Here is a 113,517-nt window from a genome sequence, read left to right as displayed (position 1 = left end):
AGTTACGAAACTCGTCAACGGTTGGCAGCGAAAGTCTTCCGTCATACAGCAGCCTATGATGCTTTGATCGCAGAATACTTCACTGCTCAAGTGGGTGAAGAAAAACCTGAAAAACTCACATTGACTTATGATCTTAAGCAACCAATGCGTTACGGTGAAAACCCTCAACAAGACGCAGACTTCTATCAAAAAGCTTTGCCAACGGATTACTCCATCGCTTCAGCTAAACAGTTGAACGGTAAAGAATTGTCCTTCAACAATATCCGTGACGCTGATGCGGCTATCCGGATCATCCGTGATTTCAAAGACCGTCCAACTGTTGTGGCCTTGAAACACATGAACCCATGTGGAATCGGTCAAGCTGACGATATCGAAACGGCTTGGGACTATGCTTATGAATCTGACCCAGTATCGATTTTCGGTGGTATCGTCGTTCTTAACCGTGAAGTGGATGCTGCGACAGCTCAAAAAATGCACGGTGTCTTCCTTGAAATCATCATTGCACCAAGCTACACAGATGAAGCGCTTGAAATCTTGACTACCAAGAAGAAAAACTTGCGGATTCTTGAATTGCCATTTGACGCTCAAGATGCTAGTGAAGTGGAAGCAGAATACACTGGTGTTGTTGGTGGTCTCCTCGTTCAAAACCAAGACGTTGTTAAAGAAAGCCCAGCTGACTGGCAAGTGGTGACGAAACGCCAACCAACTGAGACAGAAGCGACAGCTCTTGAGTTTGCTTGGAAAGCTATCAAGTACGTCAAATCAAACGGAATCATCGTAACTAATGACCATATGACACTTGGTGTTGGCCCTGGTCAAACAAACCGTGTGGCTTCAGTTCGTATTGCTATTGACCAAGCTAAAGACCGTCTTGACGGCGCTGTTCTTGCTTCCGATGCCTTCTTTCCATTTGCGGATAACGTGGAAGAAATCGCCAAAGCAGGGATTAAAGCGATCATCCAGCCGGGTGGATCAGTCCGTGACCAAGAGTCAATCGAAGCGGCTGATAAATATGGCTTGACCATGATCTTTACAGGCGTGAGACATTTTAGACATTGATGGGTATTTTAAAATTAGCTCATTATCAATTGTGATAAAGGATTTATCGCTAACAAAAAGAGAAGACGTAAGTTGTCTTCTCTTTTTGTATGTCTAAAACAATAAGCATTTTAGTGTTAGAAATTATTAAAATGATTTGTTAGAGCTGTTCATGACGAATCTCGAAAAACTCAGTTTCTCACTTAGCTATTTTTTATACGTTTTATGGTGTTTAAGGTTGTTGTGACTAGTTCGTTAATAGGCATGGCTTTATAATCTCCTTTTAACCATTCATCAAAAATATTGTAGAGACCGCCGGTAATGAATCTAATATCATAGTTGATTTGTCTTTGATCACTATTTGTGATGTGCCAAGGTGCCATGACAGTGGTATAAGTAGCAGGAAGCTTATCGTAAGACCTTTGCAAGATAAGCACGAGTAAGTTTGCGTCTTGCAAAATTTTTAATGGCTCAGTGTACTGGCTCCAATACTGAAAGAAAAGGTTCACTAAATCTTCAAAATTAGTCAGTTTTGCTGTTTGAAGTTCGATAATATAGTATTGGATTAAGCGGTCTAAATAGTTCGTAAGAACTTCCTCTTTTGAATGGTAATAACGATAAAATGTTCGTCTGGCAATCTGAGCATGCTCGCTGAGTTCAGCAATGCTGATATTTTGGAGAGACTTCTTAGTTGCTAATAAATCGAACAAGGCTTCCTCCAGCCATTGTCGCGTTTGATATTCCATGGTATTTTTCCTTTCCTGTCACACTTTTGGTCAAACTGTGCCAATATTTCTTAACCTCTTGTTTTTGTAACACTTTATCTTTATACTAAAAGTGTTGCGCGTGATATATGATGATCATTTATTCTTAACATTGTACAATTGTTAGTTGTTATTAAGGAGGTAAAGATATGAGCATTCTTTTTAATGTTTGGATGCTGCCTATTTTATTTATTTTACATGATTTTGAAGAAATAATTTTTATGCCCTTGTGGAAAACACGGTATCATCAAAAGTTAGAAACTTTTAAGAAACCGTTCTTTGGTTCCGTTACGCAAGGTTCCGCTTTTGCAGTAGGTGTGTTCGAAGAATTTATCATCCTGGTGTTTATTTCTGGATTCTGCCAAATAACTCACAACAGTTTACTCTATTTATCTTTTGTAATAGCTTATACAGCTCATTTCATAATCCATTATATCATGTGTCTGCAATTTGGGGGCTATGTTCCTGGAGTCGTCACGGTAACCCTAGAATTGCCAATGGTTCTAATGATTGTTTCCCACTATTGGCCTTCTGACAGTTCTTTGTTATCAGTCGTTGTCTATCTTTTATTGGCCATGGTAATAGCTTTTACGAATCTTAAAATCATGCATCTCATCATGCCAAAAATTCAAACACATCTAGAAAAATACGCGAAATGAAAAACGATTAAATGAGAGCTACTTTTTAACCTTTCTGATATAACTGGTTAATGAGCAACCAAGAATCCATCGAAGTGGCTGATAAATATGGCTTGACCATGATCTTCACAGGCGTGAGACATTTTAGACATTAATCAAAAAAGGCACTCATTCAACGATGAGTGTCTTTTCTGCTAATAAAGAAGACCTTAATCTGGATAGATATAGGTGACGGTTCCCCAGATGGGGTTAGTTGGATCGAACCAACCGCGGAAGTTGTCGATATAGCGATGGCCGTTGTAGTTAGCCTCTTGGATCTGAATTTTTTGGTCATGTTCGACATCCGTAACCAAGGCGACGTGCCCATATCCCCCATCATCCCAACAGGCGATGGCACCGACCTCTGGAGTGTCTCCTGTCCGGAATCCAGCAGCGCGTGCACTAGCTGCCCACATGCCGCCATTTCCCCACCAGTTGTGGGCCCAAGGGGCTAATTCTTTCGCTCCCCAGGTACACTCACCGATGGGGTAGGTATTTCCCGGGTGTGTTGCGAGTGGAGTGAGCTTTGGCTTTGCTTTTTCTACTTGAAAGGTAGTGGGGAATAGCCCTTTTAGTTGTCCTTGGCTTTTCTGATAGACGTGGAGATGAAATAGCCCATTTCCCTTGTGTTTTTGAGCCTGAAAGCGCAGTTGGAAATGTCCAGGTGCTATCTTCTTTGCGGGATACCAGACCAGATCATCCTGCCCATTTTCTTCAGACCAGATGGGGAAGACAATCTCGTCAACGTCTTCAAACAACTTTAGGTCTACCTCAAATTCTTGTGAGGAGATGGGTGTGATCGTAATCTTGGGTTGGGAGGAAGCCAGGTCTTTTTGCTGGACTCTGGTCGTGAGAGGGTAAAGTCCGGTTAGCTGCTCATTTGCCTCCACCCCATAGACATGGACATGATAAAGTCCGGCTTGATCAGAATGGTTGGTCAATGGCACTTGTAGGTCAAATCCCTTGTCACTGCGTTCCACAGGATACCAAATCAGGTCATCTTGACCATTTTGGTCAGACCAGACGGGAACTTGGATCTTTTGATACTTATCCGGGACGTTTCCAAGATGAATCACTAGCTGCCCTTTTTCGGCATAGATAGCATTGGTCGCTTGATCTGCATGGGCAATAGAGGCTTGCATCCCCCATGTCGCACAAGTCAGTACAACAAATTTTTTGATCGTTTGCATAATACTCCTTTTCGTCAATTAGTAGGTCTCACCTATACTATTCGGAAAAAAATGAGAAATAGGAGAAAATAGCAAAAAATGTTTGGATTCTACTGAAAATAGGAGACTTTTGCTGAAATCATTAGAATAAAACGAACGATTATGATATAATTTAATAAAATAATTCGCAAAAGAGGTTCGAGATGAAACTTTTGGTTGTTGGATCTGGCGGTCGTGAGCATGCGATTGCTAAGAAATTGTTGGAGTCTACAGACGTTGAGCAGGTTTTTGTGGCTCCTGGTAATGACGGGATGCGATTAGATGGTCTGGATTTGATCAATATCGGAATTTCCGAACATTCTAATCTGATTGACTTCGCAAAAGTCAACGATATTGCTTGGACCTTTATCGGTCCAGATGATGCCCTTGCGGCTGGTATCGTGGATGATTTCAATGCAGCTGGTCTCAAAGCCTTTGGTCCGACCAAGGCTGCAGCTGAGCTGGAGTGGTCTAAGGATTTTGCTAAGGAAATCATGGTCAAATATGACGTTCCGACAGCAGCCTATGGAACCTTTTCAGATTTCGAGGAAGCCAAGGCCTACATCGAGGGAAAAGGCGCTCCAATCGTCGTCAAAGCAGACGGTTTGGCCCTTGGAAAAGGTGTCGTCGTTGCGGAGACAGTGGAGCAAGCAGTTGAAGCTGCTCACGAGATGCTTATGGACAATAAATTCGGTGATTCAGGTGCGCGTGTGGTCATCGAGGAATTCCTTGACGGGGAAGAGTTCTCTCTCTTTGCCTTTGTCAATGGGGACAAGTTCTACATCATGCCAACGGCTCAGGACCACAAACGTGCTTATGATGGGGACAAGGGCCCTAACACTGGTGGGATGGGTGCCTATGCGCCGGTTCCTCACTTGCCACAGAGCGTGGTTGACACAGCGGTTGACACTATTGTCAAGCCAGTTCTTGAAGGCATGATTAAAGAAGGTCGTCCCTACCTTGGTGTCCTTTACGCTGGTCTTATCTTGACAGCTGATGGACCGAAAGTCATCGAGTTCAACTCACGTTTTGGTGATCCTGAAACACAAATCATCTTGCCTCGTTTGACATCTGACTTTGCACAAAATATCACTGACATTTTGGATGCTAAAGAGCCAACTATCACTTGGACGGACAAGGGTGTGACATTGGGCGTGGTTGTAGCATCAAACGGCTACCCACTCGCTTATGAGAAAGGTGTCAAGCTTCCAGCCAAGACAGAGGGTGACATCATCACTTACTATGCTGGTGCTAAATTCGCTGAAAATGGCCAAGATCTCCTCTCAAACGGAGGACGTGTTTACATGCTAGTCACAACAGCAGACACCGTCAAAGAAGGTCAAAATATCATCTACAACGAACTCAATAAACAAAACACAGAAGGCCTATTCTACCGAAACGACATTGGTAGTAAGGCAATAAAAGATTAACAGATACTAACTTTGTCATGGCGAGCGAAAGCGAGCCAAACTAAGATAATGGTCGTTTGATTTGCGAGCGTTAGCGAGCTAGTATAGGATAATCGTCGCAGTAGTGGAACTCCTAGTAGCAGAGCTACTAGGAGCGGAAAACTGGAGACTCAGGCTCCAGTTTTAGTAATGGAACGCTACAGGCGGTCGCTTACGTCCGCACTACAATAGACGATTATCGAAAAAGGAGAAAAAATGAAACCAGTAATTTCCATTATCATGGGCTCAAAATCCGACTGGGCAACCATGCAAAAAGCTGCTGAAGTCCTCGATAACTTCGGTGTTGCTTACGAAAAGAAAGTTGTTTCCGCACATCGGACGCCTGACCTCATGTTCAAACATGCCGAAGAAGCACGTAGCCGTGGCATCAAGGTCATCATCGCGGGTGCAGGTGGCGCAGCTCACTTGCCAGGGATGGTTGCTGCTAAAACGACCCTTCCAGTCATCGGGGTACCCGTCAAGTCTCGTGCTCTTAGCGGTGTGGATTCACTTTATTCCATCGTTCAGATGCCAGGTGGAGTGCCTGTCGCAACTATGGCGATCGGTGAAGCGGGTGCGACCAACGCTGCCCTCTTTGCCCTCCGTCTTCTTTCAGTAGAGGACCAGGCTATTGCGACAGCGTTAGCAGATTTCGCAGAAGAACAAGGAAAAATCGCAGAGGAGTCTACAAATGAGCTCAACTAAAACCATTGGGATTATCGGTGGTGGCCAGCTCGGTCAGATGATGGCAATCTCAGCTATCTACATAGGGCACAAGGTTATCGCACTGGATCCAGCAGCTGATTGCCCAGCCTCTCGTGTGGCGGAAATCATCGTAGCTCCTTACGACGACGTGGATGCCCTTCGTCAGTTGGCAGATCGCTGTGATGTTCTCACTTATGAATTTGAAAATGTGGATGCTGATGGTTTGGATGCCGTTATCAAAGATGGACAACTCCCACAAGGGACAGACCTGCTTCGCATTTCCCAAAATCGCATTTTTGAGAAGGACTTTCTTTCCAACAAGGCCCAAGTCACTGTGGCTCCTTACAAGGTTGTGACCTCAAGCCAAGATTTGACAGATATCGATCTGTCGAAAAATTATGTCCTCAAGACAGCGACCGGTGGTTACGATGGCCATGGTCAGAAGGTCATTCGTTCAGAAGCAGACTTGGAAGAAGCCTATGCTTTAGCCGATTCAGCAGACTGCGTTTTAGAAGAGTTTGTCAACTTTGACCTTGAGATTTCAGTCATCGTGTCTGGGAATGGCAAGAACGTGACAGTCTTCCCTGTTCAGGAAAATATCCACCGCAACAACATTCTTTCAAAAACCATTGTGCCTGCTCGCATTTCAGAAAGTCTAGCTGAAAAAGCCAAAGCGATGGCAGTGCGAATCGCAGAACAACTGAACCTTTCTGGTACACTTTGTGTAGAAATGTTTGCGACAGCTGATGACATCATTGTCAACGAAATTGCGCCACGTCCACACAATTCAGGGCATTATTCGATTGAAGCCTGCGACTTCTCCCAGTTTGACACGCACATCTTGGGCGTTCTCAGAGCACCACTCCCAGCAATCCACCTTCATGCTCCGGCTGTCATGCTCAATGTACTCGGCCAACACGTCGAGGCTGCTGAAAAATATGTGATAGAAAATCCAAGCGCTCACCTCCACTTATATGGTAAACTAGAAGCAAAGCACAACCGCAAGATGGGACATGTGACCTTGTTTAGTGATGTACCAGATAGTGTGGATGAATTTTAGGAGAGAATCGTATGGAATACTACGAGTTTAAAGAAGACATAATAGATAAAGATTTCAACTTTTATTTCGATACTAGTGCGTTGCTCTCTTTGTATCGAAAACGACAAGATTTGGTTGATTATTTTGATGTTAATATTCAAAGTGTTAACAATGATATCCGAATTCCTTCGACGGTACAAAAAGAATATAATAGAAATGTATCAAGTGCCAAATCTCATTTAAAAAATGAATTAATTAAAAATATAAAGAATTTTCAGAAAAATATTTTTGATAGCGTAAATCAGAGTTTGATTCAAATTTCTGAGCTTCTTTCAAATAGTGATTCACCTGATTTAGGTACATTTGAGACATTGCAGAATGATTCGATTAAAAAGTTATCAGATCTTAATATTTTTTTTAGACAATTAGAAATATCTGAAGATGAGAAAAAAATAGATAAAGTTTCAGAACTAATGGAAGATTTTCTAATGTTACCGGGTAACTTGCTTCCGATAATATCTAGAGTGGAGCAAATAAAATTGATGAATGAGGGGTACACTAGAGCTAAGCATCATTTTCCTCCTGGTTATATGGATATGAAGGACAAATACCATGGTTTAAAAAAAGAAGCTTTAAAAAAGAGTCAAGGGCAGAAGAAACCGGAAGAGCTTATAAGATATCTAGGCGATTACTTTATTTGGGCAGAGATAATAAAAGATGTTTTAAGTAAAGAAAAAAATGCACTTTTTATCACTTCTGATTTAAAAGAGGATTGGTGGGAAATGCCAAAAAAAATGTATGATTTGATATCTTATGAACCTAGAAAGGAATTGATTGAAGAATTTGTTGAATTAACTGGTAAGCGGATAGAATTTATTCCTTTTGATCTATTTATAAGTTTTTTAGAGAGTTATAATAATCAAGAATCTTTACGTAATTATTTATTCCAAAATATAGCGGAAATAGAGTCAATCGTTTCAGATGAGGTTTTGGAATTTGTTCGGAAAAATGAGAGATTGATCATTTCAGATAATGATATCATTTGGGATTCAGATATAACAAAAGGATACGTTCCGTATGATTATAATGTAGAGGTCCTAGACACGGAAATAATTTCAGTAGAAATTGATTCCTCTGATGAAGGGGAGGACGGTGGGCTTTCTGTAGAACTTATTGTTAGCGTTAATTTAGGGGGAGTTTTCGATGTTTCTGCTGGATTGGAGGATGAAGTTTATCGAAGCGTAAATGGTGATTTTACTGTAGAAGATATTCATATTCAAGTTGCAATTGATTTTTCTCCTAGTCAGGTAAATAATGTAAAAGACATTTTGATAAATGATTGCTCTGATGATTTTAATTTGATAATTCAAGAAGCAAAAGTTGTAGGTATAGAGTTAATCGATAGTGGTTCGATTGGCTTAGATTATGACGATCCTGATGAAAGTGCCCTATTAGATTATTATCGGTGGGAATGGGATTGAGATGAAGGTAGGTTTGTAAAATGGTAAATTTATAAAAAGAGAAGACTGAGGCAGTTGTCGAAGTCTTGTATGCTAGTAGCAATTACGAGAAAGCAAAAGCTAGGTTTGGTAAGCTAGCTACTCAATATCCTGAAAACTATTTAGCAATTTATGATTTGCCACTGGATACTGATTTGAATACACTTTTTCACTCCCCATCAGTGTTTATTGGGAAAGAAGAGTTTGAATAAATGGTGAAATTAAAAAAATTACAAAAAGAATTTTTAAAACTTGGCTATACTCTTAGTGGCGAATATCCAAAAGAAGGTGGAGAAGGTACTGTATACAAAGCGGAGAAAGAACAAAATCTTTATGCTATTAAAATTATTAAAGATTTAAGAACGGATAGAATTAAAAGATATAAACAGGAAATTGAAAGTGTTCAAGAATTAGATCATCCTAATGTTATAAAACCTAGTTATGGAAAGTTATTGATTGATGGTGAAGAAGTTCAGTATAGCATCATGGCATTCTATGAAAAGGATTTAAAAAAGATTATTCCCCAATTATCAGATTACGAGCAGATTTTTAACATTATTATTGAACTTGGAGAAGCTTTAAAGTACATTCATAGCAAAGGTGTTATACACAGGGATTTAAAGCCAGAAAACGTATTGATTGCAGACGACGGACATTTAGTTTTAACGGATTTTGGTATTGCACATTTCAAGGATTCTAATCTAACTAAGAAAAATGATTTGTTAAATAACAGAATATATCTGGCTCCTGAACAATATATTAAAGGTAATGCTCAAAATGTGACACCAGCAGCAGACATTTATTCATTTGGTTTAATTATTAATGAGTGCTTTACTAAAAGAGTCGCTCACGGTGACAATCCTCGGTTAATAAGTGATGAGTATCCATTTTTATTTGAACTTGATAATATAGTCAAAAAGATGTTAAGGCAGGATGTTGACAAAAGAATAAGTATTAATTGTGCTTTAAGTTTATTGAAAGAAGCTAGAGAAACTCTGTCTGAAAACTTAGATTATCTTAGTTTGGATTTAGAGGATGGATTGCCAGAAGATTTATCTCCTGAGGAACTAAAGAATATTTTAAGTCAAGCTACTAAAGATATTTATTTTGCGACTAAATTTAATTTAGATGATAATATCGCTAAACAATATGAGTTGAATTATCATAAAAATATTGGATTTAGTGTCTCGCCTTACTTAAAAAATTTAGCTGCACGTTATAAAATTTTAGATATTTGTCGTGAAAAATTCATCTATGAAACCAAATATGAAAGTGGCCCATCTCTTTCATTTCTTGAAGAAAGAGAGCATCAAGGTCTTTATGATAGATTAGAGAGGGTTCTCGACACATATATGGTTTCAGGAAATAAGCTCTATGGACAAATAAAAAAATATTTTTCAGCATGTCTAGATTATCATGCTGAAAAAATTCTAAAACAAATTGAAGATGAACAATGGATGTTTGAAAAACTGTTTTATCACATAGAAAATGCACCTATACTTTGGTTAAGGACGTTTCTATTAGAACTAGGTATTGAACAGAGTGAATTAGAAGATAATATTGTGATAAATTGGGATAGAACATTGACATATTCAGATAATGAGACAGAGTTGTCTTTATTTAAAAAAGACACTGAATTTGAAAGAATTCAATATGAGAAGATTAAATCGATTTGTCAAGAGGTTATAAACCAATGGGCTATGTCATATGATTATCTTGATGATAAAACTATTAGATTTATATTTGCAGATGAACATCAATTTGAAAATTTCAAAGACTTTGCATCGAATATAACAAAATCAAATCATAATCTGTGGTTAGATTTCAATGATGATATTATTCAAAAATCTAAAGTCATTGATGATGAAATTATTCTGGACTTAAAAATCTTTTGGGAGATTGATTCAATTTTAGCAAAGATACTTGGTTTTAGAAAATAAATTAAAATGTTCAGTAGTTGTTTAAACGCTCAAAATAAACTAAAAATAATATAGAAAGGAACAAGGGCTCAAGTATTCACCAAAACTGAATATGGGCTACGGACTTGATCAATTCTTATGATTCAACTCATTGTCAATGCTTTTGTTGAGAAGGACAAGACAGGAGCAGTCGTCGAAATCTTATATGCTAGTAGCGATCACGAAAAAGTGAAAGCTAAGTATGAAGAGCTGACTGCTCAATATCCTGAAAACTATTTAGCTATCTATGATGTCCCGATGGATACGGATTTGAATACACTAAATCACTATCCATCAGTGTGGATTGGGAAAGAAGAATTTGAGTAGGAGAACTTAGTATATGGGGATATTTAATTTTGGGAAGCCTAAAGATGAAGTTCTGGAAAATAAAATTCAAAAATTAAACCAAGAAATAGAATTAAAGAAAAAGAGTCTAGATGAATTAAAACTACAAATACAAACTGCTAAGGAAATATTTACTTTAAACGAAGAATTAGCAAATAAACGGAGTGAGCTTGATCGTTTAAACTATGAAATTTCTTTAGCAAACGATGACTTAGGTTTACAAGAATTTGGCTTTTTTAATCGACAATATAAATTCACTGATTCACTTCAATATAAAGAAGCTTTAGAAAATCTTAGGCTTCAGGAAAAAGAACTTGTTAAAAATGATAATGCTGCAAAGATTATTTGGACTTACACTTTTAACAATAGTGAAAAAAAAGGTCGTGCGATTCAGAATAAATTAAAAAAGGTGGCAATTCGAGGTTTTAATGGGGAGGCAGATGCCTTGCTAGTAAAAGCAACGCCTGCCAATGTTGAAAACAAGAAGACCGCGCTTATACGATCATTTGATCAGTTGAATAAAATTTATGCTAGTAATGGTGTGGAGATCAGTCCAGAATATTTACAACTGAAATTGCTTGAATTTCAATTGGCTGTTGAGTATGAGCTTCAAAAGCAAGAAGAAAAAGAGTTGCTTCGTGAACAAAGGGAAAAGGAACGAGAAGATAAAAAACTTCAAGCCGAGATTAAAGTGAAAAGAAAGCAATTGGAAAAGGATAGAGATCACTTTAAAAATATGGTTGCTAAGGTAACAGAGTTACTAAAAGAAGCAAAAAATGATGAAGTAGATGAACTCAGACGCCAATTGACTGAATATCAGGATAAACTATCTGAATTAGATGAAATTGAAGAAGACATCGATTACCGAGAAGGCCATGCAACAGCAGGATATGTGTATGTGATATCTAACATAGGATCTTTTGGTGAAGATGTATATAAAATTGGAGTAACTCGCCGTTTAGAGCCGTTAGAACGAATCAGGGAGTTGAGCAGTGCATCTGTACCATTTCAATTTGATGTCCATGTTTTGATATTTAGTGAGGAAGCATTTGCACTGGAAACAGAATTACACAATCAACTTGCTAATTATAAAGTAAACAAGGTGAATGGACGAAAAGAGTATTTTAAGGTTCCCTTTGATAAAATTAAAAGTATTTTAGCATCCCATAAAGAATTAACGGTGGAGCTGAATGAAAATGCTGAAGCATTTGAATACAGGCAAACCAAAGCTATTGAAGATAAACAGTTATAACAAAATGATTTTTAGTTGTTAAACCGATGTTTCACGCCGTGGGGAAAGCGTGAGCGACGGAAATCTTGAGACTTCAGGCTCAAGATTTAGTCATGAGATTCCGAAGGAAGCTGCTGACATCCGCCCCACTTAAGTGAAACATCAAAAGAAAGGAAAATTAAACATGATTGATAGATATAGCCGCCCTGAGATGGCGAACATTTGGACTGAAGAAAATAAATACCGTGCTTGGCTTGAGGTGGAAATCTTGGCCGATGAAGCCTGGGCTGAATTGGGAGAAATTCCTAAGGAAGATGTGGCTTTGATTCGTGAAAAAGCGGACTTTGACATTGACCGTATTTTGGAAATCGAGCAGCAAACTCGCCACGATGTGGTGGCCTTCACGCGTGCGGTTTCTGAAACGCTTGGTGAAGAGCGTAAGTGGGTTCACTATGGGTTGACTTCTACTGACGTGGTAGATACGGCCTATGGTTACCTCTACAAACAAGCCAACGATATCATCCGCAAGGATCTTGAAAACTTCCTCAACATCATCGCTGACAAAGCGAAAGAACACAAGTTCACTATCATGATGGGTCGTACCCACGGTGTGCACGCTGAGCCGACAACTTTTGGTCTTAAATTGGCTACTTGGTACAGCGAAATGAAACGAAACATTGAGCGTTTCGAGCATGCGGCTGCTGGTGTGGAAGCTGGTAAGATTTCTGGTGCGGTTGGTAACTTTGCCAACATCCCACCATTTGTTGAAAAATACGTCTGCGACAAATTGGGTATCCGTGCTCAAGAAATCTCTACACAGGTCCTTCCTCGTGACCTTCACGCTGAGTACTTTGCAGTTCTTGCTAGCATCGCAACTTCTATCGAGCGGATGGCGACTGAAATCCGTGGTCTTCAAAAATCTGAACAACGTGAAGTGGAAGAGTTCTTTGCCAAAGGTCAAAAAGGATCTTCAGCAATGCCACACAAACGCAACCCAATCGGTTCTGAAAACATGACAGGTCTTGCGCGTGTGATCCGTGGTCACATGGTCACAGCTTATGAAAACGTAGCCCTTTGGCACGAACGTGATATCTCTCATTCATCAGCTGAGCGTATCATTGCACCAGACACAACCATCTTGATTGACTACATGCTCAACCGTTTCGGAAATATCGTTAAGAACTTGACGGTCTTCCCAGAAAACATGATCCGCAACATGAACTCTACATTTGGTTTGATCTTCAGCCAACGTGCGATGTTGACTTTGATTGAAAAAGGCATGACACGTGAGCAAGCTTACGACCTTGTTCAACCGAAGACTGCTCAATCATGGGATAACCAAGTAGACTTCAAACCACTTCTTGAAGCAGATCCAGAAGTGACTTCTCGTCTCACTCAAGAAGAAATCGACGAAATCTTCAACCCAAGCTACTACACCAAACGGGTGGATGAAATTTTTGAACGCATCGGTTTGGGTGACTAATCGCAACGAAAAAGGGAATTTGAAAAATAGACGAAAGAGGCTGGGACAAAAGTCCTAGCCTCTCAATTATTTTTGGATTGTCGAGCAAGACGCAGTGGTTGAGTGGGCTCTACTACGCTGATTTCATCAGCTTTTACAGCCCTACTCAACTGTGCGGGGGTGGGGAAGACGAACTCTTTTTAACTAGTCGGAGTTCTTTCCCACTCCCTTTTTAAACTTTTTATAGCTAAACTATCACTAATTATATATATTTTTAAAGAGGTCTTTAGAAATCGTTTTCAATATGCTATACTGGAGCTATAAAAAAGACCGAGATGTCTCAGTCTTTTTGGTTCTTAGTGATCGCGGTCACAGGAGATAAATTTAATCTTGTAGTAGTCACCGCGTTTATAGGTTTCCGTGTATTCAAGGATTTGGCCAGTCGCTTCTAGCTTGGTCGTCTTCACTTGTTTGACCGTTGGGAAATTTTCGTCGATCTTCAATACTTTAGCAACCTTGCTTGGTGTAGGAAAGACGATTTCGTTGACTTCTTCGAAGTGCTCGTCATTCATATGAATGTGGTAGTCTTCTTTGAAGCGATCATAGATAGAGCTGTAGTATTCCAAATTTGGATAGTTTGGATTGATGTATTGTTCAGGAACATAGGTTTGGTGGAAGATATAGGTATCATCCCCTGTCTGGCGAGTCCGTTCGATCTTATAGTAGAATTGCGTTGGGTTGAGGCCTAGTTTGTCTAGGATGCTTAAGGTATTTCCACGTTTAATAGAGAGAACTTTGACTTTGGCCTTTTGGATTGGGAAGGTCTCAACATCTGAAAATTCAACCAGTTTGTGTTTTCGAGCACGAGAAACAAAGGTTCCTTTTCCTTGCTGACGGACAATGTAGCCATCAGCAGCGAGGTCGTTCAAAGCACGGACAACGGTGATAGAGCTGACATCATAAATTTTAATGAGTTCAGCTTCAGTATAAAATTTATCTCCATTTTCAAATTTTCCGGAGATAATTTGCTGCTTCAATTCATCTTTGATGTGTTGGTACTTTGGAATTGCCATAGTGCTACCTCTCTTTAGATTTCTCTTATTTAACCCTATTTTAACATATTTTTTATAAAAGTGTTGACATTTTTTAAATAATTTATTATATTAATAAATGAAAAGGGTTACATATAAGAAAGGGGGGCGTTTATGGGAGTTTTTGAGATTCGCGATGCTTTCTATTTAAAAGATCAACCCTTCAAGATTTTATCCGGAGCGATCCATTATTTCCGAATTGACCCAGCAGACTGGTATCATTCCTTGTATAATCTAAAGGCTTTGGGTTTTAACACGGTTGAGACCTATGTCCCTTGGAATGCGCATGAACCTCGCAAAGGGGAGTTTGACTTTAGTGGTCGATTGGATCTAGAGCGTTTCATTCAAACAGCCCAGTCCCTAGGACTTTACATGATTGTAAGGCCGTCGCCCTTTATCTGTGCAGAGTGGGAATTTGGTGGATTACCAGCCTGGCTCTTAGAAGAAGACCTGCGAATCCGCTCATCTGACCCATCCTTTATCGAAGCGGTGGATCGTTATTATGATCGCTTGCTTGGCTTGTTGACACCCTACCAAGTGGATCAGGGTGGTCCAATCCTCATGATGCAGGTGGAAAATGAGTACGGCTCTTATGGAGAGGATAAGGATTATCTTCGTGCCATTCGGGATTTGATGAAGGAAAAAGGCGTGACCTGTCCCCTCTTTACATCAGATGGTCCATGGCGAGCAACGCTAAGAACAGGAACCTTGATCGAAGAAGACCTCTTCGTGACGGGAAACTTCGGTTCCAAAGCAGCCTATAACTTTGGTCAGATGCAGGAATTCTTTGACGAATACGGTAAGAAATGGCCCTTGATGTGTATGGAATTCTGGGATGGCTGGTTTACCCGCTGGAAGGAACCTGTGATTCAAAGGGACCCAGAGGAATTGGCAGAAGCTGTACATGAGGTATTGGAGCTTGGCTCCATCAATCTCTATATGTTTCATGGCGGGACCAATTTCGGCTTCATGAATGGTTGCTCAGCTCGGGGAACGCTAGACTTGCCACAAGTGACGTCCTATGACTATGGGGCTTTGCTCAATGAGCAGGGTAATCCGACGGAGAAGTATTATGCTATTGAAAAAATGATGGCGACTTATTATCCGGAATACCCACAGAAGGAACCGCTCATCAAAGAGTGTTTGCCAGAACAAACCTTGCAATTGGCAGCCAAGACTAGTCTTTTTGGGAATTTGGACAATTTGGCTCAGGTCGAAACCAGTCTTTATCCAAAACGGATGGAAGAGCTGGGCCAATATACTGGCTATCTTTTGTATGAGACAGATGTTGAAATGGATGCGCCGGAGGAAAGACTTCGGATCATCGATGGTCGAGATCGGGCGCAGGTGTACGTGAATGATCGTCATCTAGCAACGCAATACCAAACAGAGATCGGTGAAGATCTTTTTATCAAAGGAAAAAAGAAAGCGGTTACGAATTTAAAAATCTTGCTTGAGAATATGGGACGTGTCAACTACGGGCACAAGCTCTTAGCTGATAGCCAGCACAAGGGCATTCGCACAGGTGTCTGTGTGGATTTGCATTTCCACCTTCATTGGAAGCAGTACCCGCTGGATTTACAAGATCTCAGCCAGCTCGATTTTTCAAAGGAATGGCAGGCAGGTGCTCCAGCATTTTACCGATATGATTTTCAGCTGGACCACACCCTTGACACCTATCTAGATATGACAGGATTTGGGAAAGGGGTCGTCTTTGTCAACGGCCACAACCTTGGTCGCTTCTGGGAGGTCGGACCAACCACTTCACTTTACGTGCCTCATGGCTTCCTTAAAGAAGGAGTCAATAGCCTGATCGTCTTTGAGACAGAAGGGCGTTACCAAGAGACACTTCAACTTGTTCAACAACCTACATTCAAAGAAGTAAAGGGGGAAAACTTATGACTATTGTAGGATGCCGTATCGATGGACGTTTGATCCACGGGCAGGTAGCCAATCTTTGGACTACCAAACTAAATGTTTCACGTATCATGGTGATCGATGATGAAGTCGCTCAAAATGATATCGAAAAAAGTGGCTTGAAACTAGCGACACCACCTGGTGTTAAGCTTAGTATCTTGCCAGTCGCAAAGGCTGCGGAAAATATCTTGGCTGGAAAATATGATAGCCAACGACTCTTTATCGTAGCTCGCAAACCAGATCGTTTCCTTCGTTTGATCGAAGCAGGCGTTCAGCTTGAAACACTAAATGTCGGCAATATGTCTCAATCCGATGAGACGCGTGCGATTACCCGCTCGATCAATGTGGTGGACGCGGACGTGGAAGACTTTAACAAGATCCACGAAAAAGGTGTGAAGATTACGTCTCAGATGGTGCCAAACGACACTGCAGAAGACTTTATGAAGTTATTAAAGTAAAAGAAAATTTTTAGGAGGAAATTGTCATGATACAATGGTGGCAAATTTTACTACTTACTTTGTACTCAGCTTATCAAATCTGTGATGAGTTGACGATTGTTTCATCAGCAGGATCACCAGTCTTTGCTGGTTTCATTACAGGACTTGTCATGGGGGATTTAAAGACAGGTCTATTTATCGGAGCTTCTCTTCAATTGACAGTGCTCGGTGTAGGTACTTTCGGTGGAGCTTCTCGTATTGACGCAACATCTGGTGCCGTTCTTGCGACTGCCTTCTCAGTAGCAAAAGGGATTGATCCAGAGATTGCTATTGCTACAATCGCTGTGCCGGTAGCAACTTTGTTGACCTACTTTGATATTCTTGGTCGTATGACTACAACTTACTTCGCTCACCGTGTAGATGCTGCGATCGAACGTTACGACTATAAAGGAATTGAACGCAACTACCTTCTTGGTGCTGTTCCTTGGGCTCTTTCTCGTGCCCTTCCAGTCTTCTTGGCTCTTGCATTTGGTGGTTCTTTCGTAGAAACTGTTGTTACAGGTCTTGCTAATGTACAATGGTTGGCAAACGGTCTGAAACTTGCAGGTCAAATGCTTCCAGGTCTTGGATTTGCGATCTTGCTTCGTTACCTTCCTGTTCGTCGTAACCTTCACTATCTTGCACTTGGTTTTGGCTTAACAGCAATGTTGACAGTGCTTTATAGCAATGTTCAAAGCCTTGGTGCTGCAGTGTCTAGCATTGTTGGTTCTGATGTGTTCGCTAAACTTCCAAAAGAACAAGCTATTACTTTTGTTAACAACTTCAAGAGTGTATCTATGATTGGTATTGCCATTATCGGTATCTTCCTTGCAGTGCAACACTTCAAAAACAGCCAACGTACAGTCGTAGCTGCTCCAGCAAGCAATGTAGAAAGCGGGGAAATTGAAGATGACGAATTCTAATTACAAACTAACAAAAGAAGATTTTAAACAAATCAACAAACGTAGCCTCTTCACCTTCCAATTGGGTTGGAACTACGAACGGATGCAGGCTTCTGGTTACCTTTATATGCTTTTACCTCAGTTGCGTAAAATGTATGGTGATGGCACTCCAGAATTGAAAGAAATGATGAAATTGCATACGCAATTCTTCAATACTTCACCATTCTTCCACACCATTATCACTGGTTTTGACCTTGCTTTGGAAGAAAAAGATGGTGTCAAATCAAAAGATGCGGTGAACGGGATCAAGACAGGTCTCATGGGACCATTCGCTCCTCTTGGGGACTCCATCTTTGGATCATTGGTACCAGCTATTATGGGTTCAATCGCAGCAACTTTGGCTGTTGCAGGAAACCCAGCCGGTATCTTCTTGTGGATCGCTGTAGCAGTTGCTTATGACATTTTCCGTTGGAAACAGTTGGAATTTGCCTATAAAGAAGGGGTTAACCTCATCAACAACATGCAAAGTACCTTGACAGCTTTGATCGACGCAGCTGCCGTTCTGGGTATCTTCATGGTTGGTGCCTTGATTGCCAGCATGATTGGTGTTGAAGTTTCTTGGACTCCACACATTGGGGACAAAGCGATTGAAATTCAAGATATGCTCAACCTTATCTTCCCACGTTTGGTACCAGCTATCATCACAGGTGTAATCTTCTGGTTGCTTGGACGTAAGGGTATGAACTCTACAAAAGCTATCTTGCTCATCATCCTTGCAGCAATCGCATTCTCAGCATTTGGCCACTTCTTCTTTGGAATGGCATAATGGAGTAAGGTATGGCAAAAGAGTTAGTATTGGTCAGCCATGGTCGCTTCTGTGAAGAGCTTAAAGCTAGCACAGAGATGATTATGGGACCACAAGAATCCATCCATACGGTTGCACTCTTACCAGAAGAAGGACCAGAAGACTTTACTGCTAAATTTGAAGCAACAGTCCAAGGTCTAGAAGACTATATTGTATTTGCAGATCTCTTGGGAGGAACTCCTTGCAACACCGTGAGCCGCTTGATCCTTGAAGGGCGTGCGATTGACTTATACGCAGGGATGAATCTTCCGATGGTCATCGAATTCATCAATAGCAGCCTGACTGGTAATGAAGGGGACTACCCTGAACGTGCAAAAGAAAGTATTGTCAAGGTCAATGACCTCTTGTCAAACCTTGATGATGATGAAGATGAGTAGGTTGGTATGGGAGTCTGGGAGCATCATCTCAGGCTCCTTTCCCATTTATCAACGTTAGATTGTAGAAAGGAACAACAGGTTCTATGTTAGACTATACAAAAAAAGACTTGCAGGAGCTAGGAGCAGAGATCACAACACGTGAGATCTACCAACAACCAAGTGTTTGGAAAAAAACGGCTCGCTTGTACCAAGAAAGAAAAGCGGAAATAAAAGCTTTCTTAGAAAAAATTGGGCAAGAGCATGCCTATATCAAGGTCATCTTGACAGGAGCAGGAACCTCAGCCTATGTGGGGGATACCTTGGTTCCATATTTGCAGGAAGTGCACGATGAACGCCACTGGAATTTTCAATCCATTGCGACGACGGATATCGTAGCTCATCCTCAAACCTATTTGAAAAAAGAGGTTCCGACGGTTTTAGTATCTTTTGCCCGGAGTGGCAATTCGCCAGAAAGTGTCGCAACCGTGCAGTTGGCCCAAGATCTGGTTGATGAGCTCTATCAGATCACCATTACCTGTGCCGAAGAAGGAAAACTGGCCCAGCAAGCCCATGGGGATGAGCGCAATCTCTTGCTTCTCCAACCCAAAGAAACCAATGATGCCGGCTTTGCCATGACCTCTAGCTTTACCTCCATGCTCTTGACAGCTCTCTTGGTCTTTGATCCAAGCGAGGAAGAGATCAAGGAAAAACGAGTAGCAGAGCTGGTTGATCTGTCTGAGCAAATCTTGGAGCAGGATCGTGAGGTCAAGGAAGTGGTCGATCTGGACTTTGAGCGCGTGATCTATCTGGGGGCAGGCCCTTTCTTTGGCCTAGCCCATGAAGCCCAGCTCAAGATTTTGGAATTAACAGCAGGCAAAATCGCAACCATGTATGAGAGTCCTGTCGGTTTCCGTCACGGTCCGAAATCCCTCATCAATGACCAAACTCTCGTCTTAGTCTTTGGATCCATTGATCCATACACCCGCCAGTATGATCTGGACTTGGTTCGAGAAGTTGCAGGGGATCAAATTGCCCGTCAAGTTGTCCTTTGGACCGATCAAGCTGCAGGGATTGAGCATGTACGGGAAGTGTTGGTGGAAGCATCAGCAGACTCCCTAGATATCTACCGTGCCTTCCCATACATTATCTATGGTCAATTGATTTCTCTTTTGACTTCACTCAAGGTGCAAAATCGCCCAGATACACCTTCACCAACTGGTACCGTCAATCGGGTTGTTCAAGGGGTGATCATTCATCCATTTCATAAAGAATAGCCACTAATTTTCTATAAAAAGTGGAGTGTTTCTTCTTGTGAAACTGATACAATGGAGAAAAACAGTGAGAGGAGAAGGTTTGTGAAACAGTATCAAGAAAGCGTGTTTGGGGAATGGCAGAATCAAGAGGTTCGGGCTTATCGCCTCGAAAATGATAAGGGCTACCAATTATCTGTCATGACCTATGGGGCGACGATTTTAGAATATGTGACACCTGATAAAGAAGATCAGTTTACGAATATTATTCTAGGCTTTGATCGCTTTGAGGACTATGTGGGCAATAGCCCTAAATATGGGGCTAGTATTGGCCCGGTAGCAGGCCGGATTGCAGGGGCAAGTTTTGAACTCAATGGTCAAACCTATCACTTGGAAGCCAATAACGGTGCTAACTGCAACCACAGTGGACCGACGGGCTGGGACAGTGCCTTGTTTAGCGTTGAGTCGGTAACGGATCAGGAAATCACTCTGTATACAGAGCGTGCAGATGGTACCGGCGGTTTCCCTGGAAATCTCAAGATCTGGGTGACCTATGGCTTGACGGAAGCAGGGGAGTTGGAAATCAGCTATCGAGTAGAAACGGACCAAGATACTCTAGTTAATCCGACCAATCACAGCTATTTCAACCTATCAGGCAACTTCACTCAGCCGATTAATGACCATGTCTTTCAGATCAACCATCAAGGGCTTTACCCTATCCATCCCGACGGTGTCCCTCTTCACACTGTGGATAAAGAGAGTCCGATCGTTCAGCATCTCTACCAAGCTATGCTCTTAGAGGATCTCTTTAAGGATTCGGATCCGCAAATCCGCCTGGTAGAAGGCTTGGACCATCCTTTCGCTCTGCCAGAAGGGCATGAGAATGCAGGCTTTTTCTACCATCAGCCATCTGGACGTTTCTTGACCTTCAAGTCAGAAGCTCCCGCCTTGGTGGTGTATTCAGCTAACTTTGTGGATGATACTGTTTATCTGGAAGGGCAACCAATGGTTCAACACAATGGCCTGGCCTTGGAATTCCAAATCGTACCAGACGCCATTCATAGCGACCAAGCTGAGAAGGTCATCTTGAGAGCAGGTCAAGCCTTCACCAGCAAGACCAGCTACCATGCCATCGCTAAGAAATAGATAAGAAAGAGAGGGTGACAAACAAGGATGTGAAAACCTTGCTTGAAACCTCTCTTTTTTAGAAAAAAATTTTTTAAAAAGACTATAAGGAAACTTTAAGCTTCCCGTCGTATACTAATACCATCATCAAAGACCTCCTAACTTTGAATGATAAAACTCCTAAAACTTTTTCATAATAATCTCCCTATAAGAGCCACCAAAACCGGTGGCTTTTTTCTACGTACCTTAGCGAACGTTAGTGAGCTTAGGTACGTTGACGCAGTTCGAACGCAAGTGAGAACTACGATCTTTAAAAAATTAATGAGGTGAACTCAGAGAGTTCAACCGAACTTAGAGATATTGATGCAGTTTGAGCGGAGCGAAAATTACGTTCCTTCCTAACCGAACCAAAGGTACCGAAGTATTTTAATAGAGCGTAAGCTCTTTATTTTTTTGCACAGAAAAAAGCTCCTTGAGAAAATCTCAAGGAGCAGTGGAATGACTACTTGCTCGTTGCATCAGACACTTTTTTGAATTTTGCTGAAATAATCGTATTTAGATTATTCCGTCCATCGCGTTGCTCAATCGTCAACGTTAAAATATCTCCATCAATAGAGTATTTATACGTAGTTTCTTTAGCGACAGGTCCAATGGACATGGTTGCAAGTTGCACAATATTGATAGCTTCTGGGAAGATAATCGTTTGGTTTGCTGTATCTAATTTACCGTTCTTCAATGCAGAATGAATTTTAGCATTACCTCTATCAAATTCATAAGTTGTATTGGGCAAGTCTTTAGCGCCATCCTGTAGATTGACTGATAATTTGGTAAATTGATTTTTAATATATTCGTCTTTCGTTTGAGTCACTTTAGATGCATCTTTTTGTTTTAAGTAATCGTAGAATCTTCCAAAACCATCTGCTAGAGATACAGTATAGTCGAATTCAACAGATGTACCTGTAATGTTCAACGTTGGTTTTAAATCTTTCCATGCCTCAGGATAGATCAGCTTGATAGCCGAATCATCATTGTCAAAATCTTTAAAGGCTAAGCTACGTTCAAGAGCTGGTCGGAAGTCGATGGCTTGCCATTTTCCTTCAATTGGAACGGGGTCTTTTTGAGTAGTGCTTCCTTTACGTTTGAAGTGTAGTTCATAGTGAACGGGAAGATTATCTTTCTTCGCTTTTCCGTCAATCGTGACATAAAGCATATCATCTTTTAGTTCGTAGTGATATGTGTTTGGCGAAACGCGATTTTCACCGAATGAGAAGAAGAATGAGTTTGCTACTGAAAGTCCTTCATCAAAGGTCATTGTTTTGGCACCTTGATCAATAGAACCCGTTGCTTCGTAGCTAAACACGCCAGTATCTTTATTCATGCTGACTTTGTATTTCTTAAAGTCGCCTGCAAATCCTTCATGAGAGTCATACATGATTTTTTTGAATTCTTCTTCAGTCTTGCCTCTAGCTTCTGTTGTGACAGTGTAGAAAGCTTTAATAAAGTTATCAATGTTATAGTCGTATTTAATCGTTGCCGTATTGTTTTCAATCTTCATGTCCATTTTGAAGTCTTTAACAGATTCAAGCAAGTGTGCAAAGTGGATTCCATGGAGGGTATAGGCACCGATGGATTCCGTTAAAGCATCGAGAGTATCGACTAATTCCCATTCGCCATCAATCGTTTCGACTTTTGCTGTTTCTGTTTTAGCAGCATTTTTAGAGCCACTTTGTTTTTGAGAACAAGAAGCTAGTAGGAAGACTGAGAGCAGAGCAACGAATGCTAAAAATAATTTTTTATAACGTCTAATCATCGCTAGACCTCCTTAAAATAGATGATTGTATTACGCTTATATTATACGTGCAACACAATTGTTTTGCAAGGGCTTTCAAACGAATCACAATTTTGTTTTGTAACTTGACCGATTATTCAACATAAGAAACGGAAAAATTTTATGTAGCAGAGTACCCAATAGATGAGATTCTCAAGGTTTCCTAAATTATTTTTTGCACACAAAAGAGGCTGGGACAAAAGTCCTAGCCTCTCAATTATTTTTGGATTGTCGAGCAAGACGCAGTGGTTGAGTGGGCTCTACCACGCTGATTTCATCAGCTTTTACAGCCCTACTCAACTGTGCGGAGGTGGGACGACGAAATCGAATTCTAACGAATTACCGATTTCTGTCCCACTCTCAGTGAGTTATTTAATTAGTTTTAGGATCTGAAACTTTCTTGAATTTCATTGGATAAACAAGATGAGCACCAGTTTCATCGTACGTTTTCTCAGCATAAATTGTAAGGATGTCACCATTCAATTCGTAGTGATAAGTAATTGGTACGTCTGTAGAATTAATATAAAGAGGTAGAACTCCAAAGATGTTTGGCACTTCAGGGAATACGATCGTTTTTGCATTCTCGTTTAAAACCCCATCATTTAACGTTGCAGTTAACACTTTTGTATCGTTATCAAACGTTCCAGTTTGATGTTTAAAACTTCCAAATTTCTTTTCTCTTACGCCTAGAAGGATGGCAGTAGCTTCTTCTTTTGTAGGATATTTATCTTTATTCTGTTCAGCATAAAAATCAATATACTTATTCATATCTGCACTATAAGAATAAGTTATATCTGTTCCTGTAATTTTTAGAGTCGGAACGATATCTTGGAAGGCTTCAGTAACCTTTAATCGACTATTAGCATCATCATAATAAATTAAGAAAGTACGTTCTACTGTATCTCTAAAATCTACAGCTTTCCAGTCTCCTTCTAGTGAGACTGGGGTAGGTGCAACTGTTGTAGTCTCAGCGGTTGTTTGCTGTTTCTGTTGCTGTTGTTTCTGTTGCCCACATCCTGATACAAATAGAAGAGCAAGAAGGGAAAACATCCATAGGGAACTTTTTTTCATATTGTTCATGATTGATCACTCCTTCTAATGATTGTCTCCTACGTAATTGAAACGAAGACGTATTACTCTAAAATGACTTTGTTCATCTTTACCTTCAGCATAAAGTGTTATTTGGTTACCTTCAACGGTGTAAGTATAAGTAATTGGTACAAGCGAGTTATACGTGGTTCCCATAACAATTCTACTTAAAAATGTAGGTGTTTCAGGGAACGTAATAGTATGTTTCTGCGTATCGATTTCTCCAGTTAGAGAGTAATCATAGGCATAATTAGGTTCGTCAAGAGTAATCTTTGTATGTTTCAAATTTGGAATGTAGTTCTTAAATTCAGCAGTTTTATTTTTTAAATACGATTCATAATTCGCTTTGTTCTCTCCTGTTGCAAATGCTTGATCCTCATACAGTTCTCTGTAATCAAAATGGTACTTCAATTCAACGGTTTTATCTTTAATAGTCATCGTCATCTTAACCTTATCGAAGTCATCAAGCATTAGTACGGCGGCTAGTTTTTTGATATTAGAAGCTAGGAATACTTTCTGAATGGTCATTTGTTGGTCAGTCCATTTCCAAGTTCCTTGTTGATCCTTTGTAAGATCTTGTGGTGCTTTTATTGTTTGAGGAGATTTATCTGTTTGAGAAGACTGCGATGGAGAAGACTGACATCCCGCAATAAGGAGCACTGCAAAGAATGCCAAGAAACCGAAAAGGATCTTCTTTGTTTTAGTAAACATAAATTTACCTCCTAAACGTTGTTGCTTTAATTTTATCATTAAAGGAAATAATTATAAAGTGAAATGGTGAGCGATAGATGAAGAAGGGACTGTATAATAAAAAGAAAGGTTGGCGATGAGGGCAACCGTTCAACTTATTCTAACGAACGCTAGTGAGAACCAGGATCTTTAAAAAACACATTCTATTTATGGTACCGAAGGTATCATTTTTTGCTATAATAGACTGTATGAGTAGAATTTTAGACAATGAAATCATGGGCGATGAAGAGGCCGTTGAACGGACGTTGCGCCCGCAATACTTACATGAATATATTGGTCAAGATAAGGTCAAGGACCAGCTGAAAATCTTTATTGAGGCAGCTAAGCTTCGGGATGAAGCGCTGGATCATGTCCTTCTTTTTGGCCCTCCGGGGCTTGGAAAAACCACCATGGCCTTTGTCATCGCCAATGAACTGGGCGTCAATCTCAAGCAGACTTCTGGTCCTGTCATTGAAAAGGCCGGTGACTTGGTAGCTATCCTCAATGATCTAGAGCCGGGGGATGTCCTCTTTATCGATGAGATCCACCGTCTTCCTATGTCAGTCGAAGAAGTGCTTTACAGCGCCATGGAAGATTTTTACATCGACATTATGATTGGCGCTGGTGAGAGCAGCCGGAGTGTCCATCTGGACCTTCCTCCTTTCACTTTGATTGGGGCAACGACGCGAGCTGGTATGCTGTCCAATCCCTTGCGCGCTCGCTTTGGGATTACCGGACACATGGAATACTATGAGCAGGATGATCTGACAGAGATTGTCGAGCGGACCGCCGAGATTTTTGAGATGGAGATTACCCACGAAGCTGCCGAAGAGCTTTCTCTTCGTAGTCGTGGGACCCCTCGGATTGCCAACCGTTTGCTGAAACGGGTACGCGATTTTGCCCAGATTATGGGCGACGGCTTGATTGACGATACCATTACCGACAAGGCCCTCTCTATGCTAGATGTGGACCATGAAGGGCTGGACTATGTCGATCAAAAGATCCTGCGCACCATGATTGAGATGTACGGCGGTGGCCCGGTCGGGCTTGGGACTCTATCGGTCAATATTGCCGAAGAGCGCGAGACCGTAGAAGATATGTATGAGCCTTACTTGATTCAAAAAGGCTTTATCATGCGGACCCGGACAGGGCGCGTGGCGACTCGCAGGGCTTATGAACATCTGGGTTATCCCTACAATGGAGACTAGAAGAAGATGCTGACGGAAGAAACAATCGTAGAACAGATCCAAGCAGATCCGGAGATGATGACTGTCTTGGCTATTATTCGAGATCTAGACTTAGCAGATGCCTGGTTAGCAGCGGGTGCGGTGCGCAATTTCATCTGGAACGAGCTCTCTGGAAGACCAGGGTTTGACGCGACAACCGATCTGGATCTGGTCTTTTATGACCCTGCGATCAGCTATGAGGAGACTCTCCAGATCGAGCAGGAATTAAAGAAGACCTATCCCCAGTACGCTTGGGAAGTCAAAAATCAAGTCTATATGCACCAGCATAGTCCGGGGACGGCTCCTTATCGCAGTGCCTGTGATGCGGTTTCCAAATACCCCGAGCAGTGTACGGCACTTGCAGTTCGCTTGAGGAAAGATGGTCAGCTAGAGCTCTTTCTCCCTTATGGGACAAAGGATATCGAAGACTTCATCGTTCAGCCGACTCCACATTTTTTAGCCAGCCCAGAGCGTTTAGCGGTTTATACAGAGCGGATGAAAAAGAAGGATTGGCAGAGTAAATGGCCTCCATTAGAGGTTCGTTTTCCAAAATAGAGAAACAGATCAGATTTGAAAAAGGAATCTGATTTTTCTTTAAAATGATGGAGCCCCTTTGTCATCTTTCTGTCACATTTTTGTTATAATAGTAATAGTATGCTGGTTTTCCATAGTGGAAAGCCAAGAGCTCAGCTAGGTTGGGCAGTCCGAACAAGGAGTTAGGTGGAATCATGAAAAAAATCGTCTTTGTCTGCTTAGGAAATATTTGTCGGAGCCCCATGGCGGAGTTTGTCATGAAGGACTTGACGGATCAGTATGAGATTGAAAGTCGGGCCACCTCGAGCTGGGAACATGGCAATCCCATCCATCGGGGAACCCAGAAAATCTTTCAACAACACCAGGTCCCGTATGATCTAGCTAAGACGTCCTTACAGATCAAGGAAGAGGATTTTTACAACTTTGATTTGATTCTAGGGATGGACGAAAACAATGTAGCAGATCTGAAGCAAATGGCTCCTGCAGGGACAGAGCACAAGATTCATCTTTTTGCTGCTGAAAGTGTGCCAGATCCGTGGTATACCGGTGATTTTGAGGAGACCTATTCCAGAGTCCTGAGCGGCTGTAAGGCTTGGTTAGATCAGTTAGCAACTTCTTAAGAGTTTGATATGTGAGAGAATACAGAATATGAAAGAATTTTATGAGACCTATAAGGTCTATCTGACGCGAAAAAATTTAGAAATAGCAGCATTAGTCGTGATTATTCTATCTGCTTTGCTGGTTTTCTTTTCAGCCATTCCGGGTCAGGGTGTCTTGACCTTGGATAAGGGGGCGATCCGTTACGACGGAAGTTTGGTCCGTGGCAAGATGAATGGCAAGGGAACCGTCACCTTTAAAAATGGGGATACCTACACAGGTAACCTCGTCAACGGCTCTTTTAGCGGCTATGGTAAGTTTAAGTCCAAGGATGGCTGGACCTATGAAGGGCAGTTTGTTAATGGCCAGCCGGAGGGCAAAGGTACCTTAACCACAGAAGCCAACGTCGTATACAAAGGAACATTCAAGCAGGGGATTTATCAAAATGCGCATTAAATGGTTTTCACTAGTCCGTGTTACAGGACTCTTATTGGTATTGCTTTACCATTTCTTCCAAAAGGCCTTTCCTGGAGGCTTCATTGGGGTAGATATTTTCTTCACCTTCTCAGGATTTTTGATTACAGCGCTCTTGATCGATGAATTTGCGCGCAAGCAAGGAATCGACTACCTGGCATTCTTGAAACGGCGCTTTTACCGGATCGTACCACCCCTTGTCTTTATGGTCTTGGTCGTGATGCCCTTTACCTTTATGGTCCAACGGGACTACGTGGCTGGTATTGGGACTCAGATTGCGGCGGTCTTCGGTTTTGTGACCAATTTCTTTGAGATGGCAACGGGTGGTAGTTACGAAAGCAACTTCATTCCGCATCTCTTCCTTCATACCTGGAGTTTGGCCCTAGAAGTGCATTACTATGTGCTCTGGGCACTTTTGGCATGGTTCTTGGCTAAGCGAGCTAAGACGGTTGGGAAATACCGAGGTATGCTCTTCCTGGCGTCCAGCGGACTCTTTCTCTTCACCTTCTTGTCCATGTTCATCCGCGCCTTTCTGACAGCTAATTTCTCCACCATCTATTTTTCTAGCTTCACTCACATCTTCCCCTTCTTTGCGGGATCGTGTCTAGCAACGGTGACAGGGATTGCCAATGTCAGCCCGAACTTTACAAAGCTGGTGCAGTCTTGGAGCATGAAAAAGACCTTATCGGTCTTGGGTGGAAGCTTTGCCTTCTTGTTTGTGCTCAGTCTTTTCTTGCCATTTGATAGCTTGTGGACCTATCTATTTGGCTTTTTAGCAGCGACAATCGCAGCTTGTGCCATGATTCTGTCGACCCGCATTCTCCATGAGAAGACGCCGGATAAAAAGGAACCAGCCATCCTCAATTTCTTGGCAGATACCAGTTATGGTGTTTACCTTTTCCACTGGCCTTTCTTTATCATCTTCTCTCAACATTTGGGAAATATGATGGCAGCCCTTGTGACGATGATCGTTTCCTTGATTCTAACGGCTCTGTCCTTCTATATTTTGGAGCCAACCATTGCAGGCAAGGAGCCTCGTGTCTTTGGTATGAAGATGGATCTCAGCTTTTTGACCAAGCCAATCTTTTACCTCATGATTCCATTAGCTCTCTTGATGATCGGGATCTCTGCCTTTGCACCAACAGTCGGAGCTTTTGATGAGAGTTTGGTAGTGAGTGGGCTCAATCAAGCAGACAGCAAAATGCAGGTCACACGGATGCAGGTGGACAATGCGACTGCAACAGACTATAACGTCTCAAATGGTGTGACCATGATCGGTGATTCGGTTAACTTGCGAGCGCAGGACTACCTGACTAAAGCCATCCCTGGCATCCAGATTGATGCAGTGGTGAGCCGTCAGTTGGAAAATGGAATGAAGGTCTTTGAGACTGACATCTCCAATAAAGTTCTCCTAAAAAATGTGGTCATTGCCCTAGGAACCAATACTGTAAGTAACTACAAAGAATTGCTGGATCAGTATGTTGAGAAACTTCCAAAAGGCCGTCGCCTGATCCTTGTGACACCATATGATGGTCGCTATGCCAACGATCAGTCCAGTGAATCGGTTCAAACGCGTCTTTATGAGTTGGAACTAGCTAAGAAATACGACTTTATCACGATTGCGGACTGGTACCAAGTAGCAATTGAAAATCCAAACATTTGGGTGGGAACAGACTCTGTTCACTTCAATATGGAAACCAATGGTGGGGAACTCTATGCTCAAACAGTCAAAGAAGCCCTTGATAAGGCCGAAAAAGGTCCGGTCAAGAAGTAACAATGCTTCTCTGAAACTGAAACAAAACAAATCCTAACAAAATAAAACAAAAAGCAACTTTTTACTTGTAAAAAGCTGCTTATTTTAGTAAGATTAAGAAAACGCTTACAAAAATCAATTGAAAACATCTCTTTGTGAAGAAAAAATTTTTTTAATTATTTTTTCACAATTTTGCTAGACAATTGCTTTCACAGCAATAAGAATGATAAAAATTTCACAAACTTCAAAAAATCTTTGTGAAAGTTGCTTGGAAGTGTTTACAAAAATCTCAAAATAGAGTACAATTATATTGTGAAATAATTAACAAATCGAAATTTCTTACACTATTCTTGAAAATTTCAGAAAACATGGAAAAGTTCTAGAAAAGGATAAGGGTTTCAAACATTGGAGGAAAGCATCAAATGGCTGATAAAAAAACTCTCTCACCTGAAGAAAAGAAACTCGCTGCTGAAAAACACGTAGACGAGTTGGTGCAAAAAGCGCTGGTGGCGCTTGAAGAAATGCGCAAATTGGATCAGGAGCAAGTAGACTACATTGTGGCGAAAGCATCTGTGGCGGCTCTTGACGCTCACGGTGAGCTCGCTCTTCATGCCTATGAAGAAACTGGTCGTGGAGTCTTTGAAGACAAGGCGACGAAGAACTTGTTCGCTTGTGAACACGTAGTAAATAACATGCGTCACACGAAAACAGTTGGTGTCATTTCAGAAGATGACGTCACTGGTTTGACCCTGATTGCTGAGCCAGTCGGAGTTGTCTGCGGAATCACACCTACAACCAACCCAACTTCAACAGCAATCTTTAAAGCTTTGATTTCCTTGAAGACACGGAACCCTATCGTCTTTGCCTTCCACCCATCTGCTCAAGAATCATCTGCTCATGCGGCACGAATCGTACGCGATGCGGCAATTGCAGCTGGAGCACCTGAGAACTGTGTGCAATGGATTACCCAACCTTCTATGGAAGCAACCAGTGCCCTTATGAACCATGAAGGAGTTGCTACGATCCTTGCGACCGGTGGTAACGCCATGGTGAAAGCTGCTTATTCTTGTGGAAAACCAGCTCTTGGGGTTGGTGCCGGAAACGTGCCTGCTTACGTTGAAAAATCAGCCAACATCCGCCAAGCAGCACACGATATCGTCATGTCTAAATCATTTGACAACGGTATGGTCTGTGCGTCTGAACAAGCGGTTATCATCGATAAAGAAATCTACGATGAGTTTGTTGAAGAATTCAAATCTTACCACACTTACTTTGTTAACAAAAAAGAAAAAGCCCTTCTTGAAGAGTTCTGCTTCGGCGTAAAAGCCAACAGCAAGAACTGCGCGGGTGCGAAATTGAATGCGGACATCGTTGGGAAACCAGCAGCATGGATCGCTGAACAAGCTGGCTTCACTGTACCAGAAGGAACCAATATCCTTGCGGCAGAATGTAAAGAAGTTGGTGAAAAAGAACCGTTGACTCGTGAAAAATTGTCACCAGTCATCGCTGTTTTGAAATCTGAAAGCCGTGAAGACGGAATTAACAAAGCTCGCCAAATGGTTGAATTCAACGGTCTTGGTCACTCAGCAGCCATCCATACTGCTGATGAAGAATTGACCAAAGAATTTGGTAAAGCAGTTAAAGCTATTCGTGTGATCTGCAACTCTCCTTCGACTTTCGGTGGTATCGGGGATGTTTACAATGCCTTCTTGCCATCATTAACACTTGGATGTGGTTCTTACGGACGCAACTCTGTTGGGGACAACGTTAGTGCCATCAACCTCTTGAATATCAAAAAAGTCGGACGCCGGAGAAATAACATGCAATGGATGAAACTTCCTTCAAAAACATACTTTGAACGTGATTCAATTGAATACCTACAAAAATGTCGTGACGTTGAACGTGTCATGATCGTTACAGACCACGCTATGGTAGAGCTTGGTTTCCTTGATCGTATCATCGAACAGCTTGACCTTCGTCGCAATAAGGTAGTTTACCAAATCTTTGCAGACGTTGAACCAGATCCAGATATCACAACTGTTGAACGTGGTACAGAGATCATGCGTGCCTTCAAACCAGATACGATCATTGCTCTCGGTGGTGGATCACCAATGGATGCGGCCAAAGTTATGTGGCTCTTCTACGAACAACCAGAAGTGGACTTCCGTGACTTGGTACAAAAATTCATGGATATCCGTAAACGTGCCTTCAAGTTCCCATTGCTTGGTAAGAAGACTAAATTTATTGCGATCCCAACAACATCTGGTACAGGATCTGAAGTAACTCCATTTGCCGTTATCTCTGATAAAGCAAACAACCGTAAATACCCAATCGCAGACTACTCATTGACTCCAACAGTTGCCATCGTAGACCCTGCCTTGGTATTGACAGTTCCAGGATCTGTTGCAGCAGACACTGGTATGGACGTCTTGACGCACGCGACAGAAGCTTACGTATCACAAATGGCTAGCGACTTCACAGATGGTCTTGCTCTTCAAGCTATTAAACTTGTCTTTGAAAACTTGGAAAGCTCAGTCAAGAATGCGGACTTCCATTCACGCGAAAAGATGCACAATGCGTCAACCATCGCAGGTATGGCCTTCGCCAATGCCTTCCTCGGTATTTCTCACTCAATGGCCCACAAGATCGGTGCGCAATTCCACACCATCCACGGACGGACCAATGCCATCTTGCTTCCATACGTTATCCGCTACAACGGTACACGCCCAGCTAAGACAGCTACATGGCCTAAGTACAACTACTACCGTGCAGATGAAAAATACCAAGATATCGCTCGTATGCTAGGACTTCCATGCTCTACTCCAGAAGAAGCCGTTGAAGCTTACGCAAAAGCTGTATACGAACTCGGTGAACGCTGTGGTATCGAAATGAACTTCAAAGCACAAGGTATCGATGAAAAAGAATGGAAGAAACATTCTCGTGAATTGGCCTTCCTTGCTTACGAAGATCAATGTTCACCAGCTAACCCACGTCTTCCAATGGTAGACCATATGCAAGAAATCATCGAAGATGCTTACTATGGTTACAAGGAACGTCCAGGACGTCGTAAATAAGACGCCAAGGAACAACTGATGTTTATCAGCTACCCCCACTCGAAAGAGCGGGGGATTTTTGCTATTTGGGTCCAAAACTCGTTTTTTCATAAAAAATTAGACTTTTTTCAGAAATTGTGTTATTTTTATAGCATTCCGAGCTATTTTATGTTACCCTATAGTGTGTGAATCTGCCTGTAGCTGAAGGGTTATGATCCTTTTTCAGTTATAGGAAACGAAAAAATAAATCCAAGAAAGGAGGCCATCTCAAATGGAGTTAGAAGGTGACGTGCAAGGAAGACAAGATCAGGCACAGAAAATTATTGAAATGCCCCAACGAGATCGGGAAACTTCCACTTCAGAAAATCAGCCATCATCTGCTTCAGTGGTCTCCATGTATGGGCAGGAAAAGCCAAGCATTTCTAGCCTCCATCAGCAACTAGCGAGCGCGTCTGGAACCCAGACCATTCAATTGCGGGAGGAATTGGTGCTGGCGGTAGCGCAGAATGCTTCAGCGCAAGCAACTGCCTTTGAGGCAGCGGTCAAGGATAAGCTGGAAGAGGCCAAGGAGACGGTTTCTCATAAGGTCGCTGAGGTGTCACAAATGGCCCACAGCATGGCCCAATTTTTAACAGACGCAGAAGTGGAGCAACTATTAGGAGAGTTCTCCATGGATGCTTGTTGGGACCAAGCGGTAGAGGCGGAGAACCTCGCCCAAGCAAAGGCCTATTCCACTCGCTTGTCAGATTTGGCAGGTCAGCTGGAGGCTGCATCAGCTCAATTGGTGGACTTGGACAAGGGACAAGCGACGGCCTTTGATTTTTCATAAGTAGGAGAAAAAGATGTTAGAGATCCTGGGAGAGGACAGAGAACGAATTGAGGAGCTCCATCGAGAGATTAAAAAGGAGCAAGAGCGGATTGCGATCAGAAGTTTGATTGCAACGCAGAAAGCCTTGATGATGTTGGAAGGGATGAGTTTGCAGGTAACCTTGGGCGGTCAATCCGAAAAGATGCGCTCTTTTGCTACAACGACCCTCGTTAGTGATTTGAAAGATGGATTTACAGGAGGAGCAGCAGACGCGGTAGAAACAGCACTGAAAGCAGTGAAGAAGCCGATTTTATTGAGTCCGATTAAAGGAGGTATGTGATGTACCATTCAGGAAATAGTGAATTAGAACAACTAGAAGATCGACATTACCGCTTCAATCAAAAGCTTAGCGAGTTGGAGTGGGATTATGCGGATATGCGTATGGATGTCCGCCAACATACAGAAAATTTAGTAGACTGGCTGAGTGCCTTGCATTTTCAAGCCCCAAGTGCGGAGGCTCAAAGTGGCTTGGAGCGTTTATTTGCCTTGCAAGAAGAGTTTGAGGCAGAACTTAAGCGCTATGAAGAGCGTTTAGAAGAAGAACGTGAGCGCGAGCAGCAAGAATACTACAAGCAGCGTCAACAATTAGAACAAGGTGATTGAAACATTCCTCTGGTAGAGATAAGAGGAATGTTTTTGTTTGCTCAAAAACTTTTAAAAATGTGCCTATAAATTCTTGCAAGCGCTTACTTAGTATGTTATAATATTCACAAATAAACGAAAACAAAATGGTTTTATCAAACCAACAAAAAAGGAGTCGCTTATGAAAGCTGCAACTTATGTATCTGCAGGCAATCTGCAACTGCTGGACTAAGCTCATCACCCACCACTTCAAACTCTCAGAAGTTGAAAAAGCCTATGATGTCTTTAAACATGCGGGTGAAAACCATGCTCTCAAGGTGATTATCGAAAATGATATCAGTGAATGAAGTGGCAACTAATATTTGTTCATAGTTTTTTTAGACGGACCAGAGATATTCTGGTCCTATTTTCAACCCCCAAAAGCCAATGATTCCTTGCAAAATAAATTTGTTGTCTTATAATAGAAGTACAGAAAACGATTACATAAAGAGAAAGGTGTGATCTTATGAAACGGTTTTGTTATCATCGTGAATTCTGGATGGACTTCCATTTCTGGATCTTGGTCTTGCTTTTAGCGGCTGTGGCGTTGACGATGCGGGCTCCGCTTTCGGTAGTTAGCCTAGCTTATCTTGCTTTTGTTGGGATTTTGATCTTGCTGCAGGTCTTTCAACCGCCTGTATCGACGCGTCAGTATCCAGAAGGTAGCTACCATTTCAATTGGACCTTTTATCGGGATACCCGACTGTATATCGATCTCTTTTTATTAGCAGGTCTCTTGGCAGGCCCAATGGCTTCATCGGATATGGTCTATTGGATCTTGCTTGGAGCCGTCGTCGGCTCTATCGGCTTTGTATTTGTCGTAAAGGAAAAAGCGACTCAAAAGATGGCCTAAGGAATCACCATGTCCTAGATCTCTGAAACTAGTTTCAGAGATCTTTTTATTTTGCCCTAAAATGTGAAACTATAATCCAATTGCACGATTAATATTGTAAGCGCTTTAAAAATAGATTATAATCAATTTACAAGTACTCGAGTTGCCTTATTATCAAAGGAGAAGGAGTTATGTCAAAGATTACAAAAGATGAACTGATTGAACAAATCAAAGATGGCATCATTGTTTCTTGTCAAGCCCTCCCTCATGAACCGCTCTATACAGAAGCAGGAGGAGTTATTCCTCTCTTAGTCAAAGCGGCGGAGCAGGGTGGAGCTGTCGGAATCCGAGCCAATAGTGTCCGGGATATCAAGGAAATCAAGGAAGTGACCAAGTTACCGATCATTGGGATTATCAAACGCGATTACCCACCTGAAGAACCCTTTATCACAGCTACTATGAAAGAAGTCGATGAGTTGGCAGCTTTGGATATCGCGGTCATTGCGCTTGATTGTACCAAACGTCCACGTCATGATGGACTTTCGATTAGTGACTTTATCCATCAAGTCAAAGAGAAATATCCAGACCAACTCTTGATGGCTGATATTTCGACTCTGGAAGAAGGATTGACAGCTGTCGAAGCGGGAGTGGACTTTGTCGGAACGACCCTTTCGGGCTATACGGACTACAGTCCAAAGGTTGATGGCCCAGATTTTGAACTGATCCATAGTCTCTGCCAAGCAGGAGTAGATGTCATCGCAGAAGGCAAGATCCACTACCCTGATCAGGCCAAGAAAATCCATGATCTCGGTGTTCGTGGTATCGTCGTAGGTGGCGCCATTACCCGACCAAAAGAGATTACAGAGCGCTTCGTCGCAGCCTTAAAATGAGAAAACAAAACAGTAGATTGAAGGAGGAGGAGACCGAATAGAGAGTAGTCGAATCTGAAACATGAACAAGAATAGGCGTCCTCATTGAGGATAACCCCCTGTAAGAGTAATCTTACCGTAAATTGTGAGGAGAAATCACATGAAAATGAAAAAAGTATTGTGCTCGTTGGTAGCTGGTGCAGCTCTTCTAGCACTCGCAGCTTGTGGCTCTGGCGGAGGATCAAAATCAGAATCTTCTGGAGGAAATTCTGGTAAAACAGAAATTACCTGGTGGGCATTCCCAGTCTTTACTCAAGAAAAAGCAGATGATGGTGTCGGAACCTACGAAAAATCAATTATTGCAGCTTTTGAAAAAGCAAATCCAGATATCCACGTGAATTTGGAAACGATTGACTTCAAGTCAGGTCCTGAAAAGATCACAACGGCTATTGAAGCAGGAACTGCTCCAGATGTACTCTTTGATGCACCTGGACGGATCATTCAGTATGGTAAAAATGGAAAATTGGCTGATTTGAACGATCTCTTTACCGAAGATTTTGTCAAAGATGTCAATAATGAAAATATCATCCAAGCCAGCAAGGCAGGCGACACAGCTTACATGTATCCAATTAGTTCAGCACCATTCTACATGGCGATGAATAAGAAGATGCTCAAAGATGCAGGCGTGTTGGATCTTGTCAAAGAAGGCTGGACAACAGACGACTTTGAAAAAGTCTTGAAAGCCTTGAAAGACAAAGGCTACACACCAGGATCACTCTTCAGTAATGGTCAAGGTGGAGACCAAGGAACTCGTGCCTTCATTGCCAACCTTTATGGTGGTTCTGTTACTGATGAAAAAGTAACCAAGTATACAACTGATGATCCAAAATTTGTCAAAGGTTTGGAAAAAGCTTCTAAATGGATCGATGACGGCTTGATGATGAATGGTTCTCAATTCGATGGTGGAGCAGATATCCAAAACTTTGCGAATGGTCAAACTTCTTACACTATCTTGTGGGCGCCTTCACAAAACGGTATCCAAGCTAAATTGTTGGATGCAAGTAAGGTCGAAGTAGTAGAAGTGCCATTCCCATCTGACTCAGGCAAGCCAAAATTGGAATACCTTGTCAATGGATTTGCAGTCTTCAATAATAAAGATGAAAAGAAAATTGCTGCTGCTAAGAAATTTATACAGTTCATCGCAGACGACAAAGAATGGGGTCCAAAAGATGTTGTGCGTACAGGAGCCTTTCCAGTTCGTAGTTCATTTGGTAAGTTGTACGATGACAAACGGATGGAAACCATCAGCACTTGGACAAAATACTACTCACCATACTACAACACGATCAACGGTTTTGCAGAAATGCGGACCCTATGGTTCCCAATGTTGCAATCTGTTTCAAACGGGGATGAAAAAGCAGAACCAGCTTTGAAGACCTTTACTGAAAAAGCAAACGAAACCATTACGAAAAAATAATCAGTCTATGAATCGGACCTAAGTCTTTCATAGAAACGAGAATTTGCAGGCCCCTTCGAATCCGTATTTCTCTTTTTGGAAAGGAACGAAGGGGTCTTCATTCTTTCTGGATCTTCTTTTCTTAAGTCGGAAGATATGTTTAGAAAAGAAAATAGAAAAAGAACACTAGGAGGTGCCTTACTGTGAAGGTAAACAAAATCCGAATGAGGGAGACGCTCGTTTCCTACGCATTCCTAGCACCCATTTTAATCTTCTTTACGGTCTTTGTCCTAGCACCCATGATCATGGGCTTTGTGACAAGTTTCTTCAACTATTCTATGACATCCTTTAAGTTTGTCGGTTTAGAAAATTATTCCCGCATGTTTGCGGATAAGGTCTTTGTGAAGTCCTTGATCAATACTGTCATCATCGTTATCGGATCCGTTCCGATCGTCGTATTGTTCTCCTTGTTTGTGGCTTCTCAGACCTACCATCAAAATGCTATTGCGCGTTCCTTCTATCGTTTCGTCTTCTTCCTTCCAGTTGTTACAGGGAGTGTAGCGGTAACGGTTGTATGGAAATGGATCTATGATCCACTATCAGGGATTTTGAACTTTGTATTGAAATCTGGACATGTCATCAACCAAAACATTTCTTGGTTGGGGGACAAACACTGGGCTTTGATGGCCATCATCATTATTTTGTTGACCACTTCAGTTGGTCAACCGATCATCCTCTACATCGCTGCTATGGGAAATATTGATAATTCCCTCGTAGAAGCCGCGCGTGTGGATGGTGCGACAGAATTTCAAGTTTTCTGGAAGATCAAATGGCCAAGCTTGTTGCCAACAACTTTGTACATTGCCATCATTACGACCATTAACTCTTTCCAATGTTTCGCCTTGATCCAATTGTTGACATCCGGTGGTCCTAACTACTCAACGAGTACCCTTATGTACTACCTCTATGAAAAAGCCTTTAAACTCTCTGAATACGGTTATGCCAACACCATGGGTGTCTTCCTTGCGGTGATGATTGCCATTATCAGTTTTGCGCAATTCAAGATCCTCGGAAACGACGTAGAATACTAAAGAAAGGAGCCTCAGATGAAACCAACACAAAAGAAACCCATCACTGCCTTTACAGTGATTTCAACGATCATTTTGCTCCTTTTGACAGTCTTGTTCATTTTCCCATTTTATTGGATTTTGACAGGGGCCTTTAAGTCTCAGCCAGATACCATTATGATTCCACCTCAATGGTGGCCAAAGACACCAACCATGGAAAACTTCCAACAGTTGATGGTACAAAACCCAGCCCTACAATGGTTGTGGAATAGTGTCTTCATCTCCCTTGCAACTATGCTTTTGGTGTGTATGACCTCTTCCTTGGCAGGTTATGTCTTGGCTAAGAAACGCTTCTATGGGCAACGAATTCTCTTTGCCATCTTCATTGCAGCTATGGCCCTTCCGAAACAAGTTGTCTTAGTTCCATTGGTACGGATTATTAACTTTATGGGGATCCATGATACCCTTGCAGCGGTTATTCTACCATTGGTCGGATGGCCATTCGGGGTCTTCTTGATGAAGCAATTTAGTGAAAACATCCCAACAGAACTCTTAGAATCTGCTAAGATCGATGGTTGTGGAGAGTTGCGAACTTTCTGGAGCGTTGCCTTCCCAATTGTCAAGCCGGGATTTGCAGCCCTTGCCATCTTTACCTTTATCAACACCTGGAACGACTACTTTATGCAATTGGTAATGCTGACCTCTCGGCAAAACTTGACTATTTCACTAGGGGTTGCAACCATGCAGGCTGAAATGGCCACCAACTATGGCTTGATCATGGCTGGGGCAGCCCTAGCTGCAGTGCCAATCGTTACGGTCTTCCTGGTTTTCCAAAAATCCTTCACACAAGGGATTACCATGGGAGCGGTCAAAGGATAAGTCGTCCGTTTGGACAAACGATCGTTATGTACAGATCGGTTTTCAAGGCTGAGAAGTATCGAAAGGATGAGAATATGATATTTGATGATTTAAAAAACATCACCTTTTACAAAGGAATCCACCCCAATCTGGATCAGGCCATTGACTTTCTCTATGAGCATCGGAAGGATTCTTTTGAATTGGGGAGATACGATATTGATGGGGATAAGGTCTTTCTCGTCGTTCAAGAAAATACCCTCAACAAAGCAGAAAATGATCGCTTTGAACACCACAAAAGATATGCCGATTTGCATCTATTAGTAGAAGGGCATGAGTTTTCGAGTTATGGATCTCGTGTGACAGGTGAGGCTATCGCATTTGATGAAGCATCGGACATCGGTTTTGTCCATTGCCAGGAGTCTTATCCGCTTCATCTAGGCTATCATAATTTTGCGATTTTCTTTCCAGGGGAGCCTCACCAGCCCAATGGCTATGCAGGGCAAGAAGATATCGTGAAAAAATATCTATTTAAAATTGCGATCGATTGATCACGTTAGAAAGGAGTGCCTATGTCATCTAAGGGAGCAGGATTGATCAAAACCGTTTTTAACACGGACAATGTAGTGATGCGTATCAGTGAGAAGGTCCTCGACTTGGTAACTGTTAATCTTTTATTTGTGCTAAGTTGTTTACCAGTTCTCACGATTGGAATTGCGAAAATTAGTTTGTATCAGACCTTATTTGCCATTAAGCACCAGCGTCGTGTTCCGGTGATTCGTAGTTATGCGAAGGCTTTTCGGGACAATTGGAAAATAGGCTTGCAACTAGGAAGTTTAGAACTGATTGTTGCAGGTATTTGTCTCTTTGATTTATTCTTATTTTGGGGGCAAACTTCCCTAGCTTTCCAAGCTTTGAAAACCATTTGTTTAGGCCTCTTTCTCTTTCTTGTGTTGATCTTATTGGCTGCTTATCCGATTGCAGCCCGCTACCAATTGGATTGGAAAGAGTGTTTGCAAAAAGCCATGATTGTGACAGGCTTACATTTTCCTTGGTTCTTCGTCATGGGAAGTGCTCTCTTACTTCTATGTATGGCTCTTGCAAGCTCGGTTTTAGCTTTCCTATTGGGACTCATGATCTTTTTCTTGTTCGGCTTTTCAAGCTTGGCTTTTGCACAAGTTGGATTAATGGAAAAGATTTTTGCCCAGTACCAAGAATAAAATGAATTTATTAGTGACAAAAGGAGAAAAAATGTCAGATTTAAAAAAATATGAAGGAGTCATCCCCGCTTTTTACGCCTGCTATGATGACCAAGGAGAAATTAGCCCGGAGCGGGTACGTGCGCTGGTAGAATATTTTATCGCGAAAGGTGTGCAGGGCTTGTATGTCAACGGATCCTCTGGCGAATGTATCTACCAGAGCGTGGCCGATCGCAAGCTGATCTTGGAAGAAGTGATGGCAGTGGCTAAAGGGAAATTGACCATCATTGCTCACGTAGCCTGCAACAACACCAAGGATAGCGTGGAATTGGCACGACATGCGGAAGAACTAGGAGTGGATGCCATTGCGGCCATTCCACCGATCTATTTCCGCTTGCCAGAATACAGTGTGGCCCACTACTGGAATGAAATCAGTGCAGCCGCACCCAATACAGACTTTGTCATCTACAATATCCCGCAATTGGCAGGGGTCGCTTTGACACCGAGCCTTTACAAGGAAATGTTGAAAAACCCACGGGTGATTGGAGTCAAGAATTCTTCGATGCCTGTTCAGGACATTCAAACCTTTGCTTCTTTAGGAGGCGACGACCACATCGTCTTTAATGGTCCGGATGAACAATTCTTAGGTGGCCGTCTCATGGGAGCGCAAGCTGGGATCGGTGGCACCTATGGTGCGATGCCAGAACTTTTCTTGAAGCTCAATCAGCTGATTGCTGAGAAAGACTTAGAGACTGCGCGTGCCCTGCAGTTTGCCATCAATGACATTATCGGAGTCTTGACGTCTGCTCATGGCAATATGTATGCAGTCATCAAAGCGGTTTTGCGCATCAATGAAGGTTTGGACTTGGGATCTGTTCGCTCCCCTTTGACGCCAGTAGTAGAAGCGGATCAAGAAGTGATTCAACGTGCTGCTCAACTCATTCAGGATACAAAAGCCAGATTCCTTTAATCAAAGGAGGTCTAGATGAATCCATATGTTGTAATTGATATCGGAGGGACCAGTATCAAGTATGGTCTAGCCGATGCAAAAGGGCAACTCCTAGAGACCCATGAAATGCCAACGGAGGCCCAAAAAGGAGGACCTCACATTCTTAACACAACAAAGGAAATCGTAGCCCGTTATTTGAAGAAGCATCCCTTGGCAGGGGTTGCGATTTCTTCAGCCGGAATGGTAGATCCTGATAAGGGAGAAATCTTTTATGCAGGCCCACAAATTCCCAACTATGCAGGCACCCAATTCAAAAAGGAAATCGAAGAGACCTTTCAGATCCCTTGCGAGATTGAAAATGATGTCAACTGTGCCGGTCTCGCAGAGGTCACTACAGGCCATGCAAAAGGATCGAACAATGCTGTTTGCCTGACAATTGGGACAGGGATCGGTGGTTGCCTCTTGCTTGATGGTCAGGTCTTTCATGGCTTTAGTAATTCAGCCTGTGAGGTTGGCTATCTTCATTTGCCAGACGGTGCCTTTCAGGATCTAGCTTCAACGACGGCTTTGGTCGAGTATGTGGCAGAACATCATAGTGATCCTGTGGAACAGTGGAATGGTCGCCGGATCTTCAAGCAGGCAACGGAGGGAGATAAAATCTGTATGGCTGGAATTGATCGGATGGTGACCTACCTTGGTAAAGGACTGGCCAATATCGTTTATGTGGTCAACCCAGAGGTCATCGTTCTCGGAGGGGGCATTATGGCCCAAGAAGCCATCCTCAAGCCAAAAATCTATCAAGCTCTGTGTGCCGAACTGGTTCCTAGCCTGGCAGATAAGATCCGTTTGGAATTTGCCCACCATCAAAACGCCGCAGGTATGTTGGGGGCTTACTATCACTTTAGACAAAAACATGAAACATAAAACAAGTCGCGCTGGCGACTTGTTTTTGATTCATTAAAAAAAGCATGAAGGATGAAGAAAACCTGATCTTTCATGCTTTTTAAATAGGGAGACCATATTAAGATTTTCGAGAACGTTGACTAGAAAGTTTTTTGTTTTCCCAGTAACTATTAAAGACAATTTCCTTTTGTTCTCGGCTTTTATTAAGGAAATGAGCATAGATCAAATCGACCACAATGAGGAGTGGTAAAATGGCGGAGATTCGATCGATATAGGTACTACTAGGAAGAGGTGCGGCCGGTAACACTTCTGTGAATCCTTGGTGGATGGCAGCCGGGTTAGCAGTCACAAGAACCGTTTTTGCCCCTTTTTCTTTGGCGTCCAGGAGACTGTCTGTAATGGAGTTGGTGCCTCCTGACAATGAGAAACCGATGACTAAACAAGAGGAATCGAGAATACTGGTCGTCCAAGCAAAGCCATCTTGATCAGTCAGGGCTTCACAAACGACGCCCAGTCGCATAAAGCGCAATTTCATTTCTCGAGCGACTAAACCGGAACTACCGATCCCGAAGAAATAGACTCGATCTACTTGATCGATTAGTTCAGCTACCCGATCTAATTGGGAATCTTTTACCAGACTTTCAGTGACGTTACTGATATGGTGGTAGCGTTGCAAGACGCTGAGAGTGAGTTCATCATGCTCTTGCACTTGTTTTTGATTCTTTGTTTCCTCATTAAAATGATAGATAAACTCCCGATAGCCGGAAAAGCCACATTTTTGAGAGAAACGCGTTAAAGCTGCCTTTGAGACATGGAGTAACTCCGTTACACGAGAAGAGGACAGGGAGTGCTGTCGTGCTTCGGATGATAAAAAATATTGGGCAATGTCGCGTTCCATATCTGTTAACTCAGCTTCATGGCTGGCGATAATGGCGCGTAAATCTTGATCTTGTTTCACAGCAATCCTCCTTTCTCACGAGATGAAATAACAGGATACTCCTATAATATATTACACATTATAACATGGGTAACCGCTTTATTCAAGTAAAAGAAATCAAGAAATACTGAAACTAGGAACAGGATATGCGAAAAGAAGAGAACGCTACCAATCTTGGCAGTAGGGGCTTGCTGGCTGTCCAAAATTTTCTGAAAATTCCCGGTTGGGCCTGAACAAACGATATGAATTGTGGTATAATTTAAGATAATTGTACTGTTGTTGGAAGAACAATAGTTGAATAAGGAGGTGTGACGATGTCGAATGCAACACTCGAGATGATGCAAGAGATCGAGCAAGCTGCTCAGGGCGTGATCGTAGGCTATGAAGCTCAAGTTGAACAAATCCGAACGGATTCGCGCGATCGCCTTGCAACAGTGGCACAGCATTACGATGAGGAAACCAAGCAATTGGTCACAGAGGCAGAAAAAAACGCCCAGGAAAGACTCGTCCGTTTAACGAAAGATCTGGAAGAAACGGTTGCGCGCAATGATGCCAAGGTACAACAGGCGATGACCGACAAGCGAGCCGGGTTAGTTGAAGCCATTGTAGAAAAGGTGGTAGCAAGCTATGGCCGTTAGTCAGATGCAAAAACTGTCCCTCATCTTACCCAAAGATGACTTGGACAGTCTCCTACTAGCGCTACAGTCTGAGGCAAAAATCCAGATTTATGACCTCAGTGAGCATGAAGAGTGGCAGGCTGCCTTTGAGGCAAATACCTTGTCTCAACCCTTGACAGAGGACAATCGTCAAGCCTTGGTAGAGCTGCAAAAACGTCAAGAACAAGTTGAAAAAATGATTCAGACTCTAGAGCCCTACATGCCTGAGAAGAAGGCTCTGCAAGCTCTGAAGGAAGAACCATTAAGCTTGTCTTTTGATGACTTGCAGGCCCACGGGATGATTCGAGACGAGGATCTTCTATTGACCAAGTTGAAACGCCAATTGCACGTGTTAGACAAGGCTCGTCAGAAGATTGCGGATGCAAAGGGAGAGATAGAGCGCTTAGAAAAATGGCGACCGTTAGAGGTGACGCCAGCCGCCCTCGCTACTTTTCACTATGTGCATGGCTTGATCGGGACGATCCCAAATAGCGATACAGACGCTGTTCGTTCTTCCTTAAAAGCTCATCCTGAGCTGGAGTTAGAAGAAGTCTTTACGTCTGAAACCGAACACGGTTATGTCATCTTGTATCGTTCGGGAGACCGTGTAGCTGTTCAGGAGCTTCTGGAAGAACATGGGTTCAAAGAATTAGACTATGAAGAAGAGCAGGTCCCGGCCGCCTACTTGGATCGCCTAGAAGGGGAAATCAAAGAACAAGAAGCTGTAGTTGCAGCAACCCTAGCCGAGTTACAAAACTCCCAGAAGGAGCTGGACCAGCTCAAGTACCAGATGGATTACTTGCTGAGTTCGGGAGCTCGTGAGGAAGCTAAGTCGCTTCTTGCCAGCACGCAAAGCTTGGTAGCCCTAGAGGGTTGGATTGAAACCTCCCAAGTAGCCTCATTGCGAGACTTCTTGCAAGAAGGTTTTGGTTCTCGGGTCTTACTAGAGACGCGCGATGTGACGGAAAAAGATTGGGATGACGTTCCGATCCAGTTGCGAAATAATGCCTTGGTAGAGCCCTTTGAATTAGTCACAGAGATGTACGCCCTGCCTAAGTATTACGAGAAAGATCCGACACCAATCGTTTCTCTCTTCTACTTTGTTTTCTTTGGCATGATGGTCGCAGATATCGGTTATGGACTGTTGCTAACCTTGGCGACAGGTTTTGCCCTTAAAGCCTTCAAGCTCAAGCCTGGTACAGCCAAGAACCTTCGTTTCTTCAGTCTCCTCGGAATTTCAGTTGCCCTTTGGGGTGTGGTCTATGGCTCTTTCTTTGGATTTGAGATGCCTTTTGCCTTGATCAGTACGACCAGTAACGCCATGACCATCCTGATCCTCTCAGTGGTCTTTGGTTTTATCACCGTCTTGGTGGGCCTCTTCCTAGGGGGGATGAAAAATGTTCGCCTCAAAGACTACACGGAGGCCTATAATGCTGGCTTTGCTTGGGTCTTGATCCTACTTGGTTTAATGCTTCTAGCAGTAGGCAATATCTTGCCAGGGATGAGCATTTTAGTTCCGATTGGCAAGTGGTTAGCTATTTTGAATGCCATTGGGATCTTGATTGTTTCCATTGTCAGTGCCAAGAAGCTGTCCGGTTTAGCTTCTGGTCTCTTTAACCTCTACAATGTTAGTGGCTATATCGGAGACTTGGTCAGCTTTACCCGTTTGATGGCCTTGGGCTTGTCTGGAGCGAGTATCGGTTCGGCCTTTAACCTTATTGTCAATCTATTCCCACCACTTGGACGGTTTACGGTAGGGCTTGTGCTCTTTATCGTCCTCCATGCCATTAATATGTTCCTGTCCTTCTTGTCAGGATATGTGCATGGAGCCCGTTTGATCTTTGTGGAGTTCTTCGGTAAGTTCTACGAAGGAGGAGGCAAGCCATTTCGTCCTCTCAAACCTTCTGAACGCTATATTAAAACAAAAAAATAAGTATTATCTTTAATAAATAGGAGTATATTCATGGAATCTTTAGCATCATATTTTTCAGCCCATGGGGGCGCCTTCTTTGCAGCATTTGGTGTGGCGATCGCCGTTGCACTTAGTGGAATGGGATCTGCCCTTGGGGTTGGTAAAACGGGTCAAGCAGCAGCAGCGCTCTTGAAAGAACAACCTGAAAAATTTGCCCAAGCCTTGATTTTGCAATTGTTGCCAGGTACACAAGGTTTGTACGGTTTCGTTATCGGGATCCTGATCTGGTTGCAAATTAAGCCAGATATGCCACTTGAAACAGGGGTTGCTTATTTCTTTACAGCTCTTCCAGTTGCGATCGTTGGTTATTTCTCAGCAAAACACCAAGGAAATGTTGCGACAGCAGGTATGCAAATTTTGGCCAAACGCCCTGAAGACATGATGAAAGGGGTTATCCTTGCGGCCATGGTTGAAACCTACGCCATCTTGGCCTTCGTTGTGTCCTTCCTATTGACCCTACGCGTCGGCTAAGAGCTAGCTTTGATGGATTCGCCTTACGAGGCGAAAAACACAAGACGCATGCAATAGGAGAAAAAACGATATGGATGAACAAACCCAATTAAAGGATTCGATCTTGGCCCAAGCCCACGAAAAAGGGCGTAAACTCTTAGAAGAGGCCAAGGAAACCATCCTAAAAGAAGAGACTGCACAAGAAGAGCGTTTGATCCAAGATAAACTCAATCAACGCTCCGAGCAGCTCAAGCGGATTCAACGTCAATTGCAACGTGAAACCCAACAAATCGAAAATAAAAAACGCCAATCAACCCTTGTCACCAAGCAACGAGTCTTAAAGGATCTCTTTGCAGATGCTTATGAAGCGATGGTGGCTTGGCCCCTTGAAAAGGAAATGCAGTTTGTAGATGCGGTCTTAGAGCGCTATCAGGGACAAGTTGTGACCCTGACCTTTGGGGCAGTGAGCGCTGCTAAATTTGATTCAGCAGCTCTCGAGAGATTGAAGCAGACGCATCAGAATGTGACAGTTGCAGATGCAACAATCCCAGCTCAAGCAGGCTTTGTCTTGTCGGTTGGGAAGATTGATGACAACTATCTCTACCGTGATTTGGTGGATTCCATTTGGGAGCAAGAAAGCTACCAGATGGCAGCCAGCATTTTCACAGATGAAGAGAACTAGGAGGTTGCAATGAGCGAACGGACCTATTCTCAAGTCAATACAGGAATCAGCGTACGTGAGGCTAGTTTTGTCAGTCCCAGTCAGTTCGAGCAGTTGCTCGCAAGTCCCTCAAGCGAGAGCCGAGAAGGCTTGCTACAAGGAACACCTTATGCTTTAGACAGCCAGGAGATCAAGGATTTATCAGCCCTTGAAGCCCGCCTGATGGCAGCCTTGTTGGCAGAATACCAATGGGCTTTTGAGGTAAGCCCTCAGCCAGACTTGGTTAGCCTGTTTACCTTGAAATACACCTATCATAATCTCAAGGTTTGTCTGAAACACAAGGCGACAGAGCGCAAGTTGGGGCACTTATTGATCCCTATCGGTCCTTATTCTCTCGATGTGCTCGAGCATTTGGTGGCGACCTTTTCTGCGGAGCATTGTCCGGCCTTTATGGCGGAAGAAGTGGCTGCAACCTGGCAAGAATTCCAAGACTATCAGGACTTGCGGGTCCTCGAAATCGGGATGGACTTAGCTTATTTTAAACACCTGAGATACTTAGGGGACAGCCTAGATCATCCGATTCTGAAGCAGTTGGTGGACGTGACCATTGACTTTTACAATGCGATTACAGTTAAGCGGGCCTTGGATCAGCAAAAACCGCATAGCTTTATGCACCAATTGCTCTCAGATGAAGGGAGCCTCAGTGCCCATCAGGTGATCGACCTGCTAGAATCCGGTCAGTGGTTGACCTGGTTTTATCAAGTCAATCCGCTAGAGTACGATCTCGCTTTAGAGACTTATGAAGAAAAGATGCGCACCGGTCAACTAAAGACCGTAGAGTTGGAGTATTTAGAGAGTTTGGTGAAATTCAGTCTTCTAGACGCTGGCCGTTTTGAAGTTGATGGACCACTCCCTCTTGTTCGTTATCTTTACGGAAAAGAGTTAGAGGTGACCAACCTTCGTTTGGTCCTCTCTGGTTTGGACAATGGTTTTCCGCTAGCAGACATCAAAGAAAGGATGAGACCGATTTATGGACAAACAGACCTATAAGATCGCCGTTGTGGGCAATCGGGACGCCATCCTTCCTTTTCGCCTGATTGGCTTTCAAACCTATCCGGTCACAGAGCCACAAGAAGCGATCAATACCCTGCGAAAACTCAGTCGGGAAAACTTCGGGATTATCTACCTGACAGAGGATATTGCTCAGGCTATTCCAGATACAGTGGCTTTTTACGACCAGCAGCTGACTCCGGCTCTGATCCTTATCCCGACCCATAGAGGAACTACGGGACTGGGCCAACAGCGGATTCGTGATAATGTCGAAAAAGCAGTAGGACAGGATATTTTATGAGAACAAATGAATTTGGCCAAGCGATTGGCGATGCACTGCCGGATTTTACACCGGGGCGTCTGCCAGCTATTGAGCGGATCGAAGGTCGCTATACTGTGATCGAGCGCCTCTCAAAAGAAAAACATGGAGCAGATCTTTATCAGGTCTACGGGCCGGACTCTCCAGCAGCTATGTGGACCTTTCTGTTCAAAGGCCCTGCCCGCAATGAGGAGGAGTGGGACCACTTATTAGATGATCTCATGACAGCCCAAGGTCGCTTTTACTATGCGATTGTAGACAAAGATTCAGGCAAGGCTTTGGGGACTTTCTCTCTTATGCGGATCGATCAAGCCAACCGGGTGATCGAAGTTGGAGCAGTGACCTATTCACCAGCGCTCCAAAAGACACGCATGGCTACGGAAGCTCAGTATCTGTTAGCGCGCTACGTGTTTGAAGATTTAGGCTACCGCCGCTATGAGTGGAAATGTGATGCCTTAAACCAAGCATCTCGCAAAGCAGCTGAGCGCTTAGGGTTCACCTATGAAGGCTGTTTCCGTCAGGCTGTTGTTTATAAAGGTCGGACCCGTGATACAGACTGGTTGTCCATCATTGACCAAGAATGGCCAGAAATCAAACATCGACTAGAAGCTTGGTTGGATCCAAGCAATTTCGACGCCAATGGCCAACAAAAGCAATCTCTAAGAGAGATAGCACAAAAGTAAAACAAAGAAACAAAGGATTCCCAGGAGGAATACATGACTCAAGGAAAAATTATCAAAGTTTCCGGTCCCTTGGTGGTTGCATCAGGGATGCAGGAGGCCAATATCCAAGACATTTGCCGGGTCGGCGATCTTGGTTTGATTGGCGAAATTATTGAGATGCGGCGGGACGAAGCCTCTATCCAAGTATATGAAGAAACGTCTGGAGTTGGTCCAGGAGAACCAGTTGTAACAACCGGAGCTCCTCTTTCTGTTGAATTGGGACCAGGCTTGATCTCTCAGATGTTTGACGGGATCCAACGCCCCTTGGAACGCTTCCAAGAAGTTACTGCCAGTGACTTTTTGGTTCGTGGGGTGCAAGTTCCAAATCTAGATCGGGACACCAAATGGGCCTTCGAACCAAGCGTGACTGAAGGGACAGAGGTGGTTGCAGGAGACATCGTCGGTACCGTTCAAGAGACCAATATGGTGGAGCACCGCATCATGGTGCCCTTTGGTGTCAGTGGACGTGTTACCAAGATCGCAGCAGGTTCTTACACGGTAGAAGAGCCGGTTTATGAAATCGAGCAGGCAGATGGCAGTCTCTTTACTGGTACTTTGATGCAAAAATGGCCGGTTCGTCGAGGCCGTCCCTTTGCACAAAAACAGATTCCAGTAGAGCCTTTGGTCACCGGTCAACGGGTCATCGATACCTTCTTCCCAGTGACTAAGGGTGGAGCTGCAGCTGTTCCTGGTCCTTTCGGAGCTGGAAAAACAGTTGTGCAACACCAGGTGGCCAAGTTTGCCAATGTAGACATCGTAATTTACGTTGGTTGTGGGGAACGTGGAAATGAAATGACGGACGTTCTGAATGAATTTCCAGAATTGATCGATCCAACGACTGGTCAATCCATCATGCAACGGACCGTTCTGATCGCCAACACTTCGAACATGCCAGTAGCGGCGCGTGAAGCTTCCATCTACACAGGGATTACCATCGCCGAATACTTCCGTGATATGGGCTATTCCGTTGCCATCATGGCGGACTCTACTTCTCGTTGGGCAGAAGCTCTCCGTGAAATGTCTGGTCGTCTAGAAGAAATGCCAGGGGATGAAGGTTACCCAGCCTATCTTGGTAGCCGGATCGCCGAATACTACGAGCGTGCAGGTCGGGTCAAGACACTTGGAACCACTGCGCGTGAAGGTTCGATTACCGCCATCGGTGCCGTTTCCCCTCCAGGTGGAGACATTTCAGAGCCGGTGACCCAAAATACCTTGCGGATTGTCAAGGTCTTCTGGGGACTAGATGCTCAATTGGCCCAACGCCGTCACTTCCCAGCCATCAACTGGTTGAGTTCTTATTCGCTTTACCAAGATGAAGTTGGTCGCTATATCGATCTACATGAACAAATCAGTTGGTCTGAAAAGGTGACCCGCGCTATGAATTTGCTTCAAAAGGAAAGTGAATTGCAAGAAATCGTCCGCTTGGTTGGTCTAGATTCCTTGTCTGAAAAAGACCGCTTGACCATGAATGCGGCCAAGATGATCCGTGAAGACTACCTGCAACAAAATGCCTTTGATGAGGTCGATACCTATACCTCTTTCAGCAAGCAGGTGGCCTTGTTGACCAACATTTTGACCTTTGACCAAGAAAGTCAAAAAGCACTAGAATTGGGAGCTTACTTCACAGAAATCATGGAAGGAACAGTAGCTCTTCGAGACCGCATTGCCCGGAGCAAGTTCATCCATGAGGATCAGTTGGCAACCATTCAAGCCCTGAAAGAAGAAATCGTAGAAACCCTACACCAAATCGTCGCAAAAGGAGGAGTAGACAATGAGCGTGATTAAAGAATACCGTACTGTCAGCGAAGTTGTCGGCCCCTTGATGATTGTCGATCAGGTCGAAGGGGTTCACTACAATGAACTCGTAGAAATCAAGCTTCATGATGGAACGACCCGTCAGGGACAAGTCCTCGAAGTCCAAGAAGACAAGGCCATGGTCCAGCTCTTTGAAGGATCTAGCGGGATCAATTTGGAAAAAGCCAAGGTCCGCTTTACTGGACGTCCCCTAGAACTTCCTGTGTCTGAAGACATGGTCGGACGCATCTTTAACGGGATGGGCAAACCCATCGATGGCGGTCCAGAGATTATCCCAGAGAAGTACTTGGACATTGATGGACAAGCCATCAATCCTGTTTCGCGGGACTATCCGGATGAATTTATCCAGACAGGGATCTCAGCCATTGACCATTTGAATACCTTGGTTCGGGGCCAAAAACTCCCAGTATTCTCAGGTTCTGGTCTTCCTCACAAGGAGTTGGCAGCTCAGATTGCTCGTCAAGCGACGGTTCTTAATTCTGAAGAAAACTTCGCCGTGGTCTTTGCGGCTATGGGAATCACCTTTGAAGAAGCCGAGTTCTTTATGAACGACCTTCGGGAGACAGGTGCGATTGACCGCTCTGTCCTCTTCATCAACCTAGCTAATGACCCAGCTATCGAACGGATTGCGACCCCTCGGATCGCCTTGACCGCCGCCGAATATTTGGCCTATGAAAAAGACATGCACGTCTTGGTTATCATGACGGATATGACCAACTACTGTGAAGCCCTTCGGGAAGTATCTGCCGCCCGCCGGGAAGTTCCAGGTCGTCGGGGCTATCCAGGTTACCTCTATACTAACCTCTCAACCCTCTACGAACGTGCTGGACGCTTGGTTGGAAAGAAAGGATCTGTGACCCAAATTCCGATCCTCTCTATGCCAGAAGATGACATTACCCACCCCATCCCTGACTTGACAGGCTACATCACCGAAGGTCAGATTATCTTGTCCCGTGATCTCTACAATAGTGGTTACCGCCCACCGATCAATGTTCTTCCATCCCTTTCTCGTTTGAAGGACAAGGGTTCTGGTGAAGGCAAGACTCGGGAAGACCATGCGGCGACCATGAACCAGCTCTTTGCGGCCTATGCCCAAGGAAAACAAGCCAAAGAACTGGCTGTAGTGCTTGGGGAGTCTGCCTTGTCAGATACCGACAAGCTCTATGTTAAATTTACGGACCGCTTTGAGCAGGAATACATCAACCAAGGTTTTACCACCAATCGGACGATTGAGGAAAGTTTGGATCTCGGTTGGGAACTCTTATCCATCCTTCCACGAACAGAGCTTAAACGGATCAAGGATGAGATGATTGACAAGTATCTGCCAAACAAAGAGGATTAGCCTATGGCACGATTAAATGTAAAACCAACTCGGATGGAGCTCAATATTCTCAAAGAGCGCCTCAAGACAGCAACCCGGGGGCACAAGTTGCTCAAGGATAAGCGGGATGAACTCATGCGCCGCTTTATTGAAGCTGTGCGTGAGAATAATCGCCTGCGCCAAAAGGTGGAGGCAGCGCTAGTGGGCAATATGCAAGATTTCGTGATGGCCAAGTCCTTAGAGAGCGACCTCATGGTAGAAGAAATCTTTGCTGTTCCTACTCGAGAAGTGATGCTCCATATCGAGGAAGAAAATGTCATGAGTGTGCGCGTGCCCAAGCTCCATGCCCGTATTGATAATCCATACGGAGATGATGAAGGGGACGTGGTTTATAGCTACTTAGCCTCTAACAGTCAAATGGATAGCACGATCCAAGAAATGGGGGATCTACTCCCTGATTTGCTCAAGTTAGCGGAAATCGAAAAAAGCTGCCAACTCATGGCAGATGAAATCGAGAAAACCCGCCGTCGAGTGAACGGACTGGAGTATGCGACTATCCCAGACCTCAAAGAGACCATCTACTATATCGAAATGAAACTCGAAGAAGCCGAACGCGCCAACCTCGTCAGAATCATGAAGGTAAAATAAGATACAAAGCCGTTAAGCAACTCAAAGGAAAATAGGAAATCCAACGACGAAGCGTCCGCTTCTAGTTGGATTTATCTTTTTCCAAAGAGTTGTAGGCGTGTTCAGTTATAAGAAACAAAGTCCGTAAAATGCAAAGTGAAAATAGGGAGCAGGACAGAAGCACTGTTGTATAGAATGCTTCGTTGTCCAATCAGCTACTGTGTCTTTGAAGTTAGTACTATTACAGTTTGCGTTTTTCACCCAGCATTTAGGGCGTGTTCAATGCATAAGATACAAAGAGTTGTAGGCGTGTTCAATTACTTGAAAAAGACAAGAACCTCATCAAGGAATCGTTCCTTGATGAGGTTTTTTGCGCCCTCGCACTCTTTTCTAGCACCTTATTTTCATGTTACTAGTTTGTAACAATGTGACAAGAAAGACGAAATGTTACAAGAAAAATACAGTTTTGTTAAATAGCCAAAAAGGCCTTTTATTATTTTTAAATTGTGATAAGATAGTATGGTAGTTAATTTGTCCAAGAAAATCTTGAGCAAAAAAACAAAGAAAAAAGAGGATAAAAGATGAAATTAAAAGTTAATACGAAAGCCTTGATCGCTTCAACAGTAGCTCTTGCAGTGATTCCATTTACAAAAGCCACTGCAGAAACACTTGAAGATTGGGTAGCTCGCTCAGTAGATGAAATCAAACATGATATCCAACAAAGCGGTGAAAACCAACAAACTTATACCATCAAATATGGTGATACATTGAGTTCGATCGCAGAAGCGCTTGGAATCGATGTACATGTGTTGGCAAACTTGAACAACATCAGCAACATGGATTTGATCTACCCAGGTACTGTTTTGAAAACAACAGTAAATGATCAAAAAGAAGTAACTTCAGTTGAAATCCAAACTCCTCAAGCAGGTGCGACAGATGCAACTGTTGCAAGTGCTGACTTGACAACAAACCAAGTGACAGTTGATGACCAAACAGTCGCTGTCAACGATTTGTCTAAACCAGTAAACGAAGATAACAAAGCTGTTCCAGTTGCTCCAGCAGCGGAAACTCAAGAAGCCCCAGCGGAAGCTCCTGTAGTTGAAGTACCAGCAGCAGAAACACCAGCACAACCAGCTGTTCCAGAAACACCAAACTACGGTGCTCCAGCTGTCAATGTTGAAGTTCAAAATCAAGAAGTAGCGCCAGTTGCTCCTCAATCTGCTCCAGCAACCGAAGCTCCTGCTGAAACACCAGCTTCTGCTCCTGAAGCTCCAGCAGCACAACCAGCAGTAGAAACTGCTGCAGCACCTGAAGTGCAACCAGTAGCATCAACTCCAACAAGCGGAAATACTATTCCAACTGATCCAAATCTTCAACCTCAAGCGGAAGCTTTCCGTCAAGAAATTGCAGCGAAATTCGGTATCACAAACATCGGTGGTTACCGTGAAGGGGATCCAGAAGACCATGGTAAAGGACTTGCAGTAGACGTGATGGTTCCAACAAATTCAGAGCTTGGAGATCAAGTTGCACAGTATGCGATTGATAACATGGACCGTGCAGGTATCTCATATATTATCTGGAAACAACAATTCTACATGCCAGTAAATAACATTTACGGACCAGCTAATACATGGAACCAAATGCCGGACCGTGGTGGAGATACAGCAAACCACAACGACCACGTACATATCTCATTTAACGGATAATAAAACTTTGAACTAGGACAAGTGCCTAGTTCTTTTTTTGTATGCACAAAAAAGGCCGGAAGACGAATCTTCCAGCCAGACGATGATTATAAAATATGATCGACTTTTTCCACTTGATAAAGGGCAATCGCCATGATAATGGTTAAGACCAGTAGCATGAGGATAGCTGGTGTCCAAGAGTGGAAGAGAGATTTGCTGTAGCCGAAGAGGATAGGGCCAAAGGCAGCAAAGACGTAGCCTCCTGTTTGGGCAAGACCGGAAAGTTGAGCTGTTTTTTCAGGTGTGCTGGATTTCATAGAGAAAGCGACCATGAGGTAAGGGAAAAGCGAACTAACGGAACTTCCAATCAGGGCATTTAATACCAACCAGTAGAAGAAGTTGCTAGTCGGGATTAAGAGCATGGCTACCCCCAGAATCCCTGCTCCGACAACAATCGTCAGCATCAAGCGTCGGTTGCGATCGGATAACCGTGTGGTTAAACTTGGGATCGTCAAGGAGAATGGGAGACTGATCAAGGTAAACACGGAGGCCAGTAGTCCAGATTCAACCTTTGAAAGGCCAGCTTGAACAGCCATGGTCGGAAGCCAAGTCATGCTGGTGTAGAAAAGCAGTGACTGCAAGCCCCCAAAAATCATGATAGCCCAAACATATTTATTGGTATACCACTTGCTACTAGATTCACTAGTAGTCGTCTTTTTAAGATGGTGGTTGTAGCGAAGGTTGGGAATCCAGATGACCAAAGCAAGAGCACACAAGGCTGTCAAGATGTTGACCAAACCTTGCCAAGAAGTGGCTTTGGTGATCGGAACAGCGACAGAAGAGGCGATCGCTGTGGACATCCCCATAGAAGTGATGTACAAAGTGGTCAGAATGCCTAGTTGGCGGGGTCTGTTCGCCTGAATCAGGCTTGGAAGCAGCACATTGAGAAAGGCGATACCAGCTCCAATCAAGATGGTTCCCAGATAGAGGAAGGGGAGGTTGATAATCCGAATGGCAGATCCGATCGTAATCGCAATCAAAACTAGGAAAAAGAGGCGCTCAATCCCCAACTTTTTAGCAAATTGAATCGCAAAAGGAGAGAAAATGGCAAAGGTGAGAAGTGGCAAGCTAGTCAATAGTCCCAGAGAGCTCACATCAACCCCCAAACCAGCTGCGATGTCAGACAAGACCGTCGGAAGCGTAGTAAATGGTGTTCGTAAAACAATCCCAAGCATAATGATGCCCGGGATGAATAGCATAGAATGTGTTTTTTTCATAAATCCTCCTCAGACAAAAATTCCCTTCATTATAACATAGATCGAGCATAAATTGGAGTATTTGTACAAATGAAGGAGAAGGAACGTAGTTCTCGCTGTCGCTCGAACTGCATCAACGTACCTAAGTTCGTCCACGTCTCTATTGGACTTGACTCACTAAAAAATAAGGATCGTAGTTCTCACTGTCGTTCGAACTGCATCAATATCTCTAAATTCGGTTGAACTCTCTGAGTTCACCTCATTAAGAGATATAGAAAAGCCACCGGTTTTGGTGGCTCTTATAGGGAGATTATTATGAAAAATTTTAGGATTTTCTATCAAACAAAGTTAGGAGGTCTTCATTTGATGGTTTTATTATAAGGTGGTTTGCTTAAAGAAAACTTAAGAAAAGGCGCTGATCGAAAGAATCGGTCTGAAGTCTGAGACGCTTTTATTCGCTGAAGAAATCAATGCCAGTTTTGTTGAGTTCATTGACCCGCAACGTGAATTTCGTCTTGATTTGAACGAGCGGAGTTCCGAAATTTTCAAGTGCAATCAAGCCTTCAAGTGCTTTCATGACCTGTTTGGCACGGTAGATCCCTTCCTTGTCATTTAAGCCAAGGAGAGCATAGACCTGCATAAATTCTAACTGCATGGAAATGCTGGTGTTTAAAATTGGCTTGCGCTTGCGAAGCTGGTTAATCGATTGAAGAAAATTCAGAGCTTCTAGGTAGAGTTCTTTTTTAATCAAGTAGTTGGCCAGATTTAACAACAAAGAGGCCAATGCATTGGCAGAGTATGCTGAATAACTGCTTTCAAAAAGTTCCAAGGATTCCTTTCGAATCTTAGCGACGACTTCATAGGGCAAGACAGATAAAAGGGCAATGGTAAAGTCTTGCTCAATTTCATTTTGATAGGCAAAAGGTACTTCTTGAGCGATTCGTTGAATAGAGACAGGTGCATCCTCCAGGTGGATTTCTTTTCCCATCGCGTTATTGACATTGATTTCAAGCGAGCGCAAATAGAGTTGCCAGAGCTCTTTATTCTCCTCTGCTACAGGTGATTTCTCATGTTTTAACCGATCGATGATTGCTAAGAAATCCATGTTTTCTTGATTGATGTGTTTCATCAAAATGGGGCTGAAATTTTGAATGGTTAAGCCAGGATAATGGGACAAAAAGGTATCCCAATCCACCCCCATAGACAGCAAGAGGCGAGAGAAGGTTTCGATGGTTACTCCTTTTTGAGAACGCTCAAATTGGCTGAGGAACTGAGGAGAGACAATATCTGCAGCGACTTCTTTTAGGGAAAGACCGCGTGCTTCACGAATTTTACGAAATGTTGGACCAAATGGCGAAGATGAGGACATAGGGGACTTCCTTTCAATTATCATACCAGTAGTATACCTCAAAAAAGGCTGGAATTAAACTCAGAGTTTAATTTTTGACAAAAAAACTAGAAATTCTTCGATTTTTAAGAAAAATGAAACTATAGTTTACATGGCCCTTTTTTAGGGAGGGATTTTTGATAAAATAAGGTCAATTCTAGAAGATAAGTTTATAACAAAAGGAGATTTACAATGACGACACAAGAAATTTTACAGCTATTAGATGAAAAGCGCGTGCTAACAGCCCCTGCAGCAGTTGCTTGGGATGAAGTTCAGCGGCAACAAAATCGTTTAAATAAAGCAGCGAAGAGACTCAATGGGCTAATCACGGTCACACTAGCCCTCAATCTTCTTTTTGCCTTTACGATTTTTCTATTAGAACAAAGTCACCTCATGCACGGTTTTCTATTGATGCTCGGGTTGATGGGCGGGCTGATTGCTTTCAAATACTTTGTATTTGTAGCCCCAGCCAAGCAGGCTCTTGCCAATGCCCAGGCCCTTTACAACCAGGAAATCAGCCAACCAGCCTACCAACAAGGGATGCAAGGTTTCCCACAAAAATTTTACAATTACCATGACCTCTTCCGACTATATCACTTAATTGCAGAAGGACGTGCCTCTACCTTGCCTGAAGCCTACAATCTGCTTGAAATGCAACAATTCCATGAAACGCAAGTCAATCTGCAAGAAGAAGCCAATGCCCTACAAGCTGATATCGCACGTAGCTCAAGGGTTAGCGCCGTTGCTAATGTAGTTACTGCTTATAATACCTATCGCATCCACAAAGATATGTAATGTCAAAAAGATAAAAGATGAAAAAACCTCCTGATAGTCCAGATCAAAAATCAGAGCTCTCGTGGAGGTTATTTTATTTATTGGATTTTAACAAGTAGTTCTCACTGTCGTTCGAACTGCGTCAACGTACCTAAGCTCTCTAACGTTTGCTAAGGTACGTAGAAAAAGCCACCGGTTTTGGTGGCCCTTATAGGGAGATTATTATGAAAAAGTTTAGGATTTTCTATCAAACAAAGTTAGGAGGTCTTCATTTGATGGTTTTATTATAAGGCTCATATCTTAAAGAAAACTTAAGAAAAGACGCTGCTTATAAGAATCGGTCTTAGGTCTGATAATTTTTTTACAACAGAAACTATTTAGAATTTTTTCTAAATAGAGTTGACAAAATCATATGAAAGGTTTACAATCTATTTAGAAAGATATCTAAATAGATTAGAGGAGATAGAGAATGAATTTTGCGCAAACATTTAAAGCTTTATCAAATCCGATAAGAAGAAGTATCTTAGAGCTGCTAAAGGCGGGGAAATTATCTGCTGGCGATATCGCTGGTCACTTTGATGTGGCAGGGGCGACCATTTCCCATCATTTAAGCCTCCTCAAGCAGGCAGATTTAATTCGAGAGGAAAAAGAGAAGAATTTTATCTACTATGAACTCAATACTTCTGTCTTGGAGGATTTAATGGTCTGGCTCGTTGATTTGAAAGGAGACTCTACTGATGAAAACGAATAAAAAACTATTGCTATTAACTTCTATGGTGATACTTTTCCCCATGCTTTGGGGGCTGATGATTTGGTCGCAATTACCTAACCAAATCCCGATTCACTTTAATGTTGCTGGCCAGCCCAATAACTTCCAATCGAAACCCCTGGTTGTGTTTGGTCTTCCTATTTTCGATCTCATGGTGCATCTGTTTATGATCTTTATGATCGGTCGCGATTCTAAGAATAGCGCTATGAATGAAAAAATGATCAGAGCGATTTACTGGTTGACCCCAATCGTTTCCTTAAGTATCTCCTATCTCTCTATAGCAAGGCGCTAGGATCTACTACTAATCCATCAGTTTTTGTTTCGGTTCTGCTAGGGCTCATCTTTGTGATCATGGGCAATTACATGCCGAAGCTAAAAGTGAACCATACGGTTGGGATCCGCCTTCCTTGGACCTTGCAGAGTGAAGATAACTGGCACAAAACCCATCGCTTGGCAGGGAAATTGTGGGTCCTCGGAGGTTTGATCCTTCTTATTGAAGCAGGTATTCAGTTCGCTGTCCCTTATGTAATGGGGATCATCATCCTCACCATTGTTCTCATTCCGATCCTGTATTCTTATCAACTAAGTCGGGAAGATTGTTAGTATAAAAAACAACCAGAGAAGAAGGAGTTGGTAATTGCTTCTTTTCCGGTTGTTTTTGCTTGTTCTGATAAAAATAGATTAGATTACATCTAAATATACGCTCTTAATAAATCTGAAGCAGTTGACATTTACCTTAATAAGATTAATCAAATTCGAGAAGAAAAAGTAGTGATTCGATTGATTTATATTGCAATGTACTCAAATGAACAAAAAGAAAAAAGCCTTTGAAATGTTGATTTCAAAGGCTTTTATTTACTCAATTATTTAACTTCTATATAGATATCAACCGATATCAACTTTCTATTTTGAAATACCAAAATACTTGATATTATATGTTTTTGAAACTAGTTTCAAAGTACTAATATTGACATGCAATAATTAAGTGGCAGAATAGAAATAGAACATGAATTGTTAACTAGAAAGGAATAATCTCGGAAACAATATTGTTAACATTTTTATGTAAAACAGGAAAAATGATGTGCAATGAACTTAGTTTTATTGTATTTCAATAGTTGCTCAAAGTAAAGATGGCGTCCATTATATGTCCCATTGTTATTTCCTCCACGAAAATGTAAGCGCATACACAACGGGGCATGTTTTCGGTTGTATCACTCAGACTTTACAGGATATATTAGAGAGGTGTAATTTATGAAACGCTTTAAGAATGTAATTGTTCGTATTCCTGGAAGAGGAATTAGTGAAGGTATTACTTCTAATCCAGAACTTGGAAAACCTGTTTATGAAAGTGCATTAGTTCAACATGAACATTATGTTGAAGCTTTAACTAAATGTGGAGTCAAAATTAATGTGTTACCACCAAATGACGATTTTCCAGATTCATGTTTTATGGAAGATACTGCACTCTGTACGGATAAATGTGCTATAATTTCCAGACCAGGTGCGGATACTCGTCGAAATGAGACTCAACTAGAAGACTTCCGTAAACTGCTATCTAGTTTTTATTCAAATGTTCATGAAATTAAAGCTCCAGGAATGGTTGAACCTGGCGATATTATGATGGTTGGCGATACCTTCTATGTTGGGAAATCAGCCCGTACAAATGATGAAGGTTTTGCACAGATGAAAGAAATATTAGAGGGATATGGTAAAACGGTCATTCAAGTCCCGTTGGAAGAAGTATTGCATCTTAAGACAGGAGTCAATTATTTAGAGGATAATAATTTATTGGTTGCTGGTGAATTTGTTGATAATCCTTTATTTGAATCATTTAATAAGATAGTTGTTGATTCTGATGAAGCATATGCCGCAAACTGTATATGGGTTAATGGAACTGTTATTGTTCCAGCCGGATATCCTAAGGTTCAATCTGCCGTTGAACATTTAGGATATGATGTTCTTGTTGTCGATACCTCTGAATATCGTAAAATTGATGGTGGTTTGAGCTGTCTTTCATTACGTTTTTAATAAAACAATATATATGATGGGATAAAGATTTTCTTTTTCCCATCATATTTAAAAAAATAATTTAATTTTTATGGGGAGGATAGTTATATGACTGAGAAAAATACTGTCCAACAAAATGTTAGTCTACTCGGCTTAGTTGCTTTAACAGTTACTACGGTAATAGGTGCAGGGGTTTTTAATTTACCACGTGATTTAGCAAAATCTGTAGCTCCAGGCCCTGCTTTAATTGCACTAGTATTTGCAAGTATTGCCTTTGCTGTTTTCGTTTACTGTTTGAAATATCTACAAGATCACTATCCAGATTTAGACGCAGGAATTTTTAGTTTTCCAGAACAAGGATTTGGAAAGTTTATTGGATTTTTATCTTGTGTAGGATATTGGCTATCTATTGTTGTAGGTAATATTTCATTAGGAGTACTTTCGGTAAGTTCTCTTGGATATTTTATTCCAATGTTTCGTGGGGGAAATAATATCCCTTCTTTAATTCTGTTATCAGTTATTTTATGGGTCTTCTACTATATATGTGCGTCAGGAGCGAGAAACGCTTCATTAGTTAATACTGTTATTTGGTTTGCAAAAATGATTCCAATTGTAGTATTTATTATAGCTTTATTGATGGCATTTAAGGTAGATGTATTTAACTCTGGACTGTGGGAAAACGCTTTTGCTTCAAATGATTTACCTTCATCTATAAATGGTCAAATTGGAACAGCTATGAGTTCAACTATTTGGGTGTATGTTGGTATTGAAGGGGCATTAATCTATTCTGCACGTGCGAAATCGAAATCAGATGCATCAAAAGCAATTGTGATTTCTTATATTGTAATTGCAGTGACCTATCTCTTGCTGACCTTCTTAACCTTTGGAGTACTTTCACAAGTACAAGTTTCAAAAATGGAAGTACCTGCATTAGGTGGCATATTAGAGGCAGTCGTAGGCAAATGGGGAGCAATTCTAATGAACCTAGGTATTGCACTTTCAGCAATGGGATGTTGGTTCGGATGTTGTTTATTTGCTGGTGAAATTTTAGATGTTGCAGCGAAGCATGAAATTGTCCCTAAATTCTTTGGTGTTGAAAATACTGTTGGGCAACCAACAAATTCATTACTGGTATCCACAATTATTCAACAAGCATTTTTCATTACCATCATAATCAATGAATCAATTTATAATGTTATGGCTTTATTTGCTTCAAGTACAATGTTGGTTCCATATTTCACAGTTAGTTTGACTATGATTAAAAAATCAATCAAGTTTGATAACGGTTTTAAATTGAATGCTTTGCTTGGTTGTATTTCAACTATTGCAATGGGATATTTGATGTATTCAACAGGCTGGAAGTATATTATTATTACAGCACTTCTTTTCGCCCCTTGTATGATTGTTTACTATTTGGCTCGTAAAGAAAATAATAAGAAATTCCTCACTAATATCGAAAAAATTATTGCCCTAGTAATAGTAGCCTTGGCAATTGTCAGTCTAGTCCTGATTTTTAACGGTACAATTGATTTATCTACCATGTAAAAAATAAATAATAATAGATTTGAGGTGAACAACGTGGGTTATCCAAAGTTTGTTATTGATAAGAAAAAGTTAAAACATAATGCCAAAAATGTATTAGACATGTGTAATGATATTGGAATTGAGGTTGTTGGTGTAATAAAAGGAATTAACGGACTTGAAGAAATTATTAAGACATTAATAGATGCAGGTTTTAAAACGTTGGCTTCTTCGCGACTATCTCAATTGAAAAGAGTAAAAGAGATTAATCCAAATATTCTTACTTACGACTTACGTATACCAATGCTTAGTGAAGTTGATGAATTAGTTTCTTGTGCAGATATTAGCTTGAATTCTTCGTTAGAGATTTTAAAAGAATTAAACCGGTCTGCTTCAGAGCAAAATAAAATTCATAATGTGATTATTATGACTGAATGTGGTGATTTGCGTGAGGGAATTTTTGACGAAGAGGAATTGCTGAATACAACACGTACTGTTGAACAAGAATTAAAAAACTTACATTTATTAGGCGTTGGAACAAATCTAGGGTGTTATGGCTCAATTATGCCTACCCCAGAAAAAATGATGGAACTGATTTCAAAGGCTGAAAAAGTTAGTAAAGCAATTGGACGTAGGATTGAGGTTGTTTCTGGGGGTGCTTCAACTAGTTTACCTTTAGTTGCAAAGGGATCTATGCCAGAGGGTATCACGCAGCTAAGAGTTGGGGATGCGTTGTATATTAGTGATTTGGATGATTGCTTTGATTATAAGGTATTTCCTGCTGAAGATGAAGCGTTTACTCTACAGGCGGAAATTGTTGAATTGAAAAACAAACCAAGTCATCCAATTGGTACAATTGCAGTTGATGCATTTGGAAACAAGAAGGAATATGAAGACAAAGGTATTCGTCGCAGAGCTCTGATAGCGGTTGGAAGGCAAGATTTAGGAGATTGTTTACATCTTCGGCCATTAGACTCAAACATTGAAGTAATTGGTGGTAGTAGCGACCATACGATATTAGATATTACTGAAAGCGAACATTGTTACGAATTAGGAGATATTGTTAGTTTCCATGTAATGTATGAAAATCTATTGATGTTAAGCCAATCTGAGTATGTTGAAAAAGAATATATTTAGAAGAATATGATTGCTGGAGGAAGTAATATGATAAAATATGAGAATATTATTGTTAGAAAACCATGTAAAGCGATGCTTGAAGGAATTAGTACAGGAATGTTCAGTGACGATAAGCCTATATATGAAAAAGCAATTAGTCAGCACCAAGAATATGTTGATGCAATTGAAAGTTTAGGAGTAAAAGCACTGGTTCTTGAAGCTTTAGAGGAATACCCAGATTCATGTTTTGTTGAAGATCCAGCAGTAGTAATGAAAGAATGTGCAATTATTACTAATTCCCCAAGAGAATCGAGGAACGGTGAAAAATTTGAAATTGAACCTGCTATAAAGAAATTCTACGCTGACGAACAAATCTTTCACATTGAATCCCCAGGAACGATGGAAGGTGGAGATGTAATGCTTGTAGGAAAACATTTCTATGTAGGTTTATCTGATCGTACCAATAAAGAAGGTGCTAAACAATTTGGTGAAATAGTTTCTCAATTCGGTTACACTTCTTCCACAATACCAGTGACAGAAGGTTTGCATTTGAAAGATTTTGTGATTTATCTAGAAAATAACAATATGTTGGTTAGTGCAAAAATGAATGAAGTTCCCGAGTTCAGAGAATTTAATAGATTTGTAGTTCCTAAAGAGGAATTATATGCAATTAATAGTTTGTATATAAATGGCACAGTGTTAGTTCCTGATGGATACCCAAAAACATTAGAACATATAAAAAATCTAGGTTACCCTGTAAAAGTCGTTAATACAGACGAATTTAAGAAAATCGATGGTAGTTTAACCTGTTTATCTTTGCGTTTCTAATTTGTTTAGTTACCCTCAAGAATAAAAAGATTATTTTAAAATACTATTGAGAGTAATTTTCCATTACTTACAGCAAAAGAAACACTCTAATTCACATTCTGATATGATACCTCTTAAGTAGACATGGTAAATACCTAAAATCTACTTAAGAGGTCTTATTATGGATTCCATAATTCCTATGGTAGTTTTACCCGCTACAGAAATTATAGAGCCAATTTCTTAAACAACACAAAAACGCTCTAGACAATATGACTAGAGCGTTTTCTATATACCCGAACATTTAATTTATTTCACAAAAAATGTAGTCAAAAATGTAGTCATTCGGTTGATTTTTATTGCAATACATTGAAGTTTAAAAATTCAAGTATCGTATTAAATCAAGGTTTTTACGTATCTATTGAAACGTAATGACCTATTATTTAACTTCGGGTAAAATACTAATTACGTTTTGACGGAAAACTGAAAGAACAAATCATCATTTAAACTAAAGTTATAAATATCACTTGCGACTCCTATTAAAAATCAAATAAACTACAAAACATATACTCAAAGTAATTATCATTAATATTGTTTTATTATCAATAAAAATATCTAGAACTTGAATAACAGAGAATAAACTGATAATAAAAAGTATAATTTCCATTACTTTTTTCTTTTGAAACTCATTAAATTGATTTCGCTCCTTTAACAAATTGAATTCCTCTTGCTTAATTTTTTCTATGTATTCATCAGGCTTGAAGTAAGAACTTTTTTGTAAATGACTAAATAAATTAAAAACAGCTATATGATTAACTCGATACATATAAAGAGAAGATCTTTTATAATTGTGAATCCACTCGTTAAATTTAATCAACTGTCCCTCATTTGAAAGTTGGAATTTTTCCAGCCCATCCATAATAGTCTCATCAAGACACACTAACTGAAAGAATGGAGTGGCTGAAGATAAAAAGAAGCTCGCTTGTCTTAAAAAATTTACTTCAAATTTGTCAAAATCATCCTCACTCCATACTATATAATTTACGCCTTTATTTATATAATTAATACTATCTAAATTATAATAGTTGGTTAAATAATTTTTTGATTTAATTTCTGAAGATATATTGTTAACACTATAGGGAGCATTTATCATCCATGTATACAGTTTATTATTTTTGAAAAAGTCCATTTTATTCATCTGCTTCATATTTGTAACAAAATGTAAATAAAATATACTCTCAGTTAACTTCAATCCTCCGTTTATGGAGGAAAGTTCTTTTTTTATATACTTCAATATATCATCAATTTGATAATTAGAATTTAAAGTATATTCCCTTTTTTTATTTTTGAAATCTGGGAATATTTGCCATTTCATAACTGTAAAGGGATGAAAAAAGTCGATCATGTAGAAAGAAGATCTTAAATCTTCGAATAATTCAATGATTATTGATCCATTTTGAAAAATAGTTAGCGTAATAAAGAAAAAATGTAATTCCTCTTCCCTATCCACCTCAATTAAAGGAGCAAAAATAAATTTAACAAATTGATTAGATTTAGAACTAAAAAGACAATTTTGTTTTTTTTTCTAATTTTACAAAATATAAATCTAAATAGTAGTTAGTTTTCTCATCTATTTTGCTTTTTAAACGATTCAATTCTTTCGGAATCGTCCATGACTCGTATCTTTTTATAAAAAGGTCGTTTTCTTCCGTACCTATTAATTCCATAATTGTAGCAGGATGATTCTCAAATTTCTTAGTGATTATTTCTGTTAATTTGTTATTTTCTATTTTATATAAATCAGTACTAAGCATGTAAAAACAAGTTATTTTTACTTCTTCTATTTGTTTAGAAATCTCAGGGATTTTTTCAGAAAAGTTAATACAAGTTGTTTTTTTCATATTATCTACCCTTATTTTTTTATCATGTTAATTATATCAAAATTTAGTCTTATTTAATTTTAAACAGTTAAAGTTCGTTTATTTCAATATAACAAAAATAAAACTACTAAAAAAACAGCAATCATGCTGCTTTTTATCATCGTTTTCAAATATCAAAAAAAGTTCTTAAAAATCTATTAACATTTGTATATGGATTTATATCAAAGTTATTTACAATGGAAGCCATATGATCACTATTTGATAGAGCTTGTGCGTATGAACTAGAAATAACAGTTATTGTTTTTTTATCTGTTTTTATATATTCTTTAGATAAATGATGTTCTAACTGATCAATTAATTGTTTAGCATCTAAAGCTCTAGTCACCCTTTCATAATGTAACAATAGCCATAATTCAAAACATTTATTACAAAAAACTAGTTCATAATTGTTTTCTTCACAAAGACTTTTTAAGGTAGTAAGTTCTTCAGATGAAGTATTATCTTTATCGATAACTAATACAATTTTGACAGGAGACGTTTCAAAGTTATGCATTGTATAACACCTTTTTACATAATAAAATAAATCCAATCCCTGCTTATTTACTTGCTTAGCAGAATAGCTTATTCCACCTTTAATACCAACAATAGATCTTAGAGCATCAAAATAAATTTTTTCTGTTTCCCCTTCTGTATAAAGTTTTATTTGAGGTGGATTTTTCCTCTCCTGGCTTTTTCTTCTACCCATAGTATTAATCCCCTTTAATAATTTCCTTTAATTTCCCAACAAGAATTTCAGGGACAGCACCAAATAAACCTTTATTGTATCTTTTTACATAAGAATAATCTTGTCTATTTACTTCGGATTTAAAATCGTAAACAGAATATAGTTCTGTTGCTCCATCAGCACTTCTGTCTGTGAAATAAATCTGTTCTTTTTTGAAGCCAGCATCCATTAGCTCTAATTCATGACTCGTTAAAATTACTTGGTTCGAATTTTCATCTGAGTTAAATACATCAACAAGTGCTTTTGATAAACCTAGATGAAATGAATCGTCAAATTCATCTATAAAAATAGTACTATTGTTTAAAGTTAATAATATAGTTGATAACGCAATCATTTTTTTAGTACCATCAGACTCTTGACTAACTGATAAATCGAAAGTTTCTCCATCATGATCTCTATGTTTAATCTTTGTTTGAAACTCTGTGAAACCAGCTGAAGATTTAAATAGATGTTTTATCTCATCTGGCATTGTAACATTAGATTGAAGAACTTCGAAATCTACAATATTGAAATCGGCAGCTTGTAAAAAATTAATTAATTTATTCTTCCTTTTTTTATCTTTTTGTAACTTATAAAGATGATCGAAAACAGGCGGAACCTCTCGAGAGATAAAAATTAAATTATTTCTAAACCAACGAAACACATTTAAGCAGTGATGATCATTAAATGCCTTTCCAGTGATTAAAAATAAGCTATCCATTCGTGTTTTGTTCTTTAGCAATTCCAATTCTCTCGGTATAACCTCATAATTTCCTTTAATACGATGGAAATATGTCACAAACTTATTTCCATCTTCTATTTCAAGATGCTCCTCAATTATTTCATCAGAGCAATAGGAAACTGAATATTTATATATAGTTTCTTCTATTAAGATTGTTATCTCGAAATTAATACTATCAGGATTATTAGCGTAAGTTGGAAATGGATTTTTTAGTTTATCATCTTTTAAAACTAAATTTTGAAACGTTCTGAGAGATTTCATTAAATTACTTTTCCCTGAAGCATTTGGCCCAAAAATAATAGCACTCTTTAAAATTCTATGACCATTAAAAGATGCAAACTCATTATTTTTGCGAGTTTTCTTAACGGCTTCCATTGAGAAATATGCTTCATCTTTGTATGAGTAGCAATTATTAAATACAAACTCCAATAGCATAACTGACCTCCTTGAAAACGAAAATTCGTATTCTATATTATAGATTATACCATTTTTTTTACCTAAGTTCACGAAAATAGCTGTGTGAACGAAAACTATGTGCAAATACTAACATTTTAAAATTATTCTGAAAAAATCATTTTCCCCAATTATTAAGTCAGGTGCAACAAAGTCATACCTCTGATTAAGTGAGTATCTTTAAAGCTGTCTGAGCTAACTCAAACAGCTTTTTTGCGAACCGAACCCATGAATTCGTCTTGGCCTTTCATTGATAGCATTTGTATAATCCTCTAAAAGGATCTAATTTAATTCTTTTAGTAAACTTCCCTTTGGAATGAACTCTCTTAGCAGACCATTGAAATTCTCATTTGTACCTCGTTCATAAGATGAATAGGCATGAGCAAAATAAACATCTACTTTTCTTAAACAACACAAAAACGCTCTAGACAATATAACTAGAGCGTTTTCTATATATCCGAACATCTAATTTATTTCACAAAAAATGTAGTCAAAAATGTAGTCATTCGGTTGATTTTTATTGCAATACATTGAAATTTGAAAATTCAAGAATCGCTTTAAATCAAGGTTTTTTCGTTTCTACTGAAACGTAATGACCCACTATTTAACTTCTGTAAACACAACGTGTTTGCGAAGTTTTGGTGAGTATTTCTTCAATTGAAGACGGTCTGGAGTGTTACGTTTGTTTTTAGAAGTAAGGTACAAGCGTTCACCAGATTCTTTGTGTTCAAGTGTAATATTTACGCGCATGGTATCTCCCTTCTATTATTCAGCTGATGCAGCTTTAGCGATCTTACGTCCTTTGTAGTATCCTTTAAGTGATACACGGTGTGAACGTGAGTAATCTCCAGTTGCTTCGTCAAAGTTTACAGATGGAGCTGTTACTTTGTAGTGCGTACGACGTTTGTTTTTCTTCGCTTTTGATGTGCGACGTGCAGGTACTGCCATTTCGTTTTTCTCCTTTTAAGATATAAATTCAATTAGGTTTGATTTTCATCAACTGTAACAGTATAACAAAACTTTTTTGTAAAGTAAAGTTACTTGACAAAAAAATTGAAATTTTTGAAAGAAACTTTTCTGTTGTCTGTTTCTCCAAAGTCCATGCCTATCTTTATGGCCTCTTTTATGCTATAATGGTAAAAAATGTAACGAGAGGAATGACATGACAGAATTAGACAAACGCCATCGTAGTAGTGTCTACGATAGCATGGTGAAATCTCCCAACCGTGCCATGCTTCGCGCGACGGGAATGACCGATGAAAGTTTTGAGAAACCGATTGTTGGAGTGATTTCGACATGGGCGGAAAATACCCCTTGTAACATCCACCTTCACGATTTTGGAAAATTGGCTAAAGAAGGTGTGAAGGATGCAGGAGCTTGGCCGGTCCAATTCGGAACCATTACGGTTGCGGACGGGATTGCTATGGGGACTCCTGGTATGCGCTTCTCCCTAACATCTCGCGATATCATTGCGGATTCTATCGAAGCAGCTATGGGTGGTCACAACGTTGATGCTTTTGTAGCCATCGGGGGCTGTGATAAGAACATGCCTGGTTCGATGATTGCCATTGCCAATATGGATATCCCAGCGATCTTTGCTTATGGTGGGACTATTGCCCCAGGGAATCTTGATGGAAAAGATATCGACCTGGTTTCGGTTTTCGAAGGAATTGGGAAATGGAATCACGGTGATATGACGGCTGAAGAAGTGAAGCAACTGGAATGTAACGCCTGCCCTGGCCCTGGTGGCTGTGGTGGGATGTATACGGCCAACACCATGGCGACAGCGATCGAGGTCCTTGGGATGAGCTTGCCAGGTTCCTCTTCTCACCCTGCTGAATCAGCGGATAAGAAGGCCGATATCGAAGAAGCAGGTCGTGCTGTTGTCAAGATGCTGGAAATGGGACTCAAGCCATCTGACATCTTGACCCGTGAAGCCTTTGAAGATGCGATTACAGTGACCATGGCGCTGGGTGGCTCCACCAATGCGACCCTTCACTTGCTCGCGATCGCTCATGCGGCCAACGTTGATTTGACACTTGAAGACTTCAATGATTTCCAAGAGCGTGTGCCTCACTTGGCAGACTTGAAACCTTCTGGTCAATACGTCTTCCAAGATCTTTACAATGTCGGTGGTGTGCCAGCCGTCATGAAATACCTTCTTAAGAATGGTTTCCTTCATGGGGATCGCATCACATGTACTGGTAAAACAGTAGCTGAGAACTTGGAAGCCTTTGCTGATTTGACACCAGGTCAAAAAGTCATCATGCCACTTGAAAATCCAAAACGTGCGGATGGTCCATTGATCATCTTGAAAGGGAACTTGGCTCCAGAAGGGGCGGTTGCCAAAGTATCAGGTGTGAAAGTTCGTAACATCACTGGTCCTGCTAAGGTTTTTGACTCAGAAGAAGCTGCCATTGAAGCCGTTCTTTCGGATGAAATCGTGGATGGCGACGTTGTTGTTGTTCGTTTTGTAGGTCCTAAGGGTGGTCCTGGTATGCCGGAAATGCTGTCCTTGTCATCTATGATCGTTGGGAAAGGCCAAGGAGACAAGGTGGCCCTCTTGACAGACGGCCGCTTCTCAGGTGGGACTTATGGTCTCGTTGTCGGTCACATCGCGCCTGAAGCTCAGGTCGGTGGCCCAATCGCCTACCTCCACACAGGGGACATGGTAACAGTTGATCAAGATACCAAAGAAATCACCATGCACGTTTCAGACGAAGAGTTAGCGAAACGCAAGGCTGAAACAACCTTGCCACCACTGTATAGCCGTGGGGTTTTGGGTAAATACGCCCACATCGTTTCTTCAGCATCACGTGGTGCTGTAACCGACTTCTGGAATATGGAACAGTCTGGTAAACAGTAATTACAAGGACGACTTTGTCCAAAGAGAGAGTGGGACAGAAATCGGTAATTCGTTAGAATTCGATTTCGTCGTCCCACCTCCGCACAGTTGAGTAGGGCTGTAAAAGCTGATGAAATCAGTGTAGTAGAGCCCACTCAACCACTGCGTCTTGCTCGACAATCCAAAAACAATTGAGAGGCTAGGACTTTTGTCCCAGCCTCTTTTTGGGCTCAAAGTCGCTATTTTTAACCCTGTCGCTGAAGCGTATGAATATTACTTTTTGGGAGATTTGAGTGTATTATCTGTCATTTTTCTTGTAAATCCGTCTATAATTTGCTATAATTGTGACTAATCGAATCAATCCTTTAATACTGTCCAGAGAGGCAGGCAAGGAGCTATGGAAATGAAAGGCCTGGGAAGACCAGCCTATATTTTGTGTATCTCCTTGTTGTGGGGGATTTTTTTGTATAGTTGAAAAGTGGTTTGATAAAAAAGAAATCGTCGATGATGGAAGCAGGGAGTGCGTCCTTATGATTTGGTCATCGAAGGTAGACGTTTTTGTTCAGCCATAGCTTGCCGCATCTTAATTTTAGGAGGTTTTTACGATCGTGAATGACGTTAAATATGATGTGAATGATATGCCAAAACCAGGCTTGCTGGTTGGTTTATCTTTCCAGCATTTGTTTGCCATGTTTGGGGCGACAGTGCTGGTGCCGATTTTGGTTGGGATTGATCCTGCCATTGCTTTGTTCTCATCTGGTTTGGGGACCTTGGCTCACTTGACAGTGACCAAGTATAAGATTCCTGCTTACATGGGGTCTAGTTTTGCTTATATTGCAGCGATGCAAATGCTGATGAAGTCAGATGGGATCGCGGCAGTTGCCCAGGGTGCTATGGCGGGTGGTTTGGTCTACTTGTTTGTAGCTCTGATTGTTAAGCATGCGGGTAAAGATTGGATTAATAAGGTCCTTCCACCAATCGTGGTTGGTCCCATTATCATGGTAATTGGTTTGAGTCTTGCGGCGAATGCAGTCACTGATGCGACAACCTTAAATAAAAGCTATAGTGGTTATGCTCTATTGATTTCGATGGTGACCCTCTTTGCGGTTATCCTCTTTAACATGTATGGCAAGAAGATTGTCGGTGTCGTCCCAATTTTACTTGGATTAATTGTGGGCTATATTTTCTCATTGGCTCTTGGTTTGCTGACAGGACATAGTTTTGTCAATTTCTCAGAGGTAAGTGCGGCGCATTGGATTCAAGTCCCAAACTTTGACATTCCATTTGTGGATTATAGCTTTAAACTCTATCCAAGTGCGATTTTGACCATGGCTCCGATTGCCTTTGTGACCATGACGGAACATTTTGGGCACCTCATGGTTTTAAATAGTTTGACTGAGCGTGATTACTTTAAGGATCCAGGGCTTGACCATACGCTTACTGGTGATGGCTTGGCTCAGATTATTGCCGGATTCTTTGGAGCTCCTCCGGTAACTTCTTATGGGGAAAACATTGGGGTTATGGCCCTTAGTAAGGTCTACTCAGTTTACGTTATTTCAGGCGCAGCAGTGATTGCGGTTGTCATGAGCTTTATTGGGAAGCTATCAGCACTCTTGCACTCTATTCCAACTCCTGTATTGGGAGGGTTGTCTATTGCCCTCTTTGGGGTGATCGCTGCTAGCGGTTTGAAAATTTTAGTTGAACATAAGATTGATTTTGATAATAAAAAGAATCTCTTGATTGCTAGTGTGATCTTGGTATCAGGGATCGGTGGTTTGATGATTGACCTCGGTGGTCTTCAAATCACGGGTGTCGCAACGTCAACCATTCTTGGGATTGTGTTGTATCAAATTCTTCCAGAACCAAAAGCTGACGAGGCTTAGACCATTCTGGTAGTGAAAAAGTTTGAATGGATTCAAACATTATAAAAAACGAGGAACAGACTCTGGTGGTAGAGCTGGTGTTCCTCGTTTTTTATTGTGGATCGGATTTCCGAAGAGGCCTTCCTTCATTAGTTGACTGCGTTTCTTAAATGGTAATGATTGTTATCGTGGTGGAAGGCCAAGGGCAATGCGCCCGTATCGGCTGATTCGTGTAATTTTCCAAGCGGGTGACCAGGTCACTTCGACCTTGACATCTTCGATCCCCTCAATTTCTTTTAGGCGAGCGACGATTTCGATCGGAAGGCTCTCAGCACAGCTACAAGCCGTATCGGTGAAGGTCATAACCACCTTGCAAGTACCGGCTTCATCTAGATGGATCTCGTAGATCAGTCCTAGGTTATAGACATCTAACTCAACGTCGGTATCAAATACAAGCTCCAATTTTTCGATTAACGACTTCTCTAGTGCCAGGGCGCGGTCATTGATTTTGATATCCTCTCTCATCGCAAGATCCTTTCAGTGTAGTATGGCTTCCATTTTCTCATAATTCGGCTGATAAGGCAAGAAGAGAAAGACGATTTGAACATGTCGATCGAAGGAAATTCGATCCAGCCTCCATTTCTCTTCGAATTTGTGGTAAAATAGAGGCAAAAGTAAGACAAAGGATGAAGGCTATGAAATTACAAAAACCAAAAGGGACCCAGGATATCCTTCCTGGCGATTCAGCGAAATGGCAATATGTAGAAGGCTTTGCACGCAAGGTCTTTGCGCGATACAATTATGATGAAATCCGCACACCGATCTTCGAACATTATGAAGTCATCAGCCGTTCAGTAGGGGATACGACGGATATCGTTACCAAAGAAATGTATGACTTCTATGACAAGGGAGACCGTCATATCACGCTTCGTCCAGAAGGAACAGCTCCTGTTGTCCGCTCCTATGTAGAAAATAAACTCTTTGCGCCTGAGGTACAAAAACCAAGTAAGTTCTATTACATAGGCCCAATGTTCCGCTACGAACGTCCTCAAGCAGGTCGTTTGCGTCAATTCCACCAAATTGGGGTAGAATGCTTTGGATCGAGCAATCCTGCAACGGATGTCGAAACCATTGCCATGGCAGCACAATTCCTGAAAGAACTAGGAATTGACAATGTGACCTTGCACTTGAACACCTTGGGAAGCCCTGCTAGTCGTCAGGCTTATCGTCAAGCCTTGATTGATTACCTCTTGCCAATGAAGGATCAATTGTCTAAGGACAGCCAACGTCGCTTAGAAGAAAATCCGCTTCGTGTCTTGGATTCAAAAGAAAAAGAAGACAAGGCGGCGGTTGAACAGGCTCCTTCCATCCTAGACTATCTAGATGAAGAAAGCCAAGCGCATTTTGATGCGGTTCGTCGGATGTTAGAAGACTTAGGTGTAGCCTATGTCATCGATACCAATATGGTGCGTGGCTTAGATTACTACAACCACACGATTTTTGAGTTCATTACAGAAATTGAAGGCAATGAATTGACAGTTTGTGCGGGTGGTCGTTATGATGGGTTGGTTGAATACTTCGGTGGCCCTGCGACAGCTGGTTTTGGATTTGGTATCGGTGTGGAACGGATCCTTCTCGTTCTTGAAAAGAAAGGCATTGAATTACCGATCGAAACAGGCCTAGATGCCTATATCGCTGTCCTAGGAGATGAGGTCAATGAAGCAGCGCTTAGCTTGGTTCAAGCCCTTCGAATCCAAGGTTTCAAGGCAGAACGTGACTACCTTGGACGCAAGCTCAAGGCACAATTTAAGTCAGCAGATGTCTTTGCGGCCAAAGCCTTGATTACCTTAGGAAGTAGTGAAGTTGAGAGCGGTCAAGTTACTGTGAAAAATAACCAAACTCGTCAAGAAGTAACGGTAGCTCTTGAAAAATTGAAGAAAGACTTCCCATCTGTTTTAGCAGAGTTGGGATTGGCTTGATCAAGTCTTGCAGACACCTGAAAAAGAGATTCGCATGGGAGTAGGGGCAAAGTCGTTGCGCCTGCTCTCTTTTATCTAGCTTCTGTTTTCCGACCTTTGCCAAGATTTGGCGAAAAGCCGTTAAATTTTCTGACATTTATGATATAATGAGAAGACTACTAGTAAAGGAATGAAACAGTCATGACATTAGTTTATCAATCAACACGAGATGAAAAAAATACTGTAACAGCTAGTCAAGCTATCCTTCAAGGATTGGCGACAGATGGCGGTTTGTTTACTCCAGTCTCTTATCCTCAAGTAGAGCTGGATTTTGATACCCTCAAAGACGCTTCTTACCAAGAAGTGGCCAAGCTTGTTTTGTCAGCCTTTTTGGACGACTTTACGGCAGAAGAGTTGGACTACTGTATTTCTCATGCTTATGACAGCAAGTTTGATACTCCAGCTATTGCTCCTCTTGTCAAACTCGATGGGCAATACAATTTGGAGCTTTTCCACGGCTCCACCATTGCCTTTAAAGATATGGCTTTGTCGATCTTGCCTTATTTCATGACAACAGCAGCTAAAAAGCACGGTCTGGAAAATAAAATCGTCATCTTGACAGCGACATCAGGGGACACTGGTAAAGCTGCCATGGCAGGTTTTGCCGATGTTCCAGGAACAGAGATCATTGTCTTTTATCCAAAAGACGGGGTCAGCAAGGTACAAGAGTTGCAAATGACGACTCAGACTGGGGACAATACCCATGTCATCGCCATTGATGGAAACTTTGACGATGCCCAAACCAATGTGAAACATATGTTCAACGATGTTGAACTACGTGAAAAATTGGCAGCCAACAAGATGCAATTCTCATCAGCCAACTCCATGAACATTGGCCGTTTGGTTCCTCAGGTTGTCTATTACGTATACGCCTATGCGCAATTGGTGAAAACAGGTCAAATCACAGCTGGAGAAAAAGTCAACTTCACCGTCCCAACAGGAAACTTTGGAAATATCTTGGCAGCTTTCTATGCCAAACAAATCGGTCTTCCAGTTGGGAAATTGATCTGTGCCTCAAACGAGAACAATGTCTTGACAGACTTCTTTAAAACACGTGTCTATGATAAGAAACGCAGCTTCAAGGTGACCACTAGTCCATCGATGGATATCTTAGTCTCTTCAAACTTGGAACGCTTGATCTTCCACTTGGTAGGCAATGATGCCACAAAGACCAAAGAGTTGATGGAAAGCCTCGTTGCAACAGGTCAATACCAATTGTCCGACTTTGATGCAGATATCTTAGATTTGTTTGCGGCTGCATACGCAGATGAAGCAGAAACTGCTGCAGAGATCAAGCGGGTCTATGAAGCGTCTGATTACATCGAAGACCCTCATACAGCCGTAGCATCAGCCGTTTACCAAAAATACCGGACCCAAACAGGGGATGCTGCTAAAACAGTCATTGCCTCTACAGCAAGTCCTTATAAATTCCCAGTTGTAGCAGTAGAAGCGGTGACAGGCGAGACAGGTCTAGGCGATTTCGAAGCCTTGGCCAAATTACACACCCTCTCAGGTGTTCCTGTGCCACCGGCCGTAGATGGACTTGAAACTGCGCCGGTTCGCCATCGTACAAGCGTAGCTGCTAAAGACATGCAAGCAGCAGTAGAAGACTACTTGGGACTGTAATTCTCCCTATTAGAAAGATCAAAAGAGCCGTTTGGCTCTTTTCTATACGCATGAATTCATACAAAAAAATCTTAAACATTGCCCTCCCTGCCATGGGTGAAAATTTCTTACAAATGCTGATGGGTATGGTGGACTCTTATTTAGTGGCTCACCTGGGCTTGATTGCCATTTCAGGTGTTTCCGTCGCAGGGAATATCATCACCATCTATCAAGCCATCTTTTTGGCACTGGGTGCGGCAGTTGCCAGTGTTATGTCCAAAAGCTTGGGTGAAAAAAATCAAGCCAACATTGCCTACCATGCGACAGAGTCACTGAAGGTGACCTTGTTGTTGAGTGCTCTCTTAGGAGGGGCTTCGCTGTTATTTGGACGCCAGATGATTTCGCTGTTGGGGACTGAAGCTGCAGTCGCTGAAAGCGGGGGGATTTACCTTTCCTTGGTCGGCGGGACCATAGTTCTCTTAGGCTTGATGACGACCTTGGGCTCCTTGGTTCGGGTGGCCAACAATCCACGTCTTCCTATGTATGTGAGCCTGTTGACCAATGTTTTGAATGCTCTATTCTCCTCTGTGGCCATTTTCCTTTTTGGTTGGGGAATTGTCGGAGCAGCCTTGGGGACTGTGCTGGCCCGTCTGGTTGGGGTTGTCCTCTTGTGGCAAAAGGTCCGGCTACCCTTTGCCCCCCTTCGTTGGGGATTGGATCGTAAGCTCTTGAACTTAGCACTTCCAGCTGCCGGAGAGCGGCTGATGATGCGGGCTGGAGATGTGGTGATCATTGCGATCGTGGTTGCTTTTGGGACCGAGGCAGTCGCAGGAAATGCCATCGGAGAGACCCTGACCCAGTTCAACTACATGCCTGTGTTTGGAGTGGCCACAGCGACGGTCATGCTCGTAGCACGGAGCCTAGGCGAAGGGGATCTTGAGCAGATTGACCGCCTTCGAAAGCAGTCTTACTGCTTGTCCTTTGTGTTGATGTTGCCCATTGCTCTGAGTATCTTTTTTGGGGGCACCCTTCTGACCCATCTCTACACACAAGATACAAAAGCGGTAGAAGCTAGTCTATCGGTTGTCCTCTTTTCTTTGTTGGGAACGCCGTTTACAGCAGGAACGGTCATCTATACAGCTGTTTGGCAAGGCTTGGGAAATGGGAAACTTCCATTTTATGCAACGACGATTGGTATGTGGGTCATTCGAATTGGAGCCGGTTATCTGCTTGGAGTAACCCTTGGCTTTGGCCTTCCAGGGGTCTGGACGGGGACACTGCTCGACAATGGCTTTCGTTGGCTATTTTTGAGTCAGCTATATAGACGAAAAGTAGGAGAGAAGAAAAAATGACAAAACAAGCCTTTATTTGGGATTTGGATGGGACCTTGCTAGATTCCTATGATGCTATTCTGGCAGGTCTTGAGGAGACCTATGCAACTTATCAGCTTCCATTTGACCGAGCCAGCATTAAAGACTACATCTTGAAGCATTCGGTTCAAGATCTTTTAGTAGCCGTGGCGGAAGAGTATCATCTGGATGTGACGGACTTAAATCAGCGTCAAGCAGAAAGTCTAGCAGAGAAAAATGCCCAGGTCCTTCTGATGGATGGGGCGCGTGATGTCCTATCCTGGGGACAAGAAGCTGGAATTGAGCAGTTTGTCTATACCCATAAGGGAGAGAATGCCTTTGTCATCCTACGGGATTTGGGTTTGGAATCTTTTTTTACAGAGATTTTGACCAGTCAAAGTGGTTTTGCCCGCAAGCCTGACCCAGAAGCTGCCATGTATCTGATGGAGAAGTACGGCTTGGAGCCAGAAAATACCTACTATATTGGGGATCGGAGTCTGGATATTGACTTTGCAAGAAATAGCCAGATTCAGAGTATCAATTTCTTGACGTCTGACTATGAAGGTAATCATCAGATGGAAAGTTTATTAGATATTCCAGCTATTTTAAACGCTGAAAAGAATCTGTAAAGAATTTGTTTTCATTTTGAAATAAAGTCGTAAGCTTTCTTTAAGAAATGTCCGCTATAATAGAAGCATAAACAAAGACCTCCTAACTTTGTTTAGAAAAATCCTAAAACTTTTCTTTTTCATAATAATCTCCCTAAGAGTCGCCCAATCAGGCGGCTTTTTTTGTGCGCAAGAATAGTGTAAGCTCTTTTCCTTGCAAGAGGATATGAAATATTTTATAATTGATTAGTCAATTATTGATTTATCAAAAATAATACGGAGAAGGAATATGGCAGAAATAAATGATTTGCTCTACCAACTACGCTTGGCAGATCAATCAACTACGCAACTCTTTGAAAAGCGCCTAGGGATTAGCTTAACGCGTTATCAAATTTTGCAGGATTTATTAGAACAAGCGCCTTGCAATCAGATCGCGGTTCAGGAACGCTTGCAGATTGATCCAGCTGCTTTAACCCGGCATTTTAAAATATTGGAAAAGGAAGGGTTTGTCCATCGGAGTCGAAATCCAAAAAACCAGCGGGAAATCTTAATTCATTTGACGGATACGGCCTATAATCGTTTGGTCAAACATCCCCCTCGCCATCATGTGGCAGTGAAAGAACAGATGAGTCGGATTTTGACTGCTCAAGAACAAGAGCAATTTTCTTACCTGCTGGACAAATTAGTATCTGGCATTGAACAAATAACAGTTGAATAAAAAGGAGAATCTACGATGTCATTACTGACGATTATTTTAGCAAGTCTTGCTGCACTGGAGCATTTGTATATTTTTTATTTGGAGAGCATCAGAACCACATCTGATACCACAAGTCGGGTTTTCAACATGGATAAAGAAGAACTCGCTCGCCCATCTGTGACCTCTTTATTTAAGAATCAAGGGATATACAATGCCTTGATTGGTGCCTTCCTCTTGTATGGATTGTTTGTCTCTAAAAATAGTGAAGTTGTTACAATTTTTGTGCTTTTTATTATTGGAGCTGCGGCCTACGGTGCGATGACAGCCAATAAAAAGATTATCTTGACCCAAGGTGGTCCTGCAATTTTAGCTTTATTGAGTATTCTATTTTTGGGATAAAAAGGACGGGCCGCTCGGGCTCTTTGAGCTGATTTTATTAAATAAGTGTAGAAAAAAGTATAAAAAAAGACTAAAAATTTTATTGACTTTCTAAGAAAAAGGGTTATAATGGTAGCAACAGAAAAGTAATGAGTCAGCTATTTTCAGGGAGCTTGTGGGAATTGTGAACAAGCAATAGCGACTGATGAAAATTGGACTGTTATGATTAATGAATTCTAACCCATGTGAATTCGGTTGGCACCCCTTACCGTGCAACTCCTTGATAGAGGAGATAGAGATGTAGGGAAAGACCAGCTATTTTTCCCTATAAAAGAGGTGGCACCGCGGACACTACGCCCTCACACAGTTTTTGTGTGAGGGCTTTTCTATGTGCCTTAGCAAGCGAAGCGCGCTTAGGCACATTGATCCCAAAGCGCAAATAGAGCGTGGGATACCCTTGATCGCCTTAGCAAGAAAAGCATGGGCCAGCGGAATTCCTTAGAATAAAAGAGTTCTAAAAGAGAGGTTTCTGATATGAAAAAAGTTTTATCTGCTGATGTGTTGAGTCCAATTTTGGCTTATATGCGTTTGGATGCGCCCCATAAAATGATCTTGGAGTCAATCCCTCGTGAAAAAGAGAATGCGCGTTTTTCAATTGTAGCCTATCGGCCAGTCAGTGAAGTCAAGTTTGAACATGGCGTCCTCTATTACAATGATCAAATTGTTGAAGAGGATCCTTTGGACTTTTTGAATCGCATCACGATCAAAACGAAAACTTCAGAAGAACTTCCTTTTAACGGTGGGGCGATTGGATTTGTCGGCTATGACTTGATTGGCCTCTATGAGAACATTGGCTCCATTCCTGAAGATACGATCGGCACCCCAGATCTCCACTTTTTCTTATATGAGAGCTATGTGATTTTTGATCACAAAAAGGAAAAGGTCTATGTGGTGGAAGAGAACCTCTATAGTGGACGGAGTGAAGCAGAGCAAGCGTCGAGCTTGGAGCAAGTATTAGCACAGTTGGCAAGACCTGCAAAAGAAGAGTTTCAGGACAAGGATCTGTATGCACTTCATTTCCACAATCATTTGGAGCAAAAAGAGTTTGAGGAAATGGTGGCCCTAGCGCGGGACTATATTCGAAAAGGGGATATGTTCCAATGCGTGCTTAGTCAACGTTTTTCAGCTGATTTTTCAGGTAAACCATTGGATTATTACCGCAATTTGCGCGTGACCAACCCTTCGAATTATCTCTACTTTTATGATTTTGGGGAGTACCAAATTATCGGTGCTAGTCCAGAAAGTCTGGTGTCGGTCAAGGATCGAGTGGTGACGACCAATCCTATTGCCGGCACGCGTCCAAGAGGGATCGATGAAGAGAGTGATCGGCAATTGGCAGCTGATTTGGCAGGGGATCCAAAAGAAGTCGCAGAACACCGGATGTTGGTGGATCTAGGGCGAAACGATATTGGTCGTATCGCTCAAAATGGGTCGGTTGAAGTAACTAAATATATGGAAGTGGAGTTCTTCCGTTATGTGATGCACCTGACGAGTGTGGTCAAGGGTCAATTGCTTCCTGGACTAGCCTCTATTGAGGCTCTGAAGGCAACTCTTCCAGCTGGGACCGTTTCTGGTGCTCCCAAGATTCGAGCCATGAAGCGAATCTATGAGGCAGAAAAAGAGAAACGTGGCGTCTATGCGGGTGCTATTGGCTATCTCTCTGTGACGGGGGATCTCGATTTTGCTATTGCGATTCGAACCATGATCCTCAAAAATAAGAAGGCTTATGTGCAGGCCGGAGCAGGAATCGTTTATGATTCGATCGCTGAAAATGAATACCAAGAAACCGTCAATAAGGCAAAATCAATGACAAGGATTGGAGAAGAAGGATGATTTTATTAGTAGATAATTACGATTCATTTACCTACAATTTAGCACAGTATATCGGAAAATTTGATGAGGTCCAGGTGCTTCGAAATGATGATCCGGACTTGTACCAAGTTGCCCAAGAAGCAGATGCCTTGGTCTTTTCTCCAGGTCCAGGTTGGCCAAAGGATGCGGGCAAGATGGAGGAGATGATTCGAGATTTCGCGGGGATCAAACCAATCTTGGGGATTTGCTTGGGGCATCAAGCGATTGCGGAAGTTTTTGGAGGGCGCTTGGGATTGGCACCACAGGTCATGCATGGCAAACAAAGCCAGATCCAGCTAGAAGCTCCATCTCCGCTATACGCGGGTGTCGCAAAAGAAGTCCCAGTCATGCGCTATCATTCGCTGACGATTGAAGACATGCCAGAGGATTTTGTCATTACCTCTCGGACGACGGATGATCAAGCCATTATGGGAATTCAACACCGCAGCTTACCGATTTATGGTTTTCAATACCATCCAGAAAGTATCGGGACGCCAGATGGGCTCAAGACCATCGAAAATTTTGTCAAACTAGTCAAGGAGCGGAAGATGAAACAAGTGCTTGCAAAAGTGGCGGAAGGAATGGATCTAACCAGTGCAGAGTTAGAAGCTGCTATGGAGGAAGTCGTTGCTGGTCGTGCTTCAGAAGCCCAGGTGACGGCCCTTCTTCTAGGTCTCAAAATGAAGGGAGAAACGGTTGAAGAGCGGACGGCTATTGCAAAAGTGATGCAGGCCTATGCCGTCGCTATTCCGACTGAAGTTCAAGGAGCAATGGACAATTGTGGAACTGGGGGCGATCGTTCTTATAGTTTCAATATTTCAACAACAGCTGCCTTCGTCCTTGCTGGTGGTGGCATCAAGATGGCGAAACACGGAAATCGTTCGATCTCTTCTAAATCCGGTTCTGCGGATGTACTAGAAGCTCTAGGAATTAACCTTGATTTGGGTCCAGAAGACTTGGGACGAGTGTTTGAAAAGGCGGGAATTGTCTTCCTATTTGCCAAAAATCTGCATCCTGGCATGCGCTATATTATGCCCGCTCGCTTGGCGCTAGGGGTTCCAACGGTGATGAACTTAACCGGTCCTCTTATCAATCCGATTCCTCTAGAAACCCAGCTATTGGGAACCAGTCGTCCAGATATGCTGGAAAGTACGGCGGAGATTCTAAAGAATTTGGGAAGGAAACGCGCAGTGGTGGTGAGTGGTCCACAAGGTTTGGACGAGGCAGGCCTCGATGGGGAAACCCAGCTCGCTATTTTGGAAAATGGACAGGTTACCTTATCCAGCTTTCAACCAGAAGATATGGGAATGGAGCGTATCGAAATTAATCAAGTACGTGGTGGAGACGCTAAACGCAATGCGGAAATTTTGCTCAGTGTCTTGAAGAATGAAGCGAGTCCCTTCTTAGAGGTGACGGTCTTAAATGCTGGCCTTGGTTTTTATGCCAACGGTAAGGTAGATTCTATCAAGGAGGGGATTGCCTTGGCACGTGAAGTGATTGCCAGTGGGGCTGCCCTTGAGAAATTGAGATTATTACAGGAGTATCAAAAATGAGTCAAGAATTCTTACCAAAGATTCTAAAGGAAAAGGCGCGTGAAGTGGCTGTGATGAAAGAAGAGGAGCTCCAACCTTTGCGTGAGACCTACCGCTTGTATGATTACCTAAAGAGTCATCCAGAAAAGCTTCAGGTCATTGCTGAGGTGAAAAAGGCTAGCCCGAGTCTGGGAGATATTCATGTGGATGTGGATATCGTTGCGCAAGCTAAGACCTATGAAGAAAATGGGGCCGTGATGATTTCTGTCTTGACCGATCAAGTTTTTTTCAAGGGCAGTATCGAGTATCTCCGGGAAATATCCAGTCAGGTGCGTATTCCAACCCTCAACAAAGATTTTATTGTAGATGAAAAGCAAGTGATTCGGGCGCGAAATGCAGGGGCGACCGTTATCTTGTTGATTGTCGCAGCCTTATCAGAGGCTCGTCTGAAGGAGCTCTATGACTTTGCGACCCATCTTGGTCTGGAGGTCTTGGTGGAGACCCATAGTCTGACAGAACTAGAGGTAGCTCACCGGATTGGGGCTCAGATCATAGGGGTCAACAATCGCAACTTGGTGACCTTTGAGACAGATCTCAATACTAGCCTTGAAGTGGCGGCCAATTTTGAACAAGAACCGGTTTACATCTCGGAGTCTGCTATTTTCACAGCAGCAGATGCGCGCATGCTAGCTCCTTATTTTAATGGCATTCTCGTTGGGACAGCCCTCATGAAGGCAGACAATGTGGCTGAAAAAGTAAAGGAGTTGCAGATTGACAAAGGTTAAAATTTGCGGGCTGTCCACTCCGGAAGCCGTCCAGACAGCTGTGGAGGCCGGTGCGGACTACATTGGTTTTGTTTTTGCACCGAGCAAACGTCAAGTCACGCTAGAGCAAGCTAGGCAGTTGGCTATAGGGATTCCAAAGGGGGTTCAAAAAGTCGGAGTTTTTGTATCACCACAAAGAGAAGAAGTGGAGCAAGCTTGCCAAGTTGTGGGCTTGGACCTGATACAAGTGCATGGACCGATGGATGATGCCATCTTGCAAGAGTTTCCCCAACAAACGATTCGCGCTGTTCAAGTGGAGAAAGACAGAGCTCTTCCTGAGACCGGTGCGGATTATCTGCTCTTTGATGCTCCTGTAGCAGGCAGTGGAGAGACTTTTAACTGGCAAGAACTCGAAACCCAAAAGGTTACAAAGCCCTTCTTTATTGCAGGAGGCTTGACAGAAGACAATGTAGCAGAGGCCATTCGTTTCTTTCATCCTTATGCGGCGGATGTGTCCAGTGGGGTCGAGACAAATGGGAAAAAAGATCAAGAAAAGATAAAACGATTTATAGAAAGGGTCAAACATGGCATATAAACAACCAGATCAAAACGGATTTTACGGGCGGTTCGGAGGACGATTTGTCCCTGAAACCTTGATGACAGCAGTTTTAGAATTAGAAGAAGCCTACAGAGAAAGTCAAGCAGATCCTTCTTTTCAAGCAGAATTGGATCAGCTTCTGAAACAATATGTCGGTCGGGAAACACCGCTCTATTACGCTAAGAATCTAACCAAGTATGTCGGCGGAGCCAAGATTTTTCTAAAAAGAGAAGATCTCAACCACACAGGGGCTCATAAAATTAATAATGCCCTAGGACAGGTTTTGTTGGCACACCGGATGGGCAAAAAGAAGATCATCGCAGAAACAGGGGCCGGACAGCACGGTGTTGCAACGGCAACAGCCGCTGCTTTATTTGATATGGAATGTACCATCTACATGGGGGAAGAAGATGTCAGACGCCAAGCCCTCAATGTCTTTCGGATGGAATTGTTGGGCGCCAAGGTTCAATCAGTAACAGATGGGTCACGTGTCCTCAAGGATGCGGTCAATGCAGCCCTGAGAGCCTGGGTAGCAAACGTAGAGGATACCCACTATATCATGGGCTCTGCTCTAGGCCCCCATCCCTTCCCAGAAATTGTCCGTGATTTTCAAAGTGTTATCGGTCGGGAAGCCAAGCGCCAATTTGCAGAGCAAAATGACGGTGCTCTACCAGATGCGGTCCTCGCCTGTGTAGGAGGCGGATCGAACGCCATTGGTCTCTTTTATCCTTTTGTGGAGGATCCATCTGTTGCCATGTATGGGGCGGAAGCAGCTGGACTTGGGGTAGATACAGACCGGCATGCAGCAACCTTGACCAAGGGGCGCCCGGGAGTCCTTCACGGAGCCTTGATGGATGTTTTACAGGATGCGCATGGACAGATTTTAGAGGCCTTCTCCATTTCAGCAGGTCTCGATTATCCAGGAATTGGACCAGAGCATTCTTATTTCCATGACATCAAGCGGGCAACCTATGTACCTGTGACAGACCAAGAAGCGCTGGAAGCTTTTCAATTGCTCTCAAAAGTAGAAGGAATCATTCCAGCTCTGGAATCGAGCCATGCTATCGCCTATGCGGTGAAGTTGGCTAAGGAGATGGGGCCTGAAAAATCTATGATCGTTTGCTTGTCAGGTCGTGGGGACAAAGATGTGGTACAAGTCAAAGACCGCCTAGAAGAAGAGAAAGGAGAGTAAGATGAGAAAGACCTTAACAGAGCATTTACAAGAGCTGAAAGACCAGCAGCAAGGGATCTTTGTTCCTTATATCATGGCAGGAGACCATGAAAAAGGTTTAGCAGGTTTGCAGGAAACCATCCACTTTTTGGAGGAGCTTGGTGTCTCAGCTATTGAAGTTGGCATTCCTTTTTCAGATCCGGTGGCAGATGGTCCTGTGATTGAAGAGGCAGGACTACGAAGTTTAGCCCATGGGACGACGACAGAGGAACTGGTGCAAACGATCCAGCGCTTGAAGACTACTGTTCCTTTGGTCATCATGACCTATTTCAACCCCTTGTTCCAATATGGGCTTGAAAACTTCTTTAGAGATGTAGAAGGAACAGCGGTCAAGGGAGTGATTATTCCGGATCTTCCTCATGAGCATGCAGATCTGGTAGAGCCTCTCTTAGTGGATAAAGACATCGCTTTGGTGCCGCTAGTGAGCTTAACCACAGGAATCGAGCGCCAGAAGAAATTAATCCATGATGCAGAAGGATTTATCTATGCCGTTGCTGTCAATGGGGTGACGGGGAAAGCTGGTAGCTATCGAGATGATTTGGATCACCACTTGGCCCAATTACACGAAATAGCGTACATTCCTGTTTTAACAGGTTTTGGAGTTTCCAGCATGGAGGATGTTCACCGTTTCAACAAGGTCTCAGATGGGGTTATTGTGGGGTCCAAAATTGTTAAGGCTCTCCACCAAGGGGAGACAGACGCCATCGCTCGTTTTATTTCTCAAGCAGTGAAGGGCTAGAAGCTTCATTTCATTCATCATCAGCTTGATTCTCCTAGATCAAGCTCTTTGTCTACTATTTTAAACATTCCCCTCGTTTTTCTTTACAAACGAGGGTTTCTCGTTACAATAGAGGTAGTAACAAGAAAAGAGGAGAAGAGCATGATAAGCCTTGAAGAGATTGATCAAGTCATCCAGTCAGGTCCTTTTGAACCAACCTGGGACTCTCTTAGCCATCAAGTCTGTCCAGATTGGTATCGGGATGCCAAATTTGGAATATTTATCCACTGGGGCGTCTATAGTGTACCTGCTTTCGGTTCGGAATGGTATTCGCGAAATATGTATATCCAAGGGAATCCTTGCTATGACTATCATCGAGCGCATTTTGGAGATCAGGCTATCTTTGGCTACAAGGATCTCATTCCTCTATTTACAGCCGATCGCTTTGATCCGGTATCTTGGCTAGATCTCTTTCAAAAAGCGGGAGCTCAGTATCTTTTCCCAGTTGCGGAGCACCACGATGGTTTTCAGATGTATGCCTCTACTCTCTCGCCTTATAATAGTTTAGAAATGGGGCCGAGACGAGATGTCTTAGGAGAGCTGAGGGAGGAAGCAGAAAAACGTGGCCTGCACTTCTGTACGTCCTCTCACCGGGCAGAACACCAGTTTTTCTTTTCACATGGCAAGGAATTCACTAGTGACATTCCGCAAGAAGTCCCAAGAGACAGCCTTTATTGGCCAGCCGAGTCAGAGCCCAAGGATCATTTTGATCTGACTTCCAAGCCTTATCCAAGCAAAGAATTCTTGGAAGATTGGCTTTTGCGAACCTGTGAACTGGTGCGGGACTACCAACCAGAGCTCCTATATTTTGACTGGTGGATCCAGCATGAGAGTTTCCGTCCCTACTTGATGCGCTTTTTGGCTTATTATTACAATCTAGTAGCACAAGAGGATCGCAAGGTGGCTGTTTGTTACAAACAGGATGCCCTCCCTTTCGGTTCAGGAATCGTTGAGATGGAGCGGGGAGGATACGGAGAGACGCAAGCTTTTCCGTGGCAAATGGATACTGCAAATGCCCGTAATTCTTGGTGCTATACCCAGGATCTAGCCTACAAGACCAGTAAGGAATTGTTGCAAAATCTAGTTGATGTTGTGGCCAAAAATGGCAACCTTCTGCTCAATATTGGACCCAAGGCAGATGGCACCATCCCTGAGCAAGATCAAGACATCCTTACAGAGATCGGGGACTGGCTGGCGGTAAACGGAGAAGCCATTTATCAGAGCCGGCCTTGGCGGGTGTCATCGGACGGACCGACCGAGGCCCAGGAAGGTTCCTTCTCAGATGGACAAGCACCACTCTATACCAGCCAAGATTTCCGCTATACCATGCGTGATGGCTTTCTTTATGCCATCCAGCTGGAACCAAGTGGAAGGACAGAAGAGCTGACCTTGCCATCTCTCGCCTATGACCTCAAGCAACCGAGAATTCTTCATGCGCGCATTCAAAAGCTAGAGCTCCTTGGAGAAAGCCAGCCCCTTTCTTGGAGACAAGATGAGACAGGGCTCCATCTTCAGTTACCAGCTTGCAGCAAAAAACAACTGCGTGTTTTGCGTCTCAGCTTTTAGTTTTCTTGAAGCTTTCTATAAGGAATCGTTTAGGTTTCTCTTGTATACTGTACTCATCCAATAAGAAATGAGGTACAGAAAATGAAAATCTCAGTTAATTATCCAAAACGCTTTAAGAAATTGCCACAACAAGGTTCTTGTTACGGCGAATAAACACTTCTCTTCATTTTTCATAAGAAACTCCTAAAGAAGGCTCTACCCGAAAGGGTAGAGTTTTTATGTACCAGAGACCTTGTGATTCGTGGTATAATAGGCCTATGGAAAAAAAGAATAAATTACTACTCATCGACGGGTCTTCCGTCGCTTTTCGTGCCTTTTTTGCACTCTATAATCAAATTGATCGCTTCAAAAATTCCAATGGTCTGCATACCAATGCGGTTTATGGCTTTAACCTCATGTTGAGCCATCTATTGGAGCGCATCCAACCGACCCATGTCCTCGTTGCTTTTGATGCAGGAAAGACGACTTTTCGGACGGAGATGTATGCCGACTACAAAGGGGGCCGTGCAAAAACTCCAGATGAGTTCCGCGAGCAGTTTCCTTTCATTCGTGAGCAACTGGATCATTTGGGAATCCGCCATTATGAGCTGGCCCAGTATGAAGCGGATGATATTATTGGAACGCTAGATAAGATGGCAGAAACTACCTCGGTGCCATTTGATGTGACCATTGTTTCAGGGGATAAGGATTTGATCCAGCTGACAGATGACAATACGGTTGTTGAAATCTCTAAAAAAGGGGTAGCGGAGTTTGAGGAATTCACTCCAGCCTATCTGAAAGAAAAGATGGGGCTGACACCAGAGCAATTTATCGACCTCAAGGCCTTGATGGGAGATAAGTCGGATAATATCCCAGGTGTGACTAAGATCGGAGAAAAGACCGGGATCAAACTACTCCTAGAATACGGCTCTCTCGATGGCATTTACGAGCATATTGACGAGATGAAGGCTTCCAAGATGAAGGAAAATCTCATCAACGACAAGGAGCGGGCTTACCTGTCTAAGACTTTGGCGACCATTGATACCAATGCGCCCATTGAAATTGGCCTGGACGATATCACCTATACGGGCCCTCATCTAGAAAATCTCGCCAAGTTTTATGAGGAGATGGGCTTCAAGCAACTCCGTCAGGCCTTGGATCTCAGTGGAGAAGAAGAGGCTCCTGTAGCCATTGACTATACAGAAGTCGAGCGGGTCACTTCAGATATGCTCACGGAAGATAGTTTCTTCCATTTTGAGATTTTTGGGGACAATTACCATACGGAACCCATCATCGGTTTCGCATGGGGGACCAAAGGTCAGCTCTACGCGAGTACAGATACTGGTCTTTTACAAACACCGATTTTCAAAGAATTTCTCGAAAAAACGCCCCTCAAGGTCTATGACTTCAAACGGGCCAAGGTCTTGCTCAGCCACTTGGGCATTACCCTTCAAAATCCCGCATTTGACAGTCGATTGGCCAAGTATCTCTTGTCGACCGTAGAGGACAATGAAATTTCAACCATTGCGAGTCTCTATAGTCAGATTGCGCTGCCGCTGGACGAAGTCGTTTATGGCAAGGGAGCCAAAAAAGCTATCCCAGAAAAGGCGGTCCTATTAGAGCATTTGGCACGGAAAGTCGCTGTTCTACTGGATACCGAAGAGCCCATGGTGGAACAGTTGCAAGCCCATGACCAACTAGATTTGCTCTATGATATGGAGCAACCACTAGCAGCTGTTTTGGCCAAAATGGAAATCGCAGGGATTAAAGTAGAACGCCAGACCCTCCAAGACATGCAGGTGGAAAACGAAGCAGTCTTGGAGCGCCTGACCCAAGAAATCTACGAGTTGGCAGGAGAAGAGTTCAATATCAATTCTCCAAAACAATTGGGGGTCATCCTCTTTGAAAAATTGGAACTCCCTCTTGAATACACCAAAAAGACTAAAACCGGCTATTCGACGGCTGTTGATGTCTTGGAACGCCTGGCTCCAATTGCACCGATTGTGTCTAAGATTCTCGAATACCGCCAGATTGCTAAGATTCAGTCAACCTATGTCATCGGGCTTCAAGACTGGATTTTGGAAGATGGGAAAATCCATACCCGCTATGTGCAAGACTTGACGCAGACAGGCCGTTTGTCTAGCGTGGATCCCAATCTGCAAAACATTCCTGTCCGTTTGGAACAAGGCCGTCTCATTCGTAAAGCCTTTGTCCCAGAAGAGGAAAACAGTGTCTTGTTGAGTTCGGACTATTCACAGATCGAACTGCGCGTCTTGGCCCATATTTCGGGAGATGAGCATTTGATTGATGCCTTTAAGCATGGGGCAGATATCCATACATCGACTGCTATGCGCGTCTTCAATATTGAAAAACCAGAAGACGTGACGCCGAATGACCGTCGCAATGCAAAAGCAGTAAACTTCGGTGTGGTTTATGGAATTTCCGACTTTGGACTGTCTAATAACCTAGGGATCAGTCGAAAAGAAGCCAAGGCCTACATTGAGACTTACTTCAAACGCTACCCTGGCATCAAGGACTATATGGAGAGAGTGGTACGGGAAGCGCGTGACAAAGGCTATGTGGAGACCCTCTTCAAGCGTCGTCGGGAGATTCCAGATATCAATTCTCGCAACTTCAATGTTCGAGGCTTTGCGGAGCGGACAGCTATCAACTCACCAATCCAAGGATCTGCAGCAGACATCTTGAAAATTGCCATGATCCACTTGGACCAAGCGCTAGAAAGAGGAGCATACAAGACCAAGATGCTTCTTCAAGTGCACGATGAAATCGTTCTGCAAGTACCAAGTGATGAACTGACGGCGATCAAAGAACTCGTCAAAGAGACCATGGAATCCGCTATCGAACTTGCAGTACCACTGGAAGCCGATGAAAACGAAGGCAAGACATGGTATGAAGCCAAATAAGATTGAGTTTGTCCAAAACAGAAAGCGGTAGGAGACTTTTCAGTTCCCTACCGCTTTTAACGACAAACACTTGCAATGCCTTCCGTATTGTTATACTATTTAAAGAAAGGAAACGCATACAAAAGGAGATTCTTATGGCTTATTCATTTCGCAATCCTAGTGATGGCATTATCAAACATTACCTAGAAACCAGCAAGATCATCGCTGTGGTTGGATTATCTGACCGTGAAGAGACGACCAGTCATCGTGTCAGCAAGGAGATGCAAGAGCGGGGCTATCGGATTATTCCCGTTAATCCTCGTGCAGCCGGTGGCCAGATTCTTGGAGAAACGGTGTACGCTAGCTTGCAGGAGATTCCTTTCCCAGTAGATATCGTCGATGTATACCGTCGCAGTGAGTTTTTACCAGATGTGGCACGTGATTTTATTGAGACGGATGCGAAAATTTTCTGGGCACAATTGGAGCTGGAAAATCAAGAAGCAGAAGAAATCCTTCGTGGAGCTGGACGAGAAGATATTGTCATGAACCGCTGTATCAAACGGGAACACACCCGACTGATCTTAGGAGACTCCCTATACGGTTTATAAATGATAAACAATTGACATAGAAGAAAACCCCAGCTTGCTGGGGTTTTCTTCTTACTCTTATTCAGTTTCATGGTTTGGATGGCCTGTAAAATGGCGCGGCCCTTGTTTAATCTGCTTGATTTGATCATAAAAGGCAATTTGGCAGTTGATAAAGTAAGGCATGGTATAAAAGCCGATGACATCGCGCGTGAAGTAATTCAAGAAGTACCAACCAATCAAGGTTAGATCGAGCACCAAGCGATTGCTGCGGAACCCTTTCATGGTTTCACGACTTTGGCGAAGGACTCCAAAGGCTCCCTTGTAGTTGCCGTCTCGTAATTGCTCGTAGAGGATCAATTCGACCAGGCTGAGACTGTAGTATTGTGGCAGGTAAAAGAGGAGGCCAAGTAGGCCAAGTATGACACCAGCAGTCATCAGAGGCATTTGTTGCATGAGAGATTGGAATTCAGGACTGGAAGCACTCAGAGTGCTAGGGTTGCTCACCTTATCGTAGATCGCCAAAAATCGAATGCTGGCGTAGGTGCTGATGAGACTACCCGCATAGAGAATGACTCCCCATAAAAAGAGGACGACTTGCTTCAAGATCAAGGTGGCAAATACAGAGGTAAAGCGATCTTGTTTAAAGATATCTAAGACGCGTGTTCGGTGTTCGATCTTGGGATTAATCGTATCTAAATAGCTAAAAGTCGCACCGACCACTAAAATGGAGATGACAAAGGAGACGACAGAAGGAAAGAGCTGTCGCTGGATCATGTAGATACTTGCTTGCTGCAAGGTCATATCCGGTAGTAGATCGATCAGATCTTGCCCGCTTAAGAGAAAGTTAGCAAGAATGGTCAACAGGACCGGAAGAGCAAAAAGGATAGCTAAGCCCGGTTGCTGGACTTGCATGGTGCGTGCCCGGAGGCGAATCAGTTTAAGGTTCATAGATGACACTCTCTTCATAGTAGTACTTTTTATTATAACATAAGTCCGTGACAGAGCTGGTAAAATTTGGTACAATCGTACAGGTGCTCACAGGAAAACTGTGACAGGAATAAGAAGGCTGGGAATGTTTTTCCCAGTACGGAGGTAACCATGACAGATTCACCGATTCAATATCGATTAATCAAAAAAGAAAAGCATACAGGAGCTCGTCTGGGAGAAATTATCACCCCTCACGGGACCTTCCCAACCCCAATGTTTATGCCTGTAGGGACTCAGGCAACCGTTAAGACCCAATCGCCAGAAGAACTCAAGGAAATGGGTTCCGGCATTATCTTGGCCAACACCTACCATCTCTGGCTTCGTCCGGGGGACGACTTGGTTGCAAAAGCAGGAGGACTGCACCAGTTCATGAACTGGGACCAGCCAATTTTGACAGATAGTGGAGGCTTCCAAGTCTATTCATTAGCGGATACCCGCAACATCACCGAAGAAGGGGTAACCTTTAAAAACCACCTCAACGGCTCGAAGATGTTCCTCTCTCCAGAAAAGGCCATCTCCATCCAAAACAATCTAGGAAGCGACATCATGATGTCCTTTGATGAATGTCCTCAGTTCTATCAGCCCTATGATTATGTGAAAAAATCAATCGAACGGACCAGTCGTTGGGCAGAACGTGGCCTAAAGGCTCACCGTCGCCCTCATGATCAAGGTCTTTTCGGGATTGTCCAAGGGGCTGGATTTGAAGACTTGCGCCGTCAGTCTGCCCAAGATTTGGTCAGCATGGACTTTCCAGGCTATTCCATCGGTGGCTTAGCTGTTGGGGAAAGCCATGAAGAGATGAATGCGGTACTAGATTTCACAACGCCGCTCTTACCAGAGAACAAGCCACGCTATCTCATGGGAGTAGGAGCTCCAGACAGTCTGATTGATGGCGTTATTCGTGGAGTGGACATGTTTGACTGTGTCTTGCCGACGCGGATTGCGCGAAATGGTACCTGTATGACTAGCCAAGGACGCCTAGTAGTGAAAAATGCGCAATTTGCAGAAGACTTTACACCGCTGGATCCTGAATGTGATTGCTACACTTGTAAGAACTATACCCGAGCTTACCTTCGCCACCTCCTCAAGGCAGATGAGACCTTCGGCATTCGCTTGACTAGCTACCACAACCTATACTTCTTGATCAACCTCATGAAACAGGTCCGTCAAGCCATCATGGATGACAATCTCTTAGAATTCCGGGAGCATTTCGTCGAAAAATATGGCTATAACAAATCAGGACGGAATTTCTAGGAATAGATAAAAAATAAAGAAAGTTCTACTGAAAAGTAGAACTTTTTTGATTAAATTTCATAGAGCATCGATATTGTTGTAAGCAGAATTGTTATTGGGTATAATGTATTCAGGAAGGATGATAACTATGGTAGAAGATCTTCGAAAATTTGCAACTCTTGTGAAAAAATATAGAAAACAAAAAGGAATGACCAAAGAAGAGTTGTGTCAGGATGAGAGCGAGTTGACTGTGCGTCAATTAACTCGAATAGAGTCAGGCTTGTCGAGACCAACATTAACTAAGATAAATTTTTTAGCTGAACGACTAGACATGAATTTATTTTCATTGATGCCAGACTATACAGAATTACCAAAAGAATATTTAGACTTAAAATACCAATTATTAAGAAATACGACGTATTCGGATAAAAGAAAGATTTATGAAGAGGAAAAACGTTTCGAAATCATATATGAGAATTATTATGAAGATTTGCCTGAAGAGGAGCAATTGATTGTTGATATCTTAACCACTATATCCGATGTTAATGAGAGTGAATTGATTGAACTTGGGAATCATTTATTGGAGGATTATCTTGATCAACTAAAAAAGAAGAATACATATACCTTAAATGATCTTTTGTTGATTAAATTACTTTTAATAATAATGATACACGATGATGACATATACTGTAATCCAGGATGGAAATTATTACCGAAAATTGTACAAAGGTTATTGGTAGATGATGGTGAATTATTAATCTATCAGCAATTTGTATTGAGAGATACACTTTTTCTAGCTTTAGGGTTGTTTTTTAGATTAGGTGATTATAAAAAAGTTAGAGAAATATTAGACAGGTTAATTCAAATTATGGAACGAACTCAAGACTATCAGAAAAAATCTTTGATAGATATGTTTGAATGGAAATATTATCTCAGTTATAAGAATGATAAAAAAGAGGCCAAAGAGTATTACGAATCAGCTATACACTTTGCAGAAATGATTAAAGAAGAAATGCTACTAAAAAAACTAAAACAGGAATGGCAACAGGATATCAAATAATTAGCAGGACATTTTTGTCCTGTTAAACTATGTTTAAAGGTTCTATAATAACCACAAAGAAAGAAAATGGAGGGTGATATGGTTAATTTGATACTATTATTTGTTGAAACTTGTTGGTGGTGTAAATAGCAAATGGATTAGAAATAATTCCGTAGAAATCGTTTAGAGGAGAAAATCCTGTTTAAGAAAGTAGGTGAAAAAAATGGCTAATCAAACTAAAAAGATCATATCTCTAATAGCAACAGTTCTAACTATTGGGATTGTATCGTATGCATTACAAAAAAACGCCATTGCTGAATCAACAGGAATCGATCAAAAGAAAAACCAAACAATACAAATCTATAAAAAACTCTTAAGAGGTAAATCAGAAAAAGAAATAAATGATTATTTTGGTAATTTACCTGATAGTAAAGTAATTATTGCTGATGAATCCGGTGGATTTACAACGAGTTCCACGGATGATTATAGTAATCCAGTTGAAACTATTGATGAGAGAGGAAATAAAGAGTTAAAATCATTCCAAGATACAAGCACTGCATCAACAATTGGTGAAATAAAAGCGGCCATGAAAATCAATAAATAAAAAGTGAAAAGATGTAAGGATGCGATCAGCGTATCTCTTTACGTTAAAAAGTTCTACTTAGCTAAAAAAGTAGAACTTTTTTCTATATAATGGCAACATTTTTAGCATTCTATATTTTTCGAAAACACTTTCATTAAAAAAAACGAAAAAAATCTTCTCAAATCCCTTGCATTGGGCCTTTGTTTGTGTTAAACTACTATGGTGCTGTGAAAAACAGCTATTAGCTTTGATGCAAGAGGTTGCGACACGCTCGGTTGCATTGCCACGCAACGCGCGTCGGTTTTCTTGTGGAGCTAGCCTATTATCTTAAATAGACGAAAAGGAGAAAAAGATGGCAAACAAAAAAATCCGCATCCGTTTGAAAGCGTACGAACACCGTACACTTGACACAGCGGCTGCAAAAATCGTAGAATCAGCTACTCGTACAGGTGCACAAGTTGCGGGTCCAATCCCACTTCCAACTGAGCGTAGCCTCTACACAATCATTCGTGCGACTCACAAATACAAAGATTCTCGCGAACAATTCGAAATGCGTACACACAAACGTTTGATCGACATCATCAACCCAACTCAAAAAACAGTTGACGCTTTGATGAAATTGGATCTTCCAAGTGGTGTAAACGTAGAAATCAAACTTTAATCTAAAGCTTGATCCAGAGCATAAAAAACGCTCGTTAAAAACTTTTTGAATAAAAAACTATAGAAAAGGAACTATTTTCTCATGACAAAAGGAATCTTAGGGAAAAAAGTGGGAATGACTCAAATCTTCACTGAAGCTGGCGAATTGATCCCTGTAACAGTTATCGAAGCAACTCCAAACGTTGTTCTTCAAGTTAAAACTGTTGAAACAGATGGTTACAACGCTATCCAAGTTGGTTTCGATGACAAACGCGAAGTATTGAGCAACAAACCTGCTAAAGGACATGTAGCAAAAGCTAACACGGCTCCTAAGCGCTTCATTCGTGAATTCAAAAACGTTGAAGGCTTGGAAGTTGGTGCTGAAATCACAGTTGACACTTTCGAAGCTGGAGACATTGTTGATGTAACTGGTACTTCTAAAGGTAAAGGTTTCCAAGGTGTTATCAAACGCCACGGACAATCACGTGGACCAATGGCTCACGGTTCTCGTTACCACCGTCGTCCAGGTTCTATGGGACCTGTTGCACCTAACCGCGTATTCAAAGGTAAAAACCTTGCAGGACGTATGGGTGGCGATCGTGTAACAATTCAAAACCTTGAAGTTGTACAAGTTGTTCCAGAAAAGAACGTTATCCTTATCAAAGGTAACGTACCAGGTGCTAAGAAATCTCTTATCACTATCAAGTCAGCAGTTAAAGCTGGTAAATAATAAGGAAAGGGGAATACAGTCAAAATGGCAAATGTAACATTATTCGACCAAACTGGTAAACAAGCGGGCGAAGTTGTTCTTAACGATGCGATCTTTGGTATCGAACCAAACCAAGCAGTTGTATTTGATGTGATCATCAGCCAACGTGCTAGCCTTCGTCAAGGAACTCACGCAGTTAAAAACCGTTCAGCCGTTTCAGGTGGCGGACGCAAACCATGGCGTCAAAAAGGAACTGGACGTGCTCGTCAAGGTTCTATCCGCTCTCCACAATGGCGTGGTGGTGGAATCGTCTTCGGACCAACTCCACGTAGCTATGCGTACAAACTTCCTCAAAAAGTTCGTCGCCTTGCACTTAAATCTGTTTACTCAGAAAAAGTTGCTGAAAACAAATTTGTAGCCGTTGATTCTCTTGAATTTACAGCTCCAAAAACTGCTGAATTTGCAAAAGTTCTTGCAGCTTTGAGCATCGATTCTAAAGTCCTTGTTATTCTTGAAGAAGGAAACGAATTCGCAGCTCTTTCAGCTCGTAACCTTCCAAACGTGAAAGTTGCGACTGCTACAACTGCAAGTGTTCTTGACATCGCAAATAGTGACAAACTTCTTGTTACTCAAGCAGCTATCTCTAAAATCGAGGAGGTTCTTGCATAATGAATTTGTATGATGTTATCAAAAAACCTGTTATCACTGAAAAGTCAATGGCTCAACTTGAAGCAGGCAAATATGTATTCGAAGTTGACACTCGCGCTCACAAACTTTTGATCAAACAAGCTGTTGAAGCTGCGTTTGAAGGTGTAAAAGTTGCGAATGTGAACACTGTAAACGTAAAACCTAAAGCAAAACGCGTTGGACGTTACACTGGTTTTACTTCAAAAACTAAAAAAGCTATCATCACGCTTGCAGCTGATTCTAAAGCAATCGAGTTGTTTGCTACTGAAGCTGAATAATCTAAGGAGAAAATATCGTGGGAATTCGTGTTTATAAACCAACAACAAACGGTCGCCGTAATATGACTTCTTTGGATTTCGCTGAAATCACAACAAACACACCTGAGAAAACTTTGCTTGTTTCTCTTAAAAACAAAGCAGGTCGTAACAACAACGGTCGTATCACTGTTCGTCACCAAGGTGGTGGACACAAACGTCATTACCGTTTGATCGATTTCAAACGTAACAAAGATGGAGTTGAAGCAGTCGTTAAAACGATCGAATACGATCCAAACCGCTCAGCTAACATCGCGCTTGTACACTACACTGACGGTGTGAAAGCTTACATCATCGCCCCTAAAGGTCTTGAAGTAGGTCAACGCATCGTATCAGGACCAGAAGCAGATATCAAAGTCGGAAATGCTCTTCCACTTGCTAACATCCCAGTTGGTACTTTGATCCACAACATCGAATTGAAACCTGGTAAAGGTGGAGAATTGGTACGTGCTGCTGGAGCTTCTGCTCAAGTATTGGGTTCTGAAGGTAAATATGTACTTGTTCGTCTTCAATCAGGCGAAGTTCGTATGATTCTTGGAACTTGCCGTGCTACAGTGGGTGTTGTCGGAAACGAACAACATGGACTTGTTAACCTTGGTAAAGCGGGACGTAACCGCTGGAAAGGTGTTCGCCCTACAGTTCGTGGTTCTGTAATGAACCCGAATGATCACCCACACGGTGGTGGTGAAGGTAAAGCACCAGTTGGACGTAAAGCGCCATCTACTCCTTGGGGTAAACCTGCGCTTGGTCTTAAAACTCGTAACAAGAAAGCGAAATCTGACAAACTTATCGTTCGTCGTCGCAACCAAAAATAATCATAAGCAACTAGCTTACACTTTCCGCCAGCTCGGTAGCGCTGCTTAGCAGCGCAAGCCGCTGTGGTACTAAATTTTAAAGGAGAAAATTACAAAATGGGACGTAGTCTTAAAAAAGGACCTTTCGTCGATGAGCATTTGATGAAAAAAGTTGAAGCTCAAGCAAACGACGAAAAGAAAAAAGTAATTAAAACTTGGTCACGTCGTTCAACGATCTTCCCAAGTTTCATCGGATACACTATCGCAGTTTATGATGGACGTAAACATGTACCTGTTTACATCCAAGAAGACATGGTAGGTCACAAGCTTGGTGAATTTGCACCAACTCGTACTTACAAAGGTCACGCGGCAGACGACAAGAAGACACGTAGAAAATAAGGAGAACATAAATGGCAGAAATTACTTCAGCTAAAGCAATGGCTCGTACAGTGCGTGTTTCACCTCGTAAATCACGTCTTGTTCTTGACAACATCCGTGGTAAAAGCGTAGCCGATGCCATCGCTATTTTGACATTCACACCAAACAAAGCTGCAGGGATCATCCTTAAAGTGTTGAACTCAGCAGTAGCAAACGCTGAAAACAACTTTGGTTTGGAAAAAGCTAACTTGGTAGTATCTGAAGCATTCGCAAACGAAGGACCAACAATGAAACGTTTCCGTCCACGTGCGAAAGGTTCAGCTTCACCAATCAACAAACGTACAGCTCACATCACAGTAGCTGTTGCAGAAAAATAAGGAGGTAAACTCGTGGGTCAAAAAGTACATCCAATTGGTATGCGTGTTGGTATCATCCGTGATTGGGATGCCAAATGGTATGCTGAAAAAGAATACGCGGATTACCTTCATGAAGATCTTGCAATCCGTAAATTCATTCAAAAAGAATTGGCTGACGCAGCCGTTTCAACTATTGAAATCGAACGCGCAGTAAACAAAGTTAACGTTTCTCTTCACACTGCTAAACCAGGTATGGTTATCGGTAAAGGTGGAGCAAACGTTGATGCACTTCGTGCAGCTCTTAACAAATTGACTGGTAAACAAGTACACATCAACATCATTGAGATCAAACGTCCTGACTTGGATGCTCACCTTGTTGGTGAAGGAATCGCTCGTCAATTGGAACAACGTGTTGCTTTCCGTCGTGCACAAAAACAAGCAATCCAACGTGCTATGCGTGCTGGAGCTAAAGGAATCAAAACTCAAGTATCAGGTCGTTTGAACGGTGCAGATATTGCCCGTGCAGAAGGATACTCTGAAGGAACTGTTCCACTCCACACACTTCGCGCTGATATCGATTACGCTTGGGAAGAAGCAGACACTACTTACGGTAAACTTGGTGTTAAAGTATGGATCTACCGTGGTGAAGTTCTTCCGGCTCGTAAAGACGCTAAAGGAGGTAAATAACCAATGTTAGTACCTAAACGTGTAAAACACCGTCGCGAATTCCGTGGTAAAATGCGCGGTGAAGCAAAAGGTGGAAAAGAAGTAGCATTCGGTGAATACGGTCTTCAAGCTACAACTAGCCACTGGATCACAAACCGTCAAATCGAAGCTGCTCGTATCGCCATGACTCGTTACATGAAACGTGGTGGTAAAGTTTGGATTAAGATTTTCCCACACAAATCATACACCGCTAAAGCTATCGGGGTACGTATGGGATCTGGTAAAGGGGCTCCTGAAGGTTGGGTAGCACCAGTTAAACGTGGTAAAGTGATGTTCGAAATCGCTGGTGTATCTGAAGAGATCGCACGCGAAGCGCTTCGTCTTGCTAGCCACAAATTGCCAGTTAAAACTAAATTTGTGAAACGTGAAGCAGAATAAGGAGAGGTCATGAAACTTACAGAAGTAAAAGAATTTGTTAAAGAACTTCGTGGTCTTTCTCAAGAAGAACTCGCGAAGCGTGAAAATGAATTGAAGAAAGAATTGTTTGAACTTCGTTTCCAAGCAGCTGCTGGTCAATTGGAACAAACTGGACGTTTGAAAGAAGTGAAAAAACAAATCGCTCGTATCAAAACTGTTCAATCAGAAGCTAAATAATAGACTAGGGAAGGAGAATTTCAATGGAACGCAATAATCGTAAAGTTCTTGTTGGACGCGTTGTGTCTGACAAAATGGACAAAACAATCACAGTTGTAGTTGAAACTAAACGTAACCACCCAGTCTATGGTAAACGTATCAACTATTCTAAAAAATACAAAGCTCATGATGAAAACAATGTTGCTAAAGAAGGCGATATCGTTCGTATCATGGAAACTCGTCCGCTTTCAGCTACAAAACGCTTCCGTCTTGTAGAAGTCGTTGAAAAAGCGGTCATCATCTAATCATACCTGAAAGGAGAAAACGTAAATGATTCAAACAGAAACTCGTTTGAAAGTCGCTGACAACAGTGGCGCACGCGAAATCTTGACAATCAAAGTTCTTGGTGGTTCAAAACGTAAATTCGCGAGCATCGGTGATGTAATCGTTGCATCTGTAAAACAAGCTACTCCTGGTGGTGCGGTTAAGAAAGGTGACGTTGTAAAAGCTGTTATCGTTCGTACTAAATCAGGTGCTCGTCGTAAAGATGGTTCATACATCAAGTTCGACGAAAATGCAGCAGTGATCATCCGTGACGACAAAACTCCTCGCGGAACTCGTATCTTCGGCCCAGTTGCACGTGAATTGCGTGACGGTGGATTCATGAAGATTGTATCACTTGCTCCAGAAGTACTTTAATCAATAAAAAAACAAACACAGTCCCCTGGCACAGCCAGGGTGCCCGTCGGGCGTAAGAATAAAAGGAGAATAAAATGTTTGTAAAAAAAGGCGACAAAGTTCGCGTTATCGCTGGTAAAGACAAAGGCGTAGAAGCTGTTGTTCTTACTGCTCTTCCAAAAGTAAATAAAGTTGTTGTAGAAGGTGTAAACATCATCAAGAAACACCAACGTCCAAATAACGAAAACCCTCAAGGTGCAATCGTTGAAAAAGAAGCTCCAATCCATGCTTCTAACGTTCAAGTTTTGGACAAAAACGGTGTTGCTGGACGTGTTGGCTACAAATTTGTAGACGGCAAAAAAGTTCGCTACAACAAAAAATCAGGCGAAGTGCTTGACTAATCACGAAGGAAAGGAGAAGTATAATGGCTAATCGTTTAAAAGAAAAATACCTTAATGAAGTAGTACCATCATTGACTGAACAGTTCAACTATTCATCAGTTATGGCTGTGCCAAAAGTTGATAAAATCGTTTTGAACATGGGTGTTGGTGATGCAGTATCAAATGCTAAAAACCTTGAAAAAGCTGCTGAAGAGCTTGCTTTGATCTCAGGTCAAAAACCATTGATCACTAAGGCTAAAAAATCAATCGCCGGCTTCCGTCTTCGTGAAGGTGTTGCGATCGGTGCAAAAGTTACCCTTCGTGGTGAACGTATGTACGAATTCTTAGATAAATTGGTAACAGTTTCACTTCCACGTGTACGTGACTTCCATGGTGTTCCAACAAAATCATTTGATGGACGCGGAAACTACACACTTGGTGTGAAAGAACAATTGATCTTCCCAGAAATCAACTTTGATGATGTTGATAAAACGCGTGGTTTGGATATCGTAATCGTAACTACAGCGAACACAGACGAAGAATCACGTGCATTGCTTACTGGCCTCGGTATGCCGTTTGCAAAATAATATAGGAGGTAAAACTAATGGCTAAAAAATCTATGATTGCTAAGAACAAACGCCCAGCGAAGTTCTCTACTCAAGCATACACTCGCTGTGAACGTTGTGGACGTCCACACTCAGTTTACCGCAAGTTTAAACTTTGCCGTGTTTGCTTCCGTGAATTGGCATATAAAGGTCAAATCCCAGGTGTCACAAAAGCATCTTGGTAATTTAAGATATCAAGGGCGTTAAAACTCCAAGTGAAAATAGGAAACTTGACGAAGAAACTTTAGTTTCTAGGAAAGTTTATCTTTTTCACACAGAGTTTAGCCCGGGTTCAGTTGGGCTTGCCAATTTGAACACGAGCTACAGCTTTGGCAAAAAAGACCAATTTTCTTTGGAGCATCGCTCCTGCATCAAATTGCCTATTTTTGCTCTCGCTGTTACGCTCTCTGTATCATGTATTAACTAGCAAGTGCAACTTGCAAACTACTAGTAAGAGGAGAAATTATAATGGTTATGACTGACCCAATCGCAGACTTCCTTACACGTATTCGTAACGCTAACCAAGCAAAACACGAAGTACTTGAAGTACCTGCATCAAACATCAAAAAAGGGATTGCTGAAATCCTTAAACGCGAAGGTTTTGTAAAAAACGTTGAATTCATCGAAGATGACAAACAAGGCATCATCCGTGTATTCTTGAAATACGGACAAAACGGTGAAAAAGTTATCACAAACTTGAAACGTGTATCAAAACCAGGTTTGCGTGTTTACAAAAAACGTGAAGATCTTCCAAAAGTTCTTAACGGACTTGGAATTGCTATCCTTTCAACTTCTGAAGGTTTGCTTACTGATAAAGAAGCACGCCAAAAGAACGTTGGTGGGGAAGTTATCGCTTACGTTTGGTAATATTTAGCTCCCAATTTCGTTGTGATTCTTCGTTATTGTCTCTTGCCTAACCCAAAGTTATGTCTGCGAGACAATGCCTCGATTCACTTAGAAATTGAGACCTAAACATTAACTTTTAAATCAAAAAGATTTAAACCCCGTGAAAACTGGCCCGCAAAGGCCTGACAATTTAACAGGAGAATAAAAAACATGTCACGTATTGGTAATAAAGTTATCGTGTTGCCTGCTGGTGTTGAAATCACTAACAATGACAACGTTGTAACTGTAAAAGGACCTAAAGGAGAACTTACTCGTGAGTTCTCAAAAGATATTGAAATCCGTGTGGAAGGTACTGAAGTAACACTTCACCGTCCAAACGATTCAAAAGAAATGAAAACAATCCACGGAACAACTCGTGCCCTTTTGAACAACATGGTTACTGGTGTATCAGAAGGATTCAAGAAAGAACTTGAAATGCGCGGGGTTGGATACCGTGCACAACTTCAAGGATCAAAACTTGTTTTGGCTGTTGGTAAATCACACCCAGACGAAGTTGAAGCTCCAGAAGGAATTACTTTTGAACTCCCAAACCCAACAACAATCGTTGTTAGCGGAATTTCAAAAGAAGTAGTTGGTCAAACAGCTGCTTATGTACGTAGCCTTCGTTCACCTGAACCATACAAAGGTAAAGGGATCCGTTATGTTGGTGAATACGTTCGCCGCAAAGAAGGTAAAACAGGTAAATAATGTAGTTTGGTTGTTTTTCAACCAACCTTCATCTTACCAACTCAGTGCTTAGCACATGATTTTAAAATTAAGAGGTGAAAATTGTGATTTCGAAACCAGATAAAAACAAAATCCGTCAAAAACGCCACCGTCGCGTTCGCGGAAAACTCTCTGGAACTGCTGATCGCCCACGTTTGAACGTATTCCGTTCTAATACAGGCATCTACGCTCAAGTAATTGATGACGTAGCGGGTGTAACGCTCGCAAGCGCTTCAACTCTTGACAAAGAAGTTTCAAAAGGAACTAAAACTGAACAAGCCGTTGTTGTCGGCAAACTTGTTGCTGAACGTGCAGTTGCTAAAGGTATTTCTGAAGTGGTGTTCGACCGCGGTGGATATCTATATCACGGACGTGTTAAAGCTTTGGCTGATGCAGCTCGTGAAAACGGATTGAAATTCTAATAGGAGGACACTAGAAAATGGCATTTAAAGATAATGCAGTTGAACTTGAAGAACGCGTAGTTGCCATCAACCGTGTAACAAAAGTTGTTAAAGGTGGACGTCGTCTTCGTTTTGCAGCTCTTGTAGTTGTTGGTGACCGTAATGGCCGTGTTGGATTTGGTACTGGTAAAGCTCAAGAAGTTCCAGAAGCAATCCGTAAGGCTGTTGAAGATGCTAAGAAAAACTTGATCGAAGTTCCTATGGTTGGAACAACAATTCCACATGAAGTAACATCAGTATTTGGTGGAGCTCGTGTATTGTTGAAACCAGCTATCGAAGGGGCTGGGGTTGCTGCAGGTGGAGCAGTTCGTGCCGTTGTCGAATTGGCAGGTATTGCAGATGTTACATCTAAATCACTTGGATCAAACACTCCAATCAACATCGTTCGTGCAACTGTTAACGGTTTGGCACAATTGAAACGCGCTGATGAAGTTGCTGCCCTTCGTGGTATTTCAGTTTCTGACTTGGCTTAAGAAAGGAGATTCAAATGGCTCAAATTAAAATTACTTTGACTAAGTCTCCAATCGGACGCATCCCGTCACAACGTAAAACTGTTGTAGCACTTGGACTTGGCAAATTGAACAGCTCTGTTATTAAAGAAGATAACCCAGCAGTACGTGGTATGATCACTGCTGTATCTCACTTAGTAACAGTTGAAGAAGTAAAATAATCTATTTGAAATAGAAACAAAGTTTTCAGGGGTATGAGAGGTTCTCATCCCCTAAAACTAAATATAAGTATAGGCGAGTTTGTAGTTAGGACACCTTTTCCTGATTACATGCGTTAGCAATTTACAAAAGAGGAGAAAATTAATAATGAAACTTCATGAATTACAACCTGCTACAGGTTCACGTAAAGTCCGCAACCGTGTTGGTCGTGGTACTTCATCTGGTAATGGTAAAACTTCTGGCCGTGGTCAAAAAGGTCAAAAAGCTCGTAGCGGTGGCGGTGTACGTCTTGGTTTTGAAGGTGGACAAACTCCATTGTTCCGTCGTCTTCCAAAACGTGGATTTACAAACATCAACGCTAAAGAATATGCTATTGTGAACCTTGATCAATTGAACGCCTTTGAAGATGGTGCTGAAGTAACTCCAGTAGTACTTGTAGAATCAGGAATTGTAAAAGCTGAAAAATCAGGTATCAAAATTCTTGGTAACGGAGAATTGACTAAGAAGTTGACTGTTAAAGCAGCTAAATTCTCTAAATCAGCTGAAGAAGCTATCACTGCTAAAGGTGGTTCAGTTGAAGTCATCTAAGTGAGGTGACCTATGTTTTTTAAATTATTAAAAGATGCATTTAAGGTGAAACAAGTACGGTCGAAGATTTTATTTACGATCTTCATCATTCTTGTTTTCCGCATTGGGACCACGATTACAGTGCCTGGTGTAAATGCGAAAATTCTGAACAACCTTCAAGATGTGTCCTTCTTGAACATGCTCAGTTTGGTTTCTGGGAATGCCATGAGGAACTTCTCAGTTTTCGCATTAGGGGTTAGCCCATACATCACAGCTTCGATCGTCGTACAACTTTTGCAAATGGATCTGTTACCTAAGTTTGTTGAATGGGGCAAACAAGGGGAAGTTGGTCGAAGAAAGCTCAACCAAGCAACACGCTATATTTCTTTGGTTCTAGCCTTTGTTCAATCCATCGGGATTACAGCCACCTTCCACACTTTGTCTCAGGCGAAATTAGTCGCTACTCCAAATGCCAAAACTTATCTGTTAATCGGTGCGATTCTGACGACCGGTTCCATGATTGTGACTTGGCTTGGAGAACAAATCACAGATAAAGGCTACGGTAATGGTGTTTCAATGATTATCTTTGCAGGGATTGTGTCATCAATTCCTGAGATGATTAAAGAAATCTATGAAAATGCATTTGTGAATGTTCGTTCTGGTCAAATGACCAATTCCCTCATTTTTGTTGGGGTATTAATCCTTGCTGTCTTGGTTATTGTTTACTTTACAACCTTTGTAGAGCAAGCACAATACAAGATTCCAATCCAATATACAAAGATTGCACAAGGAGCTCCGTCAAGTTCTTACCTTCCTTTGAAAGTAAACCCAGCAGGGGTTATTCCTGTCATCTTCGCTAGTTCGATTACAGCAGCGCCTGCTGCGATTTTCCAAGTGATTAGCGCTATGGGTTACAATGCAGGATGGGTGAAAACAGCTCAAGCCATGTTGGCTACAAACACACCAACTGGTGTGGCAATGTATGCCTTATTGATCATTCTCTTCACCTTCTTCTACACGTTTGTTCAGATCAATCCTGAAAAAACGGCAGAAAACCTTCAAAAGAGTGGTGCCTATATCCCAGGCGTACGCCCTGGTAAGGGGACAGAAGAGTTTATGTCTCGTTTGCTACGTCGTTTAGCAAGTGTCGGATCAGTATTCCTTGGCTTTATTACCATCATTCCAATCCTAGCTCGAGATTTATTTGGTTTGACAGATGCAGTTGCTCTTGGAGGAACTAGTTTGTTAATCATTATTTCAACAGGTATTGAGGGAATGAAACAATTAGAAGGCTACTTATTAAAACGTAAGTATGTCGGATTTATGGACACAACAACAGAATAGAATAAGGTTGACTTTGTCAGCCTTCTATTTTGTTTTTAAATGGAAATAGGAATTCGCTCCTGCTTCCATTTAAAAACAAAATAAGGAGAATTCATCATGAATCTTTTAATTATGGGGTTGCCTGGAGCAGGTAAAGGAACTCAAGCAGCTAAAATCGTTGAAGAGTTTCACGTAGCGCACATCTCCACTGGAGATATGTTCCGCGCAGCGATGGCTAACCAAACTGAAATGGGTGTGCTTGCAAAATCATACATTGATAAAGGTGAGTTGGTACCAGATGAAGTAACCAATGGAATTGTGAAAGAACGCCTTGCTCAAGATGATATTAAAGAAACAGGTTTCCTTTTGGATGGCTATCCACGTACAATTGAACAAGCTCATGCCTTGGACAAAACATTGGCTGAACTTGGAATTGAACTTGAAGGTGTTATTAACATCGAAGTAGATCCATCATGCCTACTTGAACGTTTGAGTGGTCGTATCATTCACCGTGAAACTGGCGAAACTTTCCATAAAGTATTCAACCCACCAGTTGATTACAAAGAGGAAGATTTCTACCAACGTGAAGATGACAAACCAGAAACGGTTAAACGTCGTTTGGACGTCAATATTGCACAAGGAGAACCAATCATTGAATTTTATCGTTCAAAAGGACTCGTACATGATATCCAAGGAAACCAAGATATCAATGATGTATTTTCAGACATTGAAAAAGTCTTGGCAAATTTGAAATAAAAGCGTTTTTCATGCTTGCAATATTGGACAACTAGTGTTACAATTAGTTAGTCTGACTTATAATTGTTACCTCTGTGCTCAGAGGAATGAATCGAAATTTATGGAGGTACTTTTGCGTGGCAAAAGACGATGTGATTGAAGTAGAAGGCAAAGTAGTTGATACTATGCCGAATGCTATGTTTACGGTTGAACTTGAAAATGGACATCAGATTTTAGCAACAGTTTCTGGTAAAATTCGTAAAAACTATATTCGTATTTTAGCGGGAGATCGTGTTACAGTGGAGATGAGTCCGTACGATTTGACACGTGGACGTATCACATACCGCTTTAAATAATCGAAAAACTTGGAGGGATAAAAATGAAAGTAAGACCATCGGTCAAACCAATTTGCGAATACTGTAAAGTAATTCGTCGTAATGGTCGTGTTATGGTAATTTGCCCAGCAAATCCAAAACACAAACAACGTCAAGGATAAGATAGAAAGGAGAAAACATGGCTCGTATTGCTGGAGTTGACATTCCAAATGACAAACGTGTAGTAATTTCATTGACTTATGTGTACGGTATCGGACTTCCAACATCTAAGAAAATCCTTGCTGCTGCAGGCGTTTCTGAAGATATTCGTGTTCGCGATCTTACACCAGATCAAGAAGATGCTATCCGTCGTGAAGTTGACGCAATCAAAGTTGAAGGTGACCTTCGTCGTGAAGTAAACTTGAACATCAAACGCTTGATGGAAATCGGTTCATACCGTGGTATCCGTCACCGTCGTGGACTTCCAGTTCGTGGACAAAACACTAAAAACAATGCTCGCACTCGTAAAGGTAAAGCTGTTGCGATTGCAGGTAAGAAAAAATAAAATAAAATAAGGAGGTAAAAATCTTGGCTAAACCAACACGTAAACGTCGTGTGAAAAAGAATATCGAATCTGGTATTGCTCATATTCACGCTACATTTAACAACACAATTGTTATGATTACTGATGTGCATGGTAACGCAATCGCTTGGTCATCTGCAGGTGCACTTGGATTTAAAGGTTCTCGTAAATCTACACCATTTGCTGCTCAAATGGCATCAGAAGCTGCTGCAAAAGCTGCTCAAGAACACGGACTTAAATCTGTTGAAGTAACTGTTAAAGGTCCTGGTTCAGGTCGTGAGTCTGCTATTCGTGCACTTGCTGCTGCTGGTCTTGAAGTAACTGCAATTCGCGATGTAACTCCTGTACCACACAATGGTGCTCGTCCTCCAAAACGTCGCCGTGTATAATCATCAACAATTACACAGCTTTTCGTTTAAGAGGGAGTATAGCAAATGATTGAGTTTGAAAAACCAAATATAACAAAAATTGATGAAAACAAAGATTATGGCGTGTTTGTCGTAGAACCACTTGAACGTGGCTATGGTACAACACTTGGAAACTCACTTCGTCGTGTACTTCTGGCTTCACTTCCAGGTGCAGCTGTCACTTCAATCAACATTGAAGGTGTACTCCACGAATTTGATACCGTTCCAGGAGTCCGTGAAGACGTTATGCAAATTATTCTTAACGTTAAAGGAATCGCCGTTAAATCTTACGTCCAAGACGAAAAGATTATTGAACTTGATGTAGAAGGACCTGCAGAAGTAACTGCTGGAGATATTCTTACTGATAGTGACATCGAAATTGTAAACCCTGATCATTATCTATTTACAATCGGAGAAGGAGCATCTTTGAAAGCAACGCTTACTGTAAACAGTGGACGTGGCTATGTTCCGGCTGATCAAAACAAAAAAGATGATGCACCAGTGGGAACACTTGCTGTAGATTCAATCTATACGCCAGTGACTAAAGTCAATTACCAAGTTGAACCAGCACGCGTTGGTAGCAACGATGGCTTTGACAAGCTAACCCTTGAAATTTTGACAAATGGGACAATCATTCCAGAAGATGCATTAGGTTTGTCTGCTCGTATTTTGACAGAACACCTAAATCTATTCACAAACTTAACTGAAATTGCTATTGCAACAGATGTTATGAAGGAAGTGGATACAACTTCTGATGATCGCATTTTAGAACGTACGATCGAAGAATTAGATCTTTCAGTTCGTTCATATAACTGTTTGAAACGTGCTGGCATTAATACTGTTTACGATTTGACTGAAAAATCAGAAGCAGAAATGATGAAAGTTCGTAACTTGGGACGTAAGAGTCTTGAAGAAGTTAAAATCAAACTTGCCGACTTAGGCCTTGGGTTAAAAAACGATAAATAGAGGAGGAATACATGGCTTACCGTAAACTAGGACGCACTAGCTCACAACGTAAAGCGATGCTTCGCGATTTGACTACAGATCTTATCATCAATGAAGCAATTGTAACAACTGAAGCACGTGCGAAAGAAATCCGTAAATCAGTTGAAAAAATGATTACTTTGGGTAAACGTGGTGATTTGCATGCACGTCGTCAAGCTGCTGCATTCGTACGTAACGAAGTTGCATCACAAAACTTTGATGAAGAAACAGGTAAATACTCAGAAACAACTGCACTTCAAAAATTGTTCTCTGAATTAGCACCTCGTTATGCTGAGCGCAATGGTGGATATACTCGTATCCTTAAAACTGAACCACGTCGTGGTGATGCTGCGCCAATGGCTATCATCGAATTGGTATAATATCATCAATTTTGTTGAGTGTTATGATGATGGAATACACTGTTATTCTTAGTCTAGCTCTGGTCTACCGCTGGGGATTTTCCCCAGCGGGAACACTCATCATATTGAATGAATGGTAGACGCTTGTTTACGAAATTGCTTTAATTTAAAACAATTTCGTAAGCAGGCGTTTTGTCTTGTTTTCGTGAGTAGTCGAGAATAGCAAAAAATGATATAATGGAACCCATATCTCCAATAGAAGAAAAAGGATTCAATGACAAAACAACAAGCAATTAAATTACTAAAAGAGAAGTACCTTAGTAATATGAAAGAGGATTCGGAACTCTTTGTCGGAGTTGAATTAGAGTTTCCGATTGTAGAAACAAATGGAAACAAAACAAATATAGAGGTGACGAAAAATCTTTTTCGAACCTTAGCCAACTTATCAGATTTTGAAGTTGAAAAAATAGATGACGATCAAAATCCTATTCAATTGATTCACTGCTCTTCTAAAGATCGTATTCTATTCGAGTTGAGTTACAATACAATTGAATTTGCATTTGAGAGAGCTCGTTCTATAAATGAGGTGGCCAAACGTTTTGAGGCCTATTTGAAGATTATTCAACCGATTTTGCAAGAAAATAATCACGAAATCCAAGGGCACGGAATCCATCCTCTGTGGCAAGAAAATGATAATAGCCCAGTGAAAATCGAACGATACAAGATGTTAATGGCTTTCCTTGCGCTGAATGGTACAGGGATGAAGACACACTCCTATCCTTCGTACGGAGCATTTATATGCGGAAACCAGGTTCAATTGGATGTAAGTCGCGATAACTATCTTCGCATCATTAATGCATTTAATAAAATTGAAGCAGCAAAAGCATATTTGTTTTCTAACTCAGAATTTACAGCAGAAGCTTGGGATACAAAAATTGCTAGAGATATTTTCTGGGAAGAATCCTTACATGGTTATTATAAGGAAAATGTAGGGGTTTATCCTAAGGACTACCAAAGCGAAGAAGAGTTTTTTAATAATCTCGCTAGAACGGCTATTTTTACAGCAACTAGAGAGGGGAAATCTTATTATTTTAAACCAATTCGAGTGGAGTACTATCTAGATCAAAAAGAAATTACAGCCTATACGGCTGATGGAAATGAGAAAATTATTAACCCTGTAAAAGAAGATCTAAAACAACATCGAAGTTACCAATTTCAAGATCTAACTGCTCGTGGGACTGTAGAATTTAGAAGTGTTTGTACACAACCATTAGAAACCACATTTGCCCCGATAGCCTTTGAGTTGGGCTTGTTTGTAGAATTAGAAAAACTGGAAAACTTTTTTGAAGATTCTTCATTTTTTAAAAATGAAGAACAGGACTATCGAAAACTTAGAAAGAAATATTCAAAGAAAATTCTAAGTAAAGAAGAAAAAGAAGCGATACAATCCTTTTCAAAAGATCTTCTAGATATAGCTAAAGCAGGTTTAATGAAAAGAGGCTACAAGGAAGAAAAATTTCTTATCATTACCAAAGAACTAGACTAATAGAAAAGCCTTATTACAGGCTTTTCTTTATTACTTTCAAAAAAACTTTCAAAAAAATAAAATTTTTTGGAAAAAAGTGTTGACAGTAAGGTGAGGTCATGATATACTAATATAGTTGTCGCGCGAGAGCGACAAAGACCTTTGAAAACTGAACAAGACGAACCAATGTGCAGGGCGCTATAACTAAGGTTATAGTAACTGAACAATAAAAAACAATAAATCTGTCAGTGACAGAATGAGTTTAAGACAAACAATTATTTTAATGAGAGTTTGATCCTGGCTCAGGATGAACGCTGGCGGCGTGCCTAATACATGCAAGTAGAACGCTGAAGCTTGGTGCTTGCACCGAGCGGATGAGTTGCGAACGGGTGAGTAACGCGTAGGTAACCTGCCTGGTAGCGGGGGATAACTATTGGAAACGATAGCTAATACCGCATAACAGTAGATATTGCATGATATCTGCTTGAAAGGGGCAATTGCTCCACTACCAGATGGACCTGCGTTGTATTAGCTAGTTGGTGAGGTAACGGCTCACCAAGGCGACGATACATAGCCGACCTGAGAGGGTGATCGGCCACACTGGGACTGAGACACGGCCCAGACTCCTACGGGAGGCAGCAGTAGGGAATCTTCGGCAATGGACGAAAGTCTGACCGAGCAACGCCGCGTGAGTGAAGAAGGTTTTCGGATCGTAAAGCTCTGTTGTAAGAGAAGAACGAGTGTGAGAGTGGAAAGTTCACACTGTGACGGTAACTTACCAGAAAGGGACGGCTAACTACGTGCCAGCAGCCGCGGTAATACGTAGGTCCCGAGCGTTATCCGGATTTATTGGGCGTAAAGCGAGCGCAGGCGGTTAGATAAGTCTGAAGTTAAAGGCTGTGGCTTAACCATAGTACGCTTTGGAAACTGTTTAACTTGAGTGCAGAAGGGGAGAGTGGAATTCCATGTGTAGCGGTGAAATGCGTAGATATATGGAGGAACACCGGTGGCGAAAGCGGCTCTCTGGTCTGTAACTGACGCTGAGGCTCGAAAGCGTGGGGAGCAAACAGGATTAGATACCCTGGTAGTCCACGCCGTAAACGATGAGTGCTAGGTGTTGGGTCCTTTCCGGGACTCAGTGCCGCAGCTAACGCATTAAGCACTCCGCCTGGGGAGTACGACCGCAAGGTTGAAACTCAAAGGAATTGACGGGGGCCCGCACAAGCGGTGGAGCATGTGGTTTAATTCGAAGCAACGCGAAGAACCTTACCAGGTCTTGACATCCCTCTGACCGCTCTAGAGATAGAGTTTTCCTTCGGGACAGAGGTGACAGGTGGTGCATGGTTGTCGTCAGCTCGTGTCGTGAGATGTTGGGTTAAGTCCCGCAACGAGCGCAACCCCTATTGTTAGTTGCCATCATTCAGTTGGGCACTCTAGCGAGACTGCCGGTAATAAACCGGAGGAAGGTGGGGATGACGTCAAATCATCATGCCCCTTATGACCTGGGCTACACACGTGCTACAATGGCTGGTACAACGAGTCGCGAGTCGGTGACGGCAAGCTAATCTCTTAAAGCCAGTCTCAGTTCGGATTGTAGGCTGCAACTCGCCTACATGAAGTCGGAATCGCTAGTAATCGCGGATCAGCACGCCGCGGTGAATACGTTCCCGGGCCTTGTACACACCGCCCGTCACACCACGAGAGTTTGTAACACCCGAAGTCGGTGAGGTAACCATTTGGAGCCAGCCGCCTAAGGTGGGATAGATGATTGGGGTGAAGTCGTAACAAGGTAGCCGTATCGGAAGGTGCGGCTGGATCACCTCCTTTCTAAGGAAATGGAAACCTGTACGTTGGTCTTGTTTAGTTTTGAGAGGTCTTGTGGGGCCTTAGCTCAGCTGGGAGAGCGCCTGCTTTGCACGCAGGAGGTCAGCGGTTCGATCCCGCTAGGCTCCATTAACACTGTAAGGGTGTTAAGATTGAACATTGAAAATTGAATATCTATATCAAATAGTAACAAGAAAATAAACCGAAACGCTGTAAATATTTAAAGAGTTTAGGTCGTAAGACCAAAAATAAGGTTAAGTTAATAAGGGCGCACGGTGGATGCCTTGGCACTAGAAGCCGAAGAAGGACGTGACAAACG

120 protein-coding genes, 1 tRNA gene, 2 rRNA genes and 7 pseudogenes (2 of these 130 running past the window's edge) are annotated in these 113,517 nt (G+C 42.0%); 112 read left to right on the top strand and 18 right to left on the bottom strand.

The genetic code is table 11. From position 1 onward, the window contains the following. A protein-coding gene (gene purH, locus ABVF55_RS01085) for a bifunctional phosphoribosylaminoimidazolecarboxamide formyltransferase/IMP cyclohydrolase (RefSeq protein ID WP_003002378.1) crosses the window boundary here: on the top strand, positions 1–1,059 show its 3' portion. The gene continues 489 nt to the left of window position 1, outside the view; the window shows 1,059 of its 1,548 coding nt (coding positions 490–1,548); the start codon falls outside the window, past its left edge; the stop codon is at positions 1,057–1,059. Between the two features lie 182 nt (positions 1,060–1,241). On the opposite strand, the gene ABVF55_RS01080 is transcribed toward purH, so the two are convergent. Beyond that, entirely contained in the window at positions 1,242–1,784 is a 543-nt protein-coding gene (locus ABVF55_RS01080) for a TetR/AcrR family transcriptional regulator (protein WP_024055466.1), read from the bottom strand. A 167-nt stretch (positions 1,785–1,951) separates the two neighbouring features. Between ABVF55_RS01080 and ABVF55_RS01075 the strand changes: the two genes are divergently transcribed. Together ABVF55_RS01075 and ABVF55_RS01070 are read left to right on the top strand one after the other, a co-directional pair. Beyond that, positions 1,952–2,461: an HXXEE domain-containing protein gene (locus ABVF55_RS01075; protein WP_024055465.1), complete on the top strand. Its 510-nt coding sequence runs from the start codon at positions 1,952–1,954 to the stop codon at positions 2,459–2,461. Positions 2,462–2,517: 56 nt separating this feature from the next. Continuing rightward, a pseudogene (locus ABVF55_RS01070) lies at positions 2,518–2,595 on the top strand (IMP cyclohydrolase); the annotation flags it as partial. A 54-nt stretch (positions 2,596–2,649) separates the two neighbouring features. On the opposite strand, the gene ABVF55_RS01065 reads toward ABVF55_RS01070, so the two are convergent. After that, on the bottom strand, positions 2,650–3,669 hold the full coding sequence (locus tag ABVF55_RS01065; protein ID WP_024055463.1) for a GBS Bsp-like repeat-containing protein: 1,020 nt from the start codon (positions 3,667–3,669) through the stop codon (positions 2,650–2,652). Positions 3,670–3,851: 182 nt separating this feature from the next. Here ABVF55_RS01065 and purD point away from each other — a divergent pair, with 182 nt between their 5' ends. The 9 genes and pseudogenes from purD to purB all read left to right on the top strand — a co-directional run bounded on the left by purD (position 3,852) and on the right by purB (position 13,395). Beyond that, positions 3,852–5,117, top strand: a complete 1,266-nt coding sequence (gene purD / locus ABVF55_RS01060) for a phosphoribosylamine--glycine ligase (RefSeq protein ID WP_445285400.1) — start codon at positions 3,852–3,854, stop codon at positions 5,115–5,117. Positions 5,118–5,351: 234 nt separating this feature from the next. Continuing rightward, positions 5,352–5,840 carry a 5-(carboxyamino)imidazole ribonucleotide mutase gene (gene purE / locus ABVF55_RS01055; RefSeq protein ID WP_003015335.1) on the top strand — a complete coding sequence of 163 codons (489 nt, stop codon included), beginning with the start codon at positions 5,352–5,354 and terminating at the stop codon, positions 5,838–5,840. Beyond that, positions 5,827–6,900 (top strand): 5-(carboxyamino)imidazole ribonucleotide synthase, encoded by a 1,074-nt coding sequence (purK, locus tag ABVF55_RS01050; RefSeq protein WP_445285399.1) that lies wholly within the window; start codon positions 5,827–5,829, stop codon positions 6,898–6,900. Before purE ends, purK begins: the two co-directional genes overlap by 14 nt. Positions 6,901–6,911: 11 nt before the next feature. Beyond that, the gene (locus ABVF55_RS01045; protein ID WP_445285398.1) at positions 6,912–8,360 is read left to right on the top strand and encodes a PIN-like domain-containing protein; all 1,449 of its coding nucleotides are present in this window, start codon (positions 6,912–6,914) and stop codon (positions 8,358–8,360) included. Positions 8,361–8,395: 35 nt separating this feature from the next. Continuing rightward, positions 8,396–8,590, top strand: a pseudogene (locus ABVF55_RS01040) (phosphoribosylaminoimidazole carboxylase); the annotation flags it as partial. Next, positions 8,591–10,318 (top strand): serine/threonine-protein kinase, encoded by a 1,728-nt coding sequence (locus ABVF55_RS01035; protein ID WP_445285397.1) that lies wholly within the window; start codon positions 8,591–8,593, stop codon positions 10,316–10,318. It begins immediately after the preceding pseudogene. A gap of 117 nt (positions 10,319–10,435) precedes the next feature. Next, positions 10,436–10,663 (top strand): phosphoribosylaminoimidazole carboxylase, encoded by a 228-nt coding sequence (locus ABVF55_RS01030; RefSeq protein WP_445285396.1) that lies wholly within the window; start codon positions 10,436–10,438, stop codon positions 10,661–10,663. Between the two features lie 13 nt (positions 10,664–10,676). Beyond that, positions 10,677–11,933: a DUF4041 domain-containing protein gene (locus ABVF55_RS01025; protein WP_445285395.1), complete on the top strand. Its 1,257-nt coding sequence runs from the start codon at positions 10,677–10,679 to the stop codon at positions 11,931–11,933. 163 nt (positions 11,934–12,096) lie between these two features. Then, entirely contained in the window at positions 12,097–13,395 is a 1,299-nt protein-coding gene (gene purB, locus ABVF55_RS01020) for an adenylosuccinate lyase (RefSeq protein ID WP_070666628.1), read from the top strand. A gap of 335 nt (positions 13,396–13,730) precedes the next feature. On the opposite strand, the gene ABVF55_RS01015 is transcribed toward purB, so the two are convergent. After that, on the bottom strand, positions 13,731–14,447 hold the full coding sequence (locus ABVF55_RS01015; RefSeq protein ID WP_049472675.1) for a GntR family transcriptional regulator: 717 nt from the start codon (positions 14,445–14,447) through the stop codon (positions 13,731–13,733). Between the two features lie 132 nt (positions 14,448–14,579). Here ABVF55_RS01015 and ABVF55_RS01010 point away from each other — a divergent pair, with 132 nt between their 5' ends. The 8 genes and pseudogenes from ABVF55_RS01010 (at position 14,580) to ABVF55_RS00975 (ending at position 21,377) form a co-directional block, all read left to right on the top strand. Next, positions 14,580–16,367 (top strand): glycoside hydrolase family 35 protein, encoded by a 1,788-nt coding sequence (locus ABVF55_RS01010; protein WP_445285394.1) that lies wholly within the window; start codon positions 14,580–14,582, stop codon positions 16,365–16,367. Further along, a complete protein-coding gene (locus tag ABVF55_RS01005; protein ID WP_003009322.1) occupies positions 16,364–16,840 on the top strand; it encodes a PTS system mannose/fructose/N-acetylgalactosamine-transporter subunit IIB in 477 nt (158 codons plus the stop codon). Before ABVF55_RS01010 ends, ABVF55_RS01005 begins: the two co-directional genes overlap by 4 nt. A gap of 26 nt (positions 16,841–16,866) precedes the next feature. Then, complete coding sequence (locus ABVF55_RS01000) at positions 16,867–17,781, top strand: PTS mannose/fructose/sorbose/N-acetylgalactosamine transporter subunit IIC (protein WP_023920053.1); 915 nt, start codon at positions 16,867–16,869, stop codon at positions 17,779–17,781. Then, positions 17,768–18,586 carry a PTS system mannose/fructose/sorbose family transporter subunit IID gene (locus tag ABVF55_RS00995; protein ID WP_445285393.1) on the top strand — a complete coding sequence of 273 codons (819 nt, stop codon included), beginning with the start codon at positions 17,768–17,770 and terminating at the stop codon, positions 18,584–18,586. Before ABVF55_RS01000 ends, ABVF55_RS00995 begins: the two co-directional genes overlap by 14 nt. Positions 18,587–18,597: 11 nt before the next feature. Then, entirely contained in the window at positions 18,598–19,002 is a 405-nt protein-coding gene (locus tag ABVF55_RS00990) for a PTS sugar transporter subunit IIA (protein WP_003002366.1), read from the top strand. Positions 19,003–19,085: 83 nt separating this feature from the next. Continuing rightward, positions 19,086–19,677 (top strand): annotated as a pseudogene (locus ABVF55_RS00985) (SIS domain-containing protein); the annotation flags it as partial. Between the two features lie 65 nt (positions 19,678–19,742). Continuing rightward, positions 19,743–20,255: pseudogene (locus ABVF55_RS00980) on the top strand (SIS domain-containing protein); the annotation flags it as partial. A gap of 81 nt (positions 20,256–20,336) precedes the next feature. Continuing rightward, the gene (locus ABVF55_RS00975) at positions 20,337–21,377 is read left to right on the top strand and encodes an aldose epimerase family protein (protein ID WP_445285392.1); all 1,041 of its coding nucleotides are present in this window, start codon (positions 20,337–20,339) and stop codon (positions 21,375–21,377) included. Positions 21,378–21,858: 481 nt separating this feature from the next. Here ABVF55_RS00975 and ABVF55_RS00970 read toward each other — a convergent pair whose 3' ends face one another. From ABVF55_RS00970 to ABVF55_RS00960, 3 genes are all read right to left on the bottom strand, one after another. Further along, on the bottom strand, positions 21,859–23,166 hold the full coding sequence (locus tag ABVF55_RS00970; RefSeq protein ID WP_445285391.1) for a hypothetical protein: 1,308 nt from the start codon (positions 23,164–23,166) through the stop codon (positions 21,859–21,861). A gap of 390 nt (positions 23,167–23,556) precedes the next feature. Beyond that, a complete protein-coding gene (locus tag ABVF55_RS00965) occupies positions 23,557–24,264 on the bottom strand; it encodes a hypothetical protein (RefSeq protein ID WP_445285390.1) in 708 nt (235 codons plus the stop codon). A gap of 15 nt (positions 24,265–24,279) precedes the next feature. After that, the gene (locus tag ABVF55_RS00960) at positions 24,280–24,984 is read right to left on the bottom strand and encodes a hypothetical protein (protein ID WP_229100956.1); all 705 of its coding nucleotides are present in this window, start codon (positions 24,982–24,984) and stop codon (positions 24,280–24,282) included. Between the two features lie 227 nt (positions 24,985–25,211). Between ABVF55_RS00960 and ruvB the strand changes: the two genes are divergently transcribed. The 19 genes and pseudogenes from ruvB (at position 25,212) to ABVF55_RS00865 (ending at position 42,279) form a co-directional block, all read left to right on the top strand. Continuing rightward, positions 25,212–26,210 (top strand): Holliday junction branch migration DNA helicase RuvB, encoded by a 999-nt coding sequence (gene ruvB, locus ABVF55_RS00955; RefSeq protein ID WP_445285389.1) that lies wholly within the window; start codon positions 25,212–25,214, stop codon positions 26,208–26,210. 6 nt (positions 26,211–26,216) lie between these two features. Beyond that, positions 26,217–26,783 (top strand): nucleotidyltransferase family protein, encoded by a 567-nt coding sequence (locus ABVF55_RS00950; protein ID WP_155173136.1) that lies wholly within the window; start codon positions 26,217–26,219, stop codon positions 26,781–26,783. 173 nt (positions 26,784–26,956) lie between these two features. Beyond that, positions 26,957–27,382, top strand: a complete 426-nt coding sequence (locus tag ABVF55_RS00945; protein ID WP_445285388.1) for a low molecular weight protein-tyrosine-phosphatase — start codon at positions 26,957–26,959, stop codon at positions 27,380–27,382. A 28-nt stretch (positions 27,383–27,410) separates the two neighbouring features. Continuing rightward, on the top strand, positions 27,411–27,815 hold the full coding sequence (locus tag ABVF55_RS00940; protein WP_070660610.1) for a hypothetical protein: 405 nt from the start codon (positions 27,411–27,413) through the stop codon (positions 27,813–27,815). After that, positions 27,805–29,607: an acyltransferase family protein gene (locus ABVF55_RS00935; protein ID WP_445285387.1), complete on the top strand. Its 1,803-nt coding sequence runs from the start codon at positions 27,805–27,807 to the stop codon at positions 29,605–29,607. The genes ABVF55_RS00940 and ABVF55_RS00935 overlap by 11 nt, the downstream gene beginning before the upstream one ends. Before the next feature lie 401 nt (positions 29,608–30,008). Then, on the top strand, positions 30,009–32,660 hold the full coding sequence (gene adhE, locus ABVF55_RS00930) for a bifunctional acetaldehyde-CoA/alcohol dehydrogenase (protein WP_070675944.1): 2,652 nt from the start codon (positions 30,009–30,011) through the stop codon (positions 32,658–32,660). A 250-nt stretch (positions 32,661–32,910) separates the two neighbouring features. Continuing rightward, positions 32,911–33,468 carry a hypothetical protein gene (locus tag ABVF55_RS00925; RefSeq protein ID WP_445285386.1) on the top strand — a complete coding sequence of 186 codons (558 nt, stop codon included), beginning with the start codon at positions 32,911–32,913 and terminating at the stop codon, positions 33,466–33,468. A gap of 13 nt (positions 33,469–33,481) precedes the next feature. Then, positions 33,482–33,787 carry a hypothetical protein gene (locus ABVF55_RS00920; protein ID WP_049472664.1) on the top strand — a complete coding sequence of 102 codons (306 nt, stop codon included), beginning with the start codon at positions 33,482–33,484 and terminating at the stop codon, positions 33,785–33,787. Next, positions 33,787–34,110, top strand: a complete 324-nt coding sequence (locus ABVF55_RS00915; RefSeq protein ID WP_003009394.1) for a hypothetical protein — start codon at positions 33,787–33,789, stop codon at positions 34,108–34,110. The genes ABVF55_RS00920 and ABVF55_RS00915 overlap by 1 nt, the downstream gene beginning before the upstream one ends. A gap of 206 nt (positions 34,111–34,316) precedes the next feature. Continuing rightward, positions 34,317–34,436: pseudogene (locus tag ABVF55_RS00910) on the top strand (alcohol dehydrogenase); the annotation flags it as partial. 158 nt (positions 34,437–34,594) lie between these two features. Next, positions 34,595–34,981: a hypothetical protein gene (locus tag ABVF55_RS00905; RefSeq protein ID WP_031572794.1), complete on the top strand. Its 387-nt coding sequence runs from the start codon at positions 34,595–34,597 to the stop codon at positions 34,979–34,981. 170 nt (positions 34,982–35,151) lie between these two features. Further along, positions 35,152–35,850, top strand: coding sequence for an N-acetylmannosamine-6-phosphate 2-epimerase (locus ABVF55_RS00900; protein WP_003009406.1), 699 nt, complete (start codon positions 35,152–35,154; stop codon positions 35,848–35,850). A 139-nt stretch (positions 35,851–35,989) separates the two neighbouring features. After that, complete coding sequence (locus tag ABVF55_RS00895; RefSeq protein WP_049492285.1) at positions 35,990–37,306, top strand: extracellular solute-binding protein; 1,317 nt, start codon at positions 35,990–35,992, stop codon at positions 37,304–37,306. Positions 37,307–37,488: 182 nt separating this feature from the next. Further along, positions 37,489–38,376, top strand: a complete 888-nt coding sequence (locus ABVF55_RS00890) for a carbohydrate ABC transporter permease (protein ID WP_003009412.1) — start codon at positions 37,489–37,491, stop codon at positions 38,374–38,376. 15 nt (positions 38,377–38,391) lie between these two features. After that, positions 38,392–39,231 (top strand): carbohydrate ABC transporter permease, encoded by an 840-nt coding sequence (locus ABVF55_RS00885; RefSeq protein WP_003002334.1) that lies wholly within the window; start codon positions 38,392–38,394, stop codon positions 39,229–39,231. Between the two features lie 74 nt (positions 39,232–39,305). Next, positions 39,306–39,758, top strand: a complete 453-nt coding sequence (locus ABVF55_RS00880) for a YhcH/YjgK/YiaL family protein (protein WP_003015325.1) — start codon at positions 39,306–39,308, stop codon at positions 39,756–39,758. Positions 39,759–39,779: 21 nt separating this feature from the next. Beyond that, positions 39,780–40,427, top strand: a complete 648-nt coding sequence (locus ABVF55_RS00875) for a YesL family protein (protein ID WP_003009419.1) — start codon at positions 39,780–39,782, stop codon at positions 40,425–40,427. A gap of 31 nt (positions 40,428–40,458) precedes the next feature. Further along, positions 40,459–41,376 carry a dihydrodipicolinate synthase family protein gene (locus ABVF55_RS00870; protein ID WP_414378543.1) on the top strand — a complete coding sequence of 306 codons (918 nt, stop codon included), beginning with the start codon at positions 40,459–40,461 and terminating at the stop codon, positions 41,374–41,376. A 15-nt stretch (positions 41,377–41,391) separates the two neighbouring features. After that, positions 41,392–42,279, top strand: a complete 888-nt coding sequence (locus tag ABVF55_RS00865; RefSeq protein WP_445285385.1) for an ROK family protein — start codon at positions 41,392–41,394, stop codon at positions 42,277–42,279. A gap of 97 nt (positions 42,280–42,376) precedes the next feature. On the opposite strand, the gene ABVF55_RS00860 is transcribed toward ABVF55_RS00865, so the two are convergent. Beyond that, positions 42,377–43,216 carry a MurR/RpiR family transcriptional regulator gene (locus tag ABVF55_RS00860; protein WP_049472655.1) on the bottom strand — a complete coding sequence of 280 codons (840 nt, stop codon included), beginning with the start codon at positions 43,214–43,216 and terminating at the stop codon, positions 42,377–42,379. Positions 43,217–43,509: 293 nt separating this feature from the next. Between ABVF55_RS00860 and ABVF55_RS00855 the strand changes: the two genes are divergently transcribed. The 11 genes from ABVF55_RS00855 to ABVF55_RS00805 all read left to right on the top strand — a co-directional run bounded on the left by ABVF55_RS00855 (position 43,510) and on the right by ABVF55_RS00805 (position 54,494). Continuing rightward, entirely contained in the window at positions 43,510–43,833 is a 324-nt protein-coding gene (locus ABVF55_RS00855; RefSeq protein ID WP_003009429.1) for a hypothetical protein, read from the top strand. Next, the gene (locus ABVF55_RS00850) at positions 43,823–45,784 is read left to right on the top strand and encodes a V-type ATP synthase subunit I (protein ID WP_445285384.1); all 1,962 of its coding nucleotides are present in this window, start codon (positions 43,823–43,825) and stop codon (positions 45,782–45,784) included. The genes ABVF55_RS00855 and ABVF55_RS00850 overlap by 11 nt, the downstream gene beginning before the upstream one ends. Before the next feature lie 30 nt (positions 45,785–45,814). Continuing rightward, a complete protein-coding gene (locus tag ABVF55_RS00845; protein WP_003009435.1) occupies positions 45,815–46,294 on the top strand; it encodes a V-type ATP synthase subunit K in 480 nt (159 codons plus the stop codon). 70 nt (positions 46,295–46,364) lie between these two features. Continuing rightward, complete coding sequence (locus ABVF55_RS00840; RefSeq protein ID WP_013904422.1) at positions 46,365–46,955, top strand: hypothetical protein; 591 nt, start codon at positions 46,365–46,367, stop codon at positions 46,953–46,955. A 9-nt stretch (positions 46,956–46,964) separates the two neighbouring features. Continuing rightward, a complete protein-coding gene (locus ABVF55_RS00835) occupies positions 46,965–47,984 on the top strand; it encodes a V-type ATPase subunit (RefSeq protein ID WP_023920099.1) in 1,020 nt (339 codons plus the stop codon). Next, the gene (locus tag ABVF55_RS00830; protein WP_003009443.1) at positions 47,965–48,285 is read left to right on the top strand and encodes a V-type ATP synthase subunit F; all 321 of its coding nucleotides are present in this window, start codon (positions 47,965–47,967) and stop codon (positions 48,283–48,285) included. The genes ABVF55_RS00835 and ABVF55_RS00830 overlap by 20 nt, the downstream gene beginning before the upstream one ends. Further along, a complete protein-coding gene (locus ABVF55_RS00825; protein ID WP_302692150.1) occupies positions 48,282–48,986 on the top strand; it encodes a GNAT family N-acetyltransferase in 705 nt (234 codons plus the stop codon). The genes ABVF55_RS00830 and ABVF55_RS00825 overlap by 4 nt, the downstream gene beginning before the upstream one ends. A 33-nt stretch (positions 48,987–49,019) precedes the next feature. Beyond that, the gene (locus ABVF55_RS00820; protein WP_445285383.1) at positions 49,020–50,810 is read left to right on the top strand and encodes a V-type ATP synthase subunit A; all 1,791 of its coding nucleotides are present in this window, start codon (positions 49,020–49,022) and stop codon (positions 50,808–50,810) included. After that, entirely contained in the window at positions 50,797–52,182 is a 1,386-nt protein-coding gene (locus ABVF55_RS00815) for a V-type ATP synthase subunit B (RefSeq protein WP_003002370.1), read from the top strand. The genes ABVF55_RS00820 and ABVF55_RS00815 overlap by 14 nt, the downstream gene beginning before the upstream one ends. Positions 52,183–52,185: 3 nt before the next feature. After that, positions 52,186–52,809 carry a V-type ATP synthase subunit D gene (locus tag ABVF55_RS00810; RefSeq protein ID WP_003002380.1) on the top strand — a complete coding sequence of 208 codons (624 nt, stop codon included), beginning with the start codon at positions 52,186–52,188 and terminating at the stop codon, positions 52,807–52,809. A gap of 560 nt (positions 52,810–53,369) precedes the next feature. Further along, complete coding sequence (locus ABVF55_RS00805; RefSeq protein ID WP_445285382.1) at positions 53,370–54,494, top strand: LysM peptidoglycan-binding domain-containing protein; 1,125 nt, start codon at positions 53,370–53,372, stop codon at positions 54,492–54,494. A gap of 86 nt (positions 54,495–54,580) precedes the next feature. Here ABVF55_RS00805 and ABVF55_RS00800 read toward each other — a convergent pair whose 3' ends face one another. After that, positions 54,581–55,750: a CynX/NimT family MFS transporter gene (locus ABVF55_RS00800; RefSeq protein WP_445285381.1), complete on the bottom strand. Its 1,170-nt coding sequence runs from the start codon at positions 55,748–55,750 to the stop codon at positions 54,581–54,583. Positions 55,751–56,180: 430 nt separating this feature from the next. After that, entirely contained in the window at positions 56,181–57,098 is a 918-nt protein-coding gene (locus ABVF55_RS00795; protein WP_445285380.1) for a helix-turn-helix domain-containing protein, read from the bottom strand. Between the two features lie 210 nt (positions 57,099–57,308). On the opposite strand from ABVF55_RS00795, the gene ABVF55_RS00790 reads away from it, so the two are divergent. From ABVF55_RS00790 to ABVF55_RS00755, 8 genes are all read left to right on the top strand, one after another. Then, positions 57,309–57,911, top strand: coding sequence for a hypothetical protein (locus ABVF55_RS00790; RefSeq protein ID WP_445285379.1), 603 nt, complete (start codon positions 57,309–57,311; stop codon positions 57,909–57,911). 448 nt (positions 57,912–58,359) lie between these two features. Then, positions 58,360–58,641 (top strand): autorepressor SdpR family transcription factor, encoded by a 282-nt coding sequence (locus tag ABVF55_RS00785; RefSeq protein ID WP_003009465.1) that lies wholly within the window; start codon positions 58,360–58,362, stop codon positions 58,639–58,641. Then, positions 58,628–58,951 (top strand): DUF1648 domain-containing protein, encoded by a 324-nt coding sequence (locus ABVF55_RS00780; RefSeq protein WP_445285378.1) that lies wholly within the window; start codon positions 58,628–58,630, stop codon positions 58,949–58,951. Before ABVF55_RS00785 ends, ABVF55_RS00780 begins: the two co-directional genes overlap by 14 nt. A gap of 71 nt (positions 58,952–59,022) precedes the next feature. Next, on the top strand, positions 59,023–59,262 hold the full coding sequence (locus ABVF55_RS00775; protein WP_445285377.1) for an SdpI family protein: 240 nt from the start codon (positions 59,023–59,025) through the stop codon (positions 59,260–59,262). Positions 59,263–59,910: 648 nt separating this feature from the next. Continuing rightward, a complete protein-coding gene (locus tag ABVF55_RS00770) occupies positions 59,911–60,687 on the top strand; it encodes a dimethylarginine dimethylaminohydrolase family protein (protein WP_150905024.1) in 777 nt (258 codons plus the stop codon). An 87-nt stretch (positions 60,688–60,774) separates the two neighbouring features. Then, positions 60,775–62,211: an amino acid permease gene (locus ABVF55_RS00765; RefSeq protein WP_201037256.1), complete on the top strand. Its 1,437-nt coding sequence runs from the start codon at positions 60,775–60,777 to the stop codon at positions 62,209–62,211. Between the two features lie 33 nt (positions 62,212–62,244). Further along, a complete protein-coding gene (locus tag ABVF55_RS00760) occupies positions 62,245–63,324 on the top strand; it encodes an alanine/ornithine racemase family PLP-dependent enzyme (RefSeq protein ID WP_445285376.1) in 1,080 nt (359 codons plus the stop codon). 27 nt (positions 63,325–63,351) lie between these two features. After that, a complete protein-coding gene (locus ABVF55_RS00755) occupies positions 63,352–64,131 on the top strand; it encodes a dimethylarginine dimethylaminohydrolase family protein (protein ID WP_315376080.1) in 780 nt (259 codons plus the stop codon). A 499-nt stretch (positions 64,132–64,630) separates the two neighbouring features. Here ABVF55_RS00755 and ABVF55_RS00750 read toward each other — a convergent pair whose 3' ends face one another. From ABVF55_RS00750 to rpmF, 7 genes and pseudogenes are all read right to left on the bottom strand, one after another. Then, complete coding sequence (locus tag ABVF55_RS00750) at positions 64,631–65,512, bottom strand: hypothetical protein (RefSeq protein WP_445285375.1); 882 nt, start codon at positions 65,510–65,512, stop codon at positions 64,631–64,633. Positions 65,513–65,666: 154 nt separating this feature from the next. Then, positions 65,667–66,008: a hypothetical protein gene (locus ABVF55_RS00745; RefSeq protein ID WP_445285374.1), complete on the bottom strand. Its 342-nt coding sequence runs from the start codon at positions 66,006–66,008 to the stop codon at positions 65,667–65,669. Between the two features lie 145 nt (positions 66,009–66,153). After that, entirely contained in the window at positions 66,154–66,732 is a 579-nt protein-coding gene (locus ABVF55_RS00740) for an RloB family protein (RefSeq protein ID WP_445285373.1), read from the bottom strand. Between the two features lie 4 nt (positions 66,733–66,736). After that, positions 66,737–67,927 carry an AAA family ATPase gene (locus tag ABVF55_RS00735; protein WP_445285372.1) on the bottom strand — a complete coding sequence of 397 codons (1,191 nt, stop codon included), beginning with the start codon at positions 67,925–67,927 and terminating at the stop codon, positions 66,737–66,739. Positions 67,928–68,111: 184 nt separating this feature from the next. Continuing rightward, a pseudogene (locus tag ABVF55_RS00730) lies at positions 68,112–68,344 on the bottom strand (IS30 family transposase); the annotation flags it as partial. 201 nt (positions 68,345–68,545) lie between these two features. Continuing rightward, positions 68,546–68,695, bottom strand: coding sequence for a 50S ribosomal protein L33 (gene rpmG / locus ABVF55_RS00725; RefSeq protein ID WP_001265622.1), 150 nt, complete (start codon positions 68,693–68,695; stop codon positions 68,546–68,548). A 15-nt stretch (positions 68,696–68,710) separates the two neighbouring features. Then, positions 68,711–68,893 (bottom strand): 50S ribosomal protein L32, encoded by a 183-nt coding sequence (gene rpmF / locus ABVF55_RS00720; RefSeq protein ID WP_003009516.1) that lies wholly within the window; start codon positions 68,891–68,893, stop codon positions 68,711–68,713. Positions 68,894–69,107: 214 nt separating this feature from the next. Here rpmF and ilvD point away from each other — a divergent pair, with 214 nt between their 5' ends. Further along, on the top strand, positions 69,108–70,811 hold the full coding sequence (ilvD, locus tag ABVF55_RS00715) for a dihydroxy-acid dehydratase (RefSeq protein WP_049475256.1): 1,704 nt from the start codon (positions 69,108–69,110) through the stop codon (positions 70,809–70,811). Between the two features lie 587 nt (positions 70,812–71,398). Next, complete coding sequence (locus tag ABVF55_RS00710) at positions 71,399–72,673, top strand: uracil-xanthine permease family protein (protein ID WP_070586605.1); 1,275 nt, start codon at positions 71,399–71,401, stop codon at positions 72,671–72,673. 162 nt (positions 72,674–72,835) lie between these two features. Here ABVF55_RS00710 and ABVF55_RS00705 read toward each other — a convergent pair whose 3' ends face one another. Beyond that, a complete protein-coding gene (locus tag ABVF55_RS00705; RefSeq protein WP_013904437.1) occupies positions 72,836–73,177 on the bottom strand; it encodes a metal-sulfur cluster assembly factor in 342 nt (113 codons plus the stop codon). Between the two features lie 170 nt (positions 73,178–73,347). Between ABVF55_RS00705 and hisS the strand changes: the two genes are divergently transcribed. From hisS to ABVF55_RS00625, 16 genes and pseudogenes are all read left to right on the top strand, one after another. Beyond that, positions 73,348–74,631 (top strand): histidine--tRNA ligase, encoded by a 1,284-nt coding sequence (gene hisS, locus ABVF55_RS00700; RefSeq protein ID WP_201087958.1) that lies wholly within the window; start codon positions 73,348–73,350, stop codon positions 74,629–74,631. Positions 74,632–74,811: 180 nt separating this feature from the next. After that, positions 74,812–76,296 (top strand): threonine synthase, encoded by a 1,485-nt coding sequence (gene thrC, locus ABVF55_RS00695; protein WP_195424312.1) that lies wholly within the window; start codon positions 74,812–74,814, stop codon positions 76,294–76,296. A 50-nt stretch (positions 76,297–76,346) separates the two neighbouring features. Then, positions 76,347–77,627, top strand: a complete 1,281-nt coding sequence (locus ABVF55_RS00690) for an MATE family efflux transporter (RefSeq protein ID WP_070464639.1) — start codon at positions 76,347–76,349, stop codon at positions 77,625–77,627. Beyond that, positions 77,624–78,253 carry an HAD-IA family hydrolase gene (locus tag ABVF55_RS00685; RefSeq protein WP_445285371.1) on the top strand — a complete coding sequence of 210 codons (630 nt, stop codon included), beginning with the start codon at positions 77,624–77,626 and terminating at the stop codon, positions 78,251–78,253. The genes ABVF55_RS00690 and ABVF55_RS00685 overlap by 4 nt, the downstream gene beginning before the upstream one ends. Before the next feature lie 268 nt (positions 78,254–78,521). Further along, entirely contained in the window at positions 78,522–78,950 is a 429-nt protein-coding gene (locus ABVF55_RS00680) for a MarR family winged helix-turn-helix transcriptional regulator (protein WP_003009542.1), read from the top strand. Between the two features lie 15 nt (positions 78,951–78,965). Then, on the top strand, positions 78,966–79,328 hold the full coding sequence (locus ABVF55_RS00675; protein WP_070594340.1) for a DUF1304 domain-containing protein: 363 nt from the start codon (positions 78,966–78,968) through the stop codon (positions 79,326–79,328). 513 nt (positions 79,329–79,841) lie between these two features. Further along, the gene (trpE, locus tag ABVF55_RS00670; RefSeq protein WP_445285370.1) at positions 79,842–81,200 is read left to right on the top strand and encodes an anthranilate synthase component I; all 1,359 of its coding nucleotides are present in this window, start codon (positions 79,842–79,844) and stop codon (positions 81,198–81,200) included. Beyond that, a pseudogene (locus ABVF55_RS00665) lies at positions 81,197–81,757 on the top strand (aminodeoxychorismate/anthranilate synthase component II); the annotation flags it as partial. The gene trpE and the pseudogene ABVF55_RS00665, both read left to right, overlap by 4 nt. A 9-nt stretch (positions 81,758–81,766) precedes the next feature. Then, positions 81,767–82,771, top strand: a complete 1,005-nt coding sequence (gene trpD, locus ABVF55_RS00660) for an anthranilate phosphoribosyltransferase (protein WP_445285638.1) — start codon at positions 81,767–81,769, stop codon at positions 82,769–82,771. Further along, a complete protein-coding gene (trpC, locus tag ABVF55_RS00655) occupies positions 82,768–83,535 on the top strand; it encodes an indole-3-glycerol phosphate synthase TrpC (protein WP_445285369.1) in 768 nt (255 codons plus the stop codon). The genes trpD and trpC overlap by 4 nt, the downstream gene beginning before the upstream one ends. Then, complete coding sequence (locus ABVF55_RS00650) at positions 83,522–84,109, top strand: phosphoribosylanthranilate isomerase (protein ID WP_445285368.1); 588 nt, start codon at positions 83,522–83,524, stop codon at positions 84,107–84,109. Before trpC ends, ABVF55_RS00650 begins: the two co-directional genes overlap by 14 nt. After that, positions 84,099–85,304, top strand: coding sequence for a tryptophan synthase subunit beta (trpB, locus tag ABVF55_RS00645; protein WP_445285367.1), 1,206 nt, complete (start codon positions 84,099–84,101; stop codon positions 85,302–85,304). The genes ABVF55_RS00650 and trpB overlap by 11 nt, the downstream gene beginning before the upstream one ends. Before the next feature lies 1 nt (position 85,305). After that, positions 85,306–86,082 carry a tryptophan synthase subunit alpha gene (trpA, locus tag ABVF55_RS00640; RefSeq protein WP_445285366.1) on the top strand — a complete coding sequence of 259 codons (777 nt, stop codon included), beginning with the start codon at positions 85,306–85,308 and terminating at the stop codon, positions 86,080–86,082. A 141-nt stretch (positions 86,083–86,223) separates the two neighbouring features. After that, a complete protein-coding gene (locus ABVF55_RS00635; RefSeq protein WP_445285365.1) occupies positions 86,224–87,687 on the top strand; it encodes an alpha-L-fucosidase in 1,464 nt (487 codons plus the stop codon). Between the two features lie 257 nt (positions 87,688–87,944). After that, positions 87,945–90,590 carry a DNA polymerase I gene (gene polA, locus ABVF55_RS00630; protein ID WP_445285364.1) on the top strand — a complete coding sequence of 882 codons (2,646 nt, stop codon included), beginning with the start codon at positions 87,945–87,947 and terminating at the stop codon, positions 90,588–90,590. Positions 90,591–90,724: 134 nt separating this feature from the next. Beyond that, entirely contained in the window at positions 90,725–91,177 is a 453-nt protein-coding gene (locus tag ABVF55_RS00625) for a CoA-binding protein (RefSeq protein ID WP_031576673.1), read from the top strand. A 57-nt stretch (positions 91,178–91,234) separates the two neighbouring features. On the opposite strand, the gene ABVF55_RS00620 is transcribed toward ABVF55_RS00625, so the two are convergent. Further along, entirely contained in the window at positions 91,235–92,104 is an 870-nt protein-coding gene (locus ABVF55_RS00620; RefSeq protein ID WP_340281871.1) for a DUF975 family protein, read from the bottom strand. Between the two features lie 150 nt (positions 92,105–92,254). On the opposite strand from ABVF55_RS00620, the gene tgt reads away from it, so the two are divergent. The 36 genes from tgt to ABVF55_RS00440 form a co-directional block, all read left to right on the top strand. After that, positions 92,255–93,397, top strand: coding sequence for a tRNA guanosine(34) transglycosylase Tgt (tgt, locus tag ABVF55_RS00615; protein WP_003010858.1), 1,143 nt, complete (start codon positions 92,255–92,257; stop codon positions 93,395–93,397). 127 nt (positions 93,398–93,524) lie between these two features. Continuing rightward, a complete protein-coding gene (locus ABVF55_RS00610; protein WP_445285363.1) occupies positions 93,525–94,436 on the top strand; it encodes a helix-turn-helix domain-containing protein in 912 nt (303 codons plus the stop codon). Between the two features lie 202 nt (positions 94,437–94,638). Beyond that, on the top strand, positions 94,639–95,019 hold the full coding sequence (locus ABVF55_RS00605; protein WP_445285362.1) for a hypothetical protein: 381 nt from the start codon (positions 94,639–94,641) through the stop codon (positions 95,017–95,019). A 331-nt stretch (positions 95,020–95,350) separates the two neighbouring features. Then, positions 95,351–95,659 carry a 30S ribosomal protein S10 gene (rpsJ, locus tag ABVF55_RS00600; protein ID WP_003009585.1) on the top strand — a complete coding sequence of 103 codons (309 nt, stop codon included), beginning with the start codon at positions 95,351–95,353 and terminating at the stop codon, positions 95,657–95,659. Positions 95,660–95,740: 81 nt separating this feature from the next. Then, on the top strand, positions 95,741–96,367 hold the full coding sequence (gene rplC, locus ABVF55_RS00595; RefSeq protein ID WP_003010846.1) for a 50S ribosomal protein L3: 627 nt from the start codon (positions 95,741–95,743) through the stop codon (positions 96,365–96,367). A 24-nt stretch (positions 96,368–96,391) separates the two neighbouring features. Continuing rightward, positions 96,392–97,015 (top strand): 50S ribosomal protein L4, encoded by a 624-nt coding sequence (gene rplD / locus ABVF55_RS00590; RefSeq protein WP_003009591.1) that lies wholly within the window; start codon positions 96,392–96,394, stop codon positions 97,013–97,015. Then, complete coding sequence (locus ABVF55_RS00585) at positions 97,015–97,311, top strand: 50S ribosomal protein L23 (RefSeq protein WP_003009593.1); 297 nt, start codon at positions 97,015–97,017, stop codon at positions 97,309–97,311. Before rplD ends, ABVF55_RS00585 begins: the two co-directional genes overlap by 1 nt. Before the next feature lie 17 nt (positions 97,312–97,328). Further along, positions 97,329–98,162 carry a 50S ribosomal protein L2 gene (gene rplB / locus ABVF55_RS00580; protein WP_000512900.1) on the top strand — a complete coding sequence of 278 codons (834 nt, stop codon included), beginning with the start codon at positions 97,329–97,331 and terminating at the stop codon, positions 98,160–98,162. 96 nt (positions 98,163–98,258) lie between these two features. Further along, a complete protein-coding gene (gene rpsS / locus ABVF55_RS00575; RefSeq protein WP_000533766.1) occupies positions 98,259–98,540 on the top strand; it encodes a 30S ribosomal protein S19 in 282 nt (93 codons plus the stop codon). An 11-nt stretch (positions 98,541–98,551) separates the two neighbouring features. Beyond that, complete coding sequence (gene rplV / locus ABVF55_RS00570) at positions 98,552–98,896, top strand: 50S ribosomal protein L22 (RefSeq protein WP_000818139.1); 345 nt, start codon at positions 98,552–98,554, stop codon at positions 98,894–98,896. Between the two features lie 12 nt (positions 98,897–98,908). Next, positions 98,909–99,562, top strand: coding sequence for a 30S ribosomal protein S3 (rpsC, locus tag ABVF55_RS00565; RefSeq protein ID WP_003002336.1), 654 nt, complete (start codon positions 98,909–98,911; stop codon positions 99,560–99,562). Positions 99,563–99,565: 3 nt separating this feature from the next. After that, positions 99,566–99,979: a 50S ribosomal protein L16 gene (gene rplP, locus ABVF55_RS00560; protein ID WP_000960947.1), complete on the top strand. Its 414-nt coding sequence runs from the start codon at positions 99,566–99,568 to the stop codon at positions 99,977–99,979. A 9-nt stretch (positions 99,980–99,988) separates the two neighbouring features. Continuing rightward, on the top strand, positions 99,989–100,195 hold the full coding sequence (gene rpmC / locus ABVF55_RS00555; protein WP_003002350.1) for a 50S ribosomal protein L29: 207 nt from the start codon (positions 99,989–99,991) through the stop codon (positions 100,193–100,195). 23 nt (positions 100,196–100,218) lie between these two features. After that, a complete protein-coding gene (gene rpsQ, locus ABVF55_RS00550; protein ID WP_003009600.1) occupies positions 100,219–100,479 on the top strand; it encodes a 30S ribosomal protein S17 in 261 nt (86 codons plus the stop codon). Positions 100,480–100,504: 25 nt separating this feature from the next. Next, a complete protein-coding gene (gene rplN, locus ABVF55_RS00545; protein ID WP_003002384.1) occupies positions 100,505–100,873 on the top strand; it encodes a 50S ribosomal protein L14 in 369 nt (122 codons plus the stop codon). Between the two features lie 74 nt (positions 100,874–100,947). Further along, the gene (rplX, locus tag ABVF55_RS00540) at positions 100,948–101,253 is read left to right on the top strand and encodes a 50S ribosomal protein L24 (protein ID WP_003002315.1); all 306 of its coding nucleotides are present in this window, start codon (positions 100,948–100,950) and stop codon (positions 101,251–101,253) included. Between the two features lie 23 nt (positions 101,254–101,276). Then, a complete protein-coding gene (rplE, locus tag ABVF55_RS00535) occupies positions 101,277–101,819 on the top strand; it encodes a 50S ribosomal protein L5 (RefSeq protein WP_003009606.1) in 543 nt (180 codons plus the stop codon). Positions 101,820–101,836: 17 nt separating this feature from the next. After that, entirely contained in the window at positions 101,837–102,022 is a 186-nt protein-coding gene (locus tag ABVF55_RS00530; RefSeq protein ID WP_001085699.1) for a type Z 30S ribosomal protein S14, read from the top strand. A 283-nt stretch (positions 102,023–102,305) separates the two neighbouring features. After that, positions 102,306–102,704 (top strand): 30S ribosomal protein S8, encoded by a 399-nt coding sequence (rpsH, locus tag ABVF55_RS00525; RefSeq protein WP_003010897.1) that lies wholly within the window; start codon positions 102,306–102,308, stop codon positions 102,702–102,704. Between the two features lie 189 nt (positions 102,705–102,893). Further along, positions 102,894–103,430: a 50S ribosomal protein L6 gene (gene rplF, locus ABVF55_RS00520; protein WP_003009612.1), complete on the top strand. Its 537-nt coding sequence runs from the start codon at positions 102,894–102,896 to the stop codon at positions 103,428–103,430. An 83-nt stretch (positions 103,431–103,513) separates the two neighbouring features. After that, complete coding sequence (gene rplR / locus ABVF55_RS00515; protein ID WP_003010871.1) at positions 103,514–103,870, top strand: 50S ribosomal protein L18; 357 nt, start codon at positions 103,514–103,516, stop codon at positions 103,868–103,870. Positions 103,871–103,887: 17 nt separating this feature from the next. Next, positions 103,888–104,382: a 30S ribosomal protein S5 gene (rpsE, locus tag ABVF55_RS00510; protein ID WP_003009617.1), complete on the top strand. Its 495-nt coding sequence runs from the start codon at positions 103,888–103,890 to the stop codon at positions 104,380–104,382. 14 nt (positions 104,383–104,396) lie between these two features. Then, on the top strand, positions 104,397–104,579 hold the full coding sequence (gene rpmD / locus ABVF55_RS00505; RefSeq protein ID WP_002894509.1) for a 50S ribosomal protein L30: 183 nt from the start codon (positions 104,397–104,399) through the stop codon (positions 104,577–104,579). 145 nt (positions 104,580–104,724) lie between these two features. Continuing rightward, positions 104,725–105,165 (top strand): 50S ribosomal protein L15, encoded by a 441-nt coding sequence (gene rplO, locus ABVF55_RS00500; protein ID WP_003002405.1) that lies wholly within the window; start codon positions 104,725–104,727, stop codon positions 105,163–105,165. A gap of 12 nt (positions 105,166–105,177) precedes the next feature. Next, the gene (gene secY, locus ABVF55_RS00495; RefSeq protein WP_049472515.1) at positions 105,178–106,488 is read left to right on the top strand and encodes a preprotein translocase subunit SecY; all 1,311 of its coding nucleotides are present in this window, start codon (positions 105,178–105,180) and stop codon (positions 106,486–106,488) included. A gap of 96 nt (positions 106,489–106,584) precedes the next feature. Beyond that, a complete protein-coding gene (locus ABVF55_RS00490) occupies positions 106,585–107,223 on the top strand; it encodes an adenylate kinase (protein ID WP_320909556.1) in 639 nt (212 codons plus the stop codon). Between the two features lie 116 nt (positions 107,224–107,339). Beyond that, on the top strand, positions 107,340–107,558 hold the full coding sequence (infA, locus tag ABVF55_RS00485) for a translation initiation factor IF-1 (RefSeq protein ID WP_001029883.1): 219 nt from the start codon (positions 107,340–107,342) through the stop codon (positions 107,556–107,558). A gap of 23 nt (positions 107,559–107,581) precedes the next feature. Continuing rightward, the gene (rpmJ, locus tag ABVF55_RS00480; RefSeq protein ID WP_001808836.1) at positions 107,582–107,698 is read left to right on the top strand and encodes a 50S ribosomal protein L36; all 117 of its coding nucleotides are present in this window, start codon (positions 107,582–107,584) and stop codon (positions 107,696–107,698) included. A 17-nt stretch (positions 107,699–107,715) separates the two neighbouring features. After that, positions 107,716–108,081 carry a 30S ribosomal protein S13 gene (rpsM, locus tag ABVF55_RS00475; protein ID WP_003009631.1) on the top strand — a complete coding sequence of 122 codons (366 nt, stop codon included), beginning with the start codon at positions 107,716–107,718 and terminating at the stop codon, positions 108,079–108,081. Positions 108,082–108,104: 23 nt separating this feature from the next. Further along, positions 108,105–108,488: a 30S ribosomal protein S11 gene (gene rpsK, locus ABVF55_RS00470; RefSeq protein WP_003002390.1), complete on the top strand. Its 384-nt coding sequence runs from the start codon at positions 108,105–108,107 to the stop codon at positions 108,486–108,488. A 45-nt stretch (positions 108,489–108,533) separates the two neighbouring features. After that, positions 108,534–109,472 carry a DNA-directed RNA polymerase subunit alpha gene (locus ABVF55_RS00465; RefSeq protein WP_003009635.1) on the top strand — a complete coding sequence of 313 codons (939 nt, stop codon included), beginning with the start codon at positions 108,534–108,536 and terminating at the stop codon, positions 109,470–109,472. An 11-nt stretch (positions 109,473–109,483) separates the two neighbouring features. Then, entirely contained in the window at positions 109,484–109,870 is a 387-nt protein-coding gene (gene rplQ, locus ABVF55_RS00460) for a 50S ribosomal protein L17 (RefSeq protein WP_003002399.1), read from the top strand. Positions 109,871–110,123: 253 nt separating this feature from the next. After that, complete coding sequence (locus ABVF55_RS00455) at positions 110,124–111,395, top strand: gamma-glutamylcysteine synthetase (protein ID WP_320909554.1); 1,272 nt, start codon at positions 110,124–110,126, stop codon at positions 111,393–111,395. Positions 111,396–111,653: 258 nt separating this feature from the next. Next, positions 111,654–113,201 (top strand): 16S ribosomal RNA (locus ABVF55_RS00450). Between the two features lie 53 nt (positions 113,202–113,254). After that, a tRNA-Ala gene (locus ABVF55_RS00445) sits at positions 113,255–113,327 on the top strand. 123 nt (positions 113,328–113,450) lie between these two features. Next, a 23S ribosomal RNA gene (locus tag ABVF55_RS00440) occupies positions 113,451–113,517 on the top strand (it continues 2,836 nt past the right edge of the window). The 16S and 23S rRNA genes sit together here with 1 tRNA gene alongside, the layout of an rRNA operon.

The organism is Streptococcus sp. KHUD_012 (assembly GCF_052588255.1).
The sequence above is the reverse complement of the archived record's forward strand: the minus strand, read 5'-3'. Positions and strand labels throughout refer to the sequence as shown.

What these genes read in the sequence shown, in the direction of transcription:
- ABVF55_RS00845 (WP_003009435.1), top strand. Translation starts at nt 45,815, where the DNA reads ATGGAATCTTTAGCATCATATTTTTCAGCCCATGGGGGCGCCTTCTTT.
- ABVF55_RS00745 (WP_445285374.1), bottom strand. Translation starts at nt 66,008, where the DNA reads ATGAAAAAAACAACTTGTATTAACTTTTCTGAAAAAATCCCTGAGATT.
- ABVF55_RS00455 (WP_320909554.1), top strand. Translation starts at nt 110,124, where the DNA reads ATGACAAAACAACAAGCAATTAAATTACTAAAAGAGAAGTACCTTAGT.
- ABVF55_RS00960 (WP_229100956.1), bottom strand. Translation starts at nt 24,984, where the DNA reads ATGTTTACTAAAACAAAGAAGATCCTTTTCGGTTTCTTGGCATTCTTT.
- ABVF55_RS00735 (WP_445285372.1), bottom strand. Translation starts at nt 67,927, where the DNA reads ATGCTATTGGAGTTTGTATTTAATAATTGCTACTCATACAAAGATGAA.
- ABVF55_RS00690 (WP_070464639.1), top strand. Translation starts at nt 76,347, where the DNA reads ATGAATTCATACAAAAAAATCTTAAACATTGCCCTCCCTGCCATGGGT.
- ABVF55_RS00815 (WP_003002370.1), top strand. Translation starts at nt 50,797, where the DNA reads ATGAGCGTGATTAAAGAATACCGTACTGTCAGCGAAGTTGTCGGCCCC.
- ABVF55_RS00840 (WP_013904422.1), top strand. Translation starts at nt 46,365, where the DNA reads ATGGATGAACAAACCCAATTAAAGGATTCGATCTTGGCCCAAGCCCAC.
- trpB (WP_445285367.1), top strand. Translation starts at nt 84,099, where the DNA reads ATGGCATATAAACAACCAGATCAAAACGGATTTTACGGGCGGTTCGGA.
- tgt (WP_003010858.1), top strand. Translation starts at nt 92,255, where the DNA reads ATGACAGATTCACCGATTCAATATCGATTAATCAAAAAAGAAAAGCAT.
- rpsS (WP_000533766.1), top strand. Translation starts at nt 98,259, where the DNA reads ATGGGACGTAGTCTTAAAAAAGGACCTTTCGTCGATGAGCATTTGATG.
- rpmF (WP_003009516.1), bottom strand. Translation starts at nt 68,893, where the DNA reads ATGGCAGTACCTGCACGTCGCACATCAAAAGCGAAGAAAAACAAACGT.
- purD (WP_445285400.1), top strand. Translation starts at nt 3,852, where the DNA reads ATGAAACTTTTGGTTGTTGGATCTGGCGGTCGTGAGCATGCGATTGCT.
- rpmJ (WP_001808836.1), top strand. Translation starts at nt 107,582, where the DNA reads ATGAAAGTAAGACCATCGGTCAAACCAATTTGCGAATACTGTAAAGTA.
- trpA (WP_445285366.1), top strand. Translation starts at nt 85,306, where the DNA reads ATGAGAAAGACCTTAACAGAGCATTTACAAGAGCTGAAAGACCAGCAG.
- rplF (WP_003009612.1), top strand. Translation starts at nt 102,894, where the DNA reads ATGTCACGTATTGGTAATAAAGTTATCGTGTTGCCTGCTGGTGTTGAA.
- trpC (WP_445285369.1), top strand. Translation starts at nt 82,768, where the DNA reads ATGAGTCAAGAATTCTTACCAAAGATTCTAAAGGAAAAGGCGCGTGAA.
- ABVF55_RS00795 (WP_445285380.1), bottom strand. Translation starts at nt 57,098, where the DNA reads ATGTCCTCATCTTCGCCATTTGGTCCAACATTTCGTAAAATTCGTGAA.
- ABVF55_RS00865 (WP_445285385.1), top strand. Translation starts at nt 41,392, where the DNA reads ATGAATCCATATGTTGTAATTGATATCGGAGGGACCAGTATCAAGTAT.
- rplC (WP_003010846.1), top strand. Translation starts at nt 95,741, where the DNA reads ATGACAAAAGGAATCTTAGGGAAAAAAGTGGGAATGACTCAAATCTTC.
- rpmG (WP_001265622.1), bottom strand. Translation starts at nt 68,695, where the DNA reads ATGCGCGTAAATATTACACTTGAACACAAAGAATCTGGTGAACGCTTG.
- secY (WP_049472515.1), top strand. Translation starts at nt 105,178, where the DNA reads ATGTTTTTTAAATTATTAAAAGATGCATTTAAGGTGAAACAAGTACGG.
- ABVF55_RS01035 (WP_445285397.1), top strand. Translation starts at nt 8,591, where the DNA reads ATGGTGAAATTAAAAAAATTACAAAAAGAATTTTTAAAACTTGGCTAT.
- ABVF55_RS00935 (WP_445285387.1), top strand. Translation starts at nt 27,805, where the DNA reads ATGCGCATTAAATGGTTTTCACTAGTCCGTGTTACAGGACTCTTATTG.
- rplP (WP_000960947.1), top strand. Translation starts at nt 99,566, where the DNA reads ATGTTAGTACCTAAACGTGTAAAACACCGTCGCGAATTCCGTGGTAAA.
- ABVF55_RS00620 (WP_340281871.1), bottom strand. Translation starts at nt 92,104, where the DNA reads ATGAACCTTAAACTGATTCGCCTCCGGGCACGCACCATGCAAGTCCAG.
- ABVF55_RS00830 (WP_003009443.1), top strand. Translation starts at nt 47,965, where the DNA reads ATGGACAAACAGACCTATAAGATCGCCGTTGTGGGCAATCGGGACGCC.
- ABVF55_RS01045 (WP_445285398.1), top strand. Translation starts at nt 6,912, where the DNA reads ATGGAATACTACGAGTTTAAAGAAGACATAATAGATAAAGATTTCAAC.
- rplE (WP_003009606.1), top strand. Translation starts at nt 101,277, where the DNA reads ATGGCTAATCGTTTAAAAGAAAAATACCTTAATGAAGTAGTACCATCA.
- purE (WP_003015335.1), top strand. Translation starts at nt 5,352, where the DNA reads ATGAAACCAGTAATTTCCATTATCATGGGCTCAAAATCCGACTGGGCA.
- rpsE (WP_003009617.1), top strand. Translation starts at nt 103,888, where the DNA reads ATGGCATTTAAAGATAATGCAGTTGAACTTGAAGAACGCGTAGTTGCC.
- ABVF55_RS01010 (WP_445285394.1), top strand. Translation starts at nt 14,580, where the DNA reads ATGGGAGTTTTTGAGATTCGCGATGCTTTCTATTTAAAAGATCAACCC.
- ABVF55_RS00680 (WP_003009542.1), top strand. Translation starts at nt 78,522, where the DNA reads ATGGCAGAAATAAATGATTTGCTCTACCAACTACGCTTGGCAGATCAA.
- rplQ (WP_003002399.1), top strand. Translation starts at nt 109,484, where the DNA reads ATGGCTTACCGTAAACTAGGACGCACTAGCTCACAACGTAAAGCGATG.
- hisS (WP_201087958.1), top strand. Translation starts at nt 73,348, where the DNA reads ATGAAATTACAAAAACCAAAAGGGACCCAGGATATCCTTCCTGGCGAT.
- rplV (WP_000818139.1), top strand. Translation starts at nt 98,552, where the DNA reads ATGGCAGAAATTACTTCAGCTAAAGCAATGGCTCGTACAGTGCGTGTT.
- ilvD (WP_049475256.1), top strand. Translation starts at nt 69,108, where the DNA reads ATGACAGAATTAGACAAACGCCATCGTAGTAGTGTCTACGATAGCATG.
- ABVF55_RS00765 (WP_201037256.1), top strand. Translation starts at nt 60,775, where the DNA reads ATGACTGAGAAAAATACTGTCCAACAAAATGTTAGTCTACTCGGCTTA.
- ABVF55_RS00810 (WP_003002380.1), top strand. Translation starts at nt 52,186, where the DNA reads ATGGCACGATTAAATGTAAAACCAACTCGGATGGAGCTCAATATTCTC.
- ABVF55_RS00490 (WP_320909556.1), top strand. Translation starts at nt 106,585, where the DNA reads ATGAATCTTTTAATTATGGGGTTGCCTGGAGCAGGTAAAGGAACTCAA.
- ABVF55_RS00895 (WP_049492285.1), top strand. Translation starts at nt 35,990, where the DNA reads ATGAAAATGAAAAAAGTATTGTGCTCGTTGGTAGCTGGTGCAGCTCTT.
- ABVF55_RS00885 (WP_003002334.1), top strand. Translation starts at nt 38,392, where the DNA reads ATGAAACCAACACAAAAGAAACCCATCACTGCCTTTACAGTGATTTCA.
- ABVF55_RS00915 (WP_003009394.1), top strand. Translation starts at nt 33,787, where the DNA reads ATGTACCATTCAGGAAATAGTGAATTAGAACAACTAGAAGATCGACAT.
- ABVF55_RS00800 (WP_445285381.1), bottom strand. Translation starts at nt 55,750, where the DNA reads ATGAAAAAAACACATTCTATGCTATTCATCCCGGGCATCATTATGCTT.
- polA (WP_445285364.1), top strand. Translation starts at nt 87,945, where the DNA reads ATGGAAAAAAAGAATAAATTACTACTCATCGACGGGTCTTCCGTCGCT.
- ABVF55_RS01025 (WP_445285395.1), top strand. Translation starts at nt 10,677, where the DNA reads ATGGGGATATTTAATTTTGGGAAGCCTAAAGATGAAGTTCTGGAAAAT.
- ABVF55_RS00675 (WP_070594340.1), top strand. Translation starts at nt 78,966, where the DNA reads ATGTCATTACTGACGATTATTTTAGCAAGTCTTGCTGCACTGGAGCAT.
- ABVF55_RS00755 (WP_315376080.1), top strand. Translation starts at nt 63,352, where the DNA reads ATGATAAAATATGAGAATATTATTGTTAGAAAACCATGTAAAGCGATG.
- rplX (WP_003002315.1), top strand. Translation starts at nt 100,948, where the DNA reads ATGTTTGTAAAAAAAGGCGACAAAGTTCGCGTTATCGCTGGTAAAGAC.
- rpsQ (WP_003009600.1), top strand. Translation starts at nt 100,219, where the DNA reads ATGGAACGCAATAATCGTAAAGTTCTTGTTGGACGCGTTGTGTCTGAC.
- ABVF55_RS00920 (WP_049472664.1), top strand. Translation starts at nt 33,482, where the DNA reads ATGTTAGAGATCCTGGGAGAGGACAGAGAACGAATTGAGGAGCTCCAT.
- ABVF55_RS01015 (WP_049472675.1), bottom strand. Translation starts at nt 14,447, where the DNA reads ATGGCAATTCCAAAGTACCAACACATCAAAGATGAATTGAAGCAGCAA.
- ABVF55_RS00785 (WP_003009465.1), top strand. Translation starts at nt 58,360, where the DNA reads ATGAATTTTGCGCAAACATTTAAAGCTTTATCAAATCCGATAAGAAGA.
- rpsJ (WP_003009585.1), top strand. Translation starts at nt 95,351, where the DNA reads ATGGCAAACAAAAAAATCCGCATCCGTTTGAAAGCGTACGAACACCGT.
- ABVF55_RS01030 (WP_445285396.1), top strand. Translation starts at nt 10,436, where the DNA reads ATGATTCAACTCATTGTCAATGCTTTTGTTGAGAAGGACAAGACAGGA.
- ABVF55_RS00825 (WP_302692150.1), top strand. Translation starts at nt 48,282, where the DNA reads ATGAGAACAAATGAATTTGGCCAAGCGATTGGCGATGCACTGCCGGAT.
- ABVF55_RS00775 (WP_445285377.1), top strand. Translation starts at nt 59,023, where the DNA reads ATGCCGAAGCTAAAAGTGAACCATACGGTTGGGATCCGCCTTCCTTGG.
- purB (WP_070666628.1), top strand. Translation starts at nt 12,097, where the DNA reads ATGATTGATAGATATAGCCGCCCTGAGATGGCGAACATTTGGACTGAA.
- ABVF55_RS00945 (WP_445285388.1), top strand. Translation starts at nt 26,957, where the DNA reads ATGAAAAAAATCGTCTTTGTCTGCTTAGGAAATATTTGTCGGAGCCCC.
- adhE (WP_070675944.1), top strand. Translation starts at nt 30,009, where the DNA reads ATGGCTGATAAAAAAACTCTCTCACCTGAAGAAAAGAAACTCGCTGCT.
- ABVF55_RS00585 (WP_003009593.1), top strand. Translation starts at nt 97,015, where the DNA reads ATGAATTTGTATGATGTTATCAAAAAACCTGTTATCACTGAAAAGTCA.
- ABVF55_RS00950 (WP_155173136.1), top strand. Translation starts at nt 26,217, where the DNA reads ATGCTGACGGAAGAAACAATCGTAGAACAGATCCAAGCAGATCCGGAG.
- ABVF55_RS00805 (WP_445285382.1), top strand. Translation starts at nt 53,370, where the DNA reads ATGAAATTAAAAGTTAATACGAAAGCCTTGATCGCTTCAACAGTAGCT.
- rpmC (WP_003002350.1), top strand. Translation starts at nt 99,989, where the DNA reads ATGAAACTTACAGAAGTAAAAGAATTTGTTAAAGAACTTCGTGGTCTT.
- ABVF55_RS00610 (WP_445285363.1), top strand. Translation starts at nt 93,525, where the DNA reads ATGGTAGAAGATCTTCGAAAATTTGCAACTCTTGTGAAAAAATATAGA.
- rplN (WP_003002384.1), top strand. Translation starts at nt 100,505, where the DNA reads ATGATTCAAACAGAAACTCGTTTGAAAGTCGCTGACAACAGTGGCGCA.
- ABVF55_RS00465 (WP_003009635.1), top strand. Translation starts at nt 108,534, where the DNA reads ATGATTGAGTTTGAAAAACCAAATATAACAAAAATTGATGAAAACAAA.
- ABVF55_RS01065 (WP_024055463.1), bottom strand. Translation starts at nt 3,669, where the DNA reads ATGCAAACGATCAAAAAATTTGTTGTACTGACTTGTGCGACATGGGGG.
- ABVF55_RS00875 (WP_003009419.1), top strand. Translation starts at nt 39,780, where the DNA reads ATGTCATCTAAGGGAGCAGGATTGATCAAAACCGTTTTTAACACGGAC.
- ABVF55_RS00790 (WP_445285379.1), top strand. Translation starts at nt 57,309, where the DNA reads ATGACGACACAAGAAATTTTACAGCTATTAGATGAAAAGCGCGTGCTA.
- ABVF55_RS00990 (WP_003002366.1), top strand. Translation starts at nt 18,598, where the DNA reads ATGGCAAAAGAGTTAGTATTGGTCAGCCATGGTCGCTTCTGTGAAGAG.
- ABVF55_RS00625 (WP_031576673.1), top strand. Translation starts at nt 90,725, where the DNA reads ATGGCTTATTCATTTCGCAATCCTAGTGATGGCATTATCAAACATTAC.
- rpmD (WP_002894509.1), top strand. Translation starts at nt 104,397, where the DNA reads ATGGCTCAAATTAAAATTACTTTGACTAAGTCTCCAATCGGACGCATC.
- ABVF55_RS00900 (WP_003009406.1), top strand. Translation starts at nt 35,152, where the DNA reads ATGTCAAAGATTACAAAAGATGAACTGATTGAACAAATCAAAGATGGC.
- trpD (WP_445285638.1), top strand. Translation starts at nt 81,767, where the DNA reads ATGAAACAAGTGCTTGCAAAAGTGGCGGAAGGAATGGATCTAACCAGT.
- ABVF55_RS01075 (WP_024055465.1), top strand. Translation starts at nt 1,952, where the DNA reads ATGAGCATTCTTTTTAATGTTTGGATGCTGCCTATTTTATTTATTTTA.
- purK (WP_445285399.1), top strand. Translation starts at nt 5,827, where the DNA reads ATGAGCTCAACTAAAACCATTGGGATTATCGGTGGTGGCCAGCTCGGT.
- ABVF55_RS00965 (WP_445285390.1), bottom strand. Translation starts at nt 24,264, where the DNA reads ATGAACAATATGAAAAAAAGTTCCCTATGGATGTTTTCCCTTCTTGCT.
- ABVF55_RS00530 (WP_001085699.1), top strand. Translation starts at nt 101,837, where the DNA reads ATGGCTAAAAAATCTATGATTGCTAAGAACAAACGCCCAGCGAAGTTC.
- rplD (WP_003009591.1), top strand. Translation starts at nt 96,392, where the DNA reads ATGGCAAATGTAACATTATTCGACCAAACTGGTAAACAAGCGGGCGAA.
- ruvB (WP_445285389.1), top strand. Translation starts at nt 25,212, where the DNA reads ATGAGTAGAATTTTAGACAATGAAATCATGGGCGATGAAGAGGCCGTT.
- ABVF55_RS00870 (WP_414378543.1), top strand. Translation starts at nt 40,459, where the DNA reads ATGTCAGATTTAAAAAAATATGAAGGAGTCATCCCCGCTTTTTACGCC.
- ABVF55_RS00605 (WP_445285362.1), top strand. Translation starts at nt 94,639, where the DNA reads ATGGCTAATCAAACTAAAAAGATCATATCTCTAATAGCAACAGTTCTA.
- ABVF55_RS00780 (WP_445285378.1), top strand. Translation starts at nt 58,628, where the DNA reads ATGAAAACGAATAAAAAACTATTGCTATTAACTTCTATGGTGATACTT.
- ABVF55_RS00880 (WP_003015325.1), top strand. Translation starts at nt 39,306, where the DNA reads ATGATATTTGATGATTTAAAAAACATCACCTTTTACAAAGGAATCCAC.
- ABVF55_RS00820 (WP_445285383.1), top strand. Translation starts at nt 49,020, where the DNA reads ATGACTCAAGGAAAAATTATCAAAGTTTCCGGTCCCTTGGTGGTTGCA.
- ABVF55_RS01080 (WP_024055466.1), bottom strand. Translation starts at nt 1,784, where the DNA reads ATGGAATATCAAACGCGACAATGGCTGGAGGAAGCCTTGTTCGATTTA.
- ABVF55_RS00925 (WP_445285386.1), top strand. Translation starts at nt 32,911, where the DNA reads ATGGAGTTAGAAGGTGACGTGCAAGGAAGACAAGATCAGGCACAGAAA.
- ABVF55_RS01000 (WP_023920053.1), top strand. Translation starts at nt 16,867, where the DNA reads ATGATACAATGGTGGCAAATTTTACTACTTACTTTGTACTCAGCTTAT.
- rpsH (WP_003010897.1), top strand. Translation starts at nt 102,306, where the DNA reads ATGGTTATGACTGACCCAATCGCAGACTTCCTTACACGTATTCGTAAC.
- ABVF55_RS00635 (WP_445285365.1), top strand. Translation starts at nt 86,224, where the DNA reads ATGATAAGCCTTGAAGAGATTGATCAAGTCATCCAGTCAGGTCCTTTT.
- trpE (WP_445285370.1), top strand. Translation starts at nt 79,842, where the DNA reads ATGAAAAAAGTTTTATCTGCTGATGTGTTGAGTCCAATTTTGGCTTAT.
- ABVF55_RS00995 (WP_445285393.1), top strand. Translation starts at nt 17,768, where the DNA reads ATGACGAATTCTAATTACAAACTAACAAAAGAAGATTTTAAACAAATC.
- rplO (WP_003002405.1), top strand. Translation starts at nt 104,725, where the DNA reads ATGAAACTTCATGAATTACAACCTGCTACAGGTTCACGTAAAGTCCGC.
- ABVF55_RS00855 (WP_003009429.1), top strand. Translation starts at nt 43,510, where the DNA reads ATGTCGAATGCAACACTCGAGATGATGCAAGAGATCGAGCAAGCTGCT.
- ABVF55_RS00850 (WP_445285384.1), top strand. Translation starts at nt 43,823, where the DNA reads ATGGCCGTTAGTCAGATGCAAAAACTGTCCCTCATCTTACCCAAAGAT.
- thrC (WP_195424312.1), top strand. Translation starts at nt 74,812, where the DNA reads ATGACATTAGTTTATCAATCAACACGAGATGAAAAAAATACTGTAACA.
- ABVF55_RS01005 (WP_003009322.1), top strand. Translation starts at nt 16,364, where the DNA reads ATGACTATTGTAGGATGCCGTATCGATGGACGTTTGATCCACGGGCAG.
- rpsM (WP_003009631.1), top strand. Translation starts at nt 107,716, where the DNA reads ATGGCTCGTATTGCTGGAGTTGACATTCCAAATGACAAACGTGTAGTA.
- ABVF55_RS00970 (WP_445285391.1), bottom strand. Translation starts at nt 23,166, where the DNA reads ATGATTAGACGTTATAAAAAATTATTTTTAGCATTCGTTGCTCTGCTC.
- ABVF55_RS00685 (WP_445285371.1), top strand. Translation starts at nt 77,624, where the DNA reads ATGACAAAACAAGCCTTTATTTGGGATTTGGATGGGACCTTGCTAGAT.
- ABVF55_RS00750 (WP_445285375.1), bottom strand. Translation starts at nt 65,512, where the DNA reads ATGATCGACTTTTTTCATCCCTTTACAGTTATGAAATGGCAAATATTC.
- ABVF55_RS00905 (WP_031572794.1), top strand. Translation starts at nt 34,595, where the DNA reads ATGAAACGGTTTTGTTATCATCGTGAATTCTGGATGGACTTCCATTTC.
- ABVF55_RS00770 (WP_150905024.1), top strand. Translation starts at nt 59,911, where the DNA reads ATGAAACGCTTTAAGAATGTAATTGTTCGTATTCCTGGAAGAGGAATT.
- ABVF55_RS00705 (WP_013904437.1), bottom strand. Translation starts at nt 73,177, where the DNA reads ATGAGAGAGGATATCAAAATCAATGACCGCGCCCTGGCACTAGAGAAG.
- ABVF55_RS00940 (WP_070660610.1), top strand. Translation starts at nt 27,411, where the DNA reads ATGAAAGAATTTTATGAGACCTATAAGGTCTATCTGACGCGAAAAAAT.
- ABVF55_RS00835 (WP_023920099.1), top strand. Translation starts at nt 46,965, where the DNA reads ATGAGCGAACGGACCTATTCTCAAGTCAATACAGGAATCAGCGTACGT.
- ABVF55_RS00740 (WP_445285373.1), bottom strand. Translation starts at nt 66,732, where the DNA reads ATGGGTAGAAGAAAAAGCCAGGAGAGGAAAAATCCACCTCAAATAAAA.